The 101,305-nt window shown below is 40.8% G+C and carries 88 protein-coding genes and 2 pseudogenes; 51 read left to right on the top strand and 39 right to left on the bottom strand.

What is annotated here, in order from left to right:
- Positions 1 to 181: 181 nt before the first annotated feature.
- The 3 genes from Q4567_RS16990 to Q4567_RS16980 form a co-directional block, all read right to left on the bottom strand.
- Positions 182 to 346 carry a hypothetical protein gene (locus Q4567_RS16990; protein WP_216050137.1) on the bottom strand — a complete coding sequence of 55 codons (165 nt, stop codon included), beginning with the start codon at positions 344 to 346 and terminating at the stop codon, positions 182 to 184.
- Between the two features lie 94 nt (positions 347 to 440).
- Positions 441 to 980 carry a hypothetical protein gene (locus Q4567_RS16985; RefSeq protein WP_216050138.1) on the bottom strand — a complete coding sequence of 180 codons (540 nt, stop codon included), beginning with the start codon at positions 978 to 980 and terminating at the stop codon, positions 441 to 443.
- A gap of 179 nt (positions 981 to 1,159) precedes the next feature.
- Complete coding sequence (locus tag Q4567_RS16980) at positions 1,160 to 1,426, bottom strand: helix-turn-helix transcriptional regulator (RefSeq protein ID WP_216050139.1); 267 nt, start codon at positions 1,424 to 1,426, stop codon at positions 1,160 to 1,162.
- Between the two features lie 984 nt (positions 1,427 to 2,410).
- Here Q4567_RS16980 and Q4567_RS16975 point away from each other — a divergent pair.
- Both Q4567_RS16975 and Q4567_RS16970 read left to right on the top strand, forming a co-directional pair.
- The gene (locus tag Q4567_RS16975) at positions 2,411 to 3,247 is read left to right on the top strand and encodes a type IV toxin-antitoxin system AbiEi family antitoxin (protein ID WP_303501196.1); all 837 of its coding nucleotides are present in this window, start codon (positions 2,411 to 2,413) and stop codon (positions 3,245 to 3,247) included.
- Positions 3,248 to 3,255: 8 nt separating this feature from the next.
- Entirely contained in the window at positions 3,256 to 3,849 is a 594-nt protein-coding gene (locus tag Q4567_RS16970; protein WP_303501195.1) for a nucleotidyl transferase AbiEii/AbiGii toxin family protein, read from the top strand.
- A gap of 156 nt (positions 3,850 to 4,005) precedes the next feature.
- On the opposite strand, the gene Q4567_RS16965 is transcribed toward Q4567_RS16970, so the two are convergent.
- Complete coding sequence (locus Q4567_RS16965) at positions 4,006 to 4,734, bottom strand: NUDIX domain-containing protein (protein ID WP_216050142.1); 729 nt, start codon at positions 4,732 to 4,734, stop codon at positions 4,006 to 4,008.
- Between the two features lie 364 nt (positions 4,735 to 5,098).
- On the opposite strand from Q4567_RS16965, the gene Q4567_RS16960 reads away from it, so the two are divergent.
- From Q4567_RS16960 to Q4567_RS16925, 8 genes are all read left to right on the top strand, one after another.
- Positions 5,099 to 6,448, top strand: a complete 1,350-nt coding sequence (locus Q4567_RS16960; protein WP_216050143.1) for an MFS transporter — start codon at positions 5,099 to 5,101, stop codon at positions 6,446 to 6,448.
- A 68-nt stretch (positions 6,449 to 6,516) separates the two neighbouring features.
- Entirely contained in the window at positions 6,517 to 7,596 is a 1,080-nt protein-coding gene (locus Q4567_RS16955) for a glycoside hydrolase family 43 protein (protein ID WP_303501194.1), read from the top strand.
- Between the two features lie 311 nt (positions 7,597 to 7,907).
- Positions 7,908 to 10,937: a TonB-dependent receptor gene (locus Q4567_RS16950; RefSeq protein WP_216050145.1), complete on the top strand. Its 3,030-nt coding sequence runs from the start codon at positions 7,908 to 7,910 to the stop codon at positions 10,935 to 10,937.
- A gap of 178 nt (positions 10,938 to 11,115) precedes the next feature.
- Positions 11,116 to 11,859, top strand: coding sequence for a SapC family protein (locus tag Q4567_RS16945; RefSeq protein ID WP_216050146.1), 744 nt, complete (start codon positions 11,116 to 11,118; stop codon positions 11,857 to 11,859).
- A 12-nt stretch (positions 11,860 to 11,871) separates the two neighbouring features.
- The gene (locus tag Q4567_RS16940) at positions 11,872 to 12,882 is read left to right on the top strand and encodes a cupin-like domain-containing protein (RefSeq protein WP_303501192.1); all 1,011 of its coding nucleotides are present in this window, start codon (positions 11,872 to 11,874) and stop codon (positions 12,880 to 12,882) included.
- 22 nt (positions 12,883 to 12,904) lie between these two features.
- Positions 12,905 to 14,389, top strand: coding sequence for a tryptophan halogenase family protein (locus Q4567_RS16935; RefSeq protein ID WP_216050148.1), 1,485 nt, complete (start codon positions 12,905 to 12,907; stop codon positions 14,387 to 14,389).
- A gap of 5 nt (positions 14,390 to 14,394) precedes the next feature.
- Entirely contained in the window at positions 14,395 to 15,096 is a 702-nt protein-coding gene (locus Q4567_RS16930) for a DUF6445 family protein (RefSeq protein ID WP_216050149.1), read from the top strand.
- Between the two features lie 7 nt (positions 15,097 to 15,103).
- Complete coding sequence (locus Q4567_RS16925; protein WP_216050150.1) at positions 15,104 to 15,919, top strand: ThuA domain-containing protein; 816 nt, start codon at positions 15,104 to 15,106, stop codon at positions 15,917 to 15,919.
- Positions 15,920 to 15,977: 58 nt separating this feature from the next.
- On the opposite strand, the gene Q4567_RS16920 is transcribed toward Q4567_RS16925, so the two are convergent.
- Positions 15,978 to 16,952, bottom strand: a complete 975-nt coding sequence (locus Q4567_RS16920) for an SMP-30/gluconolactonase/LRE family protein (protein WP_303501190.1) — start codon at positions 16,950 to 16,952, stop codon at positions 15,978 to 15,980.
- A 117-nt stretch (positions 16,953 to 17,069) separates the two neighbouring features.
- On the opposite strand from Q4567_RS16920, the gene Q4567_RS16915 reads away from it, so the two are divergent.
- Both Q4567_RS16915 and Q4567_RS22270 read left to right on the top strand, forming a co-directional pair.
- Positions 17,070 to 18,203 carry an endo-1,4-beta-xylanase gene (locus tag Q4567_RS16915; protein WP_216050152.1) on the top strand — a complete coding sequence of 378 codons (1,134 nt, stop codon included), beginning with the start codon at positions 17,070 to 17,072 and terminating at the stop codon, positions 18,201 to 18,203.
- A gap of 548 nt (positions 18,204 to 18,751) precedes the next feature.
- A pseudogene (locus Q4567_RS22270) lies at positions 18,752 to 18,817 on the top strand (LuxR C-terminal-related transcriptional regulator); the annotation flags it as partial.
- 129 nt (positions 18,818 to 18,946) lie between these two features.
- Here the strand turns inward: Q4567_RS22270 and Q4567_RS16910 are convergent.
- The 3 genes from Q4567_RS16910 to otnK are packed head-to-tail and all read right to left on the bottom strand — an operon-like array spanning position 18,947 to position 21,155.
- Positions 18,947 to 19,234, bottom strand: coding sequence for a putative quinol monooxygenase (locus Q4567_RS16910; protein ID WP_216050153.1), 288 nt, complete (start codon positions 19,232 to 19,234; stop codon positions 18,947 to 18,949).
- Between the two features lie 8 nt (positions 19,235 to 19,242).
- Positions 19,243 to 19,881 (bottom strand): aldolase, encoded by a 639-nt coding sequence (locus Q4567_RS16905; protein ID WP_216050154.1) that lies wholly within the window; start codon positions 19,879 to 19,881, stop codon positions 19,243 to 19,245.
- Positions 19,872 to 21,155: a 3-oxo-tetronate kinase gene (gene otnK, locus Q4567_RS16900; RefSeq protein WP_216050155.1), complete on the bottom strand. Its 1,284-nt coding sequence runs from the start codon at positions 21,153 to 21,155 to the stop codon at positions 19,872 to 19,874. Before otnK ends, Q4567_RS16905 begins: the two co-directional genes overlap by 10 nt.
- Before the next feature lie 364 nt (positions 21,156 to 21,519).
- Here otnK and Q4567_RS16895 point away from each other — a divergent pair, with 364 nt between their 5' ends.
- The 6 genes from Q4567_RS16895 (at position 21,520) to Q4567_RS16870 (ending at position 28,163) form a co-directional block, all read left to right on the top strand.
- Positions 21,520 to 22,626 (top strand): isocitrate/isopropylmalate dehydrogenase family protein, encoded by a 1,107-nt coding sequence (locus tag Q4567_RS16895; RefSeq protein ID WP_216050156.1) that lies wholly within the window; start codon positions 21,520 to 21,522, stop codon positions 22,624 to 22,626.
- A 93-nt stretch (positions 22,627 to 22,719) separates the two neighbouring features.
- Positions 22,720 to 23,727, top strand: a complete 1,008-nt coding sequence (locus Q4567_RS16890) for a tripartite tricarboxylate transporter substrate binding protein (RefSeq protein WP_303501188.1) — start codon at positions 22,720 to 22,722, stop codon at positions 23,725 to 23,727.
- 1 nt (position 23,728) lies between these two features.
- Positions 23,729 to 24,532, top strand: a complete 804-nt coding sequence (locus tag Q4567_RS16885) for a hypothetical protein (protein ID WP_216050158.1) — start codon at positions 23,729 to 23,731, stop codon at positions 24,530 to 24,532.
- Between the two features lie 5 nt (positions 24,533 to 24,537).
- On the top strand, positions 24,538 to 26,070 hold the full coding sequence (locus tag Q4567_RS16880) for a tripartite tricarboxylate transporter permease (RefSeq protein ID WP_216050159.1): 1,533 nt from the start codon (positions 24,538 to 24,540) through the stop codon (positions 26,068 to 26,070).
- A gap of 30 nt (positions 26,071 to 26,100) precedes the next feature.
- Positions 26,101 to 27,159, top strand: coding sequence for a Gfo/Idh/MocA family protein (locus Q4567_RS16875; protein ID WP_303501186.1), 1,059 nt, complete (start codon positions 26,101 to 26,103; stop codon positions 27,157 to 27,159).
- Complete coding sequence (locus Q4567_RS16870) at positions 27,156 to 28,163, top strand: SMP-30/gluconolactonase/LRE family protein (RefSeq protein ID WP_216050161.1); 1,008 nt, start codon at positions 27,156 to 27,158, stop codon at positions 28,161 to 28,163. The genes Q4567_RS16875 and Q4567_RS16870 overlap by 4 nt, the downstream gene beginning before the upstream one ends.
- Positions 28,164 to 28,192: 29 nt before the next feature.
- Here Q4567_RS16870 and Q4567_RS16865 read toward each other — a convergent pair whose 3' ends face one another.
- The 8 genes from Q4567_RS16865 to Q4567_RS16830 form a co-directional block, all read right to left on the bottom strand.
- On the bottom strand, positions 28,193 to 29,164 hold the full coding sequence (locus Q4567_RS16865; RefSeq protein ID WP_216050162.1) for a D-2-hydroxyacid dehydrogenase: 972 nt from the start codon (positions 29,162 to 29,164) through the stop codon (positions 28,193 to 28,195).
- On the bottom strand, positions 29,161 to 30,489 hold the full coding sequence (locus Q4567_RS16860) for an MFS transporter (RefSeq protein ID WP_303501185.1): 1,329 nt from the start codon (positions 30,487 to 30,489) through the stop codon (positions 29,161 to 29,163). The genes Q4567_RS16865 and Q4567_RS16860 overlap by 4 nt, the downstream gene beginning before the upstream one ends.
- Positions 30,490 to 30,740: 251 nt before the next feature.
- Positions 30,741 to 32,330, bottom strand: a complete 1,590-nt coding sequence (locus tag Q4567_RS16855; protein ID WP_303501184.1) for an aldehyde dehydrogenase (NADP(+)) — start codon at positions 32,328 to 32,330, stop codon at positions 30,741 to 30,743.
- A 10-nt stretch (positions 32,331 to 32,340) separates the two neighbouring features.
- Positions 32,341 to 33,522 carry a fumarylacetoacetate hydrolase family protein gene (locus tag Q4567_RS16850; RefSeq protein ID WP_216050165.1) on the bottom strand — a complete coding sequence of 394 codons (1,182 nt, stop codon included), beginning with the start codon at positions 33,520 to 33,522 and terminating at the stop codon, positions 32,341 to 32,343.
- A gap of 32 nt (positions 33,523 to 33,554) precedes the next feature.
- Complete coding sequence (locus Q4567_RS16845; protein WP_303501183.1) at positions 33,555 to 35,333, bottom strand: IlvD/Edd family dehydratase; 1,779 nt, start codon at positions 35,331 to 35,333, stop codon at positions 33,555 to 33,557.
- On the bottom strand, positions 35,320 to 36,972 hold the full coding sequence (locus Q4567_RS16840; RefSeq protein ID WP_303501200.1) for a glycoside hydrolase family 43 protein: 1,653 nt from the start codon (positions 36,970 to 36,972) through the stop codon (positions 35,320 to 35,322). Before Q4567_RS16840 ends, Q4567_RS16845 begins: the two co-directional genes overlap by 14 nt.
- Positions 36,973 to 37,362: 390 nt before the next feature.
- A complete protein-coding gene (locus Q4567_RS16835) occupies positions 37,363 to 38,361 on the bottom strand; it encodes a kelch motif-containing protein (protein WP_303501182.1) in 999 nt (332 codons plus the stop codon).
- 9 nt (positions 38,362 to 38,370) lie between these two features.
- Entirely contained in the window at positions 38,371 to 39,201 is an 831-nt protein-coding gene (locus Q4567_RS16830; protein WP_216050168.1) for a hypothetical protein, read from the bottom strand.
- A 296-nt stretch (positions 39,202 to 39,497) separates the two neighbouring features.
- Between Q4567_RS16830 and Q4567_RS16825 the strand changes: the two genes are divergently transcribed.
- Positions 39,498 to 40,502 (top strand): substrate-binding domain-containing protein, encoded by a 1,005-nt coding sequence (locus Q4567_RS16825; RefSeq protein WP_303501181.1) that lies wholly within the window; start codon positions 39,498 to 39,500, stop codon positions 40,500 to 40,502.
- A 25-nt stretch (positions 40,503 to 40,527) separates the two neighbouring features.
- Here Q4567_RS16825 and Q4567_RS16820 read toward each other — a convergent pair whose 3' ends face one another.
- A complete protein-coding gene (locus Q4567_RS16820) occupies positions 40,528 to 41,220 on the bottom strand; it encodes a GntR family transcriptional regulator (protein WP_303501180.1) in 693 nt (230 codons plus the stop codon).
- A 430-nt stretch (positions 41,221 to 41,650) separates the two neighbouring features.
- Between Q4567_RS16820 and Q4567_RS16815 the strand changes: the two genes are divergently transcribed.
- The 7 genes from Q4567_RS16815 (at position 41,651) to Q4567_RS16785 (ending at position 52,801) form a co-directional block, all read left to right on the top strand.
- Positions 41,651 to 44,761 carry a TonB-dependent receptor gene (locus Q4567_RS16815; protein WP_216050171.1) on the top strand — a complete coding sequence of 1,037 codons (3,111 nt, stop codon included), beginning with the start codon at positions 41,651 to 41,653 and terminating at the stop codon, positions 44,759 to 44,761.
- A gap of 131 nt (positions 44,762 to 44,892) precedes the next feature.
- Positions 44,893 to 45,627: a SapC family protein gene (locus tag Q4567_RS16810; RefSeq protein WP_303501178.1), complete on the top strand. Its 735-nt coding sequence runs from the start codon at positions 44,893 to 44,895 to the stop codon at positions 45,625 to 45,627.
- Positions 45,628 to 45,636: 9 nt separating this feature from the next.
- Positions 45,637 to 46,662: a cupin-like domain-containing protein gene (locus Q4567_RS16805; RefSeq protein WP_303501176.1), complete on the top strand. Its 1,026-nt coding sequence runs from the start codon at positions 45,637 to 45,639 to the stop codon at positions 46,660 to 46,662.
- A 44-nt stretch (positions 46,663 to 46,706) separates the two neighbouring features.
- Complete coding sequence (locus tag Q4567_RS16800; RefSeq protein WP_303501175.1) at positions 46,707 to 48,179, top strand: tryptophan halogenase family protein; 1,473 nt, start codon at positions 46,707 to 46,709, stop codon at positions 48,177 to 48,179.
- Positions 48,166 to 48,465: a fibronectin type III-like domain-contianing protein gene (locus Q4567_RS16795; protein ID WP_216050175.1), complete on the top strand. Its 300-nt coding sequence runs from the start codon at positions 48,166 to 48,168 to the stop codon at positions 48,463 to 48,465. The genes Q4567_RS16800 and Q4567_RS16795 overlap by 14 nt, the downstream gene beginning before the upstream one ends.
- A 301-nt stretch (positions 48,466 to 48,766) precedes the next feature.
- Positions 48,767 to 49,849: a glycoside hydrolase family 26 protein gene (locus Q4567_RS16790; protein WP_216050176.1), complete on the top strand. Its 1,083-nt coding sequence runs from the start codon at positions 48,767 to 48,769 to the stop codon at positions 49,847 to 49,849.
- Between the two features lie 735 nt (positions 49,850 to 50,584).
- Positions 50,585 to 52,801: an endo-1,4-beta-xylanase gene (locus tag Q4567_RS16785; RefSeq protein ID WP_216050177.1), complete on the top strand. Its 2,217-nt coding sequence runs from the start codon at positions 50,585 to 50,587 to the stop codon at positions 52,799 to 52,801.
- Positions 52,802 to 52,980: 179 nt separating this feature from the next.
- On the opposite strand, the gene Q4567_RS16780 is transcribed toward Q4567_RS16785, so the two are convergent.
- Positions 52,981 to 53,424, bottom strand: a complete 444-nt coding sequence (locus tag Q4567_RS16780) for a cupin domain-containing protein (RefSeq protein ID WP_216050178.1) — start codon at positions 53,422 to 53,424, stop codon at positions 52,981 to 52,983.
- A complete protein-coding gene (locus Q4567_RS16775) occupies positions 53,405 to 53,602 on the bottom strand; it encodes a hypothetical protein (RefSeq protein ID WP_303501174.1) in 198 nt (65 codons plus the stop codon). The genes Q4567_RS16780 and Q4567_RS16775 overlap by 20 nt, the downstream gene beginning before the upstream one ends.
- 206 nt (positions 53,603 to 53,808) lie before the next feature.
- Here Q4567_RS16775 and Q4567_RS16770 point away from each other — a divergent pair, with 206 nt between their 5' ends.
- Positions 53,809 to 54,960, top strand: coding sequence for an endo-1,4-beta-xylanase (locus Q4567_RS16770; RefSeq protein WP_303501173.1), 1,152 nt, complete (start codon positions 53,809 to 53,811; stop codon positions 54,958 to 54,960).
- A gap of 58 nt (positions 54,961 to 55,018) precedes the next feature.
- Here Q4567_RS16770 and Q4567_RS16765 read toward each other — a convergent pair whose 3' ends face one another.
- The 7 genes from Q4567_RS16765 to xylB form a co-directional block, all read right to left on the bottom strand.
- Positions 55,019 to 55,462: a hypothetical protein gene (locus tag Q4567_RS16765; RefSeq protein ID WP_303501199.1), complete on the bottom strand. Its 444-nt coding sequence runs from the start codon at positions 55,460 to 55,462 to the stop codon at positions 55,019 to 55,021.
- A 194-nt stretch (positions 55,463 to 55,656) separates the two neighbouring features.
- Complete coding sequence (locus Q4567_RS16760) at positions 55,657 to 55,986, bottom strand: hypothetical protein (protein ID WP_252729374.1); 330 nt, start codon at positions 55,984 to 55,986, stop codon at positions 55,657 to 55,659.
- Between the two features lie 15 nt (positions 55,987 to 56,001).
- Positions 56,002 to 56,385, bottom strand: a complete 384-nt coding sequence (locus Q4567_RS16755; protein ID WP_216050180.1) for a hypothetical protein — start codon at positions 56,383 to 56,385, stop codon at positions 56,002 to 56,004.
- A 78-nt stretch (positions 56,386 to 56,463) separates the two neighbouring features.
- Entirely contained in the window at positions 56,464 to 58,482 is a 2,019-nt protein-coding gene (gene tkt, locus Q4567_RS16750) for a transketolase (RefSeq protein WP_303501172.1), read from the bottom strand.
- Positions 58,483 to 58,540: 58 nt separating this feature from the next.
- Positions 58,541 to 59,479 carry a transaldolase gene (gene tal / locus Q4567_RS16745; RefSeq protein WP_216050182.1) on the bottom strand — a complete coding sequence of 313 codons (939 nt, stop codon included), beginning with the start codon at positions 59,477 to 59,479 and terminating at the stop codon, positions 58,541 to 58,543.
- A 39-nt stretch (positions 59,480 to 59,518) separates the two neighbouring features.
- Entirely contained in the window at positions 59,519 to 60,838 is a 1,320-nt protein-coding gene (gene xylA / locus Q4567_RS16740; RefSeq protein ID WP_216050183.1) for a xylose isomerase, read from the bottom strand.
- Positions 60,839 to 60,868: 30 nt separating this feature from the next.
- On the bottom strand, positions 60,869 to 62,326 hold the full coding sequence (xylB, locus tag Q4567_RS16735; RefSeq protein WP_303501171.1) for a xylulokinase: 1,458 nt from the start codon (positions 62,324 to 62,326) through the stop codon (positions 60,869 to 60,871).
- Positions 62,327 to 62,490: 164 nt separating this feature from the next.
- Between xylB and Q4567_RS16730 the strand changes: the two genes are divergently transcribed.
- Positions 62,491 to 63,447, top strand: coding sequence for a Gfo/Idh/MocA family protein (locus tag Q4567_RS16730; RefSeq protein WP_303501170.1), 957 nt, complete (start codon positions 62,491 to 62,493; stop codon positions 63,445 to 63,447).
- Positions 63,448 to 63,476: 29 nt separating this feature from the next.
- Here Q4567_RS16730 and Q4567_RS16725 read toward each other — a convergent pair whose 3' ends face one another.
- Positions 63,477 to 65,087: a glycoside hydrolase family 43 protein gene (locus tag Q4567_RS16725; RefSeq protein WP_303501168.1), complete on the bottom strand. Its 1,611-nt coding sequence runs from the start codon at positions 65,085 to 65,087 to the stop codon at positions 63,477 to 63,479.
- Between the two features lie 209 nt (positions 65,088 to 65,296).
- Here Q4567_RS16725 and Q4567_RS16720 point away from each other — a divergent pair, with 209 nt between their 5' ends.
- From Q4567_RS16720 to lysS, 8 genes and pseudogenes are all read left to right on the top strand, one after another.
- On the top strand, positions 65,297 to 66,334 hold the full coding sequence (locus Q4567_RS16720; protein WP_216050187.1) for a LacI family DNA-binding transcriptional regulator: 1,038 nt from the start codon (positions 65,297 to 65,299) through the stop codon (positions 66,332 to 66,334).
- A gap of 131 nt (positions 66,335 to 66,465) precedes the next feature.
- Positions 66,466 to 66,588: pseudogene (locus Q4567_RS16715) on the top strand (DNA polymerase III subunit epsilon); the annotation flags it as partial.
- 248 nt (positions 66,589 to 66,836) lie between these two features.
- Positions 66,837 to 67,304 carry a mobile mystery protein A gene (locus Q4567_RS16710; RefSeq protein WP_303501167.1) on the top strand — a complete coding sequence of 156 codons (468 nt, stop codon included), beginning with the start codon at positions 66,837 to 66,839 and terminating at the stop codon, positions 67,302 to 67,304.
- Entirely contained in the window at positions 67,301 to 67,906 is a 606-nt protein-coding gene (locus Q4567_RS16705) for a mobile mystery protein B (protein WP_216050189.1), read from the top strand. The genes Q4567_RS16710 and Q4567_RS16705 overlap by 4 nt, the downstream gene beginning before the upstream one ends.
- A gap of 118 nt (positions 67,907 to 68,024) precedes the next feature.
- A complete protein-coding gene (prfC, locus tag Q4567_RS16700; protein WP_216050190.1) occupies positions 68,025 to 69,611 on the top strand; it encodes a peptide chain release factor 3 in 1,587 nt (528 codons plus the stop codon).
- Positions 69,612 to 69,645: 34 nt separating this feature from the next.
- A complete protein-coding gene (argS, locus tag Q4567_RS16695) occupies positions 69,646 to 71,382 on the top strand; it encodes an arginine--tRNA ligase (RefSeq protein WP_303501166.1) in 1,737 nt (578 codons plus the stop codon).
- A 187-nt stretch (positions 71,383 to 71,569) separates the two neighbouring features.
- A protein-coding gene (gene prfB / locus Q4567_RS16690; RefSeq protein WP_216050192.1) for a peptide chain release factor 2 occupies positions 71,570 to 72,668 on the top strand; the annotation gives its coding sequence in 2 pieces (ribosomal slippage) (positions 71,570 to 71,644 and positions 71,646 to 72,668; 1,098 coding nt in all).
- Positions 72,669 to 72,712: 44 nt separating this feature from the next.
- On the top strand, positions 72,713 to 74,257 hold the full coding sequence (lysS, locus tag Q4567_RS16685; RefSeq protein ID WP_216050193.1) for a lysine--tRNA ligase: 1,545 nt from the start codon (positions 72,713 to 72,715) through the stop codon (positions 74,255 to 74,257).
- A 33-nt stretch (positions 74,258 to 74,290) separates the two neighbouring features.
- Here lysS and Q4567_RS16680 read toward each other — a convergent pair whose 3' ends face one another.
- The 4 genes from Q4567_RS16680 to Q4567_RS16665 are packed head-to-tail and all read right to left on the bottom strand — an operon-like array spanning position 74,291 to position 76,823.
- Positions 74,291 to 75,175 (bottom strand): ketopantoate reductase family protein, encoded by an 885-nt coding sequence (locus Q4567_RS16680; RefSeq protein WP_303501165.1) that lies wholly within the window; start codon positions 75,173 to 75,175, stop codon positions 74,291 to 74,293.
- A complete protein-coding gene (locus Q4567_RS16675) occupies positions 75,175 to 75,543 on the bottom strand; it encodes a VanZ family protein (protein WP_216050195.1) in 369 nt (122 codons plus the stop codon). Before Q4567_RS16675 ends, Q4567_RS16680 begins: the two co-directional genes overlap by 1 nt.
- On the bottom strand, positions 75,540 to 76,241 hold the full coding sequence (locus Q4567_RS16670) for a TIGR01621 family pseudouridine synthase (RefSeq protein WP_216050196.1): 702 nt from the start codon (positions 76,239 to 76,241) through the stop codon (positions 75,540 to 75,542). Before Q4567_RS16670 ends, Q4567_RS16675 begins: the two co-directional genes overlap by 4 nt.
- A gap of 21 nt (positions 76,242 to 76,262) precedes the next feature.
- Entirely contained in the window at positions 76,263 to 76,823 is a 561-nt protein-coding gene (locus Q4567_RS16665; protein WP_216050197.1) for an Hpt domain-containing protein, read from the bottom strand.
- 137 nt (positions 76,824 to 76,960) lie between these two features.
- Here Q4567_RS16665 and Q4567_RS16660 point away from each other — a divergent pair, with 137 nt between their 5' ends.
- The 3 genes from Q4567_RS16660 (at position 76,961) to Q4567_RS16650 (ending at position 82,292) form a co-directional block, all read left to right on the top strand.
- The gene (locus Q4567_RS16660; protein WP_303501198.1) at positions 76,961 to 79,807 is read left to right on the top strand and encodes a pitrilysin family protein; all 2,847 of its coding nucleotides are present in this window, start codon (positions 76,961 to 76,963) and stop codon (positions 79,805 to 79,807) included.
- A 149-nt stretch (positions 79,808 to 79,956) separates the two neighbouring features.
- Complete coding sequence (gene gshA / locus Q4567_RS16655; protein ID WP_216050430.1) at positions 79,957 to 81,546, top strand: glutamate--cysteine ligase; 1,590 nt, start codon at positions 79,957 to 79,959, stop codon at positions 81,544 to 81,546.
- Between the two features lie 104 nt (positions 81,547 to 81,650).
- Positions 81,651 to 82,292, top strand: a complete 642-nt coding sequence (locus Q4567_RS16650; RefSeq protein WP_216050198.1) for a hypothetical protein — start codon at positions 81,651 to 81,653, stop codon at positions 82,290 to 82,292.
- A gap of 18 nt (positions 82,293 to 82,310) precedes the next feature.
- Here the strand turns inward: Q4567_RS16650 and Q4567_RS16645 are convergent, their stop codons facing one another.
- Positions 82,311 to 83,039, bottom strand: a complete 729-nt coding sequence (locus Q4567_RS16645; RefSeq protein WP_216050199.1) for an NAD(P)-binding domain-containing protein — start codon at positions 83,037 to 83,039, stop codon at positions 82,311 to 82,313.
- Between the two features lie 453 nt (positions 83,040 to 83,492).
- Complete coding sequence (smrB, locus tag Q4567_RS16640) at positions 83,493 to 84,095, bottom strand: endonuclease SmrB (RefSeq protein WP_216050200.1); 603 nt, start codon at positions 84,093 to 84,095, stop codon at positions 83,493 to 83,495.
- A 97-nt stretch (positions 84,096 to 84,192) separates the two neighbouring features.
- Here smrB and prmB point away from each other — a divergent pair, with 97 nt between their 5' ends.
- The 4 genes from prmB (at position 84,193) to Q4567_RS16620 (ending at position 88,402) form a co-directional block, all read left to right on the top strand.
- On the top strand, positions 84,193 to 85,134 hold the full coding sequence (prmB, locus tag Q4567_RS16635; RefSeq protein ID WP_303501162.1) for a 50S ribosomal protein L3 N(5)-glutamine methyltransferase: 942 nt from the start codon (positions 84,193 to 84,195) through the stop codon (positions 85,132 to 85,134).
- A gap of 20 nt (positions 85,135 to 85,154) precedes the next feature.
- Complete coding sequence (gene aroC, locus Q4567_RS16630) at positions 85,155 to 86,252, top strand: chorismate synthase (protein ID WP_303501161.1); 1,098 nt, start codon at positions 85,155 to 85,157, stop codon at positions 86,250 to 86,252.
- A 59-nt stretch (positions 86,253 to 86,311) separates the two neighbouring features.
- Positions 86,312 to 87,445, top strand: a complete 1,134-nt coding sequence (locus Q4567_RS16625; RefSeq protein ID WP_216050431.1) for an MFS transporter — start codon at positions 86,312 to 86,314, stop codon at positions 87,443 to 87,445.
- 153 nt (positions 87,446 to 87,598) lie between these two features.
- The gene (locus Q4567_RS16620) at positions 87,599 to 88,402 is read left to right on the top strand and encodes a hypothetical protein (protein WP_216050203.1); all 804 of its coding nucleotides are present in this window, start codon (positions 87,599 to 87,601) and stop codon (positions 88,400 to 88,402) included.
- A 6-nt stretch (positions 88,403 to 88,408) separates the two neighbouring features.
- On the opposite strand, the gene Q4567_RS16615 is transcribed toward Q4567_RS16620, so the two are convergent.
- From Q4567_RS16615 to Q4567_RS16600, 4 genes are all read right to left on the bottom strand, one after another.
- Complete coding sequence (locus tag Q4567_RS16615; protein ID WP_303501158.1) at positions 88,409 to 89,572, bottom strand: TIGR02281 family clan AA aspartic protease; 1,164 nt, start codon at positions 89,570 to 89,572, stop codon at positions 88,409 to 88,411.
- 24 nt (positions 89,573 to 89,596) lie between these two features.
- On the bottom strand, positions 89,597 to 90,004 hold the full coding sequence (locus Q4567_RS16610; RefSeq protein ID WP_252729404.1) for a thioesterase family protein: 408 nt from the start codon (positions 90,002 to 90,004) through the stop codon (positions 89,597 to 89,599).
- Positions 90,005 to 90,111: 107 nt separating this feature from the next.
- On the bottom strand, positions 90,112 to 90,813 hold the full coding sequence (locus Q4567_RS16605; protein WP_303501157.1) for a hypothetical protein: 702 nt from the start codon (positions 90,811 to 90,813) through the stop codon (positions 90,112 to 90,114).
- 7 nt (positions 90,814 to 90,820) lie between these two features.
- Positions 90,821 to 91,573 (bottom strand): CBM9 family sugar-binding protein, encoded by a 753-nt coding sequence (locus Q4567_RS16600; protein ID WP_252729375.1) that lies wholly within the window; start codon positions 91,571 to 91,573, stop codon positions 90,821 to 90,823.
- Between the two features lie 167 nt (positions 91,574 to 91,740).
- Between Q4567_RS16600 and Q4567_RS16595 the strand changes: the two genes are divergently transcribed.
- From Q4567_RS16595 to Q4567_RS16570, 6 genes are all read left to right on the top strand, one after another.
- Positions 91,741 to 92,283 (top strand): elongation factor P hydroxylase, encoded by a 543-nt coding sequence (locus Q4567_RS16595; protein WP_216050206.1) that lies wholly within the window; start codon positions 91,741 to 91,743, stop codon positions 92,281 to 92,283.
- Positions 92,280 to 93,410, top strand: a complete 1,131-nt coding sequence (locus tag Q4567_RS16590) for an ATP-NAD kinase family protein (protein WP_216050207.1) — start codon at positions 92,280 to 92,282, stop codon at positions 93,408 to 93,410. Before Q4567_RS16595 ends, Q4567_RS16590 begins: the two co-directional genes overlap by 4 nt.
- Positions 93,411 to 93,450: 40 nt before the next feature.
- Complete coding sequence (locus Q4567_RS16585) at positions 93,451 to 93,732, top strand: YfcL family protein (RefSeq protein WP_216050208.1); 282 nt, start codon at positions 93,451 to 93,453, stop codon at positions 93,730 to 93,732.
- Positions 93,733 to 94,010: 278 nt separating this feature from the next.
- Positions 94,011 to 94,631: a FlgO family outer membrane protein gene (locus tag Q4567_RS16580; RefSeq protein WP_303501154.1), complete on the top strand. Its 621-nt coding sequence runs from the start codon at positions 94,011 to 94,013 to the stop codon at positions 94,629 to 94,631.
- A gap of 15 nt (positions 94,632 to 94,646) precedes the next feature.
- Positions 94,647 to 95,399: a FlgO family outer membrane protein gene (locus tag Q4567_RS16575; RefSeq protein WP_303501152.1), complete on the top strand. Its 753-nt coding sequence runs from the start codon at positions 94,647 to 94,649 to the stop codon at positions 95,397 to 95,399.
- Between the two features lie 4 nt (positions 95,400 to 95,403).
- Entirely contained in the window at positions 95,404 to 96,138 is a 735-nt protein-coding gene (locus Q4567_RS16570; RefSeq protein WP_303501151.1) for a FlgO family outer membrane protein, read from the top strand.
- Positions 96,139 to 96,154: 16 nt separating this feature from the next.
- Here Q4567_RS16570 and mnmC read toward each other — a convergent pair whose 3' ends face one another.
- Positions 96,155 to 98,179 (bottom strand): bifunctional tRNA (5-methylaminomethyl-2-thiouridine)(34)-methyltransferase MnmD/FAD-dependent 5-carboxymethylaminomethyl-2-thiouridine(34) oxidoreductase MnmC, encoded by a 2,025-nt coding sequence (gene mnmC / locus Q4567_RS16565; RefSeq protein WP_303501149.1) that lies wholly within the window; start codon positions 98,177 to 98,179, stop codon positions 96,155 to 96,157.
- A gap of 210 nt (positions 98,180 to 98,389) precedes the next feature.
- Between mnmC and fabB the strand changes: the two genes are divergently transcribed.
- Positions 98,390 to 99,604, top strand: coding sequence for a beta-ketoacyl-ACP synthase I (fabB, locus tag Q4567_RS16560; RefSeq protein ID WP_216050212.1), 1,215 nt, complete (start codon positions 98,390 to 98,392; stop codon positions 99,602 to 99,604).
- A gap of 35 nt (positions 99,605 to 99,639) precedes the next feature.
- On the opposite strand, the gene Q4567_RS16555 is transcribed toward fabB, so the two are convergent.
- The gene (locus Q4567_RS16555; RefSeq protein ID WP_216050213.1) at positions 99,640 to 100,332 is read right to left on the bottom strand and encodes a Crp/Fnr family transcriptional regulator; all 693 of its coding nucleotides are present in this window, start codon (positions 100,330 to 100,332) and stop codon (positions 99,640 to 99,642) included.
- A 98-nt stretch (positions 100,333 to 100,430) separates the two neighbouring features.
- Between Q4567_RS16555 and Q4567_RS16550 the strand changes: the two genes are divergently transcribed.
- Positions 100,431 to 101,186, top strand: coding sequence for a class II aldolase/adducin family protein (locus Q4567_RS16550; protein ID WP_216050214.1), 756 nt, complete (start codon positions 100,431 to 100,433; stop codon positions 101,184 to 101,186).
- Positions 101,187 to 101,305 lie beyond the last annotated feature (119 nt).

The following is a 101,305-nucleotide window of genomic DNA, read 5'->3' as shown; positions in this document are numbered from 1 at the left end:
AGGATGCTGTCGTACCAAGAGCTTGCTTGAGTTGTTTCAGCAATAGGTGGCTTCTGTTTAGAGCCAGCGTGTGCACTGGTGGCAGCAACAGAGGTGGTCATAACGATTGTTAGCATAGCGGCTTTGATTAGTGTGTTGTGTTTCATGATTATTCCTTAAATTAGTAAATGGATATGGTGGCTTAGAAGTTGAACAAGCTAATAATACTGTCGTACCAGGCGCTTGCATTAACTGTTTCGGCTATAGGGGGTTTTTGTTTAGAACCTGCATAAGCGTTAGAAGCCACAACTGAGGTGGTCAGTAGTAACGTGAGCAGGGCGACTTTGATTATATTTTCGCTTCTCATTGCTTTTCCTCATCTTTAATCAAAATGCAAAATGTGGATTTAAATCCACAACAGTGTAACAGTATGCGTTTTTTTTAAACAATTTTGCAGTGATTTATGCGCGAAGTAGCTTAGGAATTAACAATTTATAGCTTTCGTAGAAAACGATCCAGATAAGGTAGGTATAGCAAAGTTGAGCTAGGTATGGATAAGAAGTCCAAATCAACAGTACTTTTTTATATTCGAATACACTACGAATTATGTATTCAAAAATCATAAATAGTTGAAGTACGGCAAACAGGGCATTTAATTTATACATCTGCCAATCAAGGTTGATTGACTCAATTTGTTGTTTGGGCAGAATATCTGACATGTAAGCAACACGCATGAAAAAAAGGTGCCGCGCAAATAAATAGGAAGACTGTAAGGTAATATACCAATAGATTTCAGGGGCGAGTTGTTGATTCAATATCCAATAAAATTCAGCGGATAAAGAAATGATAAGACCTAAAAGCAGTAACCTGGATGCTTTGTCGTATTTGATTTTCCAATAGACCGCGATACTAAGAAGGTAAAACGAGGCTTTTATTAGATCTGCAAATTCTAATTCGCTAATCGACCATGCGGTTTCTTCAACCAGTCTTTGAATTACCAAAATAATGACAACCCCTAAAACGTTGACATTTTTTCGACAGACGATAGCGGTAAATACAAGGATACAAATAAACAATCGGTCGAATAAAAGGGGGTTACCAAAAGTATACATACCCGCAAAGATAAAAAGCCCTCCTAGGAGGGCTGTTAGCAATTTGGGTAAATAGTGGGAAAGTAGCATCAGCTATGGGAAAAGCCGAAATAATCCATCACTGTTGAGAAAAAAGACTCTCTAGTTTGTTCAGAGGCCCTTTGGCGGCATACTGACCACCATTTACTAATAACTTCTACGCCGATACTGTTCATCGTTTCAGGTTTGTCATTTTCAATAGCTGACACAGTCTCTCTGCTGATCCCAACTCGCTGACCAAGTTCTTCTTGAGTGTAACCAGCTTCTTTCCTCAAAGAACGCAGTTGCTCGCCGCTAAATCTTTTTCTTCGTGACATCGGATCTTCCAGTAAAAAAATTATGAGTAGGTAAAAAACTTACCAGTCCAAAATATAAGCTAAAAAAATCTAACAGTAAATCTAAAATTTCATTTTTTTACTTTATTTTTATAGATCTAGGGTTATTTTACTGAAAAAGTTGAAACAATTAACAAGCAACGGGACTTTTTCGCCTATCTCATATACAATTCGCGCCCGAAATTCTTTGTAATAATTTAGCTAGATTGAAGGGCCCATGTCATATCAGCAAGAAGTCGATAAACGTCGCACCTTTGCGATCATCTCCCACCCTGATGCCGCCCAGCCTTTCAGCGCTTAAAACCACCTTTCATTGCACACCACAATCACATCTCTACGTACTGAATTTAAAGGCTTTTTGTCTTTTTCTCGTTTCTTTGCTTTTCAATGATGTTCAAGCGTAACCTCGGAAAGTGTGTACAAACTTGAGTACAAATTCCGTTTTAGGTGCCTTTGGCGAAAGTTCTATGACACAAATCTGGCTGTAGGCCTTGTGGTTACTGGGTTTGATGAAGAAATCACCTCCTGGTTTTGGTACTTTGGTTTCGACATTACAAAAGCGGAATAAATGCGATCATCTCTAGTTTTATGTTTGTAAGCTTATGAATTTAAAGGGTTCGTCATTGTGGTTTTTGATGTGTCATCGTTGCGAGTGTACAAACAGTGTGTACAAATTTTTCTCGTTAGGCATGTTGATTGCTATTCATGACACAAACCGCCTTGTAGCCCTTGTTATTCATAGGTTTGAGCCAATAAGTACCTCTGCGGATGGGGCTTGATATTTTATCGCTTGGGTTAATAGCTGGGCTGGTTTAATAAATGGCAATTATACGGCGTTATGCGCCGTAAATAGAAAGAATGGTAAACTTCCCTTTGTTGTGTTAGTTTATTAAAACTAGGTTTTACGGCGATTTGCGCCGCGAAATCCTAAAGAGATAAACTAGAAGAAGGGTTTGGTGTTTAGAAATGGTTAGTCATTCCCAGCGTGAAACGGTGAAAGAGTCATATAAGCAATCTCTTAAAACTCTTTTACCTTATGGCATGTTAGCTACAAAGAAGTGGCTTGCAGAGCAAGGCTTGAGTGCTCATGCGTTAGATAATGCTGTCAAAACCGATACGTTGTTGCTACTAGCTGCAGGTGTTTACAGTCAGTATTCCCTAGCAGTCACTTGGGAAGGCGTAGTAGCTTCAATGCAGCGTATGATGGAAAAAAGTGTCGATGAACAACTTCCGTCTATCGTGGTCGGTGGATTGTCAGCATTGTCCATATCTGGTTTGTCGCAATATTTATCATTAGGAAGTACGGCTCATATTCATTTATATGCAACGAAAAAGCTTCCTTCCTGGCTTGCGAGACTGTCATTGCCAATTAAGTTCGAAGGACATAGTACAAGTAAACTGTGGCCTGATAGCTTATCCCAAGATATAGCGTTCGTTAAAAAGCATGAATGGGGAGAGCAATTACCACCTGTATATTTTTCATGTCCGGAAAAAGCCATATTGGAAGTGTTGATGGATTTGCCTGAAAGTGTGTCATTTGAACATGCCGATGAGCTAATGCAGGGGTTGGTGAACTTATCTCCAAGAAAGCTTGATGCGCTCTTAAAGGAGTGTAAAAGCGTAAAGGTCAAACGCTTATTCTTTTGGTTTGCAAAACGCCAAGCTTATCCTTGGTTTGATAAGTTAAATGTAGAAAATTACGACTTAGGTTCAGGTAAGCGTGTTGTTGCTAAAGGTGGGAAGCTGGATACAGAGTATCTGATAACCGTACCTCAGCATATGGCGTTAGCAAGTAAAGGATAAGTTCAGCGATGGATAGAAATAGTATTTATTACAAACAAGTACAGCTTTTGATACAGGTATTGCCTTTCGTTGCCAAACAGCAATGCTTTGCCCTCAAAGGTGGTACAGCAATCAATTTATTTGTCAGAGACTTTCCTCGTTTATCGGTCGATATTGATTTGGTGTATCTGCCAATGAAGAGCCGTGATGATGCCTTGCAGGAAATTTGCGATGCACTTGATGCTATTAGCTCAGATTTAAAAATAGCATTTAAAGACATCGAGCTAACGGAAGCCTATCGCTCAAAACGCGATGCTCTAAGGTTGATCGTTGCTCGCAACGGTGTGCAGATCAAAGTCGAGCTATCACCTGTATTGCGCGGTACTGTTTATGAACCAAAGCTGATGAAAGTGTGTGCGGCCATAGAAGACGAATCTACTTATGTTGAAGTGTCTGTTGTTGCTCAAGCGGATCTTTATGCTGGAAATTATCATCGTTGCAACTATAAGTATACCTTTACATCTTCGCAACGAAATGGACTGAGTGTACTTATTACAAAAAGGGAAGGGGTTATGCCTGGCTATGGTCTTTATTGTCAGAGGAGCAGGTACAAGCTTAACTGAAGTTGTGTTTGTGTCTTCGGTCCTTAAGCTAAAAATGTAATCACTTTTGTTGGAATAATCCTTGTTGCACTGTCACTTAAGGTATACTAATTACAGTATGTAATTTAATTTTATATGGTCGGCTTATTTTGAGTCAGCAATTATTTATCAGAGTATTTAAAATTCAAATGTAAAACCAAATTCTCTTAGCTTTTCATATACGTTTATATCAAAACGATAAAGGGTCGCGGCTCTATGAGCGACATTTTTTTGTTTTTCTTTGCAGTCTATAAGTAGGTTCATTTTTTGAAATTTACGTCTAAAGTTAGGTTTATCGAGCGATTTATTAAGAATTGACTCGTAAATTTCTTGTAGCTCTAGAAGTGTAAATTTTTCAGGGAGCAGGCTAAAACCAATAGGTTCGTGTCTTACTTTATATCGTAGATAATCTAAGCCGCTGGCTAGAATGTCTGCGTGGTCAAACATTAAAGGCGGCACATTGTTCACATCAAACCATTCACACTCTAAAGCGTTTTCACCACTTACTAAGTTGGTTTCCTCGTAGCGAACTAATGAGTAGTAAACAATCGTAATAATACGTCTGGCGGGGTAACGATCGACATTACCAAAAGCACTTAACTGATCTAAATATAGATTTTCAACGCCAGTGGTACTTTTAACTACCCGCAGGGCTGCTGAATCTAAGTTTTCGTCTTTACGAACCCAGTGACCGATCAAACCCCATTGGCTTGTTGCAAGGCCTTGATTATATTTAACCAATAAAACTTTCAATCTACCTTCATGAACAGCAAACACAATATTATCCACTGTTAGATTGCTTATACAATCATCAGGAATCAATTCTTCGTTAATATTGTTAGAAATGTTTGATGTTTTATGGTGCATAAATTACTCGAAAAATACTATAAAACGGATATTGTTATAGTGACTATTAAGCTTATATAAAATAAGCTTAAAGTGCAAATGAAAAGGCGGATAAATTCCATCTAAAACAATCACATCAACCTGGTCTATTACGTTATAAGCGGTATTTAATTGAATATGTTGAGCGAAGCAATTTAGTTATATATTTGTTGATCTATTTATGTATTCAATTGTTAGCAATTTGGATGTTTTATCGGCGAGGACTATCACCTAATTTACCAAATGACCTAAAATTGTAACGCAAATGTAACGTAATTGTTTACATGTGCTAAAAATACATATAGTATTTTTGACTATTTCGATTTGCGTTAAAAATTGAGCACACATGAACAACAAAAAATACACGCTTACAATTAAAGAAAAGTTAGGGTACGGCCTTGGTGATACAGCCAGTAACATTGTATTTCAGATGGTCGCCAATTTTATGCTGATATTTTATACCGATGTTTACGGTTTATCTGCAGCCGCTGCTGGTACCTTGTTGTTAGCAGTTCGTTTATTTGACGGTATCACCGACCCAATTATGGGGAGCATTGCGGATAGAACTCGAAGCCGTTGGGGATCATATCGTCCTTATATCTTATTTTTAGCTGTGCCATATGGTGTGTTTGCGTGTTTAGCGTTTATAACCCCTGATTTTGATGCCACAGGTAAGCTTATCTATGCCTACTTTACCTATGGCTTATTAATGACTTGTTATACTGCCATCAATATACCATATGGCGCACTTGGCGCAGTAATGACTAACGATCCTAAAGAACGTGCTTCGTTACAATCCTATCGATTTGCAATGGCAATGGCTGCATTACTTGTCATTGTATGGGCATTACCTAAGCTAGTTGCTTTTTTTGGTGATGGTAATGATGTTGTTGGTTATCCGCTAGCAATGGTATTTTTAGGTGGCCTTGCGGCAGTGTGTTTCTTACTGTGTTTTAAAATGACCAAAGAAACGAAGCAAGTTGAGCTCGCACAAGGTAAAAAAAATGCCTTTATGGAATTTTTAAGTTTATTTAAAAATGATCAATGGGTTGTAATAGCCGTTATCAGCCTGGCAACATTGATTTTAATTGGTGTTAGAGCTTCAGTCGCACCGCATTATATTAAGTACTATGTAGGAGAGGAATCGCTTACTTCTAACTTTTTAACATTGTCTGCAATTGGCTCAGTATTAGGGGCTGTCTCTACTAACTTTTTAACTAAATTCATTGAAAAGAAAACACTTTTTCAAACTGCTTTAGTGGTTGTGATTATTTCTCATAGCTTATTCTATGTACTTGAAAGCGATGCAATTGTGACTATTTTTATCGTCTATTTTATTGCGAACTTTGCACATATGGTTATTACCCCAATTATGTTTTCTATGGTGGCAGATACCGTTGACTACGGTGCATTAAAGATTGGTCGCAGACTTACTGCGGTTACTTTTTCAGGGCATTTATTAGCAATCAAACTTGGCTTTGCAATTGGCGGTGCTCTCGCCGGTTGGATATTGTCTGGTTACGCTTACGTACCTAATCAAGAACAATCAGAACATACGTTATCAGGTATTTTACTTGCCTTTGCTGGGATCCCAGTGATTTGTACCGTGGCATGCTTAATTTTTATAACACGTTACAAATTAACTGAGCCAGAAGTAAAGTACATTCAAACGCAACTGGCTGATAATAAAAAATAAACTAATTTTTCTGCACAATTTCATCCTTCATAAAGGCGTTGATTGTGCAGGTAATACTAGGAGTGAATATGCAAAATAAAGTGCAAACAGCACCATCATCCAATGGATTAAGTGACGCTGAACTTAAACAATTAAAAGACTTACAACGAGCTAACTCGTTAATACCGAATCACAATCCATTAGTTGATCACATGTTTACCGCAGATCCGTCTGCGCATGTATTTGATGGCACAGTGTATATTTATCCGTCCCATGATATTGAATCAAAAAATGAGATCAATGATAACGGCGATCATTTTGCAATGCGTGACTACCATGTATTTTCACTCGATGAGAGCACAGGTAAAGCCATTGATCACGGTGTAGCACTTTGTGTTGATGATGTTAAATGGGCGAGTAAACAAATGTGGGCTCCTGATGCTGCACACAAATCAGGTCAATATTACCTTTATTTTCCGGCGCGTGATCAACAAGGTATTTTTAGGATCGGTGTTGCCAAAAGTGATAGGCCAACTGGGCCATTTAAAGCTGAAGATAATTACATTCAAGGTACATTTAGTATCGATCCTGCTGTATTTGAAGATGATGATTCTAGTTATTACTTGTATTTTGGCGGCTTGTGGGGGGGGCAGTTACAAAACTGGCAAACGGGTAAATTTAATAAAGAAAATAACTACCCAAAAGATGGAACACCAGCAATACCGGCGCGTGTAGCAAAGCTTGCGGACGATATGATAAGCCTAAGCGAAGATGTAAAAGAGGTGATTGTTTTAGACGAAAACGGCAAACCAATTACCGTTTGCGATAACAACCGCCGTTTTTTTGAAGGCCCTTGGGTTCATAAACATGATGGCGTTTATTACTTTTCGTATTCAACGGGCGATACGCATAAAATTGTTTATGCTACGGGTGATAATCCCTATGGGCCGTTTACCTACCAAGGCGTTATTTTAGCCCCTGTACTGGGCTGGACGACTCACCATTCAATAGTGAAGCATAATGCTAGTTGGTACTTGTTTTATCACGATAGCTCGTTGTCCGGCGGTCAAACCCATTTACGTAGTATCAAAATGGCCGAACTTGAACATGATGAAAGCGGTAAAATAACGACAATTTACCCCTATGGGAACACTTCATTTTGTGCATAAAAAGTGATTTTTTTAATCTGAATAGATGTAGTCTAAAAGACTATTACTTGGGTGGGTAACTAAAGGAGGTGACAAAATATATTTTAGGAAACAATTAAATAGAAATTAAAACAAAGAATTAGAAAGAATTATTACTCACAAAATAAATGAGTGAGGCTTATTCATGACTAATTGTATTCTTTGTATACGTTTAACACACAATAAATTATTTATTGGCCGTCAAAACATAACTAAATGGTTTTCTATGCACTTTAATCAACGCATAGCATATTGACGAATGCCAATAATAAATTAAAGATAAGGGCACCAATATGTTTAAGAAAAAAGTTATTTCAACAGCCATACTTGCTGCATTGAGTACAGTCGGCGTTTCAAACCTAACTTATGCAGCGGAAAATGATGCTGATGAAGACGTGGAATTAATTCTAGTAAAAGGGATCCGAGGTTCATTGCAGCGTTCAATGGATATTAAACGCGATTCTAGTGGGATTGTTGATGCGATATCTGCGGAAGATATGGGGAAATTTCCAGATACAAATTTAGCTGAGTCATTACAGCGCATCACTGGTGTTTCCGTTGATAGAGCAAGTGGTGAAGGAAGCCGCGTAACCGTGCGTGGTTTTGGTCCTGCGAATAACTTAATTACTTTAAATGGTCGTCAATTACCTAATACAACGGGTAATAGAACATTTGATTTTGCAAACGTTGCATCTGAAAGTGTATCGGGTGTAGAAGTGTATAAATCATCTGATGCTAGTGTTACCTCAGGTGGTATTGGTGCGACAATTAACTTAACTACCCATAAACCTTTAAGCTCCCCTGGCATTAAAGCAACGTTTGGCGTAAAAGCTGTTGATGATCAATCAACAGAGCAAGGAAATGTAACTCCAGAATTGAGTGGCTTATATTCTCAAACGTTCGCTGATGACAAGTTTGGTATTTCAATTTCAGGTAGTTATCAAGAACGCGAAAGCGGTATGCAGCAGTTTTTACAAGACCAAGGGTATAGAGCATCAGATGCGTCAAATACTGGTTGGGGCGGTGTGCCTGCTGGTGCTGATGGCGGAACCAACCGTCCGACTACAGGTATATATTCAAATCCACAACAACCACGTTATGTGTTTGAAGAACGTCAACGTAAGCGTATTAATGGTCAATTGGTACTACAATACCAACCTGTCGAAAATGTAACGGCTACTTTAGATTACACAACATTTAGAACAAACGTTGAAGAGCAACACTCAGATGCTTCTGTGTGGTTTAACTATGCTGGCGATCGAAGTGAGTCGGTTTGGGCCGGAGAGCCGAATTCATATCCACTGATTTATTCCGAAATATATGAAATAAACAACCCTACAGAGTACGCTGATACGTCATTAACTGTAGGTGCTTGGGGGCGCGACGAATCAACCGATTCAATTGGTTTTAACCTTGAATGGATTGTCTCAGACCAGCTTAATTTAGAGTTTGATCACCATAGCTCTAAAGCGCAAATGAAAGCATCAGATCCCCGCCATGGTACACGTAATAATATTCAACTACCGTCATATTCACGCACACGTGCAGGCTTAGACTTAACGGGTGAGTTACCAGGCATTGCAACAGGTAATATTGAAAACTTTAACCCAGATACATTGCGCTTATCGGGAAGTTGGTTTGCAAATGATAAATATGATTCTGAAATCGATCAAACCCAAATTTCAGGTGAATATTTTATTGATGATAATTTAAGTATTGATTTTGGAGCTTCTGTTAATACAGTAAATAACCACTATCGCCATACTCAAGTACAGCGTCCTGACTGGGGTGGTGTAGGAGTTGAAGGTGATTTTGCTGATATCGATTGGCGTCAAGATACAATATTAGATAAGTTTCAAGCTAAAGCAGGTAACTTCGAAGGCACAGCAACACAAGCCGACTACGATTTATTTGATACAATTTTCTTTGCAGACTTTGATGCAATTGTTAATGCCGCAGAATTTGCCGATCCAACTGCTAACGTAGATGGTGTTTGGGGGGATTGTAAAGCAGCAGCCGGTGCTGCTGCAGGTCCCAATGGTGAAGGTCAATTCTGTGCATCAACTAATTGGGATGCAGACACTAACCGCTTTACTGAAGAAAAAACCAAAGCTGCATTCTTACAAGTAAATTATAAGGGGGACTTTAATGATATGTTCTTTGACTTACATGTGGGCCTGCGTTATGAAAAAACCGATGTCTTTTCTAAAGCATCAGCACCAGGTTATAGCCGCATAGAATGGAATGAAGATACTGCCACCTCTGTTACAGGTCTAACAGGTATTGAAACGCTAAGCCAATCTGCCGATTACGATCAGATCTTACCAAATATAAACTTTAATATTGAAGTTGTTGACGATGTAATGGTGCGAGCTGCGGCAAGTAAAACAATTTCACGTGCAGGATACAACGCATTGTTAGGTGGTACATCAGTTAACACCGGCGGTAGTCTAAGCGGTTATTCAGGAAACTCAGGTAATCCAGCCTTAGAGCCTTTAGAGTCAATAAACTTTGATATTACGAGTGAATGGTATTACTCAGAAGGCAGCTATGTTTCATTTGGTTACTTTAGAAAAAATGTTAGTAATTGGATTACAACGGGTACTGTCGATTCAACTATCTTTAACTTAGCCGATCCATTAAATGGCGAGAAGTTTAAGGCCGCGGTTAATGCACTAGGTGAAAATCCATCAAATGAGGAGATCAGAAATTATATTTTTGAAAACTTTGCTGATGATCCAAATGTACAACCTAAATTCGACGAAAATGGTGTGCTAATCGGCGGTAGTATCATTGGAGATCCTGCAACCGATGAAACAGCTATCTTTAGATTGAATGTGCCTGTTAATGGTGATACTGAGCATACAATTGATGGCTTTGAATTTAACATTCAACACCTATTTGGTGAATCAGGCTTTGGTGGCATTGTTAACTATACTATGGTTGATTCAGGACTTGAGTATGATAATAGTTCATTGGATGATACTGAGGCATTAGTTGGTTTAAGTGATACAGCGAATGTTGTGTTCTTCTATGATAAAGAGGGCTTACAAGCGCGTATTGCTTACAACTGGCGTGATGCATTTCTTAATGAACGTCGTGTAAATGGTGACTTAACAGCGCCTATTTATACTGATGAATATTATCAAATAGATTTTAATATTAGTTATGAAGTGCCTGCTGTTGAAGGCCTAACCGTATTTATTGAAGGTATTAATATCACAGATGAATACGTCACTGAATATGGTCGTACTAAAGAACTTATCTATAAAATGACGCAAACTGGATCTCGTTATGGTTTGGGTGTTCGTTATAATTTTTAACATATAAATTCTGAAACTGAACCTCTTTAAAAAGCTGCATTTGCAGCTTTTTTTTTGCTAATGGCTCTCTAGTAAAATGTTACACTAACTGTTATAGTCAATTTAACTTTAACTTATTTTTTACATTTATCTCGGTTACATGTGCATACTGTGGCCACAATAATTGGAGCCTCAATTCATGAGCAACCATGCCCTATTAAACAATGTTGAGCACCAGCATTTAAAAATAAATCCTCAGCGCAGTGCAGAACTAGGTGACGGATACTGGTATAGCGAAACATTCCCAAGTGAGTTTAAAGCCGTTCAAGCACATTATCCTATTTTTTTCAGTAAAGATGATGCAACAAATACGTTTTCGCCAGTATGTTTATACGGTATTAACAAGGATGAAAATTTATTCTTGGTAAATCAACAGTGGCAAGCGAACTATATTCCTTTAACTATGCAACGTTTGCCTTTTTACATTGCCACTCAAAATACCACGCAAGACGGTGTAGCTACTCAAGAGTATGTGATCAGTATTGATCTCGACTCGCCAAAAATATCGACAGAACAGGGCATTGATTTATTCTTAGAGCATGGAGGTAATAGCGAATACCTCGAAAAAGTGGTCACTGTGCTTGATAACCTTCATCATGGCTTACAAGAAAACCAACCATTTATTAAAACGCTGATTAAACATGGTCTACTTGAATCAGTTACCTTAGAACTTGATTTAGTCAATGGTGTAAAACATAGCTTATTGGGTTTTTATACCATAAACGAAGATACGCTTGAGCAGCTAAGTCATGATGTAATTGCCCAGCTGCATTCACAAGGTTATTTAGCACAAATTTATATGGTAATCGCTTCACAAGTGCATATTCGTGATTTAGTGGCACTTAAAAATGCGCAGCTGGTATCACAAAAGATCGCCGTATAGAAGTGTATTGCTATGGCAAATTGTGTAGAAAGCTTTCAAACAATCTCGGGCCTAACACCTGATACCTTACCCGCAAAGTTATTAAACTCCGCAGTGCCAATCGTGTTAAAAGGCTTTGTCAGTGAGTGGCCTTTAGTGAGAGCAGGGCAGATATCAGATAACACTGCAATTGATTATTTACAGCAGTTTTATCAGGGTTTTTTAGTAAACACTTGTACGATCCCAGCGGATCAACATGGTGTGATTTCGTATAACAGCGATATGACAAGTTTTAACTTTGCTAATAAGCAGGCTGCATTCATCGATGTTCTTAAGCAAATAGTTGATACTGCAAATCAGCCTGTAGCCGAAACTATATATATAGGCTCCACCAGTATTGCCCAGTGTTTACCTAAACTCGTTGATTTATGTTCTGTCGCGCCATTAAATCAAGGCTGCTTATTTAATTTATGGGCTGGTGGCAAAGTAACTGTGCCTGCGCATTATGATGTAGCGCAAAATTTAGCATGCTGCGTTACCGGTAAAAGACGTTTTACGTTATTCGCACCAGAGCAAATTGAGAACTTATATATTGGCCCATTGGATAGAGCCCCTGGTGGTCAACCTATTAGTTTAACGACAACAAAGAATCTTGATGATACGCAATTTCCAAAATTTAAAGATGCACTAAAAACCGCATATATAGTCGACCTTGAACCGGGTGATGCACTTATTCTACCTAGTATGTGGTGGCATCAAGTAGAAGGACTTGGCACATTAAATATACTGTTTAATTATTGGTTTAAAAATACCCCTGCTTTTTATGGCCAACCCAGAAACGCATTACATCATGCCATTTTAAGTATACGTAATTTACCTAAACATGAACGCACCGCATGGCAGCAGTTGTTTAATTATTACGTATTTTCTGAAAACGAATTTACACATATTCCAGAGCATGCACAAACCTTGTTAGCAAACCCGATGGATGAGCTGACTGCGCGAAAATTAAGAGCTGAATTACAAAATAAATTAAGACGTTAAGCGAGTAGGTAGGTACAGAATCATGAATCAAAATGCGATAAAAAAAATAGTCATAGCCGGGGGAGGGACCGCTGGTTGGATGTGTTGTGCTGCAATAGCAAAATTGTTGGGTAAAAATATTGAAGTCAGCTTAATTGAGTCTGATTTAATTCCCACCGTTGGAGTTGGTGAGTCAACCATTCCGACTTTGCATATCTTTCATGACTTACTAAAAATTAGTGAATCAGAATTCATGGCAGCCACCAATGCTACATTTAAGTTAGGTATTTCGTTTGAAGGCTGGAAGCAAGAGCAGCAAAACTATTTTCATTCATTTGGTTATGTAGGACAAGGATGCTGGGCTGCCGGTTTTCAGCACTTTTGGCTAAAGGGAATGCAACAAGGGGTTGCAGCAGACATTGGCGACTATTGCACTGAGCACTTAGCAAGCCGTTTGGGGAAATTTGCCGTTGTGCCTAATCAAGATCGTAAGCACGCTTATCAGCTAGATGCTGGACTATACGCTAAGTTTTTACGCAATTTTGCTGAGCAACACGGTGCTAAACGTATAGAAGGCATGATCAACTCAGTTAACTTAGAGCCTAGTAATGGCTTTATTAAATCGCTAACGTTAGGTGATGGAAACGTCATTGAGGGTGATTTGTTTATTGATTGCACCGGTTTTAAAGGGTTACTAATAGAGCAAGCATTGCATACCGGATACGAAGATTGGGGCCACTGGTTACCGAGCGATAGCGCCGTTGCTGTGCAAACAGAATTAGTAAACCATCCAGTACCATATACACGAGCTATGGCGCATAAGTGCGGCTGGCAGTGGCAAATACCGCTACAAAATCGCCGTGGTAATGGCTTGGTTTTTTGCAGTAAATACATGAGCGATGAAGAGGCAAAAACAGCATTACTAAACAATGTTGAAGGTAACCTAATCAATGAACCTCGTGTTATAAAATATCGTACGGGAACACGGCGTAAGCATTGGAACAAAAACTGTGTTGCTATTGGTTTATCCAGCGGATTTATAGAGCCACTAGAGTCAACCAGTATTCATTTAATTCAACAAAGTATTGTTAGATTAATGCAAAACATGCCCACCAAAGCAATAGAATCAAGCTATCAAGATGACTTCAACAACAAAATGCGTTTTGAAGCTGAGAATATTCGTGATTTTATCGTGCTGCATTACCATGTCACGCAACGCAACGACAGTGACTTTTGGCGTTACTGTAAGAATATGTCAATCCCTGAGTCACTTGCTAAACGTATTGAACTATTTTTACAAAGTGGGCATGTCTATAAAGCCGAGCAAGAACTCTTTGGTGAGGCATCGTGGTTACAAGTGATGTTAGGACAAGGTTTAATGCCACAAAATTATCACCCAATAGTTGATAGTATGAGTGATGAGGAGCTAAAACACTTTTTACAATCAATTAAAAATCACGTTGCTAAAAAAGCAAATAGCCTACCAAATCATATTGATTTTATTAATCATTATTGCAAATCTAGGTAAGTATTATGTTAGCGCTTGGCAATTATATTCAGCCTCAATATGAGTTTATAGGGCAAGAACAAACCCCCATTATTATTATTGACAATTACTTAAGTGAGCCGCAGTTAGTTATAAATTTAGCGCAAAACCACAGTGAGTTTAAACCTGATACAGTGACTCAGTATCCAGGTTTGCGTATGCCACTGCCAAAGCAATATGTGGTTGATTACTTAAAACCCCTTATACAAGGGTTTTATAAAGTATTTAAAATTGGGCAAACACTAATGCCACGTCCAAAAGACAACTGCTTGTCGTTAATTACCAAAACACCAGAACAGTTATCAGCAGTACAAACCTTGCCACATTTTGATACCAATGACCCTAACTTAATTGCGATAATTCACTACCTTGGTGAAGGAGCGCATGGCGGCACAGGTTTTTTCAGGCATAAAAAAACCGAGTTTGAAACAATAAACTCGCACCGAAAACACATCTATTTAACCCATGCGCAAAATTACCTTATAAACAACAGTCATGCCAAACCAGCGTATTGCACCGCACAGCACAGTGAATTTGAGTGTTATAAGAGCATACCTTATAAACCTAACCGTCTTATTGTATTTCCGGGTTACTTGTTGCATTCAAGTTTGCTCGATAACACGACCGATATTTCATCATGCCCACAAACAGGCCGCTTAACTGCCAATATGTTTGTGCACTTTAAATAGGAATTCTATGTTTAGTCATGTATATAAACTTGGGCTATTAAGCTTTGTTTTGTTAGCTCAGAGTGTTGTAACGGCGCAAAATAGCTTTGCTACCGGTTTTGATAATCTCCCTAAAAAACAATTTAACGTACTCTTGTTTACCAAAACGACTGGTTGGCACCATAAATCACAAACTCAAGGGGTTCAGGCGCTTGAACGTTTAGCCGATAAGCACTTTTTTAATTTAATATGGCATGAAGAAAGCCATTATTTTAATGATGACTACTTAAACAATGTGGATGTAGTGGTCTTTTTATCAACCACGGGCGATATTTTAAACCTAAAAGAGCAAGCCGCGTTTGAGCGATTTATAAGAGCAGGTAAAGGCTTTGTTGGTATTCATAGCGCGTCAGATACTGAATACGATTGGCAGTGGTATCAAAAGCTGGTGGGACGCACCTTTAATATTCATCCAGTTGTGCAAACCGCTGTGTTAAGCAAAGTACCTAATAATAACTTTATTGGCTTAAACCACATGCCGCAAAAAATGTTATGGACTGACGAGTGGTATGAGTTTGGCCCAGAGCTAACTAAGTTAAACTATTTACTTACGGTTGATGAGCAAAGTTACAACCCAAATGCCGATTGGGGTAATGACAAAACAGGTTCGGGTATGGGGGGTAGACACCCCATCTCATGGTATCACAATTACGATGGCGGTCGCTCATTTTATACAGCCCTTGGGCATACCAATGCAGTGTATAAAAGTGAGTTTTTAACCGAGCATATTTATGGCGGTATTTATTGGGCTGCAACCGGTAAGGGGGTGAAAACAAGTAACTAAAAATAGGGAGTATTCACTCCCTAACTGAAATTAACTATTATCGCATTTACATGGTAGTTTAATTGTTTAACCCAGGTATTTTTACATCCAGTGTAAACAACCCCTTAGCTGTGGTGATTAGTAAAGTTTTGCGATCTGTACCACCAAATGCAAGGTTAGTCACATTCGGGCCAATTTCAATCTTATCGATCCAGCTGCCGCTGGGTGAGTAAATATTAATAACGCCTTTACTGTGGCTGCTTACGTAAATATTACCAGCGCAATCTACTTTTATACCATCGGGAGAGGTTACTTTTATAAAGTCTTCCCGCGGCGAAATCTCACTGTGTTCATTAATTGTGTATTTACTTACTCGGTTACTAAAATCGCCGATATACAAGGTTTGTTGATCGGGGGAGAGTGCAACTCCGTTGGGTTTTTCAAGGCTTGCGTCAACTAAACTAATTTCACCAGTACTGCTTAGTTTATAAACACCTGTGTAAGGCATTTGTTGTGTGCGTTCACCTAATTGCCAATTAGGATCAGTAAAATAAATATCACCATTTTTATGCAAGGTCATATCGTTAGGGGAGTTAAAACTCAAGCCATTAAACTTATTAACTACCACCGTATTTGTTTTAGTTTTTATATTGATTTTAGCAAGCGACTGCGAGTTGTGATTAAGGTTATATAAAATCTCGCCCTTGGCGTATAGGCCATTGCTACCACTGTGCTTTAAATAAGTGGTAATGGTATTAGGCAAAACTAATTTATAAATGGTCGAGTCCGGGCCAAATGCTTGCGAGCTGGCAAAGTTCATTTCTGAAAAATAAAACGCATTATCTTGGCTTGACCACGTTGGTCCCTCTAAAAACAGAAACTTGTCACTAACAAGAGTTGGCCTTGAGTCAGTTATTATGGGTGACTGTCCATTTGTTTGGCATTGCGATGTATTTAGTACAGGTGAATCATGAGGTTGTTGGGCTAATGCAGCTTGATGAAAAGAGAGCATTAAAACGACGAAGCTTAGTTCTTTTTTTGGTATTTTTAGCATAGATGATAACTCGCTGTTGCTTAACGTATAACTAAAATAGTCCTTTTGACTATAACATTTATTTTTTTCGTTGTATGATATTTATCGAAAGTAATAACGAATCAACGGAGCACTCATATGTATAAGAAACTCATACTCCCACTACTTTTGCTTATCGGGCCTTGGTGCGTAAACGCCCAAACAGATGTTGAACTTAAAAAGGCCTTTGCCGACGCGTTTAAAATAGGTGTTGCCGTAAACCAAGACATAGTGACAGGTAAAAACGCTGCCGCACAGTCTATTATTGCTAAGCAATTTAATACCGTTACCCTTGAAAATGCCATGAAAGCAGAAGTAATTTATCCAGAAAAAGGGCAAGTAGATTTTAGTGGTGCGGATGCGTTTATAGATTTTGCCAAGCAAAATAATATGTTTACCGTAGGCCACACCTTAGTGTGGCATAACCAAACACCTGATTGGTTTTTTACAAATAGCAAAAACGAGCCAAATACTCCAGCACAGCAGTTAGAGCAAATGCGTAAACATATAGAGTTGGTAGCAGGGCGCTACAAAAACAAAGTAGATGCGTGGGATGTAGTAAACGAAGTCATCGCTGATGACGGCTCTTATCGCCCAACTGTGTGGGTTAACCGCGTAGGCGATGGCGATACTATGGTAAAAGCCGCGTTTAAATACGCCCAGCAGTATTCACCGAATACTGAGCTTTACTACAACGACTTTAATGCATGGCGACCAGAAAAAAGAGACGGCATTATTCGGATGATCAAAATGCTGCAAAAAGAAGGTATTCGTATTGATGGCGTTGGCATACAAGCACACTGGGGACTTAACTTCCCAAAAATGGAATACATTGAACAAGCCATTGAGGCATACGCTGCACTGGGTATAAAAGTGATGATCACCGAGCTTGATATAGACGTGCTGCCTTTAACAAAAGAAGGGCAAATTACTGGCAGCGATATGATGAAGCCACAGTTTCAGCTAGAAGAATTTGAAACTTACCTCGACCCATACAAAAAAGGTTTACCCAGCGACGTAGCAGCGCAATTAAACGACCGTTATAAATCGTTATTTGAACTGTTTTACGCAAAACGCGACAAGATTGACCGCGTGACTTTTTGGGGCCTACACGATGGCATGTCATGGAAAAACGATTACCCTATCCCAAACAGAACAAACTACCCATTACTCTGGGACCGTAATTTAAGCCCTAAGCCGATTATTAAAACGATTATCGATGTTAGTCGCTAAATCTCTGTGTAGGTTAAAGCCGAGTATGTTTTTCATGCTCGGCTTTTTTGTGTTTGGTCGGTTTGTCACAAAGAGAAATGAATCAGAAGTGCCTAATGATTTTATTGCTTCATAAAAGTAAGAAAGTGATGAAGTGGCGATTCAGTTTCTTTGGTAAGCGAGCCATTTGCATCTATGGTTTAACATCAATGGTAACCTTATAATCGGCGAGCTAGCTGTTGAGCAAGAAAATAACCAGTGGAAAGTAAGCCTGCTGAAGCGATTATATTAACCACTTAGAGCCCACTTTATTTATCCAAACAATGTATGCCGGTGCAAATGGTTTTTTACTAAAAGAATTTGATGCAGGGAAGCTTGAAACGGCCATTGACATTATGTTCAATGGGGGCATGTTAGTCGCACCTGTATTGTTAAACCAATTAATTAAGTCATGAACAGCTTAATACCTTTGCTGATCCTGATATTGAGTCATTAAGTAAAAGGGAGCGGGCAATCTCAAAGTTGATCGTTGGTGGATATTCAAACAAGAAAATGGCTGAAACAGTTTTTTAGCTGAAGGTACGGTTAAAAACCATGTTTCGAATATACTGGCTAAACTGAATATCCGAGATTGAACCCGTGCAGCGCTTAAAGCCCTCAGTACAAAATTGATTTAATCTACCTAAACCGGTTAGAGGGTAATTCCTTTTCTTTTTGTGCAGGGGCTTTTTTGTCATTTTATGATCGCTAGTGGTTGTGAGTTTTTACTTTGCCAGTTTGAACGTTTCTACCTTTTTTGACTCTATCCAGTCAGTTGTTTTCTGATTAAAACTTTTGAAGTGACTCGTCATTAAATGTTGCTCAAATGCTTTGGCTGACTCGTAGATTTCATACAAAAATACTTCATTGTTGTTTTCTTTGCTCGTGCACACATCAAAGTAATGACATTCAGATTCTAGATCTAAAGAATCTTTCGCTTGTTTATTTACGGCTTCCATAAATTGAGCTTGGAAAGTGTCTTTAACAATGAATTTTACGGTAACTACAAACATAAATTTCCTTAAGGTTTAGTGTTCTGTTTTAGGTGACTTATTTGGCTGTCGGTCAGTAGACGAGGCTGTTTGTTACTAAGCATAAAGGCCAACTTACAGCTTTCTTCCAATTCTTCCATCCCATAGACACAGGCATCAATAGTTTGGGCAGATACAATCGGTCCATGGTTAGCCATGATGACGCCCGCATGCTTTGTTGCGACCTCGCCTACGGCGACTGCCAAACCTGCATCGCCAGGAGCAAAATAGGGCACACAAGCAATCGCCCCTAAGCGCATTGTAAGATACGGCGTATAAGTGGGAACACAGTCAGCTACATTATCTACAGGCAAACATGACCAGGCTGTTGCATAAGAGGAATGCAAATGAATTATGCAGTTGTCTTGGGGGCGTTTATCGTACATGGCCTTGTGTAAGCTAAATTCTTTAGAAGCCTTACTGCCGCGGATCAAATTACCTTGTTGATCGATAACAGACAGCTCGTCTTCTTGTAAAAAACCAAAACACGTATTGGTCGGGGTGATGACCCAGCCACTGTCAATGCGAACACTCATATTCGCTGAGGCGCCAGAGGTTAAGCCGCGCTCGAAAATAGAGCGGGCGTACTGGACGATTTTTTGTTTTGCGGTTTTTTCGTCTATCGACATGTGAGTTTCTCCAGCGCAGATTGAAAAAAGGTTTGATCACCAAAATTACCTGACTTCAATGCAAGATTGATGATTGGTGGTGTTATGGAATGCAATATGGGAACACCGGGGCTGACACTCTGGCCAATTTCGAAAGCAGGTATATCTAAACGCTTTACAATGGCCCCTGAGGTTTCACCGCCAGCAACAATAATATTTTTAAAACCAGCCTTAATACAGTCTTCAGCCAGTTTAGCTAAGGTTCCTTCTAGTAACACTTGGGATTTTTCAAAGCCTATTTCACTTTGTACCTTATCGACCACTTCTTTCGAGGATGTGGTGTAAATTAAGGGGGCTGCAGATTTGTTTTGCAGGGCCCATGCGAGTATCTGCTCATAGGTTTGGCTTTGATTTAACAGTTTAAAAGGGTCAATATAAAGTGCTGGGTGTGCTTGTTTGTAATCAGCCACTTGCCGCTGGGTCATGGCAGAACAGCTACCACTGAGTATTAGTGTCGGCCCATCCGTCTGTTGCGTTGTGTTTTTTACTGAATTAGCTACCCAGCCATATTGAGCAAATTCATGAGTGAGATTGGTAGCTAAACCTGAACCGCCAGTGATGAGGGGGAATGCATCTACATTTCGACCAATGCGTTCTAAATGCTCGGTACTTAAGGTATCCAGTACGATATATCGATAATTTTTCGCCGCTGCACGTAACGCTGCTTTAAAATAGACCTCATCTCCTTCGATACAGTGATAGGGAATGTTTACCGCTTTACCTCGCCCCTGAGCTTCAATGAGCCGCACCACCGAGGAGTCTTGCATAGGCGTTAAAGGGTGATCTTTTAAGGGACTCTCATTTAAGGGAGCATCACCAACAAAAAGGTGGCCCATGTATACCGTTCTGTCATTAACAGGTAGTGCAGGACAAATAATCGTACTTGATAATTTTAATGCATCAAGCAGCGCATCTATTACTGGGCCAATATTACCTTTAGGTGTTGAGTCAAATGTTGAGCAGTATTTAAAGTAGTACTTGCGACAGCCCAATCCTTGCAGCCAGTATAAGGCGGCGAGCGATGTTTCAACTGCATCACTAGCGTCTACAGTACGTGTTTTCAGAGCGACGACTATGGCGTCATAACCCTCTAGCTCAAGTTCAGAATCAAGGGGGAAACGGTTGATCTGTACGGTTTTTAAACCACTATTAACCAGAAAGCTGGCTAAGTCCGAAGCCCCCGTAAAGTCATCAGCAATACAACCGAGAATGGGTTTCTGCAGGTAATTATTCATAACGCATTGTTCCATCTAAATGACGATTACCAAAAAAATATATTGACATCGTAACGTCAGTAAATTTAAATTAATGTATACATTGGAGTTAGATTAACTTATACATTGTTTCTTTTGCAATACTTATCTCTACTAAAATTGCACTTAAATCAGGTTAGAAACGCATATGGTTACCCATACTAGCGATCTATAGGTATAGCTATTTGGCAAGGTAGTGGAGATTAAATTGAGCAGTGAAAGCGACAGAAAAACTTGAAAACACATTGTCAAATGATGATGAACTTCTAGTTGTGTAGTTGTGATGATTAAAGCGTGTCGATTAGAAAACACTTACATTTAGTAACTTAGGATGATTGGGGCTAACATGAGCGGTAAAAAACAATTTACAATAACAGTATTTCCAGGTGACGGTATTGGCCATGAGGTCACGCCTCCGTGTCTCGATTTACTGAACAAAGTAGCGGAAAAAGTGGGAGGATTTTCTTTAAATTTCATCTCTTTCGAAGCTGGAGCCGCATACTATAAAAAAACGGGTGTATCTCTTCCCGAAGAAGCTCTTGAACATGCTAAACAATCGGATGCGACATTATTAGCTTGTATGGGGATGCCAAGTATTCGCTATCCAGATGGTAGGGAAATTGCCCCGCAGTTAGAGTTACGCGAAAAGCTTGATCTCTTCGCAGGTGTTCGGCCCGTTAAAACGTTACCTGGCTTACCTTTACCTCTGCAAGACGCGCGAGCTAAAAATCTAGATTTTGTATTAATCCGCGAAAGTACCGAAGGGCTTTTTGCGAGTCGGACAAACTTTATCATTAAAGGTGAAGGAGCCGATGAAGCTGCCTTTGATACACAAAAAATAAGCCGTAAAGGGTGCGAGCGCTTGTTCGATTTTGCGTTTAATTTTGCAAAAGAGAGAAAACGTAAAGGCTATACAGGGAATGTGACCTGTGTGGATAAAGCAAATGTGTTAGGTTCGTTTTATTTTATGCGGCAAATTTTCGATGAAATGGCCAGTAAGCATTCTGATATAGAAGCAGACCATGTATATGTCGATGCAGCAGCGCTGCAGATGGTTAGCAAACCATGGATTTTCGATGTCATGGTAACTGAAAATATGTTTGGTGACATTCTATCTGATCTCGGTGCTGGGCTGATGGGCGGTATGGGCATGGCCCCGTCTGCTGATATTGGTGAAAACAATGCTGTTTTTCAACCATGTCATGGCAGTGCCCCAGACATTATTGGCCAGGGTAAAGCGAACCCTACTGCAATGTTTTTGTCCGGCGCGTTAATGCTGGATTGGTTGGGGACTCAATATGATAACGCGGCAGCAATTCAGGCTGGTCTCTTAATAAATACAGCCGTTGAAAATGCCTACGCAAGTTCGAATATTTTGCCTTATGAACTAGGTGGTGCCTGTGGAACTGATACGATCACGCGCAGTATTATGGATGAGTTAGATAAGCTATAAACCGCAGCTAAGACTAATGATTGATTGTTCACAAACATCACTAGCCATTGACATCGCAAAGTATTCACTTAGGGAACGACACGGGGAATTAATATGTTAAGAACCTTACTCATATCTTTATTTTCTTTTTTATTTGTTAGCGCAGGGGCAGATGCAAAACAGCGCTATCCAAAACGACCGATTACAACGACTGTCGTTTGGTCTGCTGGTGGCGGCACTGACGCGGCAAATCGAGTGATTATGGCTGAAATGTCGAAAGAACTCGGTGTGCGGATCAATGTGACGAATATGACGGGTGGCATCTCAGGTTCAATAGGCATGAGTTCTACTTTAAGGAAACGCCCTGATGGATATAATTTGGTTGGCCTAGCAAGCTCAAATGTATCTGCAGCGGTTAATGGTGGATGGGGAGAGAAATTCGAGGTGTGGTATCCCTTTATAGTGGGTAGTTCTCCAGATGTTATATCCGTTAAAATGGATTCTCCTTACCATTCACTTGCCGAGTTGATCGCAGCGGCTAAATCCGCTCCCGGCAGTTTCAGTGCAGGCGCCGGTGGCTTGGGTAGTAATCATCATCTACATTTAATGGAACTCAGTAAAATTGCAGACATAGATATCAGTTTTATCCCTTATCCGGGTTCAGCTCCATCGCAAACTGCGGTGATAACCGGCGAGGTTGATTTCGTCATAACCTCCATGGCAGAACAATCCCAATTAATACGAGGCAACAAATTAAGACCCCTAGCTATGCTGCATCCAGAAGCCTTTGAGATGCATGATGGCAAGAAAATTCCTAGTGCCTTTGTGGATTTTCCTGAGTTGTCTAAACATCTACCTATTAGTCAAGCCATTGGTTTTGCAGTGAATAATCAGGCTTCAGCAGAGGTTAAAAGTCAACTCGCTTCAGCCTTTAAAAAGGCGATGGCTTCACCTGTACTCAAAGACTGGGCACGGCAGAACTACTATGAGTTAAGCGGTGTGTATGGTGAGGCTGCACAGCAAGAGTTTGCTCGCTTAGAGTCGCTTTTTGCTTGGTCATTAGAAGCCCTAAATGCCAGCAAGGTGTCACCCGAAACACTCAATATTCCGCGACCTAATTGATATGAAGCAGGAAATTCAGATTAGCACGGAAATGGACGAGAAGAGTCGTACATTAGCTCGTGCAAATTTTAAAGTAGGGTTAGTGGTTTTTATCATTTGTGTTGTATTTTTTGTGCATACTTTATCCTTTCCGATGACAGGCTCGTACGGTGGTGTAGAAAATCAGTGGTATGTGTCTCCCGCCTTATTTCCACTATCGGTGCTGAGTATATTGATCCTATTGAGCGGGATAATGATCATCAAGGTGTGGAAGGAGTGTGATTATTTCAGTTCACTAACCGTGCAAAGTGTCAATGCAGCTAGCATGGATAGTAAAACTCAAGATAAATGGTACGTCATCACGCTTTTGTGTGTGTATATTTACGTCTACATTCCCTCGGCGGATTTCTACTTAGTAACCTGTCTGTTCCTGTTATCGCTCATGCTGAGGTTTTACCTGAAGCTTACTGGATTGTGGCGTGGTGTATTATATGTGCACATCCCGCTAGCTATCGTCCTGCTTAGTGTTCGCAGTATACATAGCGATGTTTTTAGTTGGTTTTTAGTTAGTAGTATTGTTGATGAGCAGCATATTTTGATTAACGACTTATGTTGTGCTGCGGCCTTAGGTTTGCAGCTATTCGCCAGTGTGATTCGTTTAAAGCCTGAGCCAGCTAAGGTGCTGAGAGTGTGGATATACAGCTTATTGATTCCCCTGATACTAATCTGTGTTTTTAGTTTTTTACTCTATGTACCAATGCCTGTTGAATATGGCAGTGTTTCGAGTTTTCTGAATTATCTCGTTTACGATGTTCTAGGGATTTGACAGCTATGATTGACCAGTTTTTACAGTTCTTTAGTATTCTTTTTAACTTAGTCTCACAGCCCAGTAATTTACTCATACTTTTTGCTTCTAGTTTTATCGGGATTTTGTTTGGTGCGATGCCTGGATTAACGGCCACCTTAGGTATCGCATTGCTGACAACGCTGACCTATAGTCTCAACACAGATACCGCTCTTATTTCGTTGTTGGGCATGTACGTGGGAGCGGTTTACGGAGGGTCTTACCCAGCTATTCTATTAAATATTCCAGGCACCCCCGCTGCTGCTGCTACAGCGCTAGACGGATACCCTATGGCTAAACGCGGCGAAGGGGCAAAAGCATTAGGTTTAACCACTACCGCATCGCTGATTGGTACACTTATTGGGCTGGTCTTCTTAGTGGTTTTATCTCCCGCTATTGCTACTGTCGCCCTGCAGTTCACATCTTGGGAATTTTTCTTATTGGCTTTGTTCGGTATTATTATTAGTGGCTCTATTACTAGTCAAGATCTTGTTATAAAAGGCTGGATAACAGGTTTCTTGGGGTTGTTATTATCCACCATAGGGCGTGATTCACTGCAGTACTTTCCGCGTTATACCTTCGAGCAAAGTCAGCTCGACAGTGGACTTGAAATAGTACCTGTATTGATTGGCGTATTTGGTATACCTCAAGTTATCCGTGTCTTGAGTGATAGAGATACATTGGGTAAGCCCTCGAAATTATCCAGAGTGTTACCCGAGCTTGCTGCCATCAAGCGTAATATTAAGCATATATTTCGCTCAGCTGGTGTCGGTGTTGGTATTGGTTCAGTGCCTGGCATTGGAGAAGATATTGCAGGGTGGGTGAGTTATAGTGCGGCTAAAAAAACATCAACTCCTGAAGAGCAAAAGAAATTTGGCCATGGGTCCGAAGCAGCCATCGTTTCATCTGAGACCGCTAATAACGCCTGTGTAGGTGGGGCATTGATCCCTCTGCTAACCTTGGGCATACCTGGTAGCCCGCCAGCAGCCATGTTATTGGGGGCTTTACTATTGCATGGCATTACCCCAGGGCCAACCATTGAGATTGATCATCCCAATTTTCTATTAGAGGTAACGGCCATCCTTGTACTGGCGTCTTTGGCGATGTGGGCCAATGGTATGTTACTAGCAAAACAAGTACTAAAGCTATTGCAGGTGCCCCCCCCCTTATTTATTCCTGTGGTAGGTGCGCTTTGTGTGCTGGGCGCCTATTCCTTAGGTATTAATATTTTTAATCTTTACATAATGCTGCCGGTGGGTATTTGTGCCTACTTTTTAAGTGAAATGAAGTTTCCCTTAGCTCCTCTAGTGATCGGGTTGGTGCTGGGTAGCATGGCAGATGAGAGCCTTAGGCGCGCTTTGATGTTATCTGAGGGATCCTTTTGGCCTTTATTTGAGCGACCCGTTGCCGTAATTTTACTGCTTATCATTGTGTCTTTTTGCATAATTCAGATCCCTTTGATTCGACGTGGTGGCAATGCATTTATGAACCGCTTTTTTAGACGTACCGCTCGTCAGTAGGCGACATACAAACTCAAGGTGTTGTAAAAGATGAATAACGTATTGCGAGTAGCCTGTTCAGGCACAGGGTATTTTAGTCAATTTCATTATGAAGCATGGAATCGGCTGGATAAGGTCAAACTTGTGGGGCTATGTAACCGAGACCTAGAGAAAGCCAAGCATTTCGCTCAGACTTACAAAATTGAGCATTACTATCAGAACTTAGAAGTGATGCTGCGCGAACTGAAACCAGATTTTTTGGATATTATTACCCCCCCCGTAACCCATCTTGAGGCTGTGACTGTAGCTGCCAAGTTGGGGATAGATGTATGTTGTCAAAAGCCATTTGGTGAAAACTTCGAGCAGGCTAAGCAAATGGTGACAATAGCAAAAGACGCGGGGATTAAACTAGTTATTCACGAGAATTTTCGTTTTATGCCTTGGATCCGTAAAGCCAAAGAGGTGATTGATAGTGGAATTTTAGGACAGATATTAAATGTGCAATTTAATCTTCGACCGGGCGATGGTCAGGGGAAAGATGCCTACTTAGCACGACAGGCTTATTTTCAAGAAATGCCTAAGTTTTTGATCCACGAAACGGGTATACACATAGTGGACGTTTTCCGCTATTTTTTTGGTGAACCTCACTCTGTTTATGCCCAACTTCGTCGTTGTAATCCTGTGATAAAAGGGGAAGACGCGGGTATAGTTATTTTTCAATTCGCCCACAACTTGCAAGCTGTCTTAGATGGTAATCGGTTATTAGATCATAGCAGTTCTAATACTCGTCGTACAATGGGAGAGTGCCAAGTCGAAGGAACACAGGGGACCTTAAACATTGATGGGGAAGGGCGAATATGGCTGCGAAAAATAAACGAGAAAATAAGTAACGAATTACCTTACATGTGGCAAGACGCAAATTTTGGTGGGGACTGTGTTTACCAAACGATAAAGCATATTGTGCAGCACTACCTCCAAGACACGCCATTGGAAAATCAAGGATTCGAATACTTACACAATATTTTAGTTGAACAGGCTATTTATCAGTCTCATGAGCAGCGTAGCTGCATTGATTTGCCGCTGCAGGCGAGTATTGAGGTAACACCATGAGCACTATGTCGATAAATGACGCGCAGTTTATCGGTTCGGGGCTGGTGCGACCTGAATGTGTGCTAGCAACCAAAGCTGGGAATTTATATGTATCTGATTTTCGTGGCGGTGTCACCAAAATCTCATCGACTGGACAGGTGCAATTTATTGGGGGAGAAGACGTAGAGGGGCTCGGCAAACTCAAACCCAATGGCATTTGCATGTTAGCAGATGGTAGTTTTTTGGTGGCTCACCTTGGAGATGATAGCGGTGGCATTTATCGTGTCTATCGTGATAACAAGATAGAACCCTTTTTAACCGAAGTTGAGGGGCAAGCCCTGCCCCCTACCAATTTTATTTTACTTGATCATCAAGAACGTCTTTGGATAACTGTTAGCACACGTCAGTCACCGAGAGCAAAAGGTTATAGGCGTGATGTGGCTGACGGTTTCATCGTGTTGGTGGATGGCTATGGGCCGCGAATTGTGGCTGATAACATTGGTTATACAAATGAGGTCTGCGTCACGCCAGATGGTAAAACCCTTTATGCAAATGCGACCTTTGCTCGTCAAACGCTCGCCTTTGATATAGATGAAAATAATAATCTTGGTAATCGACGTATCGTTGCCCAGTACCAAAAGGGAATTTTCCCCGATGGGCTGACGATGGATGAAAGTGGCTTTCTATGGATAACCAGTATTGTCAGCAATAGTATTCTAAGGGTCGATCCAAAAACGTCTCAAGTGGATCTTATGATGCAAGATGTAGAAGAACGTCATGTCAACTGGGTTGAAGACGCCTTCATTCAGGGGGCAATGAACAGTAGCCATCTGAGTACTGCACAAAGTAAGGTTTTTAAGAATATTAGCTCCTTAGCATTTGGTGGTTTGGATCGCCGCACTCTGTATCTTGGGTGTTTGTTGGGGGAAGCCGTCGCTGTTTTATACGGAGCTGTGACAGGGGTGGCTCCAGCACATTGGAATTTTGACTCAGATACTGAGTACACTATAGCTAAAAAAGTTTAGATAATTGGTTAACTAAGCTTCAGAATATATTAATAACCAGAGATCTTTGTAACTTGGTTTCTCAGCGGCTGTTCAGTGGTATAACGTTGCAAGTTTTCCAATGCTACGTCCCGCCAAGCCTCAATCACCTGATCGTATGTCCCTCCTAGGTGAGGTGTGATCAATAAGTTGTCAAGAGTCCATAAAGGCGAGTCTTTGCTTAGTGGCTCTTGGGTACACACGTCTATGCCTGCCCCAAAAAGCACACCTGTTGTTAGCGCGTTTGCGAGTTCATCTTCATTTACTGCATTACCTCTTCCAATATTAAAAAAGAAAGCAGGTTTTTTCATACAGGCAAAAAAACGGCTGTCAAATAGGTGATTAGTTTGTGTCGTTCTGGGTAGGCATGAAACTACAATGTTGGCTTTTAGGGCTACCTGGTTTAAATCAGCTAAGGGGTAAACTTCATCCACATTGACGTTGGTTTTGCTTGGATCTCGTCTTATGCCAATAACATAGGCACCAAATGCTTTTAGGCGCGTCGCGATGGCTATTCCAACCGAGCCAAGCCCAACAAGTAGTACCGTTTTACCTCGAATTTGGAATAAAGAGTCACACTCAGCCAAACTAATCTGCTGCCAAGAAGCCTTTTGTTGATTTCTCACAGCGGTTGGAATGCCGCGTAATACCCCCAACAACAAGGCCATTAGATGGTCTGCAACTACATCAAAATGGCCATCAGAACAATTGGTCAGCAAAAAAGGTCTATGCACTAAATCAGGCTGGTTTTGTAGCCATTCTACACCGGTACCAAATTGTTGAAACCATTTTAAATTAGGTAATAGCGACAAATATTCACGGGGGAAATCACCAAGTACAATCTCTATTTCATTAATATGCTTGTGTATTTTTTCTATGTCGGTAGTCACTAATACTTCTCTCTTGCCAGCATACTTCATCAATGTATTATGAGATTGTGCATCCATAAATCGATCTTCAATCCACATGATTATTTTGCTCATAAATTTCTACCTTCTTTATTTGAAAACCATGCACGATTTAATTTGTAAAAATGCAACAAACCAAGAGCAACTAAAGCACCTATGGCAGGACTTGCTGCAAAAATAGTCACAATACCATTCTTGGCTGCCTCAGTTTGTATAATATTAGCTTGGTAACCATAAGAACTTAATAACCAACCAGTTAACGCACCGCCAATTGCAATACCAAATTTCAAGCTTAATAAATGTCCAGATATACTCATTGCCATCGGCCCATTGCCCTTTTTCTCTCTACCATAATCGACAGTATCAGGGATAGTAGAAAACAATATAGGGATAAAAATCATATGAAAAAACTGAGTCATAAAATTAATCATAAACGCAACGTATATCATATCCGTCGGCACATTGAGTAGAATGAAATTTGTTGCCGCAACGCCCAAACATGCAAATTTCATGAGCTTAACTTTACATATTTTTTTGGTTACCCAACTAGTAAACATGGCACCACATATACCACCAATCATACTGGTTGTTACAAAGGTTGATACGAGCGATTCTTGGCCAAGATAATAAGTAACATAATACGGCATAACACCACCACGCATGGCCACGGTTACTAATAAGGAAAATGTCACTGTAGCCATAACCCACCATTGGTCATTACGTAAAACGGCGAATATATCACTTTTAATGGTTACTTTTTTGGTGACTTCTATTACACGCTCTTTTGTATAGGAAAAGCATGCTATAAAACATAAAATTGCAATAATTGAAAGTACAACCATGGCTAGCGAGAACCCTAGCTGTTTATTACCTTCACCAAAATAAGAAACCATTGGTAATGTTAAAGCCGCAACGATAACGCCGCCTACTTTAGCCATTGCAAAACGCCAAGCTTGAACTGATGCTCGCTCTTGTGTGTCTCGCGTTAAGATCCCTCCAAGTGCCGAATATGGAATGTTAATAGCGGTGTAAGCTGTCATCATTAATGCGTAAGTAATATAAGCATAAATTAACTTATTTGACTCATTCGTATCCGGTGTTGTGAAGGCTAACACTGCTAGAATTCCATAGGGAATAGCCATCCATAAAAGATAAGGGCGATAACGTCCCCAACGAGATTTGGTTCTGTCAGCTAACGCACCCATTAACGGATCGGTAATAGCGTCAAATACTCTAACTACCAACATCAATGTGCCAGCAGCAGCGGCAGATATACCAAAAACATCGGTGTAAAAAAACATCATATAAATGATTACTACTTGAAAAACGATATTGCTACCTGTATCTCCAAGTCCGTAAGCTAACTTTTCTTTTGTTGTTAGTTTAACTTTGGATCCCATGTCACCTTTTCCTTTACGTGAATAATTATTATTGGCACGTATCTGTACCGCTCGTTTAGTTGGTTGGCGTGGCCAGTTATATTATTGAAAATCTATTCTTGGTCTATCCATGTGACTATGTCCTTAGGGAAAACAGGGTCCCAGTTACTGCTGGGCTATCAAGTATTCCACTTGCTGACACTCCGCTGGTTATAAATAAGCTGTCTAACCCACTGATAGTTCAGCAGGGGGTTAGACATAATGATCGCAAACTAAGATTGCTTCACTGGCGAAGCGGTAAAACAACCGTTAATTCGACGGACTATTTTGCGCGGATTTTCGTCTGCTAATTCTGGGGGTAACAAGTAAGCAGGCGTATCTTGGTAGGCAACAAATTTAGCAAATCGATGAATTGCGTCAATGCCGACACTGGTTGATGCCCCATTTGACGAAGCGGGATAGGGACCACCATGATGCTGTGAACCACAAACTTCAACGCCAGTAGGAAAACCATTAAATATAATTCTGCCGGCTTTTTGCTCTAATACCGGCAGTAGCTCCGCAATAAGCCCTTGGTCTTGTTCGGTGGCATGGATTGAAGAGGTAAGGTTTCCTTTTAGTACATTGGCCACTGCTAACATTTGCTGTTCATTGTCACATTCGACAAGCAAAGTTGCGGGGCCAAATATTTCGTTTTGCATAGCCTCATTATTTAAGAATGCGGTAGCGGATGTACTAAGCAATATACTTGCGGGCATTAGAGGCTCGAGCAAGGCGTTATCTTTTTTATTGAGCCATTGAACATCATTGTAAGCGATGAAATCTTTTACTCCTGCAACAAAGGCAGTGCCGATGTTTTTATTCAACATCGGAGTTTTGGGTTGACTATTAAGTCCTTGAGTGAAAGCCTCAATAAAGTCGGGGTGCTTTTCAATTACAATGATTCCTGGTGATGTGCAGAATTGGCCTGTGCCCATGCATACTGACGCGGCAAGTTTAGTTGCTAAGTTATTTGCGTCTTGTTGCAGCACCTTGTGGGTGAAAAACATTGGGTTAGTGCTACCCATTTCTGCAAACACGGGAATAGGCGTATCCCGTTTAGCCGCCGCGTTCATGATGGCACGGCCACCTTGCAAAGAGCCGGTAAAACCAACGCCTTGGATCAAAGGATCTGTGACTAATTGCTCAGACAGCGAAATCTCGTTGCCTTGCAGCAAGGAAAATACACCATTGGGCATGCCACATTTAGTGATGGCCTTGTCAATTGCACGGGCTAAAAGGGCGTTTGTTGTTGGATGAGTGGGGTGCCCTTTTAATACCACGGTGTTACCAGCCGCTAATGCTGATATGGTATCACCACCAAGTGCGCCAAATGCAAAAGGGAAATTAGATGCACCAAACACCGCAATAGGTCCTATGGGCTTTAGCATCTTACGCAGGTCTGGTTTGGGTAGTGGTTGCCTTTGTGGCTCAGCCGTATCAATGCTAGCTTGAACCCAACTGCTGTCTTTTACGATTTTAGCAAATGCGTTAATTTGGTTGAGAGTACGAGTTCGCTCACCGGTTAATCTTGGTATACCTAGGCCACATTCTTCGTTGCAAAAGGTAAGTAAATCGTCGCCTAAAGCTTGGATTTCTTCAGCAATGGTGCTTAAAAATTCACTGCGTTTTATAGGGCTTATACGTGAGAATTGCAAAAACGCCGACCATGCGGCATGAGTTGCTGTAGTTACTTCCTGTGTTTGACAGTTGTAAAATGGGCTTAAAAGCTCTGAAGTAACAGGGTTTTGTGCGCAAAAAGCTGGCCCAGTTGGGGAAACCCATTCACCGGCTATGTAAGACTGTTGATTGACTTGGGTCATAGTTCGACTCCTATATTAAGTTGCGTTGTGCGAGGTTATTCATTAAGACACTGATACCAAATTCCCAAGGCGGAATTTCATTTGAAAAGTGCACCGTGTTGACCAAAGAGCCGAGCTTTTGTGCTGAAATGCTAACGATGTCGCCGGGCTTATGGGTGAAACCTTTGTCTTTTTCGTCTCTGTCTTGTGTAGGAGTAAACAACGTGCCTGTGAACAAGGCCAATCCATCGGGATATTGATGGCAATCAGAAATCGTTTGAGAAACTAAATCTTCAATGTCGCGACTGATTTTTGTCATGTCATTAGTCGCATTAAGTTGATAGTCATCTTGTATTCCACTAACACTAAGTTTTACCTGAGCGGATTTAAGCTGGGTGAGGGTAAAAGTGTTATCAAATAATCTAATGATGGGGCCAATTGCGCAGGAAGCATTGTTGTCCTTTGCTTTACCTAATAACAAAGCGCTACGACCTTCAATATCGCGCAGGTTAACATCATTCCCTAGGGTGGCACCGACTATTTTTCCTCGGCTGTTTATCGCTAAAACAATTTCCGGCTCCGGATTATTCCAAGTTGATATGGGGTGAATACCTATTTCTGCGCCAAAACCAACGGAAGAAAGCGGTTGTGCTTTAGTGAAAACCTCAGCATAAGGGCCAATGCCAACCTCAAGGTATTGTGACCACATATTTTCTTTTATCAGTACTCGTTTTAACTCTTCTGCGGCTACTGAACCAGGTACTAAATTATCAACCGACGTACCTAGAGTATGAGTGATTTTATCGCGTATTGTTTTTGCTACATGTGGATCGCCTCCGGCTTTTTCTTCTATTACGCGTTCAAGCATGGAGCCCACAAATGTCACACCGCATGCTTTAATCGCTTGTAAATCAAAAGGTGATAGCAAGTGCAGGTAGCTTTTATCTAATGGTTTGTCTAGTGAGTTGTTAAAGAGTGCTTCAACACTACCCAGATAGGGCAAAGCCATATCTTCTAAGTCAGCTTTAGTTATGCTTTTTTCTATTAATGCGGAACAGGTGGGGGCTAAATTTGACAAGTCATAAACGCCCGATTGTGATAACCAAACCGGCGCTGGACCAGCAACAGCATTGTTAGACGAAGTTGGTAGCCATGCCCTCGCAATCAATGTGCCTGCAAACCCGTCTTCGGGTAGATATTTTTCTATGTTCATTTAAGTAAACCTATTAAATAATGTAAGTCACACTAATGGTTGTGACGAGGTAGTTTGTGTGAAATTTTATGGTACTTTGTTGCCAATTCGATAACCCCGCCTTGAGACAGATCGCTAACCGTGCTGCGATAGATTTCTTGCCAGGGCGTGTCAGATACCGGTGTCGAGAGAGTCTTATTTTGTTTACGCTTTGCCATTTCTTCCTGGCTTAAAGCCACATCACATTTTCCGTTAATCAAATCGATGCGCAGCATATCGCCGCTTTCGATATAGGCGAGTCCTCCACCGGTGGAGCTTTCAGGGGAAACGTGCAAGATCGAGGGGCTGTCAGAGGTTCCCGACTGCCTGCCGTCCCCCAGTGTGGGTAAACTCGTGATCCCTTTCTCTATAAGGTAGTTTGGGGGTTGCATGTTGACTACCTCAGCAGAGCCAGGCCAGCCTACGGGGCCTGCACCGCGCAATACAAGTATGCAAGATGCGTCAATGTTTAAGGCAGGATTATTGATGTTTTTATGGTAGTCCTCAGCATTTTCAAACACCACAGCCCTAGCGTTAAACACGCCCTCACTACCGGGTTGCGATAGAAAACGCTGTTTGAAATCAGGAGATATAACACTGGTTTTCATTATCGCGAAATCGAAGAAATTTCCCGAGAGTACCGCGAACCCAGCATTGTCTAACATGGGGGCGTTGAAGGGTTTTATAACCGCTCTATCGCTGGTTTGTTTACCTTGTATATTGTCTTTCAATAAATGACCAGATACGGTCAGCACATCTCCGTCTAATTCACCGGCTTCTAGTAGCTCCCATAATACGGCTGGCACACCGCCAGCACGATGAAAGCGTTCGCCTAAAAATTCCCCACTAGGTTGTACATTGACTAACAGTGGAATGGGTCTGGCTAGTTCATTCCAATCTTGGGCGCTTATTTCGACGCCCGCATGTTTTGCCATCGCCATAAGATGAGGCTGTGCATTGGTAGAACCACCTATAGCGGCAATAAGTTTCATTGCGTTGATAAAAGCCGCGCGTGTGAGAATACGTGATGGCACTAAGTCTTCGTAGACCATTTTCACAATACGCTCACCGGTACGATAGGCGATTTGACCTCGCTCTCGATAAGGAGCAGGAATCGCAGCACATCCGGTTAGAGACATGCCCAGTGCTTCTGCTACCGAATTCATTGTTAAGGCCGTGCCCATCGTATTGCAGTGTCCCGCTGAAGGCGCTGAACTCATGGCTAAATTGAGAAATTCTTCTTCGTCTATTTCACCCGCTGCGAGTCGCTTTCTTGAACGCCAGATCACGGTCCCAGAACCGACTAGTTCATTATTATGCCAACCATCTAACATTGGACCTCCAGACAAAACGATGGATGGTATATCAACAGTAGACGCCGCCATAAGGCTTGAAGGTGTGGTTTTGTCGCAGCCGGTGGTAAATACGACGCCGTCAATGGGATAGCCGTACAATATTTCGACCAAGCCTAGATAGGCCAGATTTCTGTCTAAAGCGGCGGTAGGGCGGCGGCAGTTTTCAAAAATCGGATGACTTGGAAATTCGATGGGTATGCCACCGGCTGCTTGAATACCGTCTTTTACCCGGGCAGCAAGCTCTATATGTATACGATTACAAGGCGCAAGATCACTGCCTGATTGGGCAATACCTATAATAGGTTTACCGGAGCGTAGCTCTTCTGGTGTAATGCCATAATTCATAAAGCGCTCTAAATATAAAGCAGTGAGGTCAATGTGTTCTTTGTTGTCGAACCAATCTTGAGAGCGAAAACGCGTTTTTTTATGTGCGGTCATGGTCTACATCTTTCGTTAAATTGTTACTAGAGGGAATGGGGCGATATTCAAACTGTTGGAAATCGGCATGAATACCTCTGTTGCTTAAATCACTGCAATGTAAACAGACGAATGCCCCGGTGAAAAAGCCTTTGCCTTTGACATAATCATCGGATAATTTCCACGTCTCGAAAGTCAAATCGATAGGACTCCAGTTGTCTTTTTCTAAGGCGTAGCTAAAGGATAGTGTTTGCGCTCTAACGCTTACTTTGAGTGCTACCGACTCTTGCCATGCGGGTAGTGCTATGGGGCAGTCGTATAGAAAATATTTGGCATCGTTGTTATCAAGTTGGATTATTTTTAGGCTGCGCGAGCCAAGAGCACTATCAAAATCGATGAAACAATAAATCCAATTTTGGGTATTGTAGTAACAAACGAGCCCCGCATTTTGTTGTGGATTGACAGGTTTGAACGACAAAGTGGTTAAGGCGTCAAACTGAAAATGTTTCCATCTGTGGCCAACGGTCGCTTGGGTAAATTGTGAGATAAGAGGATCACGACCAAATAGTCTTAAGCACTTATTGTCAGAGCATATCTCGCCTAACTCTTCACTAAATGGCACGCGCAGTGTCTGCCATTCTGCATCTAACTTCTCTGAGTCAAACCGATCAATAAAGATTTCATCAGGAGCATCGTTTGAGCTTGAAAAGTCAGGAGCGGTTATCGCTGATTTTGCATGTTGGCCACCGACTACATAGGGCCAATTATCTCGCCACTCAATTTGATCAATTGCGGTTTCACGACCTAAGGGACAATAGCCCTTTGTTTGTTCTGGCGCGGATTGAGTATTAGTATTTAACGGACGGCCTACTAAAAACACCATGTACCATTGGCTATTATGGGTTTGCAACATTGCCCCGTGCCCGGCTTTTTGCAATGCATGTTCGGGCATGTGAGCACTGGTTAAAATCGTCTCGTCGGGATGTAACTCAAAAGGTCCTGTTAGTTCACGACTTCGCAGTACAGTAACTGCATGATCGTAAGCTGTACCGCCCTCTGCGACGAATAGATAGTAGTAGCCTCCTACCTGATAAATGTGTGGCGCCTCTGTTAGTTTTCGCTCAGTACCGGTGAATATAATGCTGCTTTTTTCAGACAGGCTACGCGTATCATGAAAATACTCTTGTAATACAATGTGATTGTGAGGGTTGCTATGATGACGAGGACCCCATTCTCGATAGGTAATATATTTTTTGCCTGATGCATCATGAAACAACGAGGGGTCAAACCCTGCAAATGGTAGCTGAATAGGCTCGCTCCATGGTCCCTCTATGTTAGACGCGGTTACCAAAAAGTTATCACCGCATTTCCATGGGCTTTCTACACTTTTTACGTTTGAATACACTAACCAAAAAAGACCATCATGATGAGTTAAGCAGGGAGCCCAAACTCCGCCAGAGTTAGGGATACCTCGCATATCTAGTTGGCTTACCCGATCGAGTGGATATGCAACCAATTGCCAATCTTGCAAGTTCTTACTGTGATAAATGCGAACCCCAGGAAACCATTCGAATGTGGAAGTGGCTAAGTAGTAGTTGTCACCTTGACGGCAGATGACGGGGTCGGGATTGAAGCCTTTAATAATTGGGTTGCTAATCATTTGCACCAGAGCAGTCTCTCTATTTATGTTTCGTTTTGTTCAGCCAATAGGTGATGGAGATACAAACGCTTTACGTTACTAATTTGTTAACCAATCTAAAATGTTCCCGGTAACATTTCAAGGCGTCATCTCACTATGAGTAACTAACGTAAAGATTAAATGCCTTTCCATAATGCATTTACTATCTGACTCTGTTCCCCTATCTAACATTGCAGATAAGATGGGGAGCAGTGTGGCATTTTATCTTGAAGACAATTATTGCTTGTAGGTTTAATCAGCTTATTAGGCAGATAGTGTTTTGCTAGGCGCGATAAAGCTGACTTTTTAGTAGTTGCTACGAAGAGCTCATAAACGGGTCTTAGTTTATGAGCTTCTACCTATCACTTAGTGTTATTTAAACATATCGTCGGCCAATATCCGTTCAACTGAATCGAGTTCAGGAGAGCCGCCTTGCATACCCGAGCCTGATGCTATCCAAAGGTAGCCGTTCATCTTTATGACACCACTACCATGTCTTCCTTGTATCAAAGATGGGGCAGATGACCACTGACCTTGCAATATATCGTAACGGTGAACTTCTTCATGGGCTTTATTTGGGTTGGCACTTTCTCCGCCTACCGCGATGAAGCTGTTATGCTCAGCGTACACTGAAAGACCTGCTCTAGGTATTGGTAGCGCCTGAGGGAGGGTCGACCATGTTTGACTAGCTATATCGAATACATCGACCTTTTCTTCAACTAATTCAAATACTTTATTTTGCGCACCCAACGTTCGCCGCCCACCAATCACATAGATTTTATTGTCTATCAATACCCCTTGAGCGTGATCGCGAGAATGGGGGGCGTTGGGTAAGATAGACCACTTTTGGGTGCGTAAATCTAGGCTGTCAACCCAGCTTACGTTACCGTCGAGGTGACCATTTGTAATTCCACCAATCAAATAAAGTATGTCTTGGTTTACCACTGCAATAGCACTACCCCTTAGTCTCTCTTTGGGAATGGCCGTGCCCTGTTGCCAAGCATTTTTATGGGGTGAAAAAAAGTAAATGTGTGCTACTGGCTTTTCATCAGGGTATTGACCCGTCAGCGCGCCGGCAATAAGGATTTGGTCTTGCCACACAACAGGTTGAAAATGATGTAGTTCAAGAGGTGAAGGTGATAGGTTTCGCCAATTTAGGTTACTAGGTTCAAGCTCATCAACTGACTTAATACCTCGCCCACCAATTAAATACCCCTTGTTGTTTAATTGTACAAATCCAGCTTCATGGCGCACTGAAAATGTGCCATTAGTTTCTACTTGGTCCCAGGTTTGTTGTGCCGCAAAAGCCATCACACTGCATGCATACAGCAAACCTACAATGAGTCGTTTTGGATTGAAAAGAGTCAACATTGTCTACGGCTACCTGTTGAATTTAGCAAAAAATTGCTCAACGGTGTCGACCTCTGTAATACCTAAAATCCAGATTACTTCTACTAAATCTGAAAAATCAGCGCCGCCATAGTGAATACTATCATTCTGGTATCGCTCATTTACACCGTTATATTGGGTACTAATTGCGTTAGCTATTTTCCATACCTGTGATGATGGTAAATTGTCCGCTTCAAGTTTTTTCACTGAAAAAGAAGTGTTATTAAAGCCCGGGGAGCCATTTGCTGCGACATTGCCATCAGGTACTTTGACATAAGTAGTGTGGGCTTTAACAAAGGCTAGGGCATCCTTACTGGTTTCATTTTCATTCCATGTACTGTGTTGAACTACAATAATTTGGTCTTTCGTTAGCGGTTTATTCATTTGCGCCAAGTTGTGAAGTAGTTCTTGAGTAAAATCACTTTGACCGGCTTCTGCAACCCACACACGTCCACCTGATGCGATAGTTTGCGTAATGCGTTGTGCGGTGGCAGCAAGTGCCTGTTTACGTTGCATATGGGCATCGGTCCAATTGTTTTTAAACACTAAATCAAATAGCGAATCTGCTGGCACATATAAACCACCTTGCACACCATAGGTGCCACTAACAGCAAAATAGTTAATATTTTCAAAAGCTTTAGCTTTTATAATAAGATCCAGAGCGGCGATGGTATGTATATCATCCACGTCAGTTTTGAGGTCAAAATTTAGCAATAGTAAGTCTTTAGTTTTATCGAACTGGGGGACATCGTTAGCGGCGTGGCTCAATAGTGAGAATAAAACAGACACTGTAAAGAGGGTAAGTAAGTAAAGCCTTTTCATTTTAAAATTCCTTAAAGAAACGGGTTAGATTTATTGTATTTAAGTCATCATATACATGACTTAACAGCCAACATGGTTTTGAAAGCCTGACTCACCTTTTACTTTATATTGAGTCACTTCAATAACTAAGTTGAGCGGGTAGTCTCAATTTAGTGATATTAATGTATACATTAATAAGTTACCAGTAACATAAACTATGTTCAATAGTTTATTTTCATAAGAGACTTTTCCTGACAGTGCTTATTTAATAGATTATTGTGAGTAAATAATGCTAAAAATATTTGTGATTGAGATAGATGAGTAAAAACAAAGCAAAAAGAACGACATTACAAGACATTGCAGACGTAGTTGGCATGACAAAAATGACCGTCAGTCGCTATATGAAGAATCCCAATTTGGTCAAAGTTTCTTCCCGTATTCAGATTGAGTCAGCGATAAACAAATTAGGCTACATTCCTAATCGAGCCCCAAATATCTTATCGAAGGGGAAGAGCCACGCAATTGGTGTACTTTTTCCATCAATATCTAATCATGTTTTTGATGAAGTATTGCGTGGTATTGAGTCGGTTACTGAGCCCGCGGGTTATCAAATTATGATTGCTCATTACAGCTATTCAAAAGAACTCGAAGAAAAACGTATAGGCTCCTTACTTGGATATCATGTGGACGGCCTTATCTTGTCTGAGAATGTACATACTGCAAATACATTACGGATGATCAGTTCATCTGGTGTTCCGGTGACAGAAATAATGGATACCTGTACTCCCCCGATCCAACAGGCTGTTGGGTTCAATAATATGCAAGCGTCACAAAAAATGACGGAAAAGCTTATTCAAAAAGGATACAAGAATATCGCTTATATTGGCGCGAAAGGGGATGTACGGGATATATTGCGGCAAAGAGGTTATGAAGCAGCCATTGCAGAGCATGCACTTAAGTCTTTGATATTTCGTTCTCCGGATGTATCGTCGATTCGTTTAGGATCAGAAATACTGGATAGCATTCTTAGGGTACGTCCTAAAGTAGATGCGGCAATTTGTACCAATGACGATGTGGCCATGGGAGTGTTATTGAGCTGTAAGAAAAAGGGGATTCTGATCCCTGATGAACTTGCGGTTTCTGGCATGCATGGGCATGAGATGGGGCAGCTATATTCTCCCAAGCTGGCAAGTGTCATTACGCCGAGGTTTAATATTGGTAAAGTCGCTGCAGAGCAACTGCTGTCTCGTATTGATGGTGTGCAAGTTATCGATGAGTGCATCGATCTCGGATTCGAAATTAACGATGGTGAGAGTATTTAAAATATGATTATACAGCATTTCGGCTCTATAGATTATCAAACCTATACTTTTCGATGATATTGAGTAAGTTTTGCTTACCTTTCTGACGATGTAAGCTATGTATTTCCGCTGCTTTTTTTGCATTCCCAGCTCGAATAGCCTCTACAACTGCTTTATGATCAGCTGTCGAATCTGTGGGTTTATTACGTAGTTCAAGTGTAAAGTAGCGAACTCTATGGGCTTGCCCCCAGAACTGAAGAACCGCCTGCTTCAAGCGAACATTTCCGCATAATTCTAATAAACACAGATGAAACTCTTCATCAGCTTCGGCCCACTCTTTCAAATTGTCTTGTTGTAATGCCTTTTCCATCCGCAATGTAGGCAGTTCAAGCTGCTTAAGCTCTTGTTCTGTAATAGTCTTTTTTGCGACCTTTTCAGCTAGTATCTTAGCGGCCTGAGCCTCTAATGCGGTCATGATGTCATAAATTTCGTTCATGTCAGCAGCGGATATAGGCTTAATAAATATACCTCGTCTAGGTCTGATTTCTATCAAACCTTCTTTTTCAAGCTGTACACACGCTTCACGAATGGGTGTTCGACTAATGTTGAGTTTTTCTACCAATACTTTCTCTAGTATTTGATCGCCTGCTCTGAACTCATTTTCCAAAATCAAAGCACGGATAGTCTGATAGGCCTTTTCAGAAAGGGATAATGCACTGGTTTTCATTGGTATATTCATACATGTCTTCTTTTACTAGTTGCAGATGATCGTTTTAAATAGATAGGTGTTTTTCTGGGTGAAAATATTAGGGGGATTATCCTTGCTTTCAATTTTCGTCATCCATTTATTGGCTATTTTCACTAAAGAATATTTGAATATATTTTAACTCATCTGATCCTTATTAAAAACTTAATATAGCTTGTTTTACTATGAGTTTATGAACTCCACATTTCTTAATGTCGGGGACATATAGTACGGAATTATTTAAAAGGGTGGTAATTTTTTATCGATTGTAAGTTGGGTGTTAATTTTTGGCGTTGACATGTTAACTATTTGTGATTAATGTATACATAGATGAATGATAATGTATACACTGTGGTGTGCAGGCTCTTTCGTCTACCGTCACACATAATCTAATTAACAGGAAGAAGAGCAAAAGGCTTAAAATATGAACACACACAATAAGTTTAAAAAGTCAGTGCTGACAAAGAGTATATCGCTGTTGTTGACGTCATCAGTCATCATGCCGACCATTGCACAAGAGTCTCCACCCAATGACGGAACTGAAGTCATTGCCGTTACTGGGATTCGCGGTAGTTTGTTTAACTCGATGAATCTTAAAAGAGATTCAGAAGGAGTAGTTGACGCTATTTCTTCGGAAGATATTGGTAAATTCCCCTCTACGAATTTAGCTGAATCATTACAACGTATTCCTGGTGTATCGATCGACCGAGTAAACGGAGAAGGATCACAGGTTACAGTACGTGGTTTTGGTGCTGACTTTAATCAGGTAACACTGAATGGTCGTACCATGCCCACCGCGAATGTGCCAATAGTCGGTGCAGGTAGTAGTGGCAGTGCTTCAGGTGCTTCAGGACGAGCGTTTGATTTTTCAAATTTATCCTCTGATGGGGTGCAGATACTAGAAGTATTTAAAACCGGCCGTGCAGATATTTCTTCAGGTGGTATTGGGGCAACTGTTAATGTTGTGACACGACGTCCACTGGGAACTGCGGGTCTGCAAGGCTCAATAAGTGCTAAAGCAATACATGATACATCGGTAGATGGAGGAAGCAGTATTACTCCTGAAATTGGTGGTTCTTTTAGTTGGGCAAATGAAGATAATACGTTTGGTATCGGTTTTTTTGGTGGGATATCAAATCGAGATAGTGCTGCAGCTGGAGCTACATCGTCATCGTGGAATGTGATCCCATATTCTGAGTTTTTAGGGCTAACTACCGAAGATACTATTATTACTAATGCACCTGCTTCTTTAGACCAATATGTGACTTTACCAAGAGATAGTCGCTACCAATTTTCAGAATTTGAACGCGAGCGTAGTAATGGTCAGTTAGTGTTACAGTTTGCACCGAGCGAAAATTTGTCAATGACAGCAGATTACACTTTTGCTGTGAATAAAGGAGTGGAAGAAAAAGTAGAATTTTATAATTGGTTCAATCGTCCCTTCACTGAGGTGGTATTTGACGATAGTCCGGTGCCAACTACTATTTTCATAAAAGAAAGAGCAATCAATAAAGGCGGCGGAATGCCTCAGGTTATGCGTGCAACAAAAGATGAGTTAAGTTCTTTTGGTTTCAACGCTGAATACTATTTAAATGATTCAGTTACGTTAACGTTCGATGGTCACTCTTCGAAGGCTGAAGTAACGCCTGACTCTCCAATGGGGTATACAGAAATTAATGTTGGTTTAGATCATAAATACGGTAACTCACCAACAGATTCAGCATTTCAATCGGTTGATTATAGTGGTGCAATTCCCGTGCGTACAGTTGAAACAATATCAGGAGCGACAGTTATTCGTCCTGAAATAGTTGCAAGTCAAGTTGCTAGTTTACGTAAGGTCACACAAATTAACGAAATTGATCAATACGATTTTCGTGCTGATTGGGTGTTAGAGGATGGAGCAAACTTAACGGTTGGTGCTAATTATCGAACCCAGAAGAATGTTGCCGATAGAACTGATTACCAACAAATTTTAGGAAATTGGGGGTCTGAATACCCTGGAGACGTAGAAAATTTAGCTCCTGGTTCGCTTGAAACTTTTTGCCTATCTTGTAAATTTAATGATCACACAATAGGTGGTGGCACGACTTCTGTTGGTGGAGCAACTAACAATGAAGTATATGCTGTTCGAGGAAATGCTGCGGATATTTTTGCTGCACTTTCGCCAGCTTATGAAGCCGGATACTCAAGTGCATCTTCTAGACCTCTTCGCGTTACAAGTAGCGCTTATGATGTTATTGAAGAAGATGTTACATCTATTTTTGTTCAGCTTACAAATGAATTTCAAATTGGCGGCTTAGACGCATATTTGAACGTGGGGCTTAGATATGAACAAACCGATGTTACTGCAACAACTGAATCATCTCCAACATCTGCCATTATTTGGCAAGGCGATAATGATTTTGCTAAGTCTGCGGCTGCATCGAGTTCTGGATTTTCTTCAGATTCATCTTACAGTAACTTGTTACCAAACATTGATCTTGCGATTAACCTAACTGATGAAGTTAAAGTACGAGCGTCATACAGTAAAACACTTGCAAGAGCGACATATAACAATTTATACGCTAGCGACAATGCAAATTCCCCTTCAGGTCCTACGGCTTTAGGAAACGTGGTAACGGGCAGTAAAGGTAATCCAGGGTTAAAACCATTAGAATCAGATAACTATGATGTGTCTGTAGAATGGTACTTCGATGAAACTAGTTATGTTTCAGCAGGCTTGTTTTCTAAGCGTGTAAGTAACTTTGTTGGTCGTGAAACGGTTAATGGTAACTTGTTTGGTTTACGTGATGCTTCGTCTGGCGCACCAGGTACTCGTTCAGGTATGGCACTGGAAATACTTGACAACTTAGGGGTGCTAGCAAACGAAATTAATCTATTTGCTGCAGCTGTATACGTTGACCAATCAGAAAGTATGGCCGAAGCAATGGCGTTGTTTATGGCTAATCAAGATGCTGATGGGAATATAGAGGATGCAGAATATGATCGTCTCGAAGGTAGCTTTGAGATAGTACCAAACAGTGATGATCCCTTATTCAACTTTGCTTTGAATCAACCTATCAACAATAATTCAGCTGAAATTAACGGGCTAGAGCTTCAAGCTCAGCACTTTTTTGGTGAATCAGGATTTGGCATTGTGGGTAGTTATACTGTAGTTAACGGAGATGTTGGATACGATATCTCTGGTGCTCCTAATGTATCTCAATTTGCATTACAAGGCTTGAGTGATACTGCAAACGTTACCTTGATTTACGAAAAGAATGGTTGGTCAAGTCGCTTAGCCTACAACTGGAGAGATGAATTCCTTGCTTCAGCCAATGATGGCAGCGGATTTAACAATCCTGTCTTTGTTGAAGATTATGGTCAGTTAGATTTCAACCTTAGTTATTCGTTTAATGATCAATTAGCAGTATCTTTTGATGCAATTAATTTAAATGAAGAAAGATCGAGATCGTTTTCGCGTTCGAAAACAGATTTACACTTTATTCGCGAAAATGCAGCGCGTTATTACTTAGGCGTAAGATACAAGTTTTAATAAATGATCAGTCAAACCGCTATTATTAGCGGTTTGACTATTTTATTAAAACGATGCATATCATGTTTTTGAGTGCAATAAATATTATTTAAGTATCTTATTTGATGTAATAAAAAGTAAATAGGTGTTAAATGTCGAATTATATAGCACTAGATTGTGTGGCTCACCAAAACCTGAAAGTATGTACTCAATACGATGAGGTATTTGGGGGTAACACCAATCATGCACTCGTTTTTCCTACCGAATTTGAAGTCCTACACAGAGAATATCCGATTTTTTTCCGTCGTAAGGAAACTTCAGGTTATTACGCTATCTGTATTTTAGGATTTGATAAAAATGAAAACCTTTTTCTAGAGAATGGGAATTGGGCTGCACGCTCTATCCCCGCTACGTTTATGCGAGGGCCATTTGCACTGCAACTCACACATAATGAAAATGCGCTCCAGACAGAGGCTGAGCCTATAGTAATGGTTGACCTTGATAACGCACGCATAAATCCAGATGTTGGAGAGTCAATATTTCAAGCTCATGGCGGTTATACTCCATATTTTAAGGAGATACTTCAAGCCATGCGTAAGATCCATGTGGGTAATCAAAGTACAGAATCTTTCTTTGCCATTTTAGATAAATTTAAACTGATAGAGCCTATTGAAATAAAGGTCGATATGGCAGAGAAAGGTACCTATAACATAGCCGATCTGTTCACGATAAGCCGTGAGCGCTTAGCAGAATTATGTTCTGATGAATTGCATGAATTAAATAGTTTGGGATTACTCGAACATTGTTTTTCTGTGGTATCGTCTGCTGGCAACATGTCGCACCTAGTGAATATGAAAATACGTAGCTCTGTATCGTCCAAATCATAGGTAAAGACAATGAACTATGATAATACCCTCCATACAATTAAAGCGTGTCAGTTTAATGAAATAGACTTTAATGCCCTGACTGAATTAGGGCGACCATGTTTAATAAAAGGTGCGATTGCTGACTCTCCTTTAGTACTTAAAGGCAAACACTCATTAAGCTTGGCACAAGAGTATTTAAAAGCTTTTTATACGCAAAAACCTATGTTGGTTTATCAATGCGAAGCTGAGGCAAAAGGTCGATTTTTCTATAACGCACAATTTGATGGAATGAACTTCACAACAAACTTTGCGCAATTAACAGATTTTTTTAACGATATAGAACAGGAACAGCAGACTCATAGTAACAAGGCTTTTTATATCGGCTCAGCCAGACTGAATGACTATTTTCCAGAACTACTGAAGACTAATTTACCCATCGATCATAACAACCTTTCTGGGCATTCAGCCCAAGCTGGAATTTGGCTTGGTAATAAAACTACAGCGGTTACTCACTTTGATACTTCAAATAATATTGCGGCCTGTATGCTTGGTCGGCGCAGATTTACTTTGTTTCCACCGACCCAAAGTGGCAACTTATATCCAGGACCTTTAGAACCAACACCCGGTGGACAAGTATTAAGTATGGTAGATATTTCAGCACCTGACTTTGAACGTTACCCCAAGGCACGCGAGGCTCTTAAACATGCAATCATTGTAGACTTAGAGCCAGGCGACTTGTTAGTTTATCCTGCATTGTGGTGGCATCAAGTTGAAGCATTAGATGACTTTAACGTGATGATCAACTACTGGTGGAATAGCACTCCTGATTATGTTGATGACCCAATGGCTACCTTATTACATGGCATGCTGAGTTTGCGTGATCGGCCACAAAGTGAAAAAGACGCATGGCAGGCATTATTTCAATATTACATTTTTGAAGACAAGCAGCAGGCACGACAACATTTACCTCAGCATACATGGGGAGCCTTACGCGATTTAGATGAATTAGGTTCTCGGGTATTGCGTAATAAAGTGTTGAAAAAGATTAATCGCTAAAGGTTTTGGCAAGTATTTATTGCTTAGCTCATAGGAAGTTTCAAATGAAAAAGGCACAAAAAGTGGTCATCGCGGGTGGCGGTACAGCGGGATGGATAGCAGCAGCGACCCTATCAAGTCAATTGGGTAGTCTAATTGATATCACCCTCATTGAATCTGCCGATATTGGAACCGTTGGCGTGGGCGAAGCAACCATACCGACACATAAAGCCTTTCACCGTCTTATTGGCGTTGACGAGCAAAAATTTTTGCAAAAAACCCAAGCGACCTTCAAATTAGGTATTGAATTTAGTAATTGGGGCAATATAGGTGATAGTTACTTTCATACCTTTGGTCAGATTGGACGTTCTACATGGATGGGCGACTTTCAACACTTGTGGCAACACGCCAAGACACTAGGTTGGGCTGGCGACTTACAAGATTATTGCGTCGAACTTCAAGCGGCTAAAGCAGGCAAATTTGGCATAGACAATAAAACCAACATTAACTATGCCTATCATTTAGATGCAGGTTTATACGCATCTTTTTTATGTGAATTTAGTCAACAGCGGGGCGTTAAGCGAATTGAAGGCACAATTGAGCACGTAACAATGGATAGTAAAAATGACCATATTAGCCACCTTGTCTTAAGTAATGGTACTAGTGTTGCGGGGGATTTATTTATAGATTGTACTGGCTTCAAAGGACTACTCATTAACGGTGCCTTGGGAGTGGGGTTTGAAGACTGGTCACATTGGTTACCTATGGATAGTGCATGGGCTGTGCAAACCCAAGGAATGCAGCCAATCCCACCGTACACAAAATCGATTGCTCACGATGCTAGTTGGCAATGGCGGATCCCTCTGCAAAACAGAGTGGGAAACGGCTTGGTTTTCTGCAGTGCATATAATTCTGAACAAGATGCGCTACAGTTACTCACAGATAACATTGAGGGTAATATGATCACCGAGCCTCGTTTGTTAAAGTTCAAAACAGGTAAACGTAAAAAAGCCTGGTTTAAAAATTGTGTGGCTATGGGCCTTGCTAGTGGCTTTCTCGAGCCTCTTGAATCAACTAGCATTCATCTTAGTCAAATAGCAGCAACAAGATTAGTACAGATGTTTCCTTTTAATGGCATGGATGAAAGCCTCCAAACCCATTACAACAATAGCGTTGATGGTGAGGTAAATAGCATAAGAGACTTCATTATTTTGCATTATAACTTGAACCAACGGCCTGAGCCTTTTTGGCAACATGTTGCAACTATGGCAATTCCGGACTCACTTCGACATAGGATGGAGCTATACACTAAAACCTCAATCGCGTATCAAAATGATGCAGATCTATTTCGTGTGGATTCTTGGAACCAAGTAATGATGGGTCAAGGGGCTAAAGTTGAAGGCTATCATCAAATGGGTCGCTTAGTTGCAAACGATAACTTACGCCAAGCGTTTAACGACTTACACAAGAACATCAAAATATTGGTTGAAGGCATGCCGATGCATGATGACTTTTTGAATCAATATGGCGTTCTTTAGTCCAGTCAAGTATTCAAATTTGATTATCGACGATAGCAAGGCACAAGCCAATGGCGTCATTAAAGCCAGAGTAAACATAACTAATACTGGGCAACATGATGGCGAGGAAGTAGTGCAATTTTCTGTGCACGACAAATTCGCCTCTGTTACCAGTCCGGTTAAGCAGTTAAAAGGCTTTAAGAGTGTTACTTTAAAAACCGAAGAGTCGGCGAAGCTCGAATTTAGTTTTCCGGTAAATATGTTGGCGTTTTACGATGCGCAAATGCAGCTTATTGTCGAACCCTGAGACATAGAATTAATGGTGGGAAGTTCATCAATGGTTATCCGGCAAAGTGTAGTTTTAAAAGTGTCAAGGGATACTTGAGTTATCTATCAAGAACAAAAAGTTTATTTGAGCAAGGTGCAAATATTTTAGTTAGGCACCAGTAAAATCAGAAGGAGCTCTATTTAAATATTTAAAAACTGGTTGGGTTTCTATTTGTGCTAATGGAAAGTACAAATGGCAACCTGAGATTATGGATCAATAGAATAGGAAGCTGATTCCTTAGTGAAGCCGACGAAAAACAAAGAGCGAAGAAATTATTACCATGAAAATTAAATTATTTATTCTAAGTGTGTTGGTTGCTATTGCCAGTTGCCAAAAGATCCTACAAGAAGGCATAGATTCACCTGAGGCAAAAAAACCAATTGCCTCTGCGGCTTTCGTATCTGAATATATGCCTCGCAAGTATTTTGGTGCAGTATTAGAGCCTGAAAGTGGAATTATTCACGGGGCAGGTCAGGACGTAGAAAGTTTCAATCATTATTCTTCATTATTTACTGATGAGCATAAACCACTTATCTACATGACATATGTCAGTATTAGTAAAGGAAGTGCGGAAGTTGAGAAATGGAAAAGTAAATTAAAAAAGGAAATAGATAGCCAAGTTAAACATAATACCGTGTTGCAAATTGGTTTGAGTTTTACTGGTGGTAATGATAAAGGAAAAGGTCTTGCAGAAGATGCTGCCAGTGGTGAATTCGACGAGGCTATTGACCAAGTTATACAATCACTTATTGAGTTAAATCGTCCTGCGTATTTAAGAATAGGGTACGAGTTTGAAGGTAGTTGGAATGGATATACTCCAAATGCTTATGTTGCTACTTTTAAACGCATAGTGAATAAAGCGAGAGATCAAGGACTTAAAAAAATAGCCTATGTTTGGTGCTCTGGTGGCGGTTCTGCAAATTTCATTACCTTCGACGAACTTATGAAATATTATCCTGGAGATGAATATGTTGATTGGTGGGGAGTCGATATATTTTCGCCAGAAGAAATCTCTAATCCTTGGCTTGGTAAATTTTATGCGTTATCTGCAAAACATGGAAAACCGGTGATGATCGGCGAAACAACTCCTCGTCATGTAGGTGTTAACAACGGTAAAAAAAGCTGGGACGCTTGGTACGGGCCATTTTTTAATATGGTAAAGCAACATCCTGAAATAAAAGCTATTAGCTATATTAATTGGGATTGGGACTATTGGGCTAAATTTCTAGATTTCCCTTGGCACAATTGGAAAGATGCTAGATTAGAGAAAAATAATGTTGTTCGCGAAGCGTATATTCAAGAAATGAATGACCCTATTTGGTTACACTCTCAGAACTTTAATGCTATTCCTTTAGATAAATAAACGAATTAACTATGTGTGCTGGCTTTTCAAATTATATTTGTTCTTAAATTTGTTAGCGAAACTAAAGGTAAAAGACTCGAACAAATGGATGAGTTCTAGCATAGTTTTTATTTAGATATCAGGGCTGTTCGTTTTTAATTACATTTCATTTGTATACTTACGCAGTTCTGAAAGCTGGATTAGGTAAAAGCCTCACCCTACTCGATGTGTTTGGGGAATTTCATCCAGATAAAATTAATAATTATCTCATTGCATTAGATATTAACAGCTTTTAAATATGCCTCATTTTATGAGGGCAAACAAGCTTAAGCAGCCGCGATCAAAGTATTCTTTCATTACTACTCCACGATGCTGATTATACAAATAGGTCAAATTTTGATCTTGATGGTTATTGTTAAATAGACTATAACAGTGTTGGTTTTAAGTTAAATTTATAACTTTATATTTACATTTAAAATGTAAGGATAAAAATAATTTAATTTTAGCCTTAACTATAAGTATCTCAATAAAAAAAATAGTCCCTTTTGTTTTTTATTGAGAGACGCTGTTTTTATAAGAGATGTTATAAAAAGAAGAATAAATAGCTGTATTTTATCTAATTAAGTTGTAGTCATAATGAATAAAACTAGTGTGTAATGCGATAAAAATAGCCTTTTATAACCGCTGAATTTACATGACGACTATTGCACCTTGATAAAAACAACTCATTTATTGCTTTAGTATAAGGAATAAAAAATGAAGAAATCGATCATTTGTTACACTGGGCTTGCAACTTTATTGTTGCTATTAGTGGCATGCGGAGATGATAACAGCATGGAAGACTCTGAAGCGGAAACTCCTATAGTCGAAGTGCCTGAAACACCAGAACTTGTAGCAGTAGAAATAGCCAATGGCGGCTTTGAGGAAGACACCGCTGGTGAAACGTCTCCGCTAGGAAATTGGGTATTCAGACCAGACCAAGAGCCAAACGCGGCTTCTACTATTGAAGTAATCGAATCGGAACAAGGGCTAAACAGCTATAAAGGCACAAAAGCTGTTGAGGTTGTTGTTAGTGCATTAGGGGATAATCCTTGGGGTATTGAAATAGCCTATGAAGATATTCTTGTCACTGGTGGTACAAACTATGAGTTTAGTGTTTGGGTCAAAGGTGAAAAGGGTACCAGTGCCGATTTTTGGGTGCAAACCCCCGCGCCTGCATATGGTCAACGCAGTTTAGTAAAGGAAACACTCACTGGTGAGTGGCAAAAAATCACATTGACAGCAAGCACGGCAGAAGCTGATTCTTTAATTAGGTTAGCGATCCATTTTTCGAAAACAGAGAACATCAATAAACCGATTTATATTGACGAATTTTCCGGCTTTGTTTTAGAGGATGTGCCTGCTGAAGAAATACCTGAGGTTCAATATAGCCCGGTTACCGCACAAAGCTTAAAAGCAATCGCTCCTGGCTTTAACTTGGGGGCAGCCGTTCCTGCCGGTGGATTTGATAACAGTATAATAGACAGACCAGAAGTAAAAACTATCATTGAACAGCATTTTAATCAGTTATCTGCTGAAAACATTATGAAGCCTACTTATATGCAACCAGTGCAAGGCGAGTTTTTTTATGATGATGCTGATGAACTTGTTAACTATGCGAAAGATAATGCACTCACTGTACACGGTCATGTGTTTATTTGGCATTCACAAATAGCACCTTGGATGCAAAGCTTCGAAGGTGATAGAGACGATTGGGTGACTATGATGGAAGAGCATATAACACAAGTCGCCACCCACTTTGAAGAGGCAGGTGAAAACGATACCGTTGTTAGTTGGGATGTAGTTAACGAAGCCTTTATGGAAAATGGTAAATACCGTGGTGAAAAAACCACGAATGATAGTGCCGATGAATCTGTATGGTTTGAAAATATAGGCGCTGAATTTTTGCCGTTAGCATTTAAAGCCGCAAGAGCAGCCGATCCCGATGCTGATTTATACTACAACGATTACAACCTTATTTGGAATGCTGATAAATTAGATGCTGTTATAGCGATGGTTAACGATTTTCACGCTCATGGCGTACCTATTGATGGTGTAGGTTTTCAATCTCATATTTCACTCAATAGCCCTGACATTGCAACAATTCAAGCTCAGCTACAAAAAGTGGTTGATATTCGCCCTAAAATCAAAGTAAAAATCACCGAACTAGATGTTCGTATGAACAACGAAGGTGGGACGCCCTTAACTTACCTAAGTAGTGAAAGGGCTGATGAACAAAAGCGGTATTACTACGATGTTGTTAAAACATATCTGGAAACAGTGCCTGTAGATCAGCGCGGTGGTATTACTTTTTGGGGCGTAATTGATGGAGATAGCTGGTTACAAAACTGGCCAGCCCCGACTACCGAATGGCCGCTGTTATTCTTTAATGATTACACGGCAAAGCCAGCATTACAAGGTGTTGCAGATGCGTTAGAAGAGCTAATTGAAGTCGTAGACGCTCCAGTGGCTGAAAATAAATTAACCAATGGTGACTTTGAAGCCGGACTTACGTCATGGCAAACTCGAGGCAGTGCCAATATTACGCTCGCAACAACACAGGCGCATAGTGGCAATAATAGTGCTTTAGTGCAAGGGAGAACAGAAACATGGAACGGAATTCAAAAAGATGTAAAAGGCTTATTCACAGCAGGTGAAATGTATAAAGTCTCTGCCTGGGTCAAGTTATCTGATGACAGTGCTACAGTGTCGCCAGGAATCAAATTAACGCTAGAAATAGCTCACGCTAGCACCGAGTACCTTGAGCTAACGCCTGTGACAACTGTTGCCGCCGGTGACTGGGTACAGCTAACAGGCACTTATACTCATTCGTACACAACCGAAGAAAGCGTAGCCTTACTCTATATTGAATCAAATGAACTCACTGCAGACTTTTATGTAGATGATGTATCGGTAACATTGATAGAAGAGTAATTAAGCTAAATAAAAGTTATTAAACCCAGATTAAATAGTCTGTATTGTTTTATGCAGGCTATTTTTTTGTATAAAAAAGCCTGATATGAGATCAGGCTATTTTTCTTCTAAAGCGAAGTGTTACTTAATCTCTTCGCACATAACTCTCTTGATCTATTTCAGTTAAAAGCGACCGAAATTTACTTAGCTTGATATCTCACGACTACAAATTTAAGCGGTATATCGCCGTCGTTATAAATGCCGTGCATGTCATTAGGGGCTGCAAATAAAATATCTCCAGCTTTAGCTGGTTGGCTTTTTCCATTGAGTGTCCAAGTGCCTGAGCCTTCGATAATCATTAAATATTCTTCATCAGGATGCTGGTGAGCGGGGTGTATTTCGTTATGGGGTTTAATAACGGCAACACCGGTAATAGCGCCCTTAGTGAGTGGCGTATCCCCATAAAAGTAAGTATGAAAATCAGCGCCTTCGTAGTGAGTGATGTGCGCTTCTTTTTGACTCACAATCGCTGATGTTAGTTGCGTGGGGTTATCTGTAGCACTCACGGGTAATGCAAGACTAAATGCAGCAACGGATGTCAGCAATACGTCGTTTACTATATGTTTAACTGTTGAATGATTCATGGTGATTATCCTTGTTATATTTACTGCTTAGTTTTATTCGGTATACCCAGTCGTTATCGGTCGAATTTAGTGGTGTAACGCGGATGCTGGTTTGCTCTGCACGGATATAAAGACTAAATATCAATGAGACGATAAATGCGCTAATGATTAATGACAGCTTTATTGTTTTGTTTTTCATATATGTCTTTTCTGATCAACAAACTAACTGGAGGCATTGATTGTTCAGTCTATTTTAATAAATAATTGTTGTCAAAAGGACTATATCTAAAATTGTGCATTTGAATAGCAAAATTTCGTAAATATTTTTGTTTAAAAGTAATGGTCTGATTGACAATTAGGTGCTAAATTTACTTTTGCAACATAAAAATAGAAAACAGGTACAACATGCACAAAAATAAACTGATTATCGCTATTTTATTTGGAGTGTCGAGTTTTACACTCGGCTGTAATAACTCTACAGAGCAGAATGCTGCAACAACCCCCATTGTTGAAAAAGCTCCAGAGCCATCAACACTCAAGGCTCGATTTAAAGATCACTTTAAAATAGGTACTGCCATTAGTCGTGATCAAATTTTGGGTGTATTGCCTGATGATTTAAATGTGGCAAAGGCGCAATTTAATACATTTACTCCTGAAAACTCAATGAAGTGGGAGCGCATTCATCCACAGCCTGATGTGTATGATTTTGAAGCCCCTGATGCCTTAGTTGAATATGCACAAGAGAATAACCAAGAGTTAGTTGGACATACATTAGTGTGGCATTCACAAACACCAGATTGGGTTTTTGAGGATGAACAAGGCGAGCCGCTTACTCGGGAAGCATTACTTAAACGTATGCAAGACCACATTTTTACAGTCGCAGGGCGCTATAGGGACCGCATTTTTGCCTGGGACGTTGTAAACGAAGCCCTTAACGAAGACGGCACGCTGCGCGAGTCTAAATGGAGCACCATTATAGGTGATGACTTTATAGAATACGCATTTACATATGCCAAGCAGGCTGCGCCTAATGCCAAGCTATATTACAACGATTACAACTTGTATAAGCCAGAAAAAAGAGCTGGCGCATTAGCGCTTATTAAAAACTTGCAAAGCAAAGGCATTCAAATAGATGGTATTGGAATGCAAGCACATTATTCGTTAGATAACCCTGAACTTTCGTTAATGGAAGATTCTATTGTCGCGTACGCTGCAACAGGGATTGATGTGATGATCACAGAACTTGATATTTCGGTATTGCCGTTCCCAGAAAGTGAAGAACAAGGGGCTGATATTTCGTTAGATATTGCCCTGCAAGAGCGTTTTAATCCATACCCTGATGGTTTGCCTTCTGAGGTAAATAAGCAGTTGGGCAAGCGCTACAAAGAGGTGTTTGCAATCCTCAAAAAACATGGCGATAAAATAAGCCGCGTGACATTTTGGGGCGTAAGCGATGCACGCACTTGGCGTAATGATTGGCCAATGCAAGGACGCACAGATTACCCATTATTAATCGACCGAGAGTTAAAACTGAAAAGCTTTGTAAACGATTTATAATCGCAAATAAAATTTCATCTCCCGTAAAGGATCGCTAAATAGCGATCCTTTTTTGGTTTTATAGTGTTGTTAAACAATAATTAATATGTGTTTGCAGAGGGGGTTCTGGGGCTAAAAAGGTAAATGGGAAATGTGGATTATTAGGGCTGTCGGGGCAAAACTGTGGCTCAAGGCAAATACCGTCAAAGGCATTAAAAGTATCTTTTAAATGATGCCCTGTATACACCTGAATAGCAGGGTAATTAGAGAGCACGTTAAGCATTAGTTTATTGTCGGGGCTAGTAAGCTCTGCATGTTGATTTATGGTTTGTAGGTTGAGTGTTTGTTCGCTCACAAAGTTGTGATCAATTTTATCGGCTTTATTGAGTTTGCGCGCACTTGTGTAGTCAAAAGGCGCATTATCAACCGGCGTTACTGAGCCTGTAGGAATGGACTGTGCATCGACAGGCGTATAATGCGCTGCTGCCAGTTTTAACGTATGGCCTTGAGCACAGTTATTAATGCCATTTAAATTAAAATACGGGTGCGATGTAGGCCCCGCAATAGTTTTTTATTACTGGTAATCGTAAATTTAATTTCAAGGTTACTTTGATTTTTGCTATTGGTTGTAAAACGATATAGCACATTAAATGTGGTTTTACCGGGGTAGCCGTTGTAACCATTGGGTAGGGTAATACTTAAACTTAGCGCATCTTTTTAATGGTAATCGAGTTGCCAAAATAAGTCGCTTAATGCTTTGTCACCACCATGGAGTTGGTTGGTGCCTTCGTTTTTATTAAGCGCATAGGCTATATTATCAATGTGTATTTGAGCGTTACTTAATCTGTTTGCATAAGGCCCGGCTACAGAACCCAAGTAAAACGGATCGCTCAAATAGTCATTAATATTAGCGTAGCCAAGTATGATATTGCGCTTTTTATTATCAACATGGGTAACCCAGCTGGTAAGCCGGGCACCGTAGTTAATAATAGAAATAGTGTCGTTTGCCTCATTACTTAGTGTGTATTGAACAATTGAAGTTGTCATGGTTTTCACTTTTTTCTAATTATTCATTCTGGCCTTTTTTATTTCTTCTTTTACGATTGGGTAAAGGTCGTATGTTGGATAAAACTCAGTGCTGTAGGCTTTCCAACCATAACGTTCTATTGATAAGTTTACTTTTGGTAATAGCGCTGCTGGGAAACGTAATGTCACTACTTGCCCTATGCCCATCATTACTTTCCAAGATTCTACCGTTGCGCCCTCTGGCGGGAAGTGTTTGTAAAAGTTAGCGTCGTTGAGTATTTGTTTTATTTCAGGGAGGTTTTTTGATTGGTCGTGCTTTAAAAAAATCGTTAGCATTAATTCATCATTTTGGGTGTCATTTGCCCATGTATTAAAACTAGTACTAGCACTAAAGAGCATAATTAATAGTAAGTATTTCATAATTCACCTTTGTTATTTAACTATGAAAATGCGCCGAGTTTTGGGAGGCTTAGCGCATTAATTGGACAAAATTTGTTATTAAGTGTTGGCTTCTATTAACGCCTGCGCGGTACTCACTACATTTTGGGTGGTAAAGCCAAAGTGCGCTAATAACACGTTACCTGGCGCCGACTCACCAAAGGTGCTCATACCAATCACTTTGCCTTGTAAGCCAACATATTTAAACCAGAAATCTTGGTGTGATGTTTCAATTGCAATGCGGTTTACTACCGAATTTGGTAATACACTTTGCTTGTAATCATCTGATTGCTGATCAAACAAGGTCGTGCTTGGCATTGAAACTACACGTACTGCAACACCTTGAGTTGTGAGCTCTTTTGCGGCTTGTATTGCTAAATCAACCTCAGATCCCGTTGCAATTAAAATAAGCTCAGGCGCTTTACTACTATCGCTAAGTATATAGCCGCCTTTTTCTATGTCGTTAATTTGCTGAGCTGTACGTGGCTGGTGGTTTAGCCCTTGGCGACTAAAAATAAGTGCTGTAGGTTGTTGCTGATTTTGTATTGCGTTTTTCCACGAAACGGCGGTTTCTACCGCATCACATGGGCGCCATGTTACAAGGTTTGGCGTCATACGCAGATTGGCTAGTTGCTCAATAGGTTGGTGAGTTGGACCGTCTTCACCTTGGCCAATCGAGTCATGAGTATACACAAATATATTTTGAATACCCATGAGTGCCGACATTCTTACTGCGTTACGGGCATATTCCATAAACATTAAAAATGTTGCACCGTAATTAATAAAGCCAGAGTGCAGAGATATGCCATTCATAATGCCGCTCATACCAAATTCGCGCACACCATAAAACAGGTAATTACCGCTGGCGTCATCTGCGCTTATGCCTTTAGAGCCAGACCAAAGTGTTAAGTTAGAACCGGCTAAATCGGCAGAGCCACCCAGTAACTCTGGTAAATACGGGGCAAAGGCTTCAATAGTGTTTTGCGATGCTTTACGGGTGGCAATGTTGGCCGCGTCTTTATTGCATTGTGCAATATAGTTATTTGCAATGTCTTCAAAGTTTTCAGGCAGAGTACGTTTAATAACGCGGCGCTCAAATTCTTTGGCAAGCTCAGGGTAGCGGCTGGCGTAATCGCTAAACAGTTGCTGCCATTGCTGTTGTTTTTCATCACCGCTTTTTTTTGCGTCCCAATGGGCGTAAATATCATCGCTGATACTAAATGCTTCACGTGGTAGATTTAAAAATTTGCGCGCAGCCGCTATTTCATCATTACCCAGTGGCGAGCCATGGCAATCGTGCGAGCCTGATTTATTTGGTGAGCCATAACCAATCACAGTTTTACAACAAAGTAGGGTGGGTTTATCGCTTACTTGTTTAGCTTGTGAAATGGCGTTAGCTATTTGCTCAGGGTCGTGTCCGTCAATATCTGTTATTACATGCCAGCCATAAGCATCAAAGCGTTTCGCTGTATCGTCGGTAAACCAGCCTTCTACGTGACCGTCGATGGATATGCCATTATCATCCCAAAAGGCAATAAGTTTACCTAGGCCTAATGTGCCTGCAAGCGAACATGCTTCGTGCGATATGCCTTCCATTAAACAGCCATCGCCCATAAAACAGTAAGTGTAATGATCTACTATATCAAAACTCTCTTTGTTAAATTGTGCGGCGAGGGCTTTTTCGGCAATAGCCATGCCCACTGCATTTGATACACCTGCGCCAAGCGGGCCTGTTGTTGTTTCAACACCTGGGGTATAACCGTATTCAGGGTGACCTGGGGTTTTTGAATGCATTTGCCTAAATTGTTTAAGCTCGCTTAGTGGTAGTTCGTACCCACTTAAATGCAATAAAGAATAAATAAGCATAGATCCGTGACCGTTACTGAGTACAAAGCGGTCTCGGTTTGGCCAATTTGGATCGTTTGGATTGTGGTTTAAAAAGTCGTTCCACAGTACTTCGGCTATATCGGCCATACCCATCGGTGCGCCCGGATGCCCTGAGTTTGCTTGCTGGACCGCATCCATGCTGAGTGCGCGAATGGCATTTGCAAAGGGGGCACGAGAAGAAAGCTGAGTCATATATTACCTTAAATATCATTAAAAAAGCCTGCGCGTAATTGGGCAGGCTTATAGGGATTTAGTTTAGTAAGTCTTCAACCAACTTAGCTAAAATACGCTGGTCTTTAGCAAAGTTACGAATACCTTCACCGAGCTTTTCACTGGCCATAGCATCTTCGTTGTGCTGCCATAAAAACTGCTGATGGGTAAGCTCGGTTATTTCACTTCGCGGTGCTTTTGTAATGTTTGCAGCGTCAAGCTTAGTAACCAGTTCACCTTCTTGGCTTTGTAAACTATTTAACAGTGCTGGCGATATAGTCAGTAAATCGCAGCCAGCAAGTTCGATTATTTCTTCAATGTTTCTAAAGCTTGCGCCCATTACCACGGTTTTATAATCGTATTTTTTGTAGTACTGATAAATACCCGTAACCGATTGCACACCGGGATCTTCGTTTGGGGTGTAGTTTTTGTTTTCATGGGCTTTATACCAATCAAGAATACGACCAACAAACGGTGATATAAGCGTTACATTTGCTTGTGCACAGGCGATTGCCTGAGCCATAGAAAAAAGCAGCGTTAAGTTACACTTAATACCTTCTTTTTCTAGTTCCTCAGCGGCTTTAATACCTTCCCATGTTGAAGCAAGCTTAATAAGAACGCGGTCTTTTGAAATACCGGCATGCTCGTAAAGCGAAATGAGTTTACGCCCTTTGGCTATACTAGCTTGGGTATCAAAGGATAAACGCGCATCTACTTCACTTGATATACGCCCTGGTATCACTTTTAATATTTCACAACCGAAATTAACAATTAGTTGGTCGCAAATTGCGTCAACGTCATTGCCAGCTTTTTTAATTGCATCATCAATTAAATGTTTATACTGAGGTAATTTTGCAGCTTGTAAAATTAATGATGGGTTAGTTGTGGCGTCAACTGGTTGTAAGGCTTTGATTGACTCTACATCACCACTGTCGGCAACGACTGTGGTTACTTTTTTGAGTTGTTCTAACAAATTCATAATGATGTACGCCTTGGCTTTAAAGCCAAGGCGATGTCCTTAAACGTAGCGGTTAACAATATTCTCAAGTAGTTCCTGACGACCAGAAACTTGCTTAGGATCGATATTTTTTTCGTGTACTAGCGCGGCAAGGCTATCTAGTGACTGTTCGCCTTTAAGAATGCTTTGACCTAGGTCGTCTTTCCAACCTGCGTAGCGTTTTTCAACAAAATCAATGAGTTCGCCACCTTCAAGCATAGCTGCTGCATTGAGTAATGCTTTAGCCATCGTATCCATACCGCCAATGTGACCAATAAATAAGTCATCGCGTTCACATGATTGACGACGTAGCTTAGTATCAAAGTTAAAGCCACCGGTCGTTAAACCACCTATTTTTAAAATTTCGTACATAACGAGCGTACATTCTGCTACATCATTAGGGAATTGGTCTGTATCCCAACCGTTTTGCATGTCGCCACGGTTAGCATCAATGCTACCCATAATGCCTTCGGCACATGCAACTGCAATTTCGTGGTGGAAACTATGACCTGCGAGTGTTGCATGGTTCGCTTCAATGTTTACTTTAATTTCGTCTTGTAATCCGTGCTTATATAAAAATCCTGCAACTGTTGCAGTATCGTAATCGTACTGATGCTTAGTTGGTTCTTGTGGTTTTGGTTCAATTAGTAATGTGCCTTTAAAACCAATTTTTTTCTTGTGCTCAACAACCATTTTTAAGAAGCGTGCGTACTGTTCGCTTTCTTGTGCAAGATCTGTATTTAGTAGCGTATCGTAACCTTCACGCCCCCCCCAAAGTACATAGTTTTCACCGCCTAAACGATGGGTAACTTCCATAGCATGTTTCACCTGCGCTGCTGCGTATGCATAAGTGTCTGGGTTTGGGTTAGTTGCTCCACCAGCACAAAAACGCTTGTTTGAGAATAAGTTAGCAGTACCCCAAAGTAGTTTTACACCGGTACGTTGCATTTCTTTTTCAATAATGTTTGCTATGTGCGTTACGTTATCGTGGCTTTCTTGCAATGTTGCACCTTCAGGGGCAATATCAACATCATGAAAACAAAAGTAAGGTACGCCTAGTTTTTCATAAAATTCAAAGGCTACTTTTACTTTTTGTTCTGCAAGTTCAAGTTGATTGCCCACAGGTTGGATCCAAGGACGATCGAACGTACCTTCACCAAAAATATCAAATCCCGTAGAACAAAAGTTATGCCAGTAACAGGCTGCAAAACGTAAATGTTCTTTCATTGTTTTGCCAAGAACGACTTTGTTTTCGTCGTAATAACGAAATGCAAATGGGTTTTTAGAGTTTTCACCCTCAAATTTTATTTTTTCAACGTTAGTAAAAAATTGCTCGCTCATAATGTGCTCCATTAATCTTAAATTATTGTATTAAAAATATGCTTTTACACTTTGATAAAGTGCTTTGTATGTTTTGTATTGCTGTGTGTAAAAATCTTGCATAACTGTATCTGGCTCGATGGTTTTCGTTACTTTTCCATTCACACATACTTGTTGTGCAGGGATTTGTTCTACCCCTATTCGAGCAAGTCTCGCAGCGCCAAATGCTGGGCCAACTTCTGAGCTTTCTCGGTAAATTAGCGGACGGTTTAGTACGCTTGCGATGATTTTTCCCCATAGAGGGCTCTTCGCACCACCTCCGATGACAGTGACATCATCAATTTGTGCGCCAGCATCAAGCAGTACTTGCTGGCCATCGGCAAAGGCAAAAGCGACGCCTTCTAAAACTGCACGGCCAAGGACGGCGGCATCGGTATCACTGTCTAAACCAAAAAACACGCCTTTAGCTTCAGGGTTATTATGGGGGGTACGCTCGCCTGCTAAATATGGTAAAAATATCACTGAACTTGGTTTGCTAAAGTCACATTTGCTAACTTGTTCAAGCAGTGCGCTTTCGCTTTCAAAATTGGTTAATTTAGTTACCCAGGTTAAACAGCTTGCTGCGCTTAACACCACTGACATTTGGTGCCAAGTGTTTGCAATGCAATGGCAAAAAGTATGTACTGCGCCCTCTGGGTTAGGCAGATATTTTTCGTTGGCGACAAAGTAAACGCCCGAAGTACCTAATGATAGAAATGCTTTATTTGGCGTAATAACACCTACACCCGCCGCACCCGCAGCATTATCGCCACCACCGGCAATCACAGGCACTTGTTGCATGCCCCATTTAGCCGCAACGTCAGCTGTTAACGTGCCGGTAATTTCTGTGCCTTCAAAAAGAGTAGGCATGTGTTGTTCGGTTAAGTCGGTTGCAGTAAGCATTTTTTCTGACCATGCTCTTTTTTCAACATCTAGCCACAGTGTTCCTGCAGAGTCAGACATATCTGATGCAAAATCGCCAGTCATTAAAAAGCGTAGATAGTCTTTTGGCAGTAATACTTTAGCGACTTTTGCAAAGTTTTCAGGCTCATACTCTTTTAACCACACCAATTTAGGCGCAGTAAAACCTGGCATTGCAATGTTGCCAGTAATGCTTCGAGAGTTGGGTTCGCGTTTTTCAAGTTCTAAGCATTGTGATGCACTGCGTCCGTCGTTCCATAGAATGGCAGGGCGGATAACTTTATTGTCTTTATCAAGTAACGTAGCGCCATGCATTTGACCAGAAAGCCCAATCGCTTTTACGGATTGTAGTAGTGCAGAGTGAGTATTTTTGAGCTCCTCAATAGCGGTGCATGTAGCAAGCCACCAATCCGCAGGATTTTGCTCAGAAAATAGTGGTGCAGGGCGTGAAACGCTCAAAGATCCGCTCGCTTGAGCAAGTAAACGGTCTTGCTCGTCTAAAATAATTACTTTTACACCCGAAGTGCCTAAATCGATACCAAGGAACATAAATTGTTATACTCAAATGTTGTTGTATTGTTAGCGCTAACATTAATGATTTGGTATTGTTAAGTCAAGCTGGTTTTTTAAACTGGCGATAACAATTTATTTTCAATGGTTGTGTGATTATTAAGGTTAACTTAAATTTCTTTTTAAGATCATAAGGAAACAGTATGAAAAAAATAAACTGGGGTATTATTGGCTGCGGTCGAATTGCTTCACAATTTTGTGAAGACTTAGCACATACCAACAGCGGAGTTGCGTATGCCGTTGCCGCAAGAAGTGGGAATGATGCAAATGCATTTGCTAGTAAGTATGGGGCAACACATGCTTATGAAGGATATCAGACGTTATTTGACGATAAAGATGTTGATGTAGTTTACATTGCGACACCACATAACTTTCATTTCGAAAATGCCAGTGATGCCATTAAGGCAGGCAAACATGTATTGTGCGAGAAGCCCATTACGGTTTCGGTTGATGAGTGTAAGCAGCTGTCTATATTGGCTAAAAAGCACGACGTATTTTTAATGGAAGCCATGTGGACGTACTTTTTACCTGCAATGCAAAAAGCAAAACTATGGGTAGAGCAAGGGAGGATTGGCACGATTAAGCATGTAAAAGCTGACTTTGGTTACCCTGTCCCTTTTAATCCCGACGGGCGTGAATATAATCCTGAATTAGCTGGCGGGTGCTTACTTGATATGGGAATTTACCCGCTCGCGATTGCCAATTACTTTTTAAATAGCGACCTTGAAAATTTGCACGTAAGAGCGAATATTCGATACAAAGGCGTGGAAGATGATGTACTTATTACCGCCAATTGTGGTGATGTAATGGTGAGCTTAGCAACGTCATTTCAATGCCGGTTAGGAAATAGCGCGTATATTATTGGCGATAAAGGCTATATAAAAATACCCGATGCGTTTAGAGCTTACGAGTGCTCATTGTATGAGCTTGATGATTTAATTGAGCATTTTGAAGATGGCAGGCAGTCCCAAGGTTATAGCTTTGAAGCCCAAGAAGTTGGGCGCTTACTGAGTGAAAATAAACGAGAGAGTGATATTATGAGTCACTCTCAAAGTTTACTTTTACAATCGCAAATGGAACGCATTAAAGCGTTGTTCTAAATAAGTCATTAGACTGAACTGGCGGTGATTTATTCGCCGCTAGGTTCGTCATAATTGAAAAATGAAAAGTGTGCTTCTTTATTTTGCCCCGATAAATCTTGGCATGCCATTCCTACAAATGCCCCTGTAAAGCAGGGGCGATACCCTTGCGGTGATTGCTGTACGTAATCGTCAGATAAAATACTGCCATCGAGCGTAGGGCCAAATTTTATCCAGCAATTTTCCTCAATGGCATAGTAAAACTGCAGTTGCGCCCCATTAAAATCAGCTTTTAAATATATAGGTCCATCAGTGTTTAGTTTAAGCGGCGCAATCGGTGTGCTTGTTTGATATTTATCGCAGCTTATTATATTTAAATAACGCGGTGAGGTTTCATCGCCCACATCGCCGCCACAGATATGCAAATAGTAGTAATGTGCGGTGTTGTAATAACACGCCAACCCCGCCATTTGCTGAAAACTTGTCGGCATAAAATCAACATGCGTTGTGCTAATTGTATGATGAGCCTGCACACGTCGAGCAATAAAACTTTGCTGGTGTAATGAGCTTAGAGATTCTTTTCCCACTAGAGTGAGCGATGATTTTTGGGCATTTTTATATACCCAACTCTTGCACATGGGTATGCGCAATGATTGAAAATCAACAGTAAGCTCATTTTTGCTAAAATCAATATGTCTACTAGGTTGAGGCTGTGGATTTAGTGTTAAGCCTTCAACAGGTACCTGCAACCTAGGGGCTTTGTTTGCGTGTTTTGCGGTGGGCCAACCATCGTCATTCCAAATTATTTGCTCAATCCCTGTTTCACGACCTGTAATACAGCGACCGCGCTCAGACAGCGGTCTTGAGGTTAAAAATACCGTGTACCAATCACCGTTCTGTGTTTGAAAAAAGTCGCCATGGCCACATTTTTGTAGCGGATTACTAGGCTCATTAACTGCTGTGATAACTGGGTTATGCGGATGTACGTCGTATGGGCCAAATACGTTTTTAGAACGCGCCACGCTAATACAGTGCTCGTACCCGGTGCCGCCTTCAGCAGTGATCAAATAGTAGTAATCATCGCGTTTTAAAATGTGCGGACCTTCGGTACAGCCAAGCTCTGTGCCGGCAAAAATGAGCTTAACGTCGCCAACTAATTTATTCGTTTCTAAACAAAGCTCTTGCATAACTATACCACCAAAAAATGCGTTGCTGCGGTGATCAACCAGCATGTTTAATAAATAGCTTTTGCCGTCATCATCATGAAAAATAGATGGATCAAAACCACTTGAGTTTAAGTGAGTAGCCTGAGACCATTTGCCGGTTATATCGTCGGTTGATACAAAGTAATTAGGGGTGTCTTTCCACGGACCATCAAAACTTTTTACATTGGTATACACTAAATAAAATCGGCCATTAGTATAGCTAAGTTGTGGTGCCCACACGCCGCATGAGTCGGGTACTCCGCGCATGTCGAGTTGCTCAATCGAATTAAGCGCTTGGCCTATAATTCGCCAATTTACTAAATCGGTAGAGTGATGAATTTGCACACCACCAAACCATTCAAATGTTGAGGTAGCAATGTAATAGTCGTCATTAACTCTGACAATGTTGGGATCTGGGTTAAAGCCTCTTAGTATTGGGTTTTGCAACATGCTCATGGTATCGACCTTTTAAGTTTTTATTTATTAAGTCTCAATAGTATTATTTTATTGTTAGCGCTAACATTTTCGGTGTAGTATTGGACTTTGTCAATAAGTAATCATTTCAAGAATGCTGTAAACAGGTTCAAGCTTTGCAATTAGGTATAATGGAAAATTAAGAAAGTTAAATATAACAATCAAATGATTGTGAATAGGTAATAGTAAACATGGCTGATCATAAAAGAGCAAGAATTCAAGATGTAGCCGAGCAGGCTGGTGTATCAATGATGACAGTTTCGCGCGTGCTCAATCAAGACAAAAAAGTAAGCGTTAAAACCCGCGAAAAAGTAATGGCTGTTGTTGAGCAATTAAATTATCGGCCAAATGTGTCAGCAAGACGACTTGCAAGTACTAAATCTTTCTTTTTAGGGCTTTTATACGACAACCCAAGTGATACTTATATTAGCCAATTTTTGTTAGCAGCATTAAAAAAATGCCGAACTTTAGGTTATCACCTTGTGGTTGACGAAGCCCATGCTGAGATTAATAAAACCATTGAGTCGGTCAAGCAACTTATTGATGTAACTCAAGTTGATGGCATGATTTTACTGCCACCTATGTGCGATAATGAAGCGGTTTTAGATGTACTCACAAAAGCAAAGGTTCCGTTTATAAGAATAACCCCGGATACTAAATTAAATCGTTCTCCTTATATATGCATGGATGATTATCAAGCTGCATTTGATGTGACAGAACACTTAATAAATCAAGGACATAGCAAAATAGCACACATTATTGGCGACGCTAAACAAGGTGTGAGCCGTTTACGTTATCAAGGTTATTTAGATGCGCTGCGCTCTAACCAAATAATTACGCCACCAGAATATATAGAACAGGGCAGTTTTACCTATCAATCGGGTATGGAAGCAGCGGTGAAGTTACTTTCACTAGACGATAAGCCTACCGCTATTTTTGCAGCGAATGATGATATGGCAGCAGCTGTTATTTCAATTGCACAAAAGCAAGGTATTAATATTCCTGATGAACTTTCGGTCGTTGGTTTTGATGATACACAACTTGCAACCGTTGTATGGCCAAATATCTCTACAGTAAAACAGCCCATTAACGAAATGGCTGAGCTGTCTATTACTCTGCTCGCATCTGGGCAGTATAACGACTTAAGTAATGTAAAAAGCTTAGATTTAAGACATATTTTAGATTTTGAACTAATAGAAAGAGAATCCAGCTCAATAAACAACAATTGAAAGAGAAATATGTGCAAAGTTTTGAGCTGCAAAATCTATATAAAATAACAACAACACACAATATGGATACTTATAAACGACAAAGACAATGTGCTGTTATTAGTGTGTTTTTTTGTCGTAACCATTAGTAGCGCGAAATCAGCGAAGACGAGTTACCTCAGGAGCAAACTTACCTAGATGATTTGTACCATCGTGGCTCAGAACATGCCCACTATGACTACAAAGATGCCCGCAATCGATTTAAAGCGCTTTAGCTTTTTATAAGGTAGGCCTTGCATATTTGAAAACCACAGAGCGGTTTTGGTTTTTACGGCAAAATCCGCCGTAAAAACAACGGAATTTAAAAAAATTGTCAATGAATATGTTTACTATTGTGGATTTGTGGTAAATATATATGTATACAAATTGGTGGTCGAAGTATACATTTAAGTTGACTTTGGTGGGTGGCTGGTATATAAATATGTTGACTGAAATATCGTCATCGTAAACATAAAGGTCGACAATGAGTATAGAGAAGATAGTTGCTAAGCAATATCGAGATAAAGTTAACCAAGCTGTAAAACAGTTTGGTGACTTCTCTATACATCCACAAGAAGGATGGCTAAGAACCGTTAGAACGGCACTAGGCATGTCAGGTACTCAATTGGCAAAGCGGCTTGGTGTTACCAAGGCTAGAGTGTCAAAAGCAGAACATGACGAACCTTTAGGTAGTGTAACATTGAAGACAATGCAAAGCATGGCAGAGGCTATGGATTGTAAGTTTGTATATGCGGTCGTGCCAAATGAAGATGTAGAGGCAATCATCCAGCAACGGGCAAAGAGGAAAGCTCGGTTGCAGGTAAAAGCAGCCTCTACACATATGGCGCTGGAAGCACAGTCACTGAACAAAGAACAACTTGAATTCGAGATTGAACGAATTGCAGCACAAATCATTGATAAGATGCCGTCAGATTTTTGGAATGATGAATGAGCGATGATCATTCCAAATTTGGGGAATACCCAGAAGGCGCGACGCCTCTAGATCCAGATGAGCTTGCAGGCCTTCGTTTTAAGCATGTTTCGACCAGAGGTGAGCTTGACCAACTGGAACAAGCCGGTATCACAGACGGTATCAAATGGTTGGCCAAGCAGAAAAAGCCTGATGTATTATCGGAAGCTTTTGTTTGTGAACTACACAGAAAGTTATTTGATAGCGTTTGGTTTTGGGCGGGTACGTTCCGCCGTGTTGAAAAAAATATTGGTGTTGACCCGATTCAGGTGGCCGTTCAGTTAAGACAATTATTGGATGATGCAAAATATTGGATCGAACATGGATCCTATGAGCCCAAAGAACTGGCCGCAAGGTTTCATCATAAATTGGTCTATATCCATCCGTTCCCTAATGGTAACGGTCGTCATGCCCGAATCATGGCTGATGCGATATTAACTAAACTATTAAATGAGCCTGCCATTGATTGGGCGGGTAATTACAGGCTGGAAGCCATGAATGAACGCCGCAATGAATATATTGCAGCGCTTCGAGCCGCCGATGGGCATGAGTTCAGTCCATTACTTAAGTTTGTCGGCGCTTGAAAAAATGCTGGATCTTGATAAATAACTATCAACCTCCAGATCACAAGCCACCTTCTAGCAAGATATTGAGGGGGGAATAACGTGTGTAAATTTAGGTGTATATAAGGGTTTTTTGGGTATGAGTGGTAGCAATTTTATCAATGAAATCAATAAGCGAAGAACTTTCGCTATCATCTCGCACCCGGATGCGGGTAAAACCACTATCACTGAAAAAGTGCTTTTGTTTGGAAATGCTTTGCAAAAAGCAGGGACCGTCAAAGGCAAAAAATCCGGTCAGCACGCTAAGTCTGATTGGATGGAAATGGAAAAAGAGCGGGGTATCTCCGTTACTACTTCAGTGATGCAATTTCCGTATAAAGAGCATTTGGTAAATTTGTTGGATACGCCTGGGCACGAAGACTTCTCAGAAGATACTTACCGAACTCTGACGGCTGTAGATTCTTGCTTGATGGTTATAGATGCAGCCAAAGGTGTTGAAGCAAGAACTATCAAACTTATGGAGGTAACGCGTTTACGTGATACCCCAATCATTACGTTTGTAAATAAGTTGGATAGGGATACACGCGATCCTATCGACCTGTTAGACGAAATCGAAGATGTAATGAAAATTAAATGCGCACCTATTACTTGGCCAATAGGCATGGGCAAAGAATTCAAAGGTGTCTACCACTTGCTTAGAGATGAAACCATTCTTTACCAAACGGGAATGGGTCACACTATCCAAGAAGAACGGATTATCAAAGGTATTGATAATCCCTTGTTAGACGAAGCCATTGGTAGTTATGCAGAAGAACTACGTGAAATGTTGGATTTAGTAAAAGGCGCTTCACATGAATTTGATATGCAAGAGTTTTTAGATGGCGAACTGACACCGGTTTATTTTGGTACAGCTCTAGGTAATTTTGGTGTTGATCATATGTTGGATGGGTTGGTTGAATGGGCGCCAAAACCCCAGGGCAGGGAGTCTAATAATGGACTTGTACCCTCTGAGCAAAATAAATTCAGTGGTTTTGTGTTTAAAATTCAAGCCAATATGGATCCTAAACATCGAGATCGTATTGCATTTTGCCGAATCGTGTCTGGTAAATACGAAAAAGGCATGAAAATGCACCAAACCCGGATCGGCAAAGATGTACGTATATCTGATGCGCTTACATTCTTGGCCGGTGATCGCGCATTGCTAGAAGAAGCCTACGCTGGTGATATTATCGGGTTACATAATCACGGTTCGATTCAAATTGGTGATACTTTTACTTGGGGTGAAAAATTTCGGTTTGCGGGTATTCCTAATTTCGCACCAGAGTTATTTAAACGCATTCGCTTAAAAGATCCATTGAAGCAGAAACAGCTACAAAAGGGCCTAATTCAATTATCCGAAGAGGGCGCTGTTCAGGTCTTTAGACCATTAGTGAACAATGATCTAATTGTAGGTGCTGTTGGGGTTTTGCAATTTGATGTGGTCGTGGCGCGTTTAAAAGCCGAATATAATGTAGACGCATTATATGAGCATGTAAATGTCAGTACAGCCCGTTGGGTTTACAGTAAAGATGCTAAAAAGCTGGATGAATTTAGGCGTAAAGCAGAAATCAATTTAGCCCTAGATGGTGGCGACAACCTGACATATATCGCTCCTACTATGGTGAATTTGAATTTGTCTCGCGAACGCTATCCTGAAATCGAATTTCATACTACTCGTGAACACTAATACTTATAAATTACTAAGAAATTAAGTTTAAATTATGAATTTACATACTGTCTTGTTAGACCGTTTTAAAGCCGCTTTAGTCGCCATAGGTGCTCCCGAAAACGCCCCTGCGCCTCTGGCAAAAAGCACGCGCCCAGAGTTCGGTGAATACCAATTCAATGGCGCTATGGCGTTGGCAAAGTTATTAAAACAGAAGCCTAGAGATATCGCAGCAAAAATTGTGGATGCCGTTGAGTTAGATGATATCGCTGAAAAATTGGAAATTGCCGGTCCGGGTTTTATCAATATTCATTTGAACCCGCAATGGTTAGCAACACAATTACAAACTGCGTTTAGCGATGAGCGTTTAGGGGTTGAAAAGCAAGAAGCGAAAACCGTAGTGGTTGACTATTCTTCTCCTAATCTCGCCAAAGAAATGCATGTCGGCCATCTTCGCAGCACAATCATAGGTGATGCTGTTGTAAAAGCCCTCGAATTTATGGGGCATAACGTTATTCGTCAGAATCATATGGGGGACTGGGGTACACAGTTTGGCATGTTGTTAGCCCATTTGAGTGATAAAATTGCCGCTAACCAAGTAGCGGAAACCGCTTTATCTGACTTAGAAGATTTCTATCGTGAAGCTAAAGTTAGATTTGACGAAGAGCAAGGCTTTGCCGATCGCGCTAGACAATACGTAGTGAAACTGCAAGGTGGCGACGCTCACTGTTTGTCGTTGTGGCAAGATTTTATCGATATCTCAATTAAGCATAGCGAAGAAGTGTACAACAAGTTGAATGTTTCCCTTACTCGCAAAGATATTATGGGTGAGAGCGCTTATAACGATGATTTAAAGCCTACCGTTGACGAACTAAAACAAAAAGGCATCGCTGTAGAAGACCAAGGTGCGTTAGTTGTATTCATTCAAGAATTAGCCAATAAAGAAGGCGAGCCGGCAGTATACATAATCCAAAAGTCTGGTGGTGGGTATTTGTATTCAACTACCGATCAGGCTGCAATTCGCTACCGCTGTCAAAAGCTCCATGCAGATAGAACCTTAATCTTTACTGATGCACGTCAAGCTTTACATTTTAAACAGACTGAAATTGTGGCACGAAAAGCAGGCTTTATTTCGGCACAACAAACCTATGAACATTGTCCATTTGGCATGATGTTAGGCCAAGACGGTAAACCGTTTAAAACGCGCAGTGGCAGTACCGTAAAACTAGCTGATTTGCTAGATGAAGCTGTAGAGCGTGCTGAGAAATTGATGGCGGCCAGAAAATCTGATTTCAGTGAGCAAGAACGTCAACAAATTGCTGAAAAAATTGGTATTAGCGCAGTTAAATACGCAGACTTGAGTAAAAATAGAACCACTGATTATATTTTTAATTGGGACTCAATGTTAAGTTTCGAAGGCAACACTGCGCCCTACATTCAATATGCTTACACCCGAGCCAATAAAATATTTAAAGATGGAGCCGGCGACACCAGCAATTTTGTGGCTAATTTTGATTTACAAAGTCCACAAGAGCGCACTCTAGCTGTTAAATTATTGCAATATGTTGAAGCGCTGAACTTGCTTACTAGTGAAGCAACGCCACACGTTTTATGTAGCTACTTGTACGATTTGGCCAGCAACTTTATGACTTTCTACGAAGCTTGCCCGATATTTAAAGATGGGGTAACTGAAGAGCAAAAAAATAGTCGCATTGCGCTCTCTGCTTTAACGGCAAAAACCATTAAGTCTGGTCTGGATTTGCTGGGTATTAGTACATTAGAGAAGATGTAGCTAAAAGTTATATCCGGTTGCTAAAACTGCGGTATACATTCAGCTTCTAGCTTAAAATACAGGAATTGTTTTAAGATTAGCTAAAGGCAGTGTGATTAATACTGCCTTTATGCTGTTTGCTATCTGTCCAAACGCCGCTAAATCCGGTAGAATCCACGCCCTAATTTAAAATACTCATATAAGATTTATGTTTGAAATCAATCCTATACAAAATTTGCTAGCAGACGTTAGAGAACGTAATGCTTTGCTTCGGGGGTATCTTTGACTTCGATCTTAAGAAAGAACGCTTAGAAGAAGTTAGCCGCGAACTAGAAAGTCCTGATGTTTGGAATGAACCTGCGCGTGCGCAAGCATTAGGTAAAGAGAAAGTTGCTTTAGAACAAGTTGTTGAAACTATTGAAAAACTTGATCAAGGAACGGAAGATGTGGAAGGCTTACTTGAATTAGCTGTTGAAGCAGAAGATCAGGAAACCTTCGATGAAGCTCAAGCTGAACTAGATCAGCTTGTTGAGAAACTTGAATTACTAGAGTTTCGCCGCATGTTCTCAGGACCGAACGATAGCAATGATTGTTATCTTGATATTCAATCGGGATCTGGTGGGACCGAAGCCCAAGATTGGGCCAATATGATTCTGCGCATGTATTTGCGTTGGGGAGAAGCCCACGGTTTTAAACCAGAGTTAATTGAAGTCTCCGATGGCGATGTGGCAGGCATCAAAAGTGCCACTATTCGATTCGCTGGTGAATATGCATTTGGTTGGTTACGCACTGAAACAGGTGTACACCGCTTAGTAAGAAAATCGCCATTTGACTCGGGTAACCGTCGACATACGTCGTTTGCATCCGCGTTTGTTTATCCTGAAATCAATGATGATATAGAAATTGATATCAACCCTGCTGATTTGCGGATAGATACTTATCGTGCATCAGGTGCGGGGGGACAACACGTTAACCGTACAGATTCAGCGGTGCGAATTACTCATTTACCCACTAATATAGTGGTGCAATGTCAGAATGACCGTTCACAACATAAAAATAAAGATCAGGCGTTTAAACAACTGAAGGCGAAACTTCACGAATACGAAATGCAAAAACAGAATGATGAGAAGCAAGCCATGGAAGACAGTAAGTCAGATATTGGTTGGGGTAGTCAAATTCGTTCTTATGTTTTAGATGATTCGCGAATTAAAGATTTACGTACAGGTGTTGAAACCAGAAATACCCAAGCCGTGTTAGACGGTGACTTAGATAAATTTATTCAGGCCAGCTTAAAGTCTGGTCTTTAACAAACATAGTCTTTTTAAAGATATAAACACTTTCAGGAAAGTCGATGACTGACATTCAGCAAGATGAAAACAAATTGATTGCGGAACGCCGCAGTAAACTAGAACAAATTCGGAGCGAATGCAGCTCTAATGGTTTTCCAAATTCATTTAGACGTGAATTTTATAGCCAAGATTTACAGAACGAGTTTGGAGAGCACGAAAAAGAAGCCCTTGCTGACTTGGGTAAAGTGGTTAGTATCGCTGGACGTATACTCGCCAAACGTGGTCCATTTTTATTATTACAAGACATGAAAGGGCGTATTCAATCTTACGCTGCCAAAGATACCCAAAAAGATATTAAAGCCCGATACGGTAGCTTGGATATTGGTGACATTATTGGTGTAAAAGGCGTCTTACATAAATCTGGTAAAGGCGACTTGTATGTCAATATGGATGAATATCAGTTGCTCACAAAGTCATTGCGTCCATTGCCTGAAAAGTTCCACGGCTTGGCTGATCAAGAAACCAAATATCGTCAGCGTTATGTTGATCTGATCACTAATACGCAAACTCGTGATACTTTCATGATCCGCAGTAAAATTGTTACTGGTATCCGTAATTTCTTAACTGAAAGAAATTACATGGAAGTCGAAACGCCAATGCTTCAAGTGATTCCTGGTGGGGCTACAGCGAAACCTTTTGTCACTCATCATAATGCGCTCGATATTGACATGTACCTACGTATTGCGCCTGAACTTTATTTGAAGCGTCTAGTGGTCGGTGGTTTTGAACGTGTGTTTGAAATTAACAGAAACTTCCGTAATGAAGGTTTATCGACACGTCACAATCCTGAATTCACCATGCTTGAGTTTTATCAGGCGTATGCCGATTATCATGATTTGATGAATTTGACCGAAGACATGTTGCGCACTCTGGCGCAGGATGTATTGGGTAGCACTATTATTAAAAGTACTGAAAAAGACGTTGAAGGCAACGTTATTAGTGAGATCGAATATGACTTCGGTCAACCTTTCGAACGCCTGACTATGAATGACGCTGTCTTAAAATATTGGCCTGAAGCCAATGAAGCGGCAATTAAAGATCCAGAAAATCATTTGGATGAACTAAAAGCCATGGCGAAACAGCTGAATATCAAAGAACCTGAAGTGGATGGTATTTGGGGAGCGGGTAAGTACTTGTGTGAAATCTTTGAAGCAACCGCAGAAGAGAAATTAATCCAACCTACTTTTATCACCGCCTATCCATGGGAAGTTTCACCTTTGGCTCGCCGTAACGATGAAAATCACTTTGTTACCGATAGATTTGAGTTTTTTGTAGGTGGACGTGAGTTAGCCAATGGGTTCTCGGAATTGAATGATTCTGAAGATCAAGCTGCACGATTTAAAAAGCAAGTAGAAGAAAAAGATGCTGGGGATGATGAAGCCATGCATTTTGATGAAGATTACATTACGGCACTTGAGTATGGTCTTCCACCTACTGCTGGCGAAGGGATTGGTATCGATCGCTTGGTCATGTTATTCACTGATAGTCCAACTATTAAAGACGTTATTTTATTCCCGCATATGAAGCCTCAGGCTCCACAGGAATAAGTTTAAAGTATGGATCAGATAGAGACTTATTATTTAAAGGTAATAAGTCTCTATTTTTTTGACCTGCTCAAACAACTCGTTGTTGAATGGCACTGGTATCGATAATTGTTTTCCTTGGCTAACCACATAGCCACTAATATTTTCAATTTCTGTTTTGCGTTTATACTGCACATCTTGATGCATTGAAGAATAATTGCCTGCTGTTTTTTCAATAATTGCCATACAATTAGCGAACAATTCCTGCTGTGTTACCGCTAAATTTACAGCATTCATGAGCGCCGAAATTTCCTTAGTGACACCCATAATTGTGCTGCGATATGGTTGTTTAGCTAATTCACCATTGGCAACGTTATGAATCGCGGTAAGTGGATTAATCACTGAGTTTACCGCTAATTTTCGCCACAAAATCTGTAAAATATCTTTATGCCAACTGCAGGGCGGCAATAGCTTTTCAAATACTTGTTGGTAACCCAAGTTATCGTCGCTGTTTCTTAACCATCCAGCTTGAGTTGCACCTATTCCTGTTACATTTAAGCCATCATACTGGCGTTTAAATGCTCCATAACTCGTGGTCGCAACTAAAATCGGATTGTTTGGTAACAACTCCAAAATCTGTGCATGATCCACCATCCCATTGTGCAACAAAACCAACGGGATCTCAGCGCTCAATTGCGACTTAAATTGCCCGATAGCTGGAATGATTTGATAGGCCTTGAGTGGCAAAATGAATAAGCCTTGCTCAATAGTATCACTGCTACGCTGATAAACTGGGCGCAGTATTTCTTGTTGATGTACAGTCTGGCAACGTATTTCTGATGGCGATTGATTGCGCACTACAATACGATAATCAAATTGCAAGTGGTGGCATTGCAAGGCCAATAAGTTACCTATTGCACCATTGCCTACTATAGTCAGCATTAAACCCCGCTCCGCCACGCTTGATAAATCCGAATGGCTATTTCGATAATTAGGCACGCTACAGAAATACCAATAATATCAGCATAGAGATCTTCCCAACTGCCGCTGCGGTAAGGTATCAAGTCTTGAATACACTCACTTGCTATTGCCAATATTGCTAGGAAAATTCCAATAAACCAATGATTAATACGCAAACATGCTGAGATTGAGCAGGTTAAAATGAGAAAAACGCAGGCGTGTTGTATTTTGTCGTACCGGGTATCAACGGGTATGTATTCGACTGGGATCACCATGGCAATGGAAAACGTGAGAAAAATCGACACAGCGATCAAAACGCCAATTGGATGTCGAATATAGCTGTTAATCATTTGTTCGACTTTTTAATGGTTAATTTAGGCCAAACTAAGTCCCATGGAGACAACAAAGCTACGGCTTTTTGATTGTCAGTTGGAATTGTAAAGTGTTGTCCTGAGACTGGCATGCAGCTTATCTGAATTTGTTGTCCACAATCCTCGAAGGCTAGTCCGTATGCGTGCAGGTAAGTACGCTCAGATTCGGTCCCAGCATAAGTATTATCACCGAGAATTGGACTGCTTAAGCTTTTTAACATGACTCTAATTTGATGGGTTTTACCGGTATGGGGTTTGATTACAAACAAACGTAGCCCATTACCTAGACCGGCACTAAAAAATTGTCCTGCGGCTGGTTGATGCAGCGATGTTTTTAAGGCCCACTTCCCATCACGTATTTTATGCATGTCGCCGATCACTGCCCCCTGTTTTTTCTTGGGCTTTTTGTCACTGATCGCTAAATAATATTTTTGAATTTTACGCTCAGCAAAATACTGACTTAATCGACTTGCTGCGCTGGCGTTTTTAGCTAATAGAAGCAAACCTGATGTGACTTTATCTAATCTGTGAACCAGCCACAATTTGTCTAACTGCAATTGTTTTTGAATGTACGGCAGAATACCTGATTGCAACTGTTCATTTTGAACAGCTACACCGTCAGGCTTATTTACAATGACAAAATCGTCATTTTCAAACACAATGGGAATTGTCTTCATCTATCTAATGCCGTGAGTAAATTAGCTGTTTTTATTTATTACGCTGAGGGCTTCTTCGTAATCTAAGTCACCAATCGCATTGTGCAATGCTTGTTTCTCCATTTCGGAAATCGCGCAGTCAGCGAGCAAGGAGTTTAGCTTATCAGGGGTAATGAATTCGTTATTTTCTAACATCTCAATTAATATACTTTGACTACTTTTGTCCGCTTGTTCTGCACCCGTATCCGCAGAGGCGTTTTCGTCGTTGGCTAAACTGTTAATTTTATTCACAGTGGCGTTGAGTTGATTAACAAAATTTTCTTCAAGTTCAGTAAAATCGTTTTGATTGATAACTGATGTTTCCAACTTTTTAGATGCAAAATGCAACGCGTTTAGACCCAAGTTACCGGATACCCCTTTTACCGTATGAATAACTTCCTTGTAGGCTTTGAGATCGTTTTTTTCTTTTAAAACAACTAACTCTTGCCCTAAGTTTTGATATTGATCGTTGAACTTCAACAGTAATTTAATCAGTAATGATTGATTGCCACTTAGCTGAGAAACAGCAAAATCTAAATCAATAATTTGTTCTTTTTTATTCATTTCATTCCCATCGTACACATTTTCTAACAACATATTACTTTATTTGTACCATCAAGGTAGACTTAATACACATAGTTAAACAAAAAATCACGAATAGCATATTAATATAAGGCAGTATTGTGAAGAGACTCGTTTTGATGTTGGGAAGTGTGACTTTACTTCTCGCTGGATGTTCCACTGATAATCAATCTAAACCGCAAGTATTTATCGATAATTTACCCGCTGGTGTACAACTAGTTGAACAACACTTAGCTAACCAAGATGGCGATGTTTCCATCCCTTTTAGTAAATATAAGTTAGATAATGGTCTCACCGTAGTGTTGCACGAAGACCATTCCGATCCATTGGTCCATGTTGACGTTACTTACCATGTTGGCTCTGCTAGAGAAGAGATTGGAAAATCCGGTTTCGCACACTTTTTTGAACACATGATGTTTCAAGGTTCTAAGAACGTGGCGGATGATGAACATTTTAAGATCATCACTGAAGCTGGCGGCAGTATGAATGGCTCAACCAATAGTGACAGAACTAACTATTATGAAACTGTGCCGGCCAATCAATTGGAAAAAGTGCTTTGGTTAGAATCTGACCGTATGGGGTTTTTACTCGATACTGTCACCCAAGAGAAGTTCGAAATCCAACGTGAAACTGTTAAAAATGAACGTGGACAAAGTTACGACAACCAACCTTACGGATTGAGAAGTGAGCGCAACAGTGAAACTTTATATCCCGTAGGCCACCCGTATTCTTGGTCTACCATTGGCTACGTCGAAGATCTTGACCGCGTAACCGTGGATGACTTAAAAGCATTTTTCAAACGCTGGTATGGACCAAATAATGCGGTGTTAACCATAGGCGGAGACATTGATACAAACAAAACCTTGGCCTGGGTTAAAAAATATTTTGGTAGCATACCTGCAGGACCAGCAGTAGAAGCGCCAGAGAAAGTGGCGGTGACACTGGAAAACGACCGTTACGTCACAATCGAAGACCAGGTCTATTTACCGCTTATTCAATTAACATTTCCAACCGTGTATGTCAGACACCCTGATGAAGCACCATTGGACGTGCTGTCTGATATTTTAGGTGGTGGTAAAACTTCACTGTTTTACAAAAACTTAGTGAAAGATAACCATGCTGTTCAAGCAATGGTTTCTCATCCTTGCAGAGAACTTTCCTGCGAATTTCAATTAATTGCCTTAGCTAACCCAGCTAAGTCCACAAAGCTATCTGATTTGCAAAAGCGCATTGAAGAGTCTTTGGTCGAGTTTGAATCACGCGGTGTCAGTGAAGATGATTTAGCTAGAACCAAAGCAAGCATCGAATCTTCGACCATTTTCGGTTTACAGAGTGTTTCAGGCAAAGTCTCTACGCTAGCAGCAAATGAGATCTTCGACGCTAAGCCAGATTTAGTTCAATATGATCTTGATCGATACAACAATGTCACTGCACAAGATGTTATGCGCGTTTATCGCCAGTACATTAAAGGTAAAGCCAAGGTTGTATTGAGTATTGTGCCCGTTGGACAAACTGAATTGGTCGCAAAACCACAGAATTTTGAGTTACCAGAACGTCAAATTACCACTACTACGGTCAACCAAAAAGTCACCGCTGAGGTGATAAATGATAATTTTGACCGCTCGATTATGCCCAAGGCTGGTCCAAACCCTACGGTGAAGGTGCCTGAGTATCAACGTACTCAATTTGCCAATGGGATTGAAATGTTGACCCACAGCACGGATGAAACACCCACAGTCACACTTTTATTGAGTTTAGAAGGCGGCCCATTGCTTGATCCAATAGAAAAAGCCGGATTAGCCAGCTTTACTGCTGAAATGATGAATGAATCCACCACCACAATGTCAAATGAACAAATGGCTAATGAGCTGGCATTGCTGGGTAGCCAGATTAGCTTCAGCGCAGGTGGGCGATATACACAAATTCGCGTTAATTCTTTAGTGCATAATTTAGATAAAACACTGGCACTATTAAAAGAAAAATTGTTTAAGCCTGCGTTTTTGCCTGAAGATTTTGAGCGTATCAAACAAAATTTAGCGCAACAGTTGCAGCAACAATTAAAAAATCCGTCAGTGTTGGCGGCGCGTGCCACTGATACTTTATTGTATGGGCAGGATAATCGTATTAGCTTACCTGACTCGGGTAATTTGACCACCTTAAGCAATATTGAACTTAACGATGTTAAGGCTTTCTATCAGCAATACTATTCGCCAGCAATGGCTAATTTGGTCATCGTGGGAGATATCGAACAACAGCAGATTGCCAACGATATTCAGTTTTTAATTGACTGGCAAGGAGCGCCTTATCAAATTCCTGAGTACCAGACATTTCCTAAGCACAATGAAGGTAAAATTTACCTCGTTGATAAACCTGATTCGGCGCAGTCTGTAGTGCGCGTTGTTGAACTTGCGTTACCTTATGACGCTAGCGGAAAACAGTTTAAAAGTAAGCTAATGAACTACCCATTAGGGGGCATGTTTAACAGTCGTATTAATCTAAATTTACGTGAAGATAAAGGTTACACCTATGGTGCTTCAAGTCGCTTTATTGGTGGCAAAACCTTAGGGCGTTTTCAAGCTTCAGCGGATGTGAAGCAAGAGAATACGGGTGACAGTATCGTGGAAATTCTCACAGAAATAGATACCTTTAGTAAAAGCGGTATGACCGAAGCTGAATTGTTGTCTATGCGCAGTGCATACACGCAAGCAGATGCGTTGAGCTACGAAACCCCATTTAGTAAAGCGAACTTTTTAAATCACTTATTAACTTATGACCTAGAGCGCGAGTATCGCGATAAACAAAGCGAAGTAATTGAGAATATCACATTGGCAGAGTTAAATAGCTTAGCGCGTTCTTTGCTTGATATTAACCGTATGCAAGTTATTGTAGTGGCTGATGCTAAAAAGGTTAAACCACAATTAACTAAATTAGGCCGTGAAATTGTTGAAATACACGTTTCTGAATAATATTTGTTATTATTTGTTTTAACTTTAAAATAGGGGGGAGGGAATATGTATTTAGTCGATATTTGGCGATTTTTGCTTGAAAATCAGATATTTTTCCCCACCTTTAAAATTCGATTTTTCATTAGGAATGTATTTTGACGTCCAGTTCAATGTCTTTTACTGATCGGTTAGCGATCCTTCAACGCCCAGAAGTGCGTGCTACTTTACCTCAAATCAAACATGGTGTAGAGCGTGAAACTCTGAGAATTAATGCCGATGGAGGCCTAGCGCAAACTCCCCATAATGAAAAATTAGGGTCAGCGTTAACCCATGATTTTATCACCACCGATTTTTCTGAGTCTCTGCTTGAATTTATTACACCACCAGAGTCTGATCCCAATGTTACTATCGAACAACTCCGTGATGTTCACAAATATGTGATGGAAAATATTGGAGATGAACGTTTGTGGCCAATGAGTATGCCGTGTTTTATTAATGGTGAAGACAATATTCCTATTGCTAATTATGGTAGCTCGAACGTCGCAAAAATGAAGAGTCTCTATCGGGTTGGATTAAAAAATCGTTACGGTAGTATGATGCAAGCCATCGCAGGGGTGCATTTTAACTTTTCGTTGTCGACAGAGTTTTGGCAGCAATGGTTAGCTAACCTTGATGGGACTAAAGCCGACAAACACAGTATTTCAGATGCATATTTTGCAATGATAAGAAATTATCGACGTTTTTGTTGGTTAATCCCCTTTTTATTTGGTGCTTCGCCAGCTATTTGTGGTTCTTTTATTCGTGGTAAAAAAACAAATTTACCGTTTCAGCATTTGGCTAAGGGAACTATGTATTTGCCTTATGCGACGTCTTTAAGAATGAGTGATCTAGGATATACCAACTCAGAACAATCGGGTTTGAATATCTGCTACAACCAAATGGACAGTTATATTTCATCGGTGCGCAAAGCGATTAATACACCTTCGGAAAAATATGCCGAATTTGAGACCAAAGAAGGTGAAGAGTATCGCCAACTCAACAGCAATGTATTGCAAATTGAAAACGAGCTTTATTCTCCAATTCGTCCTAAACAACCAACCTTGCCGCTAGAGAAACCTACGGATGCATTAGCGAAAAGAGGCGTTAATTATATTGAAGTTCGAGCCCTTGATGTGAACCCGTTTAGTGACATCGGTATCGCGAAAGAGCAGTTTTATTTCTTGGATGTATTCCTAACCTATTGTCTCATTGCCCCAAGTGATTTTATGACCCAGCAACAATACGCTGAAACCGAGTCTAATCTAAAAGCGGTAGTGGTGAATGGTAGAGATCCAGAATTGAAATTAAGTGATGATTCTGTAGCCAAATCTATTCCTCAATGGACAGAAAAGCTGTTCGCAGAAATGGCACAAGTTGCCGCTGTATTAGATGAAGCTAATAATTGTACGCTTTATACTCAAGCCCTTGAACAACAAAAGCAAAAGGTTGCGGATCCCTCCTTAACGCCTTCTGCACAGTTGTTGGACATGTTGATTACCCAAAACAAAGATAATGGTCGATTCGGTGTAGAGCTTGCACAGAAGTATCGTGACGAGCTTATGTCTGCTGATTATAAGGTGTATTCCAAAGCATCATTTGAACAACAGGCTAAAGACTCCATTGCGATACAAAAACAAAAGGAAAAAGAAGACACTGTGTCTTTTGAAGATTTTTTGAAGGATTATTTTGCCGCTCCTCAGAGTAATTATTTAGCCAAGTAACTAAATTGTAGGCAAAAAAATGCCTGACTCTAGGTCAGGCATTAAACTACTACCAGGGAAAACACACAATAACTTAAACACACACAGGTATAGAGTCAGTAGTAATGAGAAAGTTCACAAAAATTCCTAGTTTTTTTATAAAAACTTTCTTTATCGCTACGATATCTTTATTTTTTGTGGGCTGTAGCACCACCCCTCCCAAAAATATCAGCAATATTTGTAATATTTTCGAAGAAAAAGATCATTGGTACGACGCTGCTAAAGATATGAATGAAAAATGGGGCGTACCCATACATGTTCCTATGGCGATGATGTATCAGGAGAGTTCCTTTAGGCACGATGCATTGCCGCCCAGAGATTACGTATTTTTTGGTTTAATTCCTTGGGGAAGAATAAGTAGCGCTTATGGTTATTCTCAAGCAAAGACGCCTACTTGGTCTGACTACATTAGAGAAACTAATAATAGCGGTGCAGATCGCGACGATTTTGATGATGCCATTGATTTTATGGGATGGTTTATTTCTAAAACCTATAAAGTGAATGGGATTTCCAAGTGGGACGCGTACGCGCAATACCTGAACTACCATGAAGGTTGGGGGGGCTACAAAAGGCGTACCTACAATAAAAAAGCTTGGTTAGTAAAAGTCGCTAAAAAGGTCAACGCCCGTTCTCTGCGCTACGCGACTCAACTTAAAAAATGTGAAGCCGAGTTAGACAAAAGCTGGTTTTGGAAGTTATTTGACTAACTCTGGGTGTTTCATTTTTTAATCTGAATTCAGGCTTGCAGCGACCCCCACATTTTTCAATCCGATATCTAAGGTGGAAAATAACCTGGAAGCGGCATTTGCACTTTTATTGTCGTGGGCGCCTTGCAAAATACCATCATGTATTTTGGCTGTTGAATATTGGCTTTTGTGAGCAACATATAAGGGCAAATAGCACAAACCAAAATCTTTACCACAGCGCTTGTTTGACCACTTCTCTATGATCGGTTTTAAGTGCTGCTCACAACTCGTTGTTTCCAAGTTGCTATGAATCACAACCAAGTGATACTGACCTTTGATTGCCAAGGTTGCGCCAATTTGCTGGCAAACAGTTTCTATATTTTTGGCTACAGTTGATTCCTTTGAATCGATTTTCCCAATACAGACTAAGGTCACTTCTGTTTGCAAAATTGCATTATGCAAATCGCTAGTTGCAATCAAATTACGCTTGTTTCGCGCTGATACTATAGCGGCTTCTAATTCGGCGTCTTGAATGGGTGAATGATTTTGGTTGATACCATTTACTTTGCGAGAATCCATATCAACCGCAATCACTTTATGATCATTGTTGGCAAAAGAAACACTGAGTAGACTCCCCATCAAACCGATACCCACTACACTAATACGTTCGTTCTGCGAACTGACAGCAGAGTTTATAGGGGAGGTCGCTGGGTGTCTGTAATTGTAGATAGGGCGTGTTCTTGCTTGGCTTTGGAGTGAGTGATACATGATAAATTACCTACTTAGTACTTTAAAAACGTATGTTTAGAATCGGTATTTAATGTATCGCATAATTCATTCCAATGTTTAAAAGTGTATATGTATCAATGGTTTATGGAATGTCTTTGGTTTTTGAAAGTTCTGGGTGATGCTTTTTGCAGACACTTCATGTAAAGGCTCCCAAATTATGGGTTAATTTGTTGATCCAGATCAGTTCGACTTTTTCCTTCGATCTTATACTTAGCTCATAAATTAGTTAATCAAATTACATCGCTATGAGGAAAAAGACATGTTTGAATTATTAATAAAAGATCCTGTCGTTTGGGGCTCACTATTAGGTTTATCTGTGGTGGTTGGAATTTGTGTTTATTACACTTACTTGTTTTTACACAATACTAATCAGGATTTATAAAACACGGCTTTTTGAGCTAAAGTAACAGAGGTTCAAGTTTGTTTGCCGAGTCAGTATAAATCTTTAAACGACTCAGGTTGCTCGATTAAGACTAAAAGTGCGCCTTTGCCACCCCATTCTAATGGTGCTTGGTGAAAACCTTCGACATCGGGATGTTGAACCAGCCAATTGGGCACGGCGTTTTTTAAAATCAGTGAGCCAAGACCATGAACAATGCAAACACAGTGCGCATTTTGTTTCTTGGCCGCAACAATTAATGCCGCTATCTCCAATTTTGCATTTTCTCTGGTAAGTCCGTGTAAATCCAAAATTAAATCCGGTGGGTATTCTCCCCGTCGCAGTCGTTTTACTTCATAACTCGGTTTTCCCGGTTTTATATATTTCAGTGGTCCTTGCTCAGAAAAGTAGGCTTCAAACCCATCTGAAAAATGAAATGACGCCATTGCTTGTTTCGTTTCGCGGTTTTCTTGCTGCTTTTTAAGCTGTAAATGCGAAATCTGCTTGCTGGAAGGACGCGGAGGCGTTATTTTGTCCTGCTTAATTGGCGCAACATCCTTAAATTCACCTCTAAACAGTGAATGGTCATCTGGCTCGACTGGTTTAACCGATGCTACAGATAACGTTTTAAGTGGGTTGTTGGGCTGCTTTTTCATATTTTGTTATGGTTTATGCGTAATTCGACAGGCAATTTTGTTTGAAGCATAGCAAAATACTGACTGGCACTAAACATCTTAAATAAGACCATTTTATATGACATCAATTGACTCCATTGATTTGGAAAGCACGGCAACTGAACTTACCTCCATTTTGGATATAGTAAGATGGTCCATGAGCCAATTTAATCAAGCAGATTTATATTTTGGCCATGGTACTGATAATGCCTGGAGCGAAGCACTTACCCTTGCTCTTCAAGTGTTACATTTACCGCAAAATATGCCCGAAGAAGATATACGCATGTTGCTGCATTCAACGCTGACAACGGCTGAAAAGAATCAGATTTTGGCATTGGTAAAAAGGCGTATTACTGAAAAAGTGCCTGTAGCCTATTTGACCAATCAAGCTTGGTTCTGCGGATTGCCCTTTTATGTGGATGAGCGTGTGTTAGTACCCCGTTCTCCTTTCGCTGAATTGATTAATCAACACTTTTCTACGTGGTTAAAGACTGAACCACAACATATTCTTGATTTATGCACAGGCAGTGCATGTATTGCGATTGCATTGGCTTATGAATTTTCAGAAGCGCAAGTAGACGCCGTTGATATCAGTGATGATGCGTTGGAAGTTGCCGAGATTAATATTCAAGAGCATGCTCTGAATGAACAAGTTTTTCCAATTAAGTCAGATTTAATGAATGCACTGCAAGGCCAAAAATACGATTTGATTGTTAGTAATCCGCCATACGTCGATGCCGAAGATATGGCTGATTTGCCAGATGAATTTCAGCACGAACCAGAACTTGGCTTAGCCGCCGGTGATGATGGATTAGAGTTGGTTGATCACATACTCCGTCAAGCAGTAGAGCATTTAAATCCCAATGGTTGGTTGTTCGTGGAAGTGGGTAATAGTGAAGTGCATATGAACCATAAGTACCCGGATTTAGATATTCAATGGGTCGAATTTGAACACGGCGGAAGTGGCGTGTTCGCTATTAACCAAGCTAAGCTTAAAGCATATTGGGCTACACATAGTTAACGTTAGGAATTGAAATAAATATGGCTGGAAATACATTTGGTAAGCTGTTTACCGTAACCACATTCGGTGAAAGTCACGGTATCGCGATCGGTGGAGTAGTGGATGGTTGCCCACCTAACCTTGAAATTAGCGAAGAAGATTTACAAATAGATTTGGATCGTCGCAAACCCGGCACATCGCGCTACACCACGGCAAGACGAGAAGGCGACGAAGTGCAAATTTTGTCCGGTGTATTTGAAGGTAAAACTACGGGCACGAGTATTGGTTTATTAATCAATAATACAAATCAGCGTAGTCAAGACTACTCAAAAATTAAAGATACCTTTCGTCCTGGACATGCTGACTATACTTACCAGCAAAAGTATGGGTTACGTGACTATCGAGGCGGTGGCCGTTCTTCTGCTCGTGAAACAGCTATTCGTGTGGCCGCGGGCGGTATTGCTAAAAAGTACCTGAAACAAATGCATGGCATAGAAATACATGGCTATTTGTCACAATTAGGGCCAATAAAAATTGATACTGTTGATCAAAGCGTGACCAATACTAATGCGTTTTTCTGTCCAGATGCCTCAAAGTTGGATGCGCTCGACGAATATATGCGAGATCTAATCAAACAGGGTGATTCCATTGGCGCTAAGGTCTCAGTTGTCGCGAAAAATATGCCGGTTGGATTAGGTGAGCCAATATTTGATCGTTTAGATGCGGATTTGGCGTCGGCTATGATGGGCATCAATGCAGTAAAAGGTGTTGAGGTTGGCGATGGCTTTGATGTAGTAGAGCAAAAGGGAAGTGAACATCGCGATGAGATCACCCCGCAAGGGTTTAAATCCAATCGTGCTGGTGGCATTTTGGGTGGCATTTCGTCTGGTCAAGATGTGATAGTGCATTTAGCGCTAAAACCCACATCTAGCATCAGCGTTCCTGGCGATTCGGTAGATATTCACGGAGAAGCGGCGGAAATTATCACCAGAGGTCGACACGATCCCTGCGTAGGGATCCGCGCTGTACCTATCGCTGAAGCTATGATGGCCATTGTCTTAATGGATCATTTACTGCGGCACCGTGGACAAAATGCAGATGTCAGTTCTATCACTCCTATCATTCCCGGGCAGGCGTAACACCATTGCCCGGAGCCAGTTCCTCTGTTAAGCAAGCAAATTCTAAAATAAATTTAATCTTGTTGGCGATTACCTATCTGCTCTACTTTGGGCAGTTGGGTGTTCTGGTGCCTTACTTGGGTGTTTTTTTGGATGGCCGAGGCTTCAGTTCGCAACAAATTGGCGAATTGTTCGCGCTTATCACAATTGCTCGTATTCTAGGCCCCAATCTCTGGGCTTCGATGGCCGATAAATCAGGCAAAGGCCTAGCTATCTTACGCTTAGGTAGTTTACTCACGGTTGCAACATTTTGTCTGGTGTTTTGGCTGGATGGTTTTTGGGGATTAACTTTAGCATTTGCTTTAATGATGATGTTTTGGACTGCGGTTTTGCCTCAGCTTGAAGTATTAACACTCAATTGCGTAGCCAGTGATCCAAGTCGTTACAGTCGTATTCGGTTGTGGGGAAGCGTTGGTTTTATCATCTTAACCATCATTACCGGTAAAGCCATTGACATTAGCTCATCAGAAGCCCCTATTTATGTAAGCGCAGCGGTTTTGTTGTGTTTATTCTTTTCTACTTTGTTTATTTACGAAGGTCGCAGTTCAGTTAAAAGTGCGCCTGCGCAAGGCAGTATATGGCGTAAAGCGAGCACCATACCTTTTATATTATTTATGCTCAGTGCGATTTTTTTACAAGTTAGTTTTGCAACCTATTACGGATTTTTTGCATTATATACTCGTGATTTAGGCTACAGCGGCCAAACCACCGGCCTATTGTTGGCTTTGGCTGTTGCTGCAGAAATAGTAATCTTTTTGCTGGCCGGAAAATTAATTAAAATATTTGGACTTAAATGGATTTTATTTATCAGTATTGGGCTAACTGCGGTTCGTTGGTATGTGTTAGCCGTTGCAGCAGAATACCTGTGGATACTTATTTCAAGTCAAATCATACATGCATTTAGTTTTGGTATGCATCATGCGGCTTCAATAAAATTCATCCACGACTATTTTGGACAGGCATACCAAAGTCGTGGACAGGCGCTGTATATCAGCATCGCATTCGGGTTTGGTGGGGCAGCGGGCAATTACGTATCTGGATACTTGTGGCAACAAGGGGCTGGTTCTTACAACGCCTTTATTTTCTCTGCCATTACAGCCTTACTAGCGGCTTTTTTCTTGTTGGCAATTAGTGCTAGAAAAATGTCGTACTGATTTCAATTCTTCAGCCAATCACATTCTTGAGTTAACTGCGCACAAATAACCGCCTGCACACAAACCTGCATTTTGACCTCACTTGGGTATATACTCTATTTACAAATTTAAAATCACTGATTTTACAACCAAGCCAGAGTGTGAAGTTTAATTATGCTTAGAAGTATCTGTATAGCCTGTACACTTTTAGTTTCAAACGTCTTTGCTCAAGATGATAAAAATCTGTCCAGCTTAACTCGTTTTGACAGTAATCTTAATCTCAATGTCCATTCGCAAATGGATCTTCGTGATGTCAGAATTGGCGATAATGTATTGGGCCAAGCTCTTAATCTGATTAACAAAAATGGCGAAGTACAATATATCTCTGGTGGAAATCGCAGTGAAAAAGTAGACATTATTTTTAGGCAAGCGTATTTAGAATCCGAGCTTCTGCAAACACTATCGTTACTATTTGATAAAGATCTTGGTTTTGTGAATCAGGTATCTCTGACCTATCGGATTGCCAGTCGCTATCTCGATATTTTGCCGGTTTACAATAAAACCGTAGATCAAGCGATTATAAAATACGGTCAACCTATGAGTTTTAAGCAAGTACAAGAGATGACCCAGGACAAGGGGGATAAAGTCAGGTTAAGCGCCTTTGTTGCAAAGTTACCCCATAAAGCCGAAATCGCAGATTTAATTAAAGGGTATTTCAAGTACTTGCAAGTCACCCCTAAAACCCATTTCGTGGAAACAGATACAGGGCACGCACTGTTGTTAACTGGATTTAGACAGTGCTACTTTTGGCCACTTAATGAGTTTGAAGAGTTATTGAGCTTGTGTTCCTTTCAGCCATCTAGTGGCAATATGAAGGGGCAGGGAATAACACTCACCCTGCGAAATTTTGCAATTCAAAACAAAATTGAACATTTCGAATTAGAGCAACAGCAACCTGAAATAGATATTACCTTTTAACCTGAACTAAGAACTGGTTCTGTTTAAAAGCAATAGATCATTTTGTTGGTCAATCTTAAAGTCGAATTGGCGTAGAATGTTCATACCAAGAAGACCGTCAGCGTAGCTAAATTCTGGCATAGGTAACACCACGACCGCGACATTATCCAGTCGAAAACCGGCAAAAAATACTTGCTTGATTTGATAAACTGGCGCATCAAAAAGACCGCCAGCGGTATTTATTTTATAGGTTCCTACATATTCCCAACTCGTCCTTCTGGAGATTTTATCGAATGCTTCCGAGGTCAGTACCGTTGTTGTTGCGCCTGTATCCAGCATTAATTCGTGGGTGCTTCTGCCAATCATTATTGGGGTAGTGTAATGATCACCCAAAGAACGCAATTTAATATTACGTTCATAGTCTTCAGCCAGTGGATCCTTCTCTTGAATAGGATCTGAGTGATTGATGACGGTCGTTTGTTGTCCTAAGATTTGCCGTATTCGCGCAGCATCTAAATCACCTTGTTGTAAAGATGCCAACACATTTTCCATCAGAAATTCCTGATTTTGATAAGCATAGGCTTCAGCAAGTGCGACAATAATGGAGCGTCGAGTTGGGTCAAATTGCCACAGCGGCTCAAGAAATGTAGCCAGTACATCCCAAGAACGAATGCCTTTGAGTTTATTAATATTAGTGTTGGTCAGATCGGTAATCAGTGCAAGTACTTGGGCTTTTTGCTCAGTTTCTAAGGGCAAGTCTAGCAACCCATAATAGTGGGCCAATACTTCGCTCGTGGAGGCCGTTTTGGCAATCAGTTGTCCTTCTAGCAATAAGTAATCAATATTTTGTGGTTGATTGCGCAAATAAGCTTGTATCGCCTCTTTAGCATCTACCAATTCGCCAGCGGCCAGTTGCTGCTTAATCCAATAGATGGCTTTTTGATATTGACTGTTTTTGTTCGTATTGATTGTTTGTTCAAGGGGTTGTTGTTCCGCAGTTCCACTACCGGAAACAAGCAAAGGATCGCTGCTTGCATTGCGGTTATTGGCGCTAAACGGTTGTTGCTTTTGTGGTCTATTATTCGTGTTGGCAGTGGATTCCGCTGATGTTAATTGATGCCAGAAAAACACATTCAAAGACACCGAAATCCCTAAGCATAACAAACCAAAAATAGCCCAATATTTGCTCATTGCTCAGTGGCCCTTAAATACAATTTATTCACTGGATAAACATACGTTGCCATATGTCTCGCTAAATTCAATGGGCATACGTTTGGGTTTTCCTGACGATAAAGCGATGCACACGAAGTCCGTTTGAGCCGTCAATACAGTGACCCCATCCGATTCACGAATAAACTGAAATCGACGAGACAGTTTTAATTTTCCATCACACTTTGTTACCCAAGTTGCACACAGCAAATGATCACCTAATAAGGCCGCAGCATGGTATTCAATCACATGTTTACTAATTGCCATACCTCTGTCTAATTGCTGATATATGCCAATATCCAAACCTAAAGACATCGAGTGTGACCAAGATACTCGCTCCAATTGCGAAACATAGGCAACATTATTTACATGGTTATAGTGGTCGATTTGCTCGGGGGCAATAATCCATTTCATAATGTGTGGAGAAGGTAACTGCCATTGGAAGTTATCTTGATAAGCAGTTTGATTGTTCGCCGTTTTTTGCGTCTCAATTTTATCTATCATCGACTCGTGTGACATGATTACACCTCAACATCGGGCAGGGGATTGGGACGTTGTTGGGCAAAAAGCGCATTTTTTAAAGCCCGCTCTCGAGTAATAATTGGTTGAATAAACTCATCCACATTACCGAGTTTTTTGAAGGATTTAAATCCGGACTCAAGAAATGTATGAAGATTTTCCACTCCAGCCATTTTAGCAGGCTTACGCGACAACATTAATAAGGTTGAAATACCTTTAATTTTTACCACGTCGGCTAAATCCACGCCTAACCTTTCAAGTAGCACTATTTGCTCTTCACGCATAGCTTCGTTGTCACATTTTAAGTAGGCTTGAGCATAACTTTCTCGAGAAACAGGCGTTGTCGATAATTGTTCTGTTAGGGCTATATCCAATTCCAAGGATAAACTATTCAAGCGTAGGGCAGCCTCTAAAGATTCTAAAGCTTGTTTGGGGATTATCTTGGCCATTTTGGGTACGACTCTGGCTAACTCTTGATCCCGTTGGCTGAAGTCCTGCGGCCCGTATAATTCATCAATGAAGAAACTCATTGCGGGACGAAAACGTTTGCTTTCCCATAAATCGTGATGGGTAGCTAAAAGCCGTTTGGTTTGCCAATGTTGCAACTCCCGTAACGGCTCAGTCAGATTAGCCTCAATGGTATGCTCATGCATATCGTTGGCATGGTGAAGGTGCTGGATAATATTATCCAAAATTAAACTCATAACTTTCTTATTCACTCAAAATTAAAGTATCAAACACGCTGGCATCTATCCAACCCCGGTTTTTGTCGCCATTTACTGCTTCAACATCTTTTGAGCCAATGAAGTGCTCGCGAACTTCACTGTTGTCGTTATCGCAGTAGGCCAGCATGAAGCCGACCTTTTTACCGGCAGTTAAACTCACAGGAGAGTTAGACTTGGTTGGATCAAAATCATCTGCATAGAGCGAAATTGCTGCTTCCCAAATAATTTTATGAGGTGCATTGACGTCTCTTTTCCAGCGACTCTCTATGTGATCATTGAATAGCGCAAAAGTACGCTCTGGCGTTATATCAACAACTTGGTTATCTAAAGCGATGTGGTAAGCAAACGCGTTATAAGAATACTGATGATTACCGCCTGATGCGTCTTCGTCCAAAAATATTTCTAAGGTATCGTCATCCCAATATTTATCCAAGGGATCGGCATTAAAATCGACTAAGCGGTCGTCGACGATTTCAACTTGTAAATAAAGCTTGTTGGCGTCCCACAGCAATCGGTACTGACCTTGGAAGTCTTGTTTACTTAACGGACCGCCCATAATGACTTGGTCAATTGGCAACCATTTCGCTTTTTGCCATTGAGCTTCATTGTTTTCGCCATCAATGATCGGAGGAGTGGCGGTGGCGACTACATCGATAGCAGAAACCCGTCCACTGAAAATCAATGAAAAGAATAAAACGATTGTGCTTAGCGCGAAAATTTTCATGCGAAGTATATTCATATTCATTCCTGTTAAGTTATTAACCTTAAGTGCTAGCTTGTCTTAAACCAGCTTTTATAACAATAACTAAATACATCAATTGAAGACAAGCGTTGATGGTGGTTGAGTTACCCAGTTGCAATTGGTTACAATAGCCCTCTAAATTGCAACCTTGTTTCGGATAATTTGTGCATCACTATCGTGACTTAATTGACATATTTAATCAGTGCTTCGAAAAAAGCGAGAATACGCGGTTAATTAAAGGGGAAAGTGAGCCGATTTATTTGCCCGCCAACGAACAGGTTGACTATCATCAGGTAGTTTTTGCCAATGGTTTTTTTGCCAGTGGTTTGCATGAAATAGCCCACTGGTGCATTGCGGGTAAGCAAAGGCGACTACTAGAAGATTATGGCTATTGGTACTGTCCAGATGGTCGTGACGAACAGCAGCAACTAGCATTCGAACAAGTTGAAATAAAACCTCAAGCAATTGAGTGGGCGTTCAGCTTAGCCGCGAATTTCCCCTTCCAGGTCAGTACGGACAATTTAAATGGTGTTCAGCCTGACAGAGCTGCATTTCAACAAAAAGTGCGTCTACAACTAGAGTACTATCAGCAACATGGTTTTCCACCAAGGGCGCTGGTGATGATTGAGGCGCTGTGTTCGTTTTATCAGGTTTCTTTGCAATCCATTATTGTTTCTCATTGCCACTCAAATAGATTAAGCGCATGAGACATTTTAAATTAGGTCTGGTTATCAATCCTTATGCGGGAATCGGTGGCGCGCTGGCGTTAAAAGGCAGTGATGGCCCCGAAATCCGAGCAAAAGCACTGGCAATGGGGGCTGAAAAACGCGCCAATGCAAAAACAAAGTTAGCACTGGAAGAATTATTAACGCACAAAGAAAATCTGACTATCTACACGGCAGCAGGAGAAATGGGCGAAGACCTAAGCCGTTCAATGGGGTTTAACACCCAAGTAATATATACACCAGAAACCTCTCAAACAGAGGCGTTTGATAGCCAACAGGCCGCCGCTTGTTTGCTCGATGTTAATGTGGATCTAATACTGTTCGCTGGAGGCGATGGAACTGCCCGTAATATTTATGACACTGTCGCTGATAACGTCGCAGTGTTAGGCGTGCCCGCAGGCTGTAAAATTCATTCTGGTGTTTACGCCATCACACCTAAATCTGCCGGTCGGGTTGTGAATATGTTGATTCAAGGGGAAATCGTCAGTTTGAGTGAAGCTGAAGTGAAAGATATCGACGAGGAGCAGTTTCGCCAAGGCCGAGTGAGTGCACGATATTATGGCGAAATGCGAGTCCCCACTGAGTTGCGTTATGTTCAAGCTGTTAAAATGGGCGGCAAGGAATCAGAAGAGTTAGTGTTAACTGATATTGCCGCGCAGATTATAGATTTGATGCAAGATTTGCCCGAGACTGTATTCGTGATGGGGTCGGGGTCAACAGTAGCCGCCATCATGCATGAGTTAGGACTGGAAAACACTCTGTTGGGCGTTGATATAGTGATCGACCAGCAATTAGTCCATCAAGATGCAACTGAACAAGATATTTTAGAATTCATTAAGGATAAACCCAGCAAACTGGTGATCACATTAATCGGTGGTCAAGGACATATCTTTGGACGAGGAAATCAACAACTTAGTCCGCAAGTAGTCAATACTATCGGACGTCAAAATATCAATATAGTCGCCACTAAGACTAAACTGCAATCTTTGCAAGGTCGGCCATTAATTAGTGACTCAGGGGATACTAAGTTGGATGCCCAGTTATCAGGGTTAATTCCGGTGATAACCGGTTATCGTGACCAGGTTTTATATCCAATTGCAGAAACTTAAAAATTACAATATTTATCATTATCAATAGGAAGTTATCGTAGTGTCGCACCAGCAATTAGAAAATTTTATTCAACAAGCCGAATCTCAGTTAGATGGAGTGGTGGAAACAGGCACCGATGACGAACTTTTTATTGCTGGTTATTTGCATGGCCACTTTTCACTCGTTGTCAGTCAAGCGCTAAGCAGTGAGCAAGCCAATATCGAAACCTTAGATACCTTGTTATCTGAAAACTTAAACAGCGCCTTTGAGCAAAAGGAGCTGGAACCAGAGGATCAGCAAAAAGTGTTGATGTTGTGGCAGTCCATCTTGAAAAGCGCTTAATACTCTTCAAATTCTTGGTTAACCACCTTCGATTTCGCCTAAACTTTGCCGCTAAAAGGTGATTCATTGCCGTTTTTTTAGATTATCTTACCAAACATACATCATATATAGCTGAATTGAGTGTGATGCACGGCCATTTATGAAATGGCTTAATATTTGCTTTTGAGCCTATTAACCAGCATGTCTTTGCGCATGTTAACAATGGATGATGAAAAATATCTCATCATCTATTGTTGAGATAATTGATGGCTGAATGCCCAAGACCAAGAGAGTAGAGTGTGAAGATTCTAAAAAAACAAAAACTGCATGGCTGTGTATGGACGATTCTAGCTTTGTGTTTGACAGGCTGTTCTTCTATGTCGGATTCTGAAAATCAGCCGAAAATGCAATATGAAGAATCTTTACCGGCACTTGGCAACATTGAATATCACACGTCAATACTCGCCAATGAATTGTTTGCAGGTGTGACCACCAATCGCGATTATCGCTATGCTGTGGTGAGCTTTGTGCCTGTGACCAATCTGCAATTTGATAAAACTTATCAGCATCCGTTGATGCTTTTAGGGCATCAATTATCGGAAGGAATGGTCACTGAAGCGAGTCGTCGTGGATTTATTACTCAAGACTATAAGATTACAAACGATATATTAGTAACGAAAGAAGCAGAATACGCCTTAAGTCGTGACGTTTCTCGATTGGCGCCATTGCAAAATGTAGACTTTTATATTGCCGGTACTATTACCGAACAGCAAGAAGGGGCTATCGTGAATGCGAGAATTATTCACGTGGAAACTAAAGATGTTGTGGCTTCGGCAACTAAATTTTTTCCTGCAGAACTGTTTTGGCAAAGAGAAAAAGTCACCATGAGAGGTGGCATGATTTATCGCACAGGTTCTTAAATAAAGGAGTCTTAAGTGACTAAACTAATATTATTATTCACTGCCACCTTACTTATGTCAGGTTGTTCAAGCTTTTCTTTATTTGGAGAGTCAGACTCACAAAAGCCTGAGAATAACTCTAAAACGGAAATGACACCGCAAATGCAGGTAGTCAATATTGTTGCTGATCCTGCTATGCAATCTACTGACAATACAAAGTCATCAACCTCGTCACAGCCAGATTTATATGGCAGTGAACAGGCAGACGCGCTTTACGGTAATGGCAGCGGTACTAGTGCGCGCATGGTAACAAAACATGTTGGAGATTATGTGCAAAACATGACCCAAGATTTGATTTCTAACATGGAGTACATAACCGATAAAACTCCCGTTGGTGTGACTAATTTTGCGCTAATCGACAGTAACCTGCAAAGAAGTAACCTTTTAGGATTTCAACTCACCGAGTCTTTTATGCATGAATTGCACAAATTTCGGATTCCCGTGATTGATTTCAAAGCCACTGAATATATTCGTGTTACCGAACATGGAGACTTTTTGCTAAGCAGAGATTTTTTAGAGTTAACAGAGCAATCTCCAATCGAATATATCCTAACGGGTACTTTGACTAAGCATCAAGGTGGATACATTGTTAATGCACGGATACTTGGTTTAAAAAGTAAAGCCGTGGTGGCAAGTGCACAAATGCTGATGCCGTTTTACGTGGTAGATGCTTTATTACCAAGTGAACACAATATGGTTGATGGTGTGCAATTAACCCAAGGGGAATAGAGCCGTGAAGTGCATTAAAAATATTCCAGTTTTATTGACTTGCACATGCTTGTTGATAAGCGGCTGTGCTTCGACTGAAAATGCATTTGCTAACTGGTTCTCGACTCCTGAACCTCCTCCCGAAGCACCTGCTGTAAAGGTCGATATGTCCCCAGATCCTGACACTGGATTGGTTTATCGTGCTGACTCGAGGCAGCGGATGAAGGATTCAAATTTGCAAAGTGAGCAGCAGTCTAGGGCAATTTATCGTGCCCCTAACTCCTTGTATCAACCCGCGTACACCCACAAATCTCTAGCTGACTATGCTGAGCAGTTGACTATGGAGCTGGTCAGAAATGGCCGACAATTAGACACCCAAAGTAAAGTGGGGATTGCATCTTTTGTAAACTTCGACAATACGTTAAAACACACTAGCGTACTAGGCAATCAATTGGCTGAAATGTTGATTGTAGAAGTGCAAGGGTTTGGTGTGCAAGTAATCGATTTTAAAACTACCGATTACATAGGTGTTGGGGCCAACGGAGACATGGTGTTTAGTCGTGATGCGCGAAAATTGTCCAACCAGTTAGGGCTAGATTTTATCTTGTCAGGTACCTTGGTTCGCAATCAAAAGGGAGTTCGTGTGAATGCGAGAATTATCTCCATGGATTCTAAAATTGTGGTTTCTAGTGCTTCGGTACTTATCCCCAATTTTGTTGTGAAATCCTTGCAGCCGGAATATGTTTTAGTCGGCGAATAAGCTCTAAACTTTCAATTTAATCGTAAATCCGCCTGATTAAATTTTTAATTAAAAACCGATTTGGATTAAGCGCATCGAGCAACTGATTAGCCATTGGGAGTGGTTCATTACTAATCTGCGATGCCAATAGCTCTGACAGTAAAGGGGCGGTGGTTAATCCTCTTGAGCCTAAACCTGCAAAAATAAATAATCCTCCTAAATCCTTTGCATCTTCATAATGCTCAATGGGTAACGCTTTGTATAAATGCTTAAATTGCTGTGCTTGTTGACTGGATTCAAACGCTGCACCTACTGCTGGAAGGTGATCTGGTAAGGAACAGCGAATCGCCGCCCGTCCTGTTTCTTGTGCATAAATACCTTCTGCCCAACTGGTTTTTGCTAAGGCTTTTTTGTGCATGTCTAAATTACTAGCTTGTTCTTTTTCTCTATAAACCTGACTGGTATCCTGTTTGACATAGGTGGACCCTAAAGCATGAAACCCATCCAAAGCAGGTGTCATGTAACCTTTGTGGCATAAAACTGTTCGCAGATTATCCAACGGTGGTTGGGTTGGAATTGCTTCAACCTGTCCTCTTACTAACTGGAAAGGAATTGCATCACAGTACGTAAAATGTGGAATATCAGAGCCTGTGGCAATAATTAACCCATCAAATGTCTTACACTGACTGTGATACTTCTCAGGAAGGTCTACAACCCATTGCTCGTCTTGTTTAGTAATATGTGAGACTTCTGCATCTAATAGAATGTCGCAATGACCTCGCTCTTGTGCACATTTAAACATTGCATTGACTAAATCTGGTGGACTTAACCATCCCCCTTGTTGAATAAATAATCCTTCGTAGGGCAAGTCTAGGCCGGAGACGAGAGTGGAGTTTTGCTCATCACTGTAATTTATTAAAGTGTCTGGCCAAATGCCATTTTGCAATAGGTTTTGCTGGCGCTTTAGTACCGCAGGATTAAATCCCACTTGCAATACGCCACACCATTGGTGAGCGTATTGGTAGCCTTGGTTTAGCAGTTGTCGGTATCGACGACAGGCAAAACCAAACGATAATGCTTGAATACGGCTGGAAATATTCGCTTCTGCGTTGAGCTGTGGATAAAAACCGCCTTGGGGGTTACCTGAAGCGCCTTGGGCCAATTTAGCGTCCTTACACATGACTGTCACTTGAAATCCTTTTTGGATAAGTGATAGGGCTAAATTCGCAGCAGCTATGCCGCCTCCCACGATGCCAATGGAGCGTTTTTTCGCTGACGTGAGTTGCATACCATGGCGTTGGAAATAGCGACTAGATCGGCGATTAACGCCAGCCTGGTTAAACTGACCCACTAACATGTCCCGTTTGCGCCCAAACCCTTTGACCTTTTTTACTTCAAACCCTTGTTCGGCTAAACCTCGCTTAACAATTCCAGCAGCGGTGAAAGTGGCAAAGCTAGCCCCTTGTTTGCTCAGCCTTGCCATTTGTTGATAGAGATCAGAGTTCCACATCTGAGGATTTTTACTCGGTGCAAATCCATCTAAAAACCAAGCGTCTACGAGACCTTGAGGTTGATTGTGCATACTTGAAAAAACCTCGGTAGCTTCTCCTAACCAAAGGTCTAGGATAACTTTCCCTTGGGCAAAGCTCATACGATGGCAACCAGCAACCAAATCCGGGTATTGGTCAATTAGTTGCGTAGCGTACTGTTTTAGTTCTGGCCATTTATCTAAAGCAGTGATTAAATCAGCTTTGGGTATTGGAAATTTTTCACAACTTATAAAGTGTAAACACAAAGGTTCAGATTTTTCTGAATGAAGGGAAAATTGTTCGAATAGCTGCCAAGTGGCCAAAAAATTTAAACCGGTGCCGAAACCAGTCTCAGCAATTACAAAACTTCTTTGACTGTGTGTTGTCCAACTTTCCGGCAATTGATTGTTTTTCAAAAAAACGTATCGACTTTCTTCTAAGCCATTGTGATTAGAGAAATACACATCGTCGAAATCTTCTGCCACGGGAGTACCATCTGAGTTATATACAATTTTGGCAGGTTTGATAGTCAACGGGTGTCCTTAATTCATCTTTGAATTGTTGAGATAACTAAATTTAATTTTAATTGTGTTTAAAATAGTGATTTTTAGGTAACTTAGTAATTCACATGCTAGCATTACTGAATACATTATTTCATTTAGCAGAAGAGCAGACCAGTTAAGTCTGTAAAATCATTATTATATGCGAAAAATTTTTCGACTAAATCGTAAAAAAGGTGAAAAATGAGAAGAGCAGTCATAACAGGTATCGGCATTGTTTCTAGCATAGGTAATAACCAGCAAGAAGTTCTGGAATCTTTGCAACAAGGTCGTTCAGGCATCACCTTTTCAGATGAGTTCGCGGAAATGGGTCTGCGTTCACAGGTCTGGGGAAAGGTAGATATTGATTTTAAAGAGCACATAGATCGTAAACAGTTACGCTTCATGGGTGACGCAGCGGCTTATGCATACATTGCAATGCAGCAAGCTGTTGAAGATTCAGGTTTGCCTGAAGATCAAGTGTCTAACATTCGAACTGGTATTATTGCTGGTTCTGGCGGCGCATCGTCTAAAAGTCAGGTTGATGCTGCTGATATTTTGCGTGAGAAAGGGGTTAAGCGCGTTGGTCCTTATATGGTTACCAAGTCGATGGCTAGTACTGTTTCTGCATGCTTGGCAACGCCATTTAAGATCAAAGGGATTAATTACTCAATTGCTTCAGCCTGTGCTACCAGTGCCCATTGTATTGGTAACGCGTTAGAGTTGATTCAATTAAACAAACAAGATGTTGTGTTTGCTGGTGGTGGTGAAGAACTTCACTGGACCTTATCCGTGCAGTTTGACGCTATGGGTGCATTGTCATCTAAATATAATGACAATCCGTCAGTCGCGTCACGCACCTATGATGCTGACCGCGATGGTTTTGTCAGCTCTGGCGGTGGTGGCATGGTCGTGGTTGAAGAACTTGAACATGCTTTGGCCCGTGGCGCTAAAATTTACGCTGAAGTTGTAGGCTATGGTGCCACTTCTGATGGTGTGGATATGGTAGCCCCTTCAGGTGAAGGCGCAGTGCGTTGTATGAAAATGGCAATGCAAGATGTCGATACACCAATCGATTATCTAAATACTCACGGTACCTCTACACCAGTGGGTGATGTTAAGGAATTAGCAGCCATTCAAGAAGTGTTTGGTGGTAAAAGCCCAGCAATTAGCTCAACTAAGTCTATGACTGGTCACGCGCTAGGTGCAGCGGGGGTTAACGAAACTATTTACAGTATTTTGATGATGGAAAATGACTTCATTGCACCATCTATTAATATTGATAATTTGGACGCAGCCGCTGAGGGGTTAGATGTGGTGACTTCACCACGAGAAGCTAAGCTCAATACTATTATGTCGAATAGTTTTGGTTTTGGTGGTACTAACGCCACATTAGTTTTGAAAAAATACGAAGCTTAATGATTTGTATAATGAGCAGGGTGTAACCTTGCTCATTATATTTCACACAGTCTTTCTAACCCCTGCATATTTATAATTTCTATTGTCCCGTAGTCAACTTTGACAATTTTCTTTTGATTCAACTCATTCAATAGTTTATTTACTGTCTGCCGCGAACTATTAATCATATGTGCCAATGATTCTTGCGATATAGCGATCCGTTTGCTTTTTTGATTTTGGTTGCTGTTATGAAGTCCGTTGGCCAGTAATATAATTCGGCGCGCCAATTGTCCCAATAAAGATAAACCGCCAGTTTCGTCGATTAGATTAAACGTGACTCTGATACGTTGACACAACATACGCATAAAATGCGGATAGAAGTGTGGTTTATTTTGCAGTAAATTCTGAAATGTTAGTTTGGGGATCATCAGCAAGCTGGTGGTTTCATCCGCATGGGCGTCATGGCTTCTAGGCAAATCGTCAAACATCGATATTTCACCAAACCAAGTCCCACTTTCCAGCCAAGTGAGAACCATTTCCTTACCCTGTGAATTGACGTTACTAACTCGAATTTTTCCTTTCAGAATACAATAAATTCCGTCTGCACTATCGCCTTTAGCATGCAATATTTGCCCTTTGCTGAGCATCTTTATTTTACTCACTGAAATTAATGCTTGAATGACATCAATAGGCAACTGATCGAGCCAATTGTTGTGTTTGAAAAGATACTCTATCTCTGAATTATCCATTGCTATTCCATTGAAACTGTCAAATAGACGACAGTCTAACCTGTAAATATACCTTAGAGTGTACAAATGTTATTAAAATGTAATATCGGAGCGTAAAAGTGGATTCCAAAGTTCAAGAATTAGTAAGTGAGCAAGAGTGGCAAATGCGCGTTAATTTAGCCGCGTGTTATCGTATCGTCGCCCATTATGGTTGGGATGATTTGGTGTTTACCCATATTTCCGCCCGTGTACCTGGACCAGAGCACCATTTTTTAATTAATCCGTATGGCTTAATGTTTGACGAGGTGACAGCTTCCAACTTAGTCAAAGTTGATCTGCAAGGAAAGATAGTGATGGACTCGCCGTATAATATTAATCCTGCTGGATTTACGATTCACTCTGCAGTGCATGAGGCCAGAGAAGACGCTTTATGTGTAATGCATTTGCATACCACTGCTGGCGTTGCGCTTTCAACCCTTGAAGGTGGACTACAGGCTTATAGCCAGCAATCCTTATTCCCTCTGTCTTCATTGGCTTATCATGATTATGAAGGGGTTGCCCTTAATCCCGATGAGAAAATACGCCTAGTTACTGATTTGGCTGATAAAAACTTTATGATTTTGCGCAATCATGGTTTATTAACTTGTGGTGAAACCGTAGCTGACACGTTTTTGTATATGTTTTTGTTGCAACGCTCCTGTGAAATTCAACTACAGGCACAGGCAACAGGACAGCCATTGATTAAAATTCCAGATCCCATTTTAGATGGTATTCAAGCTCAGGCGAAACAAGTCACACGTTCCGTTGGTGGTGCTTTGGCATGGCCAGGAATTTTGCGCAAATTAGACAAAGTTAGCCCTGGTTACGATCAGTAAATAGAACCCGTGGTCTAAGTCAGCTCATCGTGGACAGGCATTGAATTAGCATGGACAGGCATGTTTTATTTCGGTGAGTAGTGTTGAGCAAGATTGTCGGAACATCGTGGACAGGCATT

This window comes from Aliiglaciecola sp. 2_MG-2023 (assembly GCF_030548145.1).
In the GTDB taxonomy this organism is placed as follows: Bacteria; Pseudomonadota; Gammaproteobacteria; order Enterobacterales; family Alteromonadaceae; genus Aliiglaciecola; species Aliiglaciecola lipolytica_A.
This window is presented reverse-complemented; position numbering and strand designations above follow the sequence as displayed.

Coding starts and splice junctions, on each gene's coding strand:
- Q4567_RS16770 (WP_303501173.1), top strand. CDS start 53,809: ATGCACAAAAATAAACTGATTATCGCTATTTTATTTGGAGTGTCGAGT.
- Q4567_RS16650 (WP_216050198.1), top strand. CDS start 81,651: ATGAGAAAGTTCACAAAAATTCCTAGTTTTTTTATAAAAACTTTCTTT.
- Q4567_RS16710 (WP_303501167.1), top strand. CDS start 66,837: ATGAGTATAGAGAAGATAGTTGCTAAGCAATATCGAGATAAAGTTAAC.
- Q4567_RS16840 (WP_303501200.1), bottom strand. CDS start 36,972: ATGATTAGCAACCCAATTATTAAAGGCTTCAATCCCGACCCCGTCATC.
- Q4567_RS16850 (WP_216050165.1), bottom strand. CDS start 33,522: ATGAACATAGAAAAATATCTACCCGAAGACGGGTTTGCAGGCACATTG.
- Q4567_RS16950 (WP_216050145.1), top strand. CDS start 7,908: ATGTTTAAGAAAAAAGTTATTTCAACAGCCATACTTGCTGCATTGAGT.
- Q4567_RS16820 (WP_303501180.1), bottom strand. CDS start 41,220: ATGAATATACCAATGAAAACCAGTGCATTATCCCTTTCTGAAAAGGCC.
- Q4567_RS16600 (WP_252729375.1), bottom strand. CDS start 91,573: ATGAATATACTTCGCATGAAAATTTTCGCGCTAAGCACAATCGTTTTA.
- Q4567_RS16940 (WP_303501192.1), top strand. CDS start 11,872: ATGGCAAATTGTGTAGAAAGCTTTCAAACAATCTCGGGCCTAACACCT.
- Q4567_RS16730 (WP_303501170.1), top strand. CDS start 62,491: ATGAAAAAAATAAACTGGGGTATTATTGGCTGCGGTCGAATTGCTTCA.
- Q4567_RS16910 (WP_216050153.1), bottom strand. CDS start 19,234: ATGTTTGTAGTTACCGTAAAATTCATTGTTAAAGACACTTTCCAAGCT.
- Q4567_RS16720 (WP_216050187.1), top strand. CDS start 65,297: ATGGCTGATCATAAAAGAGCAAGAATTCAAGATGTAGCCGAGCAGGCT.
- Q4567_RS16775 (WP_303501174.1), bottom strand. CDS start 53,602: ATGAAAAACAAAACAATAAAGCTGTCATTAATCATTAGCGCATTTATC.
- Q4567_RS16870 (WP_216050161.1), top strand. CDS start 27,156: ATGAGCACTATGTCGATAAATGACGCGCAGTTTATCGGTTCGGGGCTG.
- Q4567_RS16780 (WP_216050178.1), bottom strand. CDS start 53,424: ATGAATCATTCAACAGTTAAACATATAGTAAACGACGTATTGCTGACA.
- Q4567_RS16665 (WP_216050197.1), bottom strand. CDS start 76,823: ATGAATAAAAAAGAACAAATTATTGATTTAGATTTTGCTGTTTCTCAG.
- Q4567_RS16960 (WP_216050143.1), top strand. CDS start 5,099: ATGAACAACAAAAAATACACGCTTACAATTAAAGAAAAGTTAGGGTAC.
- Q4567_RS16705 (WP_216050189.1), top strand. CDS start 67,301: ATGAGCGATGATCATTCCAAATTTGGGGAATACCCAGAAGGCGCGACG.
- aroC (WP_303501161.1), top strand. CDS start 85,155: ATGGCTGGAAATACATTTGGTAAGCTGTTTACCGTAACCACATTCGGT.
- Q4567_RS16615 (WP_303501158.1), bottom strand. CDS start 89,572: ATGAGCAAATATTGGGCTATTTTTGGTTTGTTATGCTTAGGGATTTCG.
- Q4567_RS16855 (WP_303501184.1), bottom strand. CDS start 32,330: ATGACCCAAGTCAATCAACAGTCTTACATAGCCGGTGAATGGGTTTCC.
- otnK (WP_216050155.1), bottom strand. CDS start 21,155: ATGAATAATTACCTGCAGAAACCCATTCTCGGTTGTATTGCTGATGAC.
- lysS (WP_216050193.1), top strand. CDS start 72,713: ATGACTGACATTCAGCAAGATGAAAACAAATTGATTGCGGAACGCCGC.
- Q4567_RS16785 (WP_216050177.1), top strand. CDS start 50,585: ATGAAGAAATCGATCATTTGTTACACTGGGCTTGCAACTTTATTGTTG.
- Q4567_RS16965 (WP_216050142.1), bottom strand. CDS start 4,734: ATGCACCATAAAACATCAAACATTTCTAACAATATTAACGAAGAATTG.
- xylA (WP_216050183.1), bottom strand. CDS start 60,838: ATGAGCGAGCAATTTTTTACTAACGTTGAAAAAATAAAATTTGAGGGT.
- prmB (WP_303501162.1), top strand. CDS start 84,193: ATGACATCAATTGACTCCATTGATTTGGAAAGCACGGCAACTGAACTT.
- Q4567_RS16990 (WP_216050137.1), bottom strand. CDS start 346: ATGAGAAGCGAAAATATAATCAAAGTCGCCCTGCTCACGTTACTACTG.
- gshA (WP_216050430.1), top strand. CDS start 79,957: ATGTCTTTTACTGATCGGTTAGCGATCCTTCAACGCCCAGAAGTGCGT.
- Q4567_RS16925 (WP_216050150.1), top strand. CDS start 15,104: ATGTTTAGTCATGTATATAAACTTGGGCTATTAAGCTTTGTTTTGTTA.
- Q4567_RS16880 (WP_216050159.1), top strand. CDS start 24,538: ATGATTGACCAGTTTTTACAGTTCTTTAGTATTCTTTTTAACTTAGTC.
- tkt (WP_303501172.1), bottom strand. CDS start 58,482: ATGACTCAGCTTTCTTCTCGTGCCCCCTTTGCAAATGCCATTCGCGCA.
- Q4567_RS16955 (WP_303501194.1), top strand. CDS start 6,517: ATGCAAAATAAAGTGCAAACAGCACCATCATCCAATGGATTAAGTGAC.
- Q4567_RS16815 (WP_216050171.1), top strand. CDS start 41,651: ATGAACACACACAATAAGTTTAAAAAGTCAGTGCTGACAAAGAGTATA.
- Q4567_RS16670 (WP_216050196.1), bottom strand. CDS start 76,241: ATGAAGACAATTCCCATTGTGTTTGAAAATGACGATTTTGTCATTGTA.
- Q4567_RS16890 (WP_303501188.1), top strand. CDS start 22,720: ATGTTAAGAACCTTACTCATATCTTTATTTTCTTTTTTATTTGTTAGC.
- fabB (WP_216050212.1), top strand. CDS start 98,390: ATGAGAAGAGCAGTCATAACAGGTATCGGCATTGTTTCTAGCATAGGT.
- Q4567_RS16895 (WP_216050156.1), top strand. CDS start 21,520: ATGAGCGGTAAAAAACAATTTACAATAACAGTATTTCCAGGTGACGGT.
- Q4567_RS16905 (WP_216050154.1), bottom strand. CDS start 19,881: ATGTCGATAGACGAAAAAACCGCAAAACAAAAAATCGTCCAGTACGCC.
- Q4567_RS16790 (WP_216050176.1), top strand. CDS start 48,767: ATGAAAATTAAATTATTTATTCTAAGTGTGTTGGTTGCTATTGCCAGT.
- Q4567_RS16825 (WP_303501181.1), top strand. CDS start 39,498: ATGAGTAAAAACAAAGCAAAAAGAACGACATTACAAGACATTGCAGAC.
- Q4567_RS16795 (WP_216050175.1), top strand. CDS start 48,166: ATGGCGTTCTTTAGTCCAGTCAAGTATTCAAATTTGATTATCGACGAT.
- Q4567_RS16760 (WP_252729374.1), bottom strand. CDS start 55,986: ATGACAACTTCAATTGTTCAATACACACTAAGTAATGAGGCAAACGAC.
- Q4567_RS16675 (WP_216050195.1), bottom strand. CDS start 75,543: ATGATTAACAGCTATATTCGACATCCAATTGGCGTTTTGATCGCTGTG.
- Q4567_RS16945 (WP_216050146.1), top strand. CDS start 11,116: ATGAGCAACCATGCCCTATTAAACAATGTTGAGCACCAGCATTTAAAA.
- Q4567_RS16915 (WP_216050152.1), top strand. CDS start 17,070: ATGTATAAGAAACTCATACTCCCACTACTTTTGCTTATCGGGCCTTGG.
- prfC (WP_216050190.1), top strand. CDS start 68,025: ATGAGTGGTAGCAATTTTATCAATGAAATCAATAAGCGAAGAACTTTC.
- Q4567_RS16555 (WP_216050213.1), bottom strand. CDS start 100,332: ATGGATAATTCAGAGATAGAGTATCTTTTCAAACACAACAATTGGCTC.
- Q4567_RS16660 (WP_303501198.1), top strand. CDS start 76,961: ATGTTGGGAAGTGTGACTTTACTTCTCGCTGGATGTTCCACTGATAAT.
- tal (WP_216050182.1), bottom strand. CDS start 59,479: ATGAATTTGTTAGAACAACTCAAAAAAGTAACCACAGTCGTTGCCGAC.
- Q4567_RS16920 (WP_303501190.1), bottom strand. CDS start 16,952: ATGCTAAAAATACCAAAAAAAGAACTAAGCTTCGTCGTTTTAATGCTC.
- Q4567_RS16885 (WP_216050158.1), top strand. CDS start 23,729: ATGAAGCAGGAAATTCAGATTAGCACGGAAATGGACGAGAAGAGTCGT.
- Q4567_RS16805 (WP_303501176.1), top strand. CDS start 45,637: ATGAACTATGATAATACCCTCCATACAATTAAAGCGTGTCAGTTTAAT.
- smrB (WP_216050200.1), bottom strand. CDS start 84,095: ATGAAAAAGCAGCCCAACAACCCACTTAAAACGTTATCTGTAGCATCG.
- Q4567_RS16755 (WP_216050180.1), bottom strand. CDS start 56,385: ATGAAATACTTACTATTAATTATGCTCTTTAGTGCTAGTACTAGTTTT.
- Q4567_RS16875 (WP_303501186.1), top strand. CDS start 26,101: ATGAATAACGTATTGCGAGTAGCCTGTTCAGGCACAGGGTATTTTAGT.
- Q4567_RS16620 (WP_216050203.1), top strand. CDS start 87,599: ATGCTTAGAAGTATCTGTATAGCCTGTACACTTTTAGTTTCAAACGTC.
- Q4567_RS16845 (WP_303501183.1), bottom strand. CDS start 35,333: ATGACCGCACATAAAAAAACGCGTTTTCGCTCTCAAGATTGGTTCGAC.
- Q4567_RS16930 (WP_216050149.1), top strand. CDS start 14,395: ATGTTAGCGCTTGGCAATTATATTCAGCCTCAATATGAGTTTATAGGG.
- Q4567_RS16980 (WP_216050139.1), bottom strand. CDS start 1,426: ATGTCACGAAGAAAAAGATTTAGCGGCGAGCAACTGCGTTCTTTGAGG.
- Q4567_RS16935 (WP_216050148.1), top strand. CDS start 12,905: ATGAATCAAAATGCGATAAAAAAAATAGTCATAGCCGGGGGAGGGACC.
- Q4567_RS16810 (WP_303501178.1), top strand. CDS start 44,893: ATGTCGAATTATATAGCACTAGATTGTGTGGCTCACCAAAACCTGAAA.
- Q4567_RS16835 (WP_303501182.1), bottom strand. CDS start 38,361: ATGTTGACTCTTTTCAATCCAAAACGACTCATTGTAGGTTTGCTGTAT.
- Q4567_RS16605 (WP_303501157.1), bottom strand. CDS start 90,813: ATGAGTTTAATTTTGGATAATATTATCCAGCACCTTCACCATGCCAAC.
- Q4567_RS16590 (WP_216050207.1), top strand. CDS start 92,280: ATGAGACATTTTAAATTAGGTCTGGTTATCAATCCTTATGCGGGAATC.
- Q4567_RS16830 (WP_216050168.1), bottom strand. CDS start 39,201: ATGAAAAGGCTTTACTTACTTACCCTCTTTACAGTGTCTGTTTTATTC.
- argS (WP_303501166.1), top strand. CDS start 69,646: ATGAATTTACATACTGTCTTGTTAGACCGTTTTAAAGCCGCTTTAGTC.
- Q4567_RS16725 (WP_303501168.1), bottom strand. CDS start 65,087: ATGAGCATGTTGCAAAACCCAATACTAAGAGGCTTTAACCCAGATCCC.
- Q4567_RS16865 (WP_216050162.1), bottom strand. CDS start 29,164: ATGAGCAAAATAATCATGTGGATTGAAGATCGATTTATGGATGCACAA.
- Q4567_RS16970 (WP_303501195.1), top strand. CDS start 3,256: ATGGATAGAAATAGTATTTATTACAAACAAGTACAGCTTTTGATACAG.
- Q4567_RS16800 (WP_303501175.1), top strand. CDS start 46,707: ATGAAAAAGGCACAAAAAGTGGTCATCGCGGGTGGCGGTACAGCGGGA.
- Q4567_RS16860 (WP_303501185.1), bottom strand. CDS start 30,489: ATGGGATCCAAAGTTAAACTAACAACAAAAGAAAAGTTAGCTTACGGA.
- xylB (WP_303501171.1), bottom strand. CDS start 62,326: ATGTTCCTTGGTATCGATTTAGGCACTTCGGGTGTAAAAGTAATTATT.
- Q4567_RS16610 (WP_252729404.1), bottom strand. CDS start 90,004: ATGAAATGGATTATTGCCCCCGAGCAAATCGACCACTATAACCATGTA.
- Q4567_RS16680 (WP_303501165.1), bottom strand. CDS start 75,175: ATGCTGACTATAGTAGGCAATGGTGCAATAGGTAACTTATTGGCCTTG.
- Q4567_RS16975 (WP_303501196.1), top strand. CDS start 2,411: ATGGTTAGTCATTCCCAGCGTGAAACGGTGAAAGAGTCATATAAGCAA.
- Q4567_RS16645 (WP_216050199.1), bottom strand. CDS start 83,039: ATGTATCACTCACTCCAAAGCCAAGCAAGAACACGCCCTATCTACAAT.